At 72.5% G+C, this 86,679-nt stretch carries 81 protein-coding genes and 4 pseudogenes; 55 read left to right on the top strand and 30 right to left on the bottom strand.

Features of this window, described 5'->3' with window-relative positions:
- Positions 1-6 precede the first annotated feature (6 nt).
- Together ACERUJ_RS06270 and leuA are read left to right on the top strand one after the other, a co-directional pair.
- On the top strand, positions 7-141 hold the full coding sequence (locus ACERUJ_RS06270) for a hypothetical protein (RefSeq protein ID WP_372715303.1): 135 nt from the start codon (positions 7-9) through the stop codon (positions 139-141).
- Positions 142-444: 303 nt separating this feature from the next.
- A complete protein-coding gene (gene leuA / locus ACERUJ_RS06265; RefSeq protein ID WP_370247615.1) occupies positions 445-2,121 on the top strand; it encodes a 2-isopropylmalate synthase in 1,677 nt (558 codons plus the stop codon).
- 78 nt (positions 2,122-2,199) lie between these two features.
- On the opposite strand, the gene ACERUJ_RS06260 is transcribed toward leuA, so the two are convergent.
- On the bottom strand, positions 2,200-4,983 hold the full coding sequence (locus tag ACERUJ_RS06260) for an ATP-binding protein (RefSeq protein WP_370247610.1): 2,784 nt from the start codon (positions 4,981-4,983) through the stop codon (positions 2,200-2,202).
- Between the two features lie 55 nt (positions 4,984-5,038).
- On the opposite strand from ACERUJ_RS06260, the gene ACERUJ_RS06255 reads away from it, so the two are divergent.
- Genes ACERUJ_RS06255 through ACERUJ_RS06245 form a run of 3 tightly spaced genes read left to right on the top strand, consistent with a single transcriptional unit; the run spans position 5,039 to position 7,487 of the window.
- Positions 5,039-5,917 carry an alpha/beta fold hydrolase gene (locus ACERUJ_RS06255; RefSeq protein WP_370247609.1) on the top strand — a complete coding sequence of 293 codons (879 nt, stop codon included), beginning with the start codon at positions 5,039-5,041 and terminating at the stop codon, positions 5,915-5,917.
- A gap of 35 nt (positions 5,918-5,952) precedes the next feature.
- A complete protein-coding gene (gene recO / locus ACERUJ_RS06250) occupies positions 5,953-6,681 on the top strand; it encodes a DNA repair protein RecO (RefSeq protein WP_370247608.1) in 729 nt (242 codons plus the stop codon).
- A gap of 41 nt (positions 6,682-6,722) precedes the next feature.
- A complete protein-coding gene (locus ACERUJ_RS06245) occupies positions 6,723-7,487 on the top strand; it encodes an isoprenyl transferase (protein WP_370247607.1) in 765 nt (254 codons plus the stop codon).
- Between the two features lie 27 nt (positions 7,488-7,514).
- On the opposite strand, the gene ACERUJ_RS06240 is transcribed toward ACERUJ_RS06245, so the two are convergent.
- Genes ACERUJ_RS06240 through ACERUJ_RS06230 form a run of 3 tightly spaced genes read right to left on the bottom strand, consistent with a single transcriptional unit; the run spans position 7,515 to position 10,281 of the window.
- A complete protein-coding gene (locus ACERUJ_RS06240; RefSeq protein WP_370247606.1) occupies positions 7,515-8,525 on the bottom strand; it encodes a metal ABC transporter permease in 1,011 nt (336 codons plus the stop codon).
- On the bottom strand, positions 8,522-9,337 hold the full coding sequence (locus tag ACERUJ_RS06235) for a metal ABC transporter ATP-binding protein (protein ID WP_370247605.1): 816 nt from the start codon (positions 9,335-9,337) through the stop codon (positions 8,522-8,524). The genes ACERUJ_RS06240 and ACERUJ_RS06235 overlap by 4 nt, the downstream gene beginning before the upstream one ends.
- A complete protein-coding gene (locus ACERUJ_RS06230) occupies positions 9,325-10,281 on the bottom strand; it encodes a metal ABC transporter substrate-binding protein (protein WP_370247604.1) in 957 nt (318 codons plus the stop codon). Before ACERUJ_RS06230 ends, ACERUJ_RS06235 begins: the two co-directional genes overlap by 13 nt.
- Positions 10,282-10,352: 71 nt before the next feature.
- On the opposite strand from ACERUJ_RS06230, the gene ACERUJ_RS06225 reads away from it, so the two are divergent.
- Positions 10,353-11,207 (top strand): sulfurtransferase, encoded by an 855-nt coding sequence (locus ACERUJ_RS06225; protein WP_370247603.1) that lies wholly within the window; start codon positions 10,353-10,355, stop codon positions 11,205-11,207.
- Positions 11,208-11,493: 286 nt separating this feature from the next.
- Here ACERUJ_RS06225 and ACERUJ_RS06220 read toward each other — a convergent pair whose 3' ends face one another.
- Together ACERUJ_RS06220 and sepH are read right to left on the bottom strand one after the other, a co-directional pair.
- Positions 11,494-13,479, bottom strand: a complete 1,986-nt coding sequence (locus tag ACERUJ_RS06220) for an SDR family oxidoreductase (RefSeq protein ID WP_370247602.1) — start codon at positions 13,477-13,479, stop codon at positions 11,494-11,496.
- A 66-nt stretch (positions 13,480-13,545) separates the two neighbouring features.
- The gene (sepH, locus tag ACERUJ_RS06215) at positions 13,546-14,670 is read right to left on the bottom strand and encodes a septation protein SepH (protein ID WP_370247601.1); all 1,125 of its coding nucleotides are present in this window, start codon (positions 14,668-14,670) and stop codon (positions 13,546-13,548) included.
- A gap of 125 nt (positions 14,671-14,795) precedes the next feature.
- Here sepH and ACERUJ_RS06210 point away from each other — a divergent pair, with 125 nt between their 5' ends.
- A complete protein-coding gene (locus ACERUJ_RS06210) occupies positions 14,796-15,425 on the top strand; it encodes a trimeric intracellular cation channel family protein (RefSeq protein WP_370247600.1) in 630 nt (209 codons plus the stop codon).
- A gap of 38 nt (positions 15,426-15,463) precedes the next feature.
- Here ACERUJ_RS06210 and ACERUJ_RS06205 read toward each other — a convergent pair whose 3' ends face one another.
- A complete protein-coding gene (locus tag ACERUJ_RS06205) occupies positions 15,464-16,690 on the bottom strand; it encodes an MFS transporter (RefSeq protein ID WP_370247598.1) in 1,227 nt (408 codons plus the stop codon).
- A gap of 50 nt (positions 16,691-16,740) precedes the next feature.
- Between ACERUJ_RS06205 and ACERUJ_RS06200 the strand changes: the two genes are divergently transcribed.
- From ACERUJ_RS06200 to ACERUJ_RS06190, 3 genes are all read left to right on the top strand, one after another.
- A complete protein-coding gene (locus tag ACERUJ_RS06200) occupies positions 16,741-17,868 on the top strand; it encodes a ferrochelatase (protein WP_370247613.1) in 1,128 nt (375 codons plus the stop codon).
- A gap of 26 nt (positions 17,869-17,894) precedes the next feature.
- The gene (locus tag ACERUJ_RS06195; RefSeq protein WP_370247597.1) at positions 17,895-18,743 is read left to right on the top strand and encodes an inositol monophosphatase family protein; all 849 of its coding nucleotides are present in this window, start codon (positions 17,895-17,897) and stop codon (positions 18,741-18,743) included.
- Positions 18,744-19,046: 303 nt separating this feature from the next.
- The gene (locus ACERUJ_RS06190) at positions 19,047-19,340 is read left to right on the top strand and encodes a DUF4193 domain-containing protein (RefSeq protein ID WP_370247612.1); all 294 of its coding nucleotides are present in this window, start codon (positions 19,047-19,049) and stop codon (positions 19,338-19,340) included.
- A 150-nt stretch (positions 19,341-19,490) separates the two neighbouring features.
- Here the strand turns inward: ACERUJ_RS06190 and ACERUJ_RS06185 are convergent, their stop codons facing one another.
- Together ACERUJ_RS06185 and ACERUJ_RS06180 are read right to left on the bottom strand one after the other, a co-directional pair.
- The gene (locus ACERUJ_RS06185) at positions 19,491-19,796 is read right to left on the bottom strand and encodes a DUF4235 domain-containing protein (RefSeq protein WP_370247596.1); all 306 of its coding nucleotides are present in this window, start codon (positions 19,794-19,796) and stop codon (positions 19,491-19,493) included.
- 84 nt (positions 19,797-19,880) lie between these two features.
- Positions 19,881-20,375, bottom strand: a complete 495-nt coding sequence (locus ACERUJ_RS06180) for a DUF3093 domain-containing protein (RefSeq protein ID WP_370247595.1) — start codon at positions 20,373-20,375, stop codon at positions 19,881-19,883.
- A gap of 125 nt (positions 20,376-20,500) precedes the next feature.
- On the opposite strand from ACERUJ_RS06180, the gene dut reads away from it, so the two are divergent.
- From dut to ACERUJ_RS06160, 4 genes are read left to right on the top strand one after another with little or no spacing between them, the layout of a single operon-like run.
- Positions 20,501-20,983 (top strand): dUTP diphosphatase, encoded by a 483-nt coding sequence (dut, locus tag ACERUJ_RS06175; RefSeq protein WP_370247594.1) that lies wholly within the window; start codon positions 20,501-20,503, stop codon positions 20,981-20,983.
- Between the two features lie 22 nt (positions 20,984-21,005).
- Positions 21,006-21,668 (top strand): DUF3710 domain-containing protein, encoded by a 663-nt coding sequence (locus ACERUJ_RS06170; RefSeq protein ID WP_370247593.1) that lies wholly within the window; start codon positions 21,006-21,008, stop codon positions 21,666-21,668.
- Positions 21,669-21,681: 13 nt separating this feature from the next.
- Positions 21,682-22,110, top strand: a complete 429-nt coding sequence (locus ACERUJ_RS06165; protein WP_370247592.1) for an OB-fold nucleic acid binding domain-containing protein — start codon at positions 21,682-21,684, stop codon at positions 22,108-22,110.
- Positions 22,107-22,847: a DUF3159 domain-containing protein gene (locus ACERUJ_RS06160; protein ID WP_370247591.1), complete on the top strand. Its 741-nt coding sequence runs from the start codon at positions 22,107-22,109 to the stop codon at positions 22,845-22,847. Before ACERUJ_RS06165 ends, ACERUJ_RS06160 begins: the two co-directional genes overlap by 4 nt.
- Positions 22,848-22,937: 90 nt before the next feature.
- Here the strand turns inward: ACERUJ_RS06160 and ACERUJ_RS06155 are convergent, their stop codons facing one another.
- The gene (locus ACERUJ_RS06155; RefSeq protein ID WP_370247590.1) at positions 22,938-23,609 is read right to left on the bottom strand and encodes a TrkA family potassium uptake protein; all 672 of its coding nucleotides are present in this window, start codon (positions 23,607-23,609) and stop codon (positions 22,938-22,940) included.
- 1 nt (position 23,610) lies between these two features.
- Positions 23,611-24,258: a TrkA family potassium uptake protein gene (locus ACERUJ_RS06150; protein WP_370247611.1), complete on the bottom strand. Its 648-nt coding sequence runs from the start codon at positions 24,256-24,258 to the stop codon at positions 23,611-23,613.
- A gap of 192 nt (positions 24,259-24,450) precedes the next feature.
- Between ACERUJ_RS06150 and ACERUJ_RS06145 the strand changes: the two genes are divergently transcribed.
- The 17 genes from ACERUJ_RS06145 to ACERUJ_RS06065 all read left to right on the top strand — a co-directional run bounded on the left by ACERUJ_RS06145 (position 24,451) and on the right by ACERUJ_RS06065 (position 43,783).
- Positions 24,451-26,499, top strand: a complete 2,049-nt coding sequence (locus tag ACERUJ_RS06145) for an APC family permease (protein ID WP_370247589.1) — start codon at positions 24,451-24,453, stop codon at positions 26,497-26,499.
- A complete protein-coding gene (locus ACERUJ_RS06140) occupies positions 26,496-27,656 on the top strand; it encodes a class I SAM-dependent RNA methyltransferase (RefSeq protein WP_370247588.1) in 1,161 nt (386 codons plus the stop codon). Before ACERUJ_RS06145 ends, ACERUJ_RS06140 begins: the two co-directional genes overlap by 4 nt.
- Before the next feature lie 115 nt (positions 27,657-27,771).
- On the top strand, positions 27,772-28,557 hold the full coding sequence (locus ACERUJ_RS06135) for a VWA domain-containing protein (RefSeq protein ID WP_370247587.1): 786 nt from the start codon (positions 27,772-27,774) through the stop codon (positions 28,555-28,557).
- 243 nt (positions 28,558-28,800) lie between these two features.
- A complete protein-coding gene (acnA, locus tag ACERUJ_RS06130; RefSeq protein WP_370247586.1) occupies positions 28,801-31,473 on the top strand; it encodes an aconitate hydratase AcnA in 2,673 nt (890 codons plus the stop codon).
- Between the two features lie 115 nt (positions 31,474-31,588).
- Positions 31,589-32,986 carry a hypothetical protein gene (locus ACERUJ_RS06125; protein WP_370247585.1) on the top strand — a complete coding sequence of 466 codons (1,398 nt, stop codon included), beginning with the start codon at positions 31,589-31,591 and terminating at the stop codon, positions 32,984-32,986.
- 135 nt (positions 32,987-33,121) lie between these two features.
- Complete coding sequence (locus ACERUJ_RS06120; RefSeq protein ID WP_370247584.1) at positions 33,122-33,610, top strand: SigE family RNA polymerase sigma factor; 489 nt, start codon at positions 33,122-33,124, stop codon at positions 33,608-33,610.
- A 114-nt stretch (positions 33,611-33,724) separates the two neighbouring features.
- Positions 33,725-34,420 (top strand): hypothetical protein, encoded by a 696-nt coding sequence (locus ACERUJ_RS06115; RefSeq protein WP_370247583.1) that lies wholly within the window; start codon positions 33,725-33,727, stop codon positions 34,418-34,420.
- A gap of 76 nt (positions 34,421-34,496) precedes the next feature.
- Positions 34,497-34,871, top strand: coding sequence for a hypothetical protein (locus ACERUJ_RS06110; RefSeq protein WP_370247581.1), 375 nt, complete (start codon positions 34,497-34,499; stop codon positions 34,869-34,871).
- Positions 34,868-35,269, top strand: a complete 402-nt coding sequence (locus ACERUJ_RS06105; RefSeq protein WP_370247580.1) for a hypothetical protein — start codon at positions 34,868-34,870, stop codon at positions 35,267-35,269. The genes ACERUJ_RS06110 and ACERUJ_RS06105 overlap by 4 nt, the downstream gene beginning before the upstream one ends.
- A 45-nt stretch (positions 35,270-35,314) precedes the next feature.
- Entirely contained in the window at positions 35,315-35,623 is a 309-nt protein-coding gene (locus ACERUJ_RS06100; RefSeq protein WP_370247579.1) for an MTH1187 family thiamine-binding protein, read from the top strand.
- A gap of 188 nt (positions 35,624-35,811) precedes the next feature.
- On the top strand, positions 35,812-36,375 hold the full coding sequence (locus ACERUJ_RS06095; protein WP_370247578.1) for a DUF3105 domain-containing protein: 564 nt from the start codon (positions 35,812-35,814) through the stop codon (positions 36,373-36,375).
- A gap of 37 nt (positions 36,376-36,412) precedes the next feature.
- Positions 36,413-37,294 carry an NUDIX domain-containing protein gene (locus tag ACERUJ_RS06090; RefSeq protein ID WP_370247577.1) on the top strand — a complete coding sequence of 294 codons (882 nt, stop codon included), beginning with the start codon at positions 36,413-36,415 and terminating at the stop codon, positions 37,292-37,294.
- Positions 37,291-38,247, top strand: a complete 957-nt coding sequence (locus tag ACERUJ_RS06085) for an SMP-30/gluconolactonase/LRE family protein (protein WP_370247576.1) — start codon at positions 37,291-37,293, stop codon at positions 38,245-38,247. Before ACERUJ_RS06090 ends, ACERUJ_RS06085 begins: the two co-directional genes overlap by 4 nt.
- Positions 38,248-38,431: 184 nt before the next feature.
- Positions 38,432-40,336: a 1-deoxy-D-xylulose-5-phosphate synthase gene (gene dxs / locus ACERUJ_RS06080; protein ID WP_370247575.1), complete on the top strand. Its 1,905-nt coding sequence runs from the start codon at positions 38,432-38,434 to the stop codon at positions 40,334-40,336.
- A gap of 46 nt (positions 40,337-40,382) precedes the next feature.
- Positions 40,383-41,834, top strand: a complete 1,452-nt coding sequence (locus tag ACERUJ_RS06075; protein WP_370247574.1) for a hypothetical protein — start codon at positions 40,383-40,385, stop codon at positions 41,832-41,834.
- A gap of 75 nt (positions 41,835-41,909) precedes the next feature.
- Positions 41,910-42,926, top strand: coding sequence for a PAC2 family protein (locus tag ACERUJ_RS06070; RefSeq protein WP_370247573.1), 1,017 nt, complete (start codon positions 41,910-41,912; stop codon positions 42,924-42,926).
- Positions 42,923-43,783, top strand: a complete 861-nt coding sequence (locus ACERUJ_RS06065) for an acyl-CoA thioesterase (RefSeq protein WP_370247572.1) — start codon at positions 42,923-42,925, stop codon at positions 43,781-43,783. The genes ACERUJ_RS06070 and ACERUJ_RS06065 overlap by 4 nt, the downstream gene beginning before the upstream one ends.
- Positions 43,784-43,872: 89 nt before the next feature.
- Here the strand turns inward: ACERUJ_RS06065 and ACERUJ_RS06060 are convergent, their stop codons facing one another.
- Together ACERUJ_RS06060 and ACERUJ_RS06055 are read right to left on the bottom strand one after the other, a co-directional pair.
- Positions 43,873-44,772 carry a MaoC/PaaZ C-terminal domain-containing protein gene (locus tag ACERUJ_RS06060; protein WP_370247571.1) on the bottom strand — a complete coding sequence of 300 codons (900 nt, stop codon included), beginning with the start codon at positions 44,770-44,772 and terminating at the stop codon, positions 43,873-43,875.
- 1 nt (position 44,773) lies between these two features.
- The gene (locus tag ACERUJ_RS06055; protein WP_370247570.1) at positions 44,774-46,114 is read right to left on the bottom strand and encodes a 3-oxoacyl-ACP reductase; all 1,341 of its coding nucleotides are present in this window, start codon (positions 46,112-46,114) and stop codon (positions 44,774-44,776) included.
- Positions 46,115-46,346: 232 nt separating this feature from the next.
- Here ACERUJ_RS06055 and ACERUJ_RS06050 point away from each other — a divergent pair, with 232 nt between their 5' ends.
- Positions 46,347-47,630, top strand: a complete 1,284-nt coding sequence (locus ACERUJ_RS06050) for an acetyl-CoA C-acetyltransferase (RefSeq protein ID WP_370247569.1) — start codon at positions 46,347-46,349, stop codon at positions 47,628-47,630.
- A gap of 92 nt (positions 47,631-47,722) precedes the next feature.
- On the opposite strand, the gene ACERUJ_RS06045 is transcribed toward ACERUJ_RS06050, so the two are convergent.
- Positions 47,723-48,445, bottom strand: coding sequence for a TetR/AcrR family transcriptional regulator (locus ACERUJ_RS06045; protein ID WP_370247568.1), 723 nt, complete (start codon positions 48,443-48,445; stop codon positions 47,723-47,725).
- Between the two features lie 149 nt (positions 48,446-48,594).
- Here ACERUJ_RS06045 and ACERUJ_RS06040 point away from each other — a divergent pair, with 149 nt between their 5' ends.
- Entirely contained in the window at positions 48,595-50,049 is a 1,455-nt protein-coding gene (locus ACERUJ_RS06040) for a hypothetical protein (protein ID WP_370247567.1), read from the top strand.
- A 1,027-nt stretch (positions 50,050-51,076) separates the two neighbouring features.
- On the top strand, positions 51,077-51,439 hold the full coding sequence (locus ACERUJ_RS06035) for a hypothetical protein (protein ID WP_370247566.1): 363 nt from the start codon (positions 51,077-51,079) through the stop codon (positions 51,437-51,439).
- Positions 51,440-51,449: 10 nt separating this feature from the next.
- On the opposite strand, the gene ACERUJ_RS06030 is transcribed toward ACERUJ_RS06035, so the two are convergent.
- A complete protein-coding gene (locus ACERUJ_RS06030; RefSeq protein WP_370247565.1) occupies positions 51,450-52,451 on the bottom strand; it encodes a TIGR03619 family F420-dependent LLM class oxidoreductase in 1,002 nt (333 codons plus the stop codon).
- 159 nt (positions 52,452-52,610) lie between these two features.
- On the opposite strand from ACERUJ_RS06030, the gene ACERUJ_RS06025 reads away from it, so the two are divergent.
- Genes ACERUJ_RS06025 through ACERUJ_RS06015 form a run of 3 tightly spaced genes read left to right on the top strand, consistent with a single transcriptional unit; the run spans position 52,611 to position 58,446 of the window.
- Positions 52,611-54,146 (top strand): DUF3375 domain-containing protein, encoded by a 1,536-nt coding sequence (locus tag ACERUJ_RS06025; RefSeq protein WP_370247564.1) that lies wholly within the window; start codon positions 52,611-52,613, stop codon positions 54,144-54,146.
- A complete protein-coding gene (locus ACERUJ_RS06020) occupies positions 54,143-54,961 on the top strand; it encodes a DUF4194 domain-containing protein (RefSeq protein WP_370247562.1) in 819 nt (272 codons plus the stop codon). Before ACERUJ_RS06025 ends, ACERUJ_RS06020 begins: the two co-directional genes overlap by 4 nt.
- The gene (locus ACERUJ_RS06015) at positions 54,958-58,446 is read left to right on the top strand and encodes an ATP-binding protein (RefSeq protein WP_370247560.1); all 3,489 of its coding nucleotides are present in this window, start codon (positions 54,958-54,960) and stop codon (positions 58,444-58,446) included. The genes ACERUJ_RS06020 and ACERUJ_RS06015 overlap by 4 nt, the downstream gene beginning before the upstream one ends.
- A gap of 431 nt (positions 58,447-58,877) precedes the next feature.
- Here the strand turns inward: ACERUJ_RS06015 and ACERUJ_RS06010 are convergent, their stop codons facing one another.
- Together ACERUJ_RS06010 and ACERUJ_RS06005 are read right to left on the bottom strand one after the other, a co-directional pair.
- A complete protein-coding gene (locus ACERUJ_RS06010; protein ID WP_370247559.1) occupies positions 58,878-60,452 on the bottom strand; it encodes an FAD-dependent oxidoreductase in 1,575 nt (524 codons plus the stop codon).
- Between the two features lie 146 nt (positions 60,453-60,598).
- The gene (locus tag ACERUJ_RS06005) at positions 60,599-61,699 is read right to left on the bottom strand and encodes an isopenicillin N synthase family dioxygenase (protein ID WP_370247558.1); all 1,101 of its coding nucleotides are present in this window, start codon (positions 61,697-61,699) and stop codon (positions 60,599-60,601) included.
- 192 nt (positions 61,700-61,891) lie between these two features.
- Between ACERUJ_RS06005 and ACERUJ_RS06000 the strand changes: the two genes are divergently transcribed.
- The 3 genes and pseudogenes from ACERUJ_RS06000 to ACERUJ_RS05990 all read left to right on the top strand — a co-directional run.
- Positions 61,892-62,467, top strand: coding sequence for a helix-turn-helix domain-containing protein (locus tag ACERUJ_RS06000; RefSeq protein WP_370247557.1), 576 nt, complete (start codon positions 61,892-61,894; stop codon positions 62,465-62,467).
- A 14-nt stretch (positions 62,468-62,481) separates the two neighbouring features.
- The gene (locus ACERUJ_RS05995) at positions 62,482-62,853 is read left to right on the top strand and encodes a VOC family protein (protein WP_370247556.1); all 372 of its coding nucleotides are present in this window, start codon (positions 62,482-62,484) and stop codon (positions 62,851-62,853) included.
- Positions 62,854-63,072: 219 nt separating this feature from the next.
- Positions 63,073-63,411, top strand: a pseudogene (locus ACERUJ_RS05990) (DUF6518 family protein); the annotation flags it as partial.
- Positions 63,412-63,433: 22 nt separating this feature from the next.
- Here the strand turns inward: ACERUJ_RS05990 and ACERUJ_RS05985 are convergent.
- The 3 genes from ACERUJ_RS05985 to ACERUJ_RS05975 form a co-directional block, all read right to left on the bottom strand.
- Positions 63,434-64,438, bottom strand: a complete 1,005-nt coding sequence (locus tag ACERUJ_RS05985) for a hypothetical protein (RefSeq protein WP_370247555.1) — start codon at positions 64,436-64,438, stop codon at positions 63,434-63,436.
- Positions 64,439-64,525: 87 nt separating this feature from the next.
- Positions 64,526-65,332, bottom strand: a complete 807-nt coding sequence (locus tag ACERUJ_RS05980; protein ID WP_370247554.1) for a GNAT family N-acetyltransferase — start codon at positions 65,330-65,332, stop codon at positions 64,526-64,528.
- Positions 65,333-65,423: 91 nt separating this feature from the next.
- Positions 65,424-66,674 carry a cytochrome P450 gene (locus ACERUJ_RS05975; RefSeq protein WP_370247553.1) on the bottom strand — a complete coding sequence of 417 codons (1,251 nt, stop codon included), beginning with the start codon at positions 66,672-66,674 and terminating at the stop codon, positions 65,424-65,426.
- A gap of 279 nt (positions 66,675-66,953) precedes the next feature.
- Here ACERUJ_RS05975 and ACERUJ_RS05970 point away from each other — a divergent pair, with 279 nt between their 5' ends.
- From ACERUJ_RS05970 to ACERUJ_RS05950, 5 genes are all read left to right on the top strand, one after another.
- Positions 66,954-68,114: a hypothetical protein gene (locus ACERUJ_RS05970; protein WP_370247552.1), complete on the top strand. Its 1,161-nt coding sequence runs from the start codon at positions 66,954-66,956 to the stop codon at positions 68,112-68,114.
- Complete coding sequence (locus ACERUJ_RS05965) at positions 68,107-68,526, top strand: hypothetical protein (RefSeq protein WP_370247551.1); 420 nt, start codon at positions 68,107-68,109, stop codon at positions 68,524-68,526. Before ACERUJ_RS05970 ends, ACERUJ_RS05965 begins: the two co-directional genes overlap by 8 nt.
- A gap of 246 nt (positions 68,527-68,772) precedes the next feature.
- A complete protein-coding gene (locus ACERUJ_RS05960) occupies positions 68,773-69,111 on the top strand; it encodes a hypothetical protein (RefSeq protein ID WP_370247550.1) in 339 nt (112 codons plus the stop codon).
- Positions 69,108-69,647, top strand: coding sequence for a phage major capsid protein (locus ACERUJ_RS05955; protein ID WP_370247549.1), 540 nt, complete (start codon positions 69,108-69,110; stop codon positions 69,645-69,647). Before ACERUJ_RS05960 ends, ACERUJ_RS05955 begins: the two co-directional genes overlap by 4 nt.
- 156 nt (positions 69,648-69,803) lie before the next feature.
- The gene (locus ACERUJ_RS05950; RefSeq protein ID WP_370247548.1) at positions 69,804-69,953 is read left to right on the top strand and encodes a hypothetical protein; all 150 of its coding nucleotides are present in this window, start codon (positions 69,804-69,806) and stop codon (positions 69,951-69,953) included.
- 53 nt (positions 69,954-70,006) lie between these two features.
- Here ACERUJ_RS05950 and ACERUJ_RS05945 read toward each other — a convergent pair whose 3' ends face one another.
- Together ACERUJ_RS05945 and ACERUJ_RS05940 are read right to left on the bottom strand one after the other, a co-directional pair.
- A complete protein-coding gene (locus tag ACERUJ_RS05945; RefSeq protein ID WP_370247547.1) occupies positions 70,007-70,306 on the bottom strand; it encodes a hypothetical protein in 300 nt (99 codons plus the stop codon).
- Between the two features lie 390 nt (positions 70,307-70,696).
- Positions 70,697-71,242 carry a TetR/AcrR family transcriptional regulator gene (locus ACERUJ_RS05940; protein WP_166191367.1) on the bottom strand — a complete coding sequence of 182 codons (546 nt, stop codon included), beginning with the start codon at positions 71,240-71,242 and terminating at the stop codon, positions 70,697-70,699.
- A gap of 433 nt (positions 71,243-71,675) precedes the next feature.
- Here ACERUJ_RS05940 and ACERUJ_RS05935 point away from each other — a divergent pair, with 433 nt between their 5' ends.
- Positions 71,676-72,764, top strand: a complete 1,089-nt coding sequence (locus tag ACERUJ_RS05935) for a cytochrome P450 (RefSeq protein ID WP_370247546.1) — start codon at positions 71,676-71,678, stop codon at positions 72,762-72,764.
- Between the two features lie 69 nt (positions 72,765-72,833).
- Here ACERUJ_RS05935 and ACERUJ_RS05930 read toward each other — a convergent pair whose 3' ends face one another.
- Positions 72,834-73,886 carry an AraC family transcriptional regulator gene (locus ACERUJ_RS05930; RefSeq protein WP_166191371.1) on the bottom strand — a complete coding sequence of 351 codons (1,053 nt, stop codon included), beginning with the start codon at positions 73,884-73,886 and terminating at the stop codon, positions 72,834-72,836.
- A 104-nt stretch (positions 73,887-73,990) separates the two neighbouring features.
- Between ACERUJ_RS05930 and ACERUJ_RS05925 the strand changes: the two genes are divergently transcribed.
- From ACERUJ_RS05925 to ACERUJ_RS05910, 4 genes are all read left to right on the top strand, one after another.
- Positions 73,991-74,311 (top strand): 2Fe-2S iron-sulfur cluster-binding protein, encoded by a 321-nt coding sequence (locus tag ACERUJ_RS05925; protein ID WP_166191373.1) that lies wholly within the window; start codon positions 73,991-73,993, stop codon positions 74,309-74,311.
- A gap of 22 nt (positions 74,312-74,333) precedes the next feature.
- Entirely contained in the window at positions 74,334-75,734 is a 1,401-nt protein-coding gene (locus ACERUJ_RS05920) for a cytochrome P450 (RefSeq protein WP_166191375.1), read from the top strand.
- Positions 75,731-76,933: an FAD-dependent oxidoreductase gene (locus ACERUJ_RS05915; RefSeq protein ID WP_166191377.1), complete on the top strand. Its 1,203-nt coding sequence runs from the start codon at positions 75,731-75,733 to the stop codon at positions 76,931-76,933. The genes ACERUJ_RS05920 and ACERUJ_RS05915 overlap by 4 nt, the downstream gene beginning before the upstream one ends.
- Positions 76,934-77,159: 226 nt before the next feature.
- Positions 77,160-77,387 (top strand): 1-acyl-sn-glycerol-3-phosphate acyltransferase, encoded by a 228-nt coding sequence (locus ACERUJ_RS05910; protein ID WP_242532474.1) that lies wholly within the window; start codon positions 77,160-77,162, stop codon positions 77,385-77,387.
- A 9-nt stretch (positions 77,388-77,396) separates the two neighbouring features.
- On the opposite strand, the gene ACERUJ_RS05905 is transcribed toward ACERUJ_RS05910, so the two are convergent.
- Together ACERUJ_RS05905 and ACERUJ_RS05900 are read right to left on the bottom strand one after the other, a co-directional pair.
- Complete coding sequence (locus tag ACERUJ_RS05905) at positions 77,397-78,068, bottom strand: transglutaminase family protein (protein WP_370247545.1); 672 nt, start codon at positions 78,066-78,068, stop codon at positions 77,397-77,399.
- Entirely contained in the window at positions 78,068-79,144 is a 1,077-nt protein-coding gene (locus tag ACERUJ_RS05900) for a BtrH N-terminal domain-containing protein (protein ID WP_370247544.1), read from the bottom strand. Before ACERUJ_RS05900 ends, ACERUJ_RS05905 begins: the two co-directional genes overlap by 1 nt.
- Before the next feature lie 123 nt (positions 79,145-79,267).
- Between ACERUJ_RS05900 and ACERUJ_RS05895 the strand changes: the two genes are divergently transcribed.
- Positions 79,268-79,894, top strand: coding sequence for a TetR/AcrR family transcriptional regulator (locus ACERUJ_RS05895; RefSeq protein ID WP_370247542.1), 627 nt, complete (start codon positions 79,268-79,270; stop codon positions 79,892-79,894).
- Between the two features lie 336 nt (positions 79,895-80,230).
- Here ACERUJ_RS05895 and ACERUJ_RS05890 read toward each other — a convergent pair.
- The 4 genes and pseudogenes from ACERUJ_RS05890 to ACERUJ_RS05875 form a co-directional block, all read right to left on the bottom strand.
- Positions 80,231-80,860, bottom strand: a pseudogene (locus tag ACERUJ_RS05890) (transposase); the annotation flags it as partial.
- Positions 80,845-81,504, bottom strand: coding sequence for a hypothetical protein (locus ACERUJ_RS05885; protein WP_370247541.1), 660 nt, complete (start codon positions 81,502-81,504; stop codon positions 80,845-80,847). The pseudogene ACERUJ_RS05890 and the gene ACERUJ_RS05885, both read right to left, overlap by 16 nt.
- Before the next feature lie 102 nt (positions 81,505-81,606).
- Complete coding sequence (locus ACERUJ_RS05880; RefSeq protein WP_207082373.1) at positions 81,607-82,467, bottom strand: IS3 family transposase; 861 nt, start codon at positions 82,465-82,467, stop codon at positions 81,607-81,609.
- Entirely contained in the window at positions 82,467-82,754 is a 288-nt protein-coding gene (locus ACERUJ_RS05875) for a transposase (protein ID WP_166191394.1), read from the bottom strand. Before ACERUJ_RS05875 ends, ACERUJ_RS05880 begins: the two co-directional genes overlap by 1 nt.
- A gap of 916 nt (positions 82,755-83,670) precedes the next feature.
- Between ACERUJ_RS05875 and ACERUJ_RS05870 the strand changes: the two genes are divergently transcribed.
- The 4 genes and pseudogenes from ACERUJ_RS05870 (at position 83,671) to ACERUJ_RS05855 (ending at position 85,997) form a co-directional block, all read left to right on the top strand.
- Entirely contained in the window at positions 83,671-84,285 is a 615-nt protein-coding gene (locus tag ACERUJ_RS05870) for a TetR/AcrR family transcriptional regulator (protein WP_166191397.1), read from the top strand.
- 152 nt (positions 84,286-84,437) lie between these two features.
- Entirely contained in the window at positions 84,438-84,845 is a 408-nt protein-coding gene (locus ACERUJ_RS05865) for a PaaI family thioesterase (RefSeq protein WP_370247540.1), read from the top strand.
- Positions 84,846-84,918: 73 nt separating this feature from the next.
- Positions 84,919-85,290 (top strand): annotated as a pseudogene (locus tag ACERUJ_RS05860) (BtrH N-terminal domain-containing protein); the annotation flags it as partial.
- A gap of 68 nt (positions 85,291-85,358) precedes the next feature.
- Positions 85,359-85,997 carry a DUF4872 domain-containing protein gene (locus ACERUJ_RS05855; RefSeq protein WP_349804363.1) on the top strand — a complete coding sequence of 213 codons (639 nt, stop codon included), beginning with the start codon at positions 85,359-85,361 and terminating at the stop codon, positions 85,995-85,997.
- A 29-nt stretch (positions 85,998-86,026) separates the two neighbouring features.
- Here ACERUJ_RS05855 and ACERUJ_RS05850 read toward each other — a convergent pair.
- Positions 86,027-86,542 (bottom strand): annotated as a pseudogene (locus ACERUJ_RS05850) (transposase); the annotation flags it as partial.
- Between the last annotated feature and the right edge of the window lie 137 nt (positions 86,543-86,679).

The raw sequence follows: 86,679 nt of genomic DNA, 5'->3' as shown, positions 1-86,679 counted from the left end.
AACGAGATCGGCCGCATCCAGCTCCGCACCACCGTCCCCCTCCTCACCGACCCCTACTCCCGCAACCGCACCACCGGCTCCTTCATCCTCATCGACGAAGCCACCGGCATCACCGTCGGCGCCGGCATGATCAACGCCTGACCCGCGGTGGCCGGGGTCTCCCGTCGTCACCAGCAGAATGCACCGGAATCCGCCTCGGACCCGACCATTCCGCTGGTGACGACGGGGAACGGCGACCACCGGCTTGTGGTGGGTCGACGGGGGAGCGCTAAGGTGGGGCCATCATGATGCGCCTGCTCCTCCTTCGCTGCCGCAGCGAGGTCTGATCCGCCGACCTCCTCGCTGCGGAGTCCTCGCGTGCCGGCACCGCATCCACCAGCAGGAGAGAGTCCCGTGAGCAGCATCCGTTCCAACCCGGCCGACAACCCGCAGCAGCCCTCCGGGATGCCGTTCGGCCGCTACGAGCCGTTCATCCCCGTGGTCCTGGCCGACCGCACCTGGCCCGACCGGCAGATCACCCAGGCGCCGCGCTGGTGCGCGGTCGACCTGCGCGACGGCAACCAGGCGCTGATCGACCCGATGAGCCCCGCGCGCAAGATGAAGATGTTCAAGCTGCTCGTGCAGATGGGCTACAAGGAGATCGAGGTCGGCTTCCCGAGCGCCAGCCAGACCGACTTCGACTTCGTGCGCGAGCTGATCGAGGGCGACCACATCCCCGACGACGTCGTCATCCAGGTGCTCACCCAGGCCCGTGAGGAGCTGATCGCGCGCACCTACGAGTCGCTGCGCGGGGCGAAGCAGGCGATCGTGCACCTGTACAACTCCACCTCCACCCTGCAGCGCCGGGTGGTCTTCGGGTTGGACATGGACGGCATCTGCGACATCGCGGTGCAGGGCGCCCGGCTGTGCAAGAAGTACGAGGAGACCATCCCGGAGACCACCGTCTTCTACGAGTACAGCCCCGAGAGCTACACCGGCACCGAGCTGGAGTTCGCCGTGCGGGTCTGCAACGCCGTGATGGACGTCTTCGAGCCGACGGCGGCGAAGCCGGTGATCATCAACCTGCCCGCCACCGTCGAGATGGCCACGCCCAACGTCTACGCCGACTCCATCGAGTGGATGAACCGGAACCTGGCCTACCGCGAGCACGTCGTGCTGTCGCTGCACCCGCACAACGACCGCGGCACCGCCGTGGCCGCCGCCGAGCTGGGCTACCTCGCCGGCGCCGACCGCATCGAGGGCTGCCTGTTCGGCAACGGCGAGCGCACCGGCAACGTCTGCCTGGTCACCCTGGGGCTGAACCTGTTCACCCAGGGGGTGGACCCGCAGATCGACTTCAGCGACATCGACGAGATCCGCCGCACGGTCGAGTACTGCAACCAGCTGCCGGTCGCCGAGCGCCACCCCTACGGCGGGGACCTCGTCTACACCGCCTTCTCCGGCTCCCACCAGGACGCGATCAAGAAGGGCTTCGAGGCCCTGGAGGCCGCCGCGCAGCGCGACGGTGTGCCCGTCGCCGAGCGCACCTGGGAGGTCCCCTACCTGCCGATCGACCCCAAGGACGTCGGTCGCAGCTACGAGGCTGTGATCCGCGTCAACAGCCAGTCCGGCAAGGGCGGGGTGGCCTACGTGCTCAAGGCCGAGCACAAGCTCGACCTGCCGCGACGGGCCCAGATCGAGTTCAGCCGCGTCATCCAGCAGCACACCGACGCCGAGGGCGGCGAGGTCACCCCCGAGCAGATCTGGGAGATCTTCCGGGGCGAGTACCTCACGCGTGAGGCGCCGCTGCGACTGAACTCGGTGCACACCAGCTCGGCCGCCGGCGAGCGCGACGCCCTCGAGGTCAACGTCTACGTCGACGGCGAGGTCCGCACCCTGGCCGGCACCGGCAACGGTCCGCTCTCGGCGTTCTGCGACGCCATCAACGGCCTGCCGCAGGACTTCGACGTGCGCATCCTCGACTACGCCGAGCACGCCCTCACCTCCGGCGGCGACTCCTACGCCGCGGCCTACGTCGAGTGCGCGGTGGGCGGCGAGGTGCGCTGGGGCATCGGCATCGACCCCAACATCGTCACCGCCTCGCTCAAGGCCGTCGTCAGCGCGGTCAACCGCACCCGCTGAGCGCAAGACCCGGGTCGGGCGGCGACGCCCGGCCCGGGCCACGCCCGGGCACCGGACGTCGGGCACCGGACGGCGCGCTCAGAGGCGCGGCGCCAGCGGCAGCAGCACGCGGAAGGTCGTGCCGACGTCGGGGGCGGAGTCCACGTCGATCGTGCCGTCGTGGGCGGTCACGATCGAGGCCACGATCGAGAGTCCCAGCCCGGTGCCGGGGATGGCGCGGCGCTGGGCGGCCTCGGTGCGGAAGAACCGCGTGAAGATGGCGCGCTGGTCGGCGGCGTCGATGCCGATCCCGGTGTCGCGCACCGTGAGCACCGCCTGCTCGCCCAGCAGCTGCAGGCGCACGAGCACGCGGCCACCGTCGGGGGTGAACTTCACGGCGTTGCCCACCAGGTTGGCCACGACGCGGTCCAGCTGGCCCCGGTCGCCGAGGACGAGCACCTTCTCCGGGCCGGTCTCGACGCTGAGGGTGAGGTCGCGCCCGCGCAGCTGGGGACGGATCTGGTCCTCGGTGACGAGGAGGCACTCGCGCAGGTCGAACTCCTCGCGCGCGCCGCCGCCGGCGTCGGACTCGAAGCCGCCGAGCAGCAGCAGGTCGTTGCAGATGGCGATGAGGCGCTGGCCGTTGCGTGCGATGGTCTCCAACATCGGCAGCTGCCGGTCGTCGGCCGGCACCACGGTGCCGTCGCGCAGGATCTCGGTGTAGCCGATGATGCTCGTGATCGGGGTGCGCAGCTCGTGGGAGACCGTGGAGACGAACTCGTCCTTGGCGCGGTCCAGCGACTGCAGCCGCTCGACGGCGGTGCGCTCCTTCTCCAGCGCGTCCACCACGCGGGCCTGGGCCGCGCGCTGCTCGGTGACGTCGCGGGCGACGCACAAGAAGCCGACCTCGCCGTCGAGGGAGTCCTCGGTGACGGTGAGGGTCATCGAGACCACCACCTCGCGGTCGTCGCGGGCCCGCCAGCGCCAGTCCTGGGTATTGGTCTCGCCCTGGTGACCGATCAGGCCCACGAGGGCGGTGAACGGCGCCTGGCGGCTCGCGCCGCCGGTGCGCGCGGCCAGCTGCTGGGCGTCGAGGAGGTCGATGAACCGCTCGCCGACCAGGTCCTCGGGACGGCAGCCGAGCAGCCGGGCGGCCCCGGAGTTCGCCACCGTGATGCGGCCGTGGGTGTCCAGGGCGATGAGCGCGGTCGCGATCGCCGCGCCCAGCAGCGTCGCCACCAGCCCGCGGGTGCTGCGCTCGGCGGTGACGTCCACCCCCGTGAGCACCGCGTAGGTGGGCAGCCCGTGGTCGTCGCGCACGACGTTGTCGCTCCAGACCAACCGCAGCCAGCGGCCGTCGGCCGAGCGGCTGGCGGTCTCGCGCACGATCGGCACCCCCGACCGGTTGGGCCACAGGAACATCGCCTCCACCTCGGGGCGCGTGAGCACCTCCAGCGGGGTGTCCCAGATGCGGTGCCCCACCAGGGACCGCGCCGAGTGGCCGGTGAGCCGGGTGGTGGCGTCGTTGACCCGCACGACCGTGCCGGTGGCGTCGATCACCAGGATCACGCAGGCGGTGGTGTCCAGGGTGATGTCGGTGAGCCGCCGTGCCGCCTCCAACCGCTGCAGGGCCACGGTGGTGTCGGTCAGGTCGAGCAGCTGCAGGGAGAGCTGGCGGCGACCCTCGCGCACCCCCACGGTCGTGAGCGCGACGTCGAGCCGGCTGCCGGGCCGGGCCGTGGCGCTCGCCTCCCCGCGCCACGACACCCGCGAGGCGACCTGGCCGCGCAGCAGTGCGTCGGTGAGCCCGCGGTCGCCGGTGAGGAGCCGGGACACCTCGGTGCCGACCAGCTCCTCCGGGGCCACGCCGAGCACGGGGGCGGCGGCACGGTTGGCGTCGTCGACGACCAGACCGTGGGGACCGGCCTCCAGGAACAGCATGCCGACCGGCGACTCCCCGAAGTGGCGCTCGAACCGCTCGGCGTCGGCGGCGACCCGGGCCAGCAGCGCCCGTCGCGAGCCCACCGAGATCGCGAGGGGGAGGGTGGCCAGCGCCATGCAGAGCAGGTAGGAGTCGATGAAGGCGTGGAAGGCCTCGAGGTCGCCGTCGGCGGAGAGGCTGCGGTACAGCAGCGTCTTCTGCACGATCGGGCCGATGTTCACGACGATCGCCAGCGCCAGCAGTTCGCCCGTGAGCACCCGCAGGTCCAGGCGCAGGGCCGCCCAGATCAGCAGGGGGATCACCGCGATCACCATCGGCAGGGTCGGCTGGGGCTGGGTGACCACCACCAGCAGCGCGAGCGTGACTACCAGCAGCTGCGAGGCGGTCTCGAGCGGGTGGCCGGTCCAGCGCCGGCGCTCGGACCAGGTGAGGAGCATCGCCGCGAACAGGGTGATCGAGAGCGTGTGGTGGGCGAAGATCTCCGCCGCCAGGTCGGAGCCCGCAGGGTCGCCGACCAGGCCGGTGGCGGTGGCGACGCCGCCGCACAGCAGCACCGCGACCCCCAGCCGCACGAGGTCGTCGGCGGAGCGCAGCGAGGCCACCCGCCGCGCCCCGGCGGTGAGCACGAGCGCGCCCAGGAGCCCCTGGAGGGTGAAGGCGACGCCGTCGCGCAGCACGCCGGCTGCGGCGGGGTCCGCCCCGAACCCGACGTCGGGCACGACGTTGATCGCGACGGCGATCGGCAGCAGCACCGCCCAGCGGCGCGGCGAGGTGAGGGCCAGGAGGGCGACGACGAAGCCGGCGTGCGACCAGCCGACCCGCCCGCCCTCCGGCATGACGCCGAGGCTGATCGCCGCCTCGTGCACCAGTGCGACCAGGAGCAGGAGACCGGCACCGCGCCAGCCCAGCGGGCGCGGCGCCTCCGGCTCGATCTCGTGCATCCCACCAGTGTGGGGGATCGGACGCCGTGTCGTCGCCCGCACTACGCTCCCGGGCATGCTGGTCTCCGAGCGCATCGGTCATCTCTTCCTCGACGACCGTGCCGGCGGCGGCGGCCGCGACCGGCTCGAGTACACCGAGTACGGCGCCGGCGAGGCGTGGGTCGTGCTGCTGCACGGCCAGCTGATGCCGCGCCGGATGCAGCAGCCGCTGGCCCGTGCCCTGGCCGCCGCGGGGTTCCACGTCGTGACCCTCGACCTGCTCGGCCACGGCCGCTCCGACCGGCCGGCCGATCCGCTGGCGTACTCGATGACGCGCTTCGGCGAGCAGGTCGTGGCCCTGCTCGACCACCTCGGCGCTGAGCAGGCCGTCGTCGGGGGCACGTCGCTGGGGGCCAACGTGGCCCTGGAGGTGGCCGTGGCGGCCCCCGAGCGGGTGCGGGGACTGCTCGTGGAGATGCCGGTGCTCGACAACGCGGTCGAGGTCGGCATCCTCGCCTTCGCCCCCCTGCTCTACCTCGGGCGCCACCTCCCGGTCGCGATCACGGCGGTGCGGCGCCTCACGCGACCGGTGCCGCGCGGCCTGGTGCCGTTCTGGGTCGGCATCGTGCTCGACACCCTCGACCAGCGTCCCGCGCCGATGGCGGCGGTCGTGCACGGACTGTTCTTCGGCCGGGTCGCCCCGTCCTCGGCGCTGCGGCGCCGGATCCAGGCGCCCGCGCTCGTGGTGGGCCACCCGCGCGACCCGATCCACCCCGCCGCCGACGCCGAGATGCTCGCCCGGGAGCTGCCGCGGGCGCGGTTCGTCGCCGCCGAGGGCATCCTGGAGTGGCGCTTCCGGCCCGACCGGCTCACCGCGGAGGCCGTGGAGTTCGTCGGCCGCTGCTGGCGCCGGCCCCGGGTGGCGGATCCGGCCGCCGTGTCGCCGGCGGAGTGAGCCGCTGAGCGGGTCCGATGGGGCACCATGGTGTCGTGGTGCTCTACCGGGACGAAGCCGTGGTGCTGCGCACCCACAAGCTCGGTGAGGCCGATCGGATCATCACCCTGCTGACGCGGCAGCACGGGCGGGTGCGCGCGGTGGCCAAGGGCGTGCGGCGCACGACGTCGAAGTTCGGCTCGCGGCTCGAGCCGTTCACCCACGTCGACCTCCAGCTGGCCCAGGGCCGCACCCTCGACACCATCACCCAGGCCGAGACCCGCCACCCCTTCGCCGCCGGGATGGGGGAGGACTACGAGCGCTACACCGCCGGCACGGTGATGCTCGAGACCGCCGAACGGCTCGCCTCCGAGGAGCGGGAGCCCGCGGTGCAGCAGTTCCTGCTGCTGGTCGGTGCGCTGCGGGCGATGGCCACCGGTCAGCGCGCGCCCGGACAGGTGCTCGACTCCTACCTGCTGCGCTCCCTGGCCGTCGCCGGCTACGCCCCCTCCTTCACCGAGTGCGCCCACTGCGGACGGCCGGGCCCCCACCGCTGGTTCAACCCCGCCCAGGGCGGCATCCTGTGCAGCACCTGCCGGCTGCCCGGCTCCGCGACGCCCGCCCCGGAGACCGTGGTGCTGCTCGGCGCGCTGCTGGCCGGTGACTGGCCGGTGGTCGAGGCCGCCGAGCCGCGTCACCTGCGGGAGGGCAGCGGCCTGGTCGCGGCGTTCCTGCAGTGGCACCTCGAGCGGTCGCTGCGCTCGCTGGAGTACGTCGAGCGGTGACCCGCGCGTCGTCGCGCGCGGTGCGGGTAGGTTGACCGCTCGTGAAGCGAGCCGTGCGCGCCCCGTCCCCGCACCCCTCCGGAGCCCGGCCGCCGGCCCTGCCGCCGGCCCTGGTGCCCCGCCATGTCGCGATCATCATGGACGGCAACGGCCGGTGGGCCCAGCAGCGCGGGCTGCCGCGCACCCGCGGCCACGAGCAGGGCGAGCACGCGCTGTTCGACGTCGTCGAGGGCGCCATCGAGGTCGGGGTGAAGGCGGTCTCCGCCTACGCCTTCTCCACCGAGAACTGGAGCCGCTCGCCCGAGGAGGTGCGCTTCCTGATGGGCTTCAACCGCGACGTCATCCGTCGTCGTCGCGACCAGATGCACGAGCTCGGGGTGCGGGTGCGCTGGGCCGGACGCACGCCCCGGCTGTGGCGCTCGGTGGTGCGCGAGCTGCAGGTCGCGGAGGAGATGACCCGCCACAACGACGTGCTGACCCTCACGATGTGCGTGAACTACGGGGGGCGCGCAGAGCTGGCCGACGCGGCGCGGGGCATCGCGCGCGAGGTCGCGGCGGGACGCCTGGACCCCGAGAAGGTCACCGAGAAGACCTTCGCCCGCCACCTCTACCTGCCCGACCTGGGCGACGCCGACCTGGTGTGGCGCACCTCGGGGGAGCAGCGGCTGTCCAACTTCATGCTCTGGCAGGCGGCCTACTCCGAGATGGTCTTCACCGACGTGCTGTGGCCCGACGTCGACCGGCGCGCGCTGTGGCGCGCGCTGGAGATCTACGCCGAGCGGGACCGGCGGTACGGGTCGGCCTGAGCCTCCCGCGGTCGGTCCGACGCGCGGTCAGTGCTCGTCGTAGTGCTCCCCGTGCGGGGCGTGGCGATGCCCGTCGTGCACGTAGTCGACGTGGTCGTCGTGCGGCACCGCGAGGTGGCCGCAGTCGCGGCCGTGACGGTGGGGGTGGGACTCGATGTGCGCGTGGCCGCTCGGGGAGCCGGACGGGAAGGGCTCCGCGCGCCGCCTGCGGCGTCGTCGCCAGACCCCGATCGGCCAGGTGAGCAGGAAGCAGGCCAGCGCGAGCAGCACGATCGTGGGCCCCGGGGCCACCGTCGCCTGGCGCGACAGCACGGCCGAGAGCGCGAGGCCCCCCACCGAGGCGAGCACTCCCAGGGCCATCGCGGCGGTGAGGGTGACCCGGAACGAGCGGGTCAGCTGCTGGGCGGTGGCGACGGGCACCACCATCAGCGCCGAGACGAGCAGCAGCCCGACGGTGCGCATCGCGACGGTCACGCTCACCGCGGCGAGCACCGCGACGAGCACGTTGTAGGCCCGCAGCCGCAGCCCGGCCACCCGCGCGAAGTCGGGGTCCTGGGAGGCGGCGAAGAGCTGGGGGGAGAGCCCCACGCCCACGAGGACGACGATCGTGGCCAGGGCCATGGTCACGAGCACGTCCGAGGCCGAGGCGGTGGTGATCGACCCGAACAGGAACTGCTGCAGGCGGGTGGTGGCCTGCCCGCCCAACCCGGTGAGCAGGACGCCGCCGGCGAGGCCGCCGTAGAAGAGCAGGGCGAGCACGAGGTCGCCGTTGGTGGTGCCCCGCTCCCGGATCACCTCGATCGCGACCGCGCCGAGGATCGCGACCACGACCGCGGTCCACGTGGGGGAGAGGCCCGTGAGCAGGCCCAGGGCCACCCCGGTGACGGCGACGTGCCCGATGCCGTCGCCCATCAGCGAGAGGCGTCGCTGCACGAGGTAGGTGCCGATCGCCGGCGCGGCCAGGCCGGTGAACAGCGCAGCCAGCAGTGCGCGCTGCATGAAGGGCGAGCTGAAGAGCTCGGCGTAGCTGGCGGTCACGCGTGGCCGTCCCGGGGGTGCGGCGCGCGGTCCAGCGGCGCGGTGAGGTCGGGGAGCGGGCGGGTGCGGTGCGCCCGCGGGTCGGGGTGGTGATGATGGTCCCCGGGAGCGCCGTGGGCCCCCAGCCAGTCCGGCAGCGGGGGGCCGTCGTACTCGGCCCGGCCGTCGCGCATCACGACGGTGCGGTCGGCGAGCGGCGCGAGCGGACCGAGCTCGTGGGCCACGAGCACGATCGTGGCCCCGCGCTGCCGCAGCCGACCCAGGGTGTCGGCCAGCACCTGCTGGTGGTGCAGGTCCACCCCGGCGGTCGGTTCGTCGAGCACGAGCAGCTCCGGTTCGCCGGCCAGCGCGCGGGCGATGAGCACGCGCTGCTGCTGACCGCCGGAGAGGTGGTCGACGCCGTCGAGACGACGGTCGGCGAGGTCCACCAGCTCCAGGGCGTCCTGGATGGCGGCACGGTCGGCCCGCCCGAGCGGGCGCAGCAGCCGGCGTCGGCTGAGCCGGCCGGCGGCGACGACCTCCCACACGGTGGCGGGCACCCCCGCGGCGGCCCCGGAGCGCTGCGGCACGTAGCCGAGGCGGTGCCACTCGCGGAACCGGGTCGACGGGGTGCCGAACAGGGTCAGCGAGCCGCGGCTGAGTGGGTGCAGCCCGACCAGGGCGCGGATGAGCGTGGACTTCCCGGAGCCGTTGGGCCCCAGCACGGTCACGAACTCGCCGGTGTCGACCACGAGGTCGACGCCGCGGACGATGGGTCGCCCGCCGAGGGCGATGGCCCCGTCGGTGAGCTGGACCGGCGTTACGCCTGGCACCCGTTGGCCTCCTGCAGAGCCGTCAGGTTCGCATCCATCAGGCTCAGGTAGTCGTCGTCGGACGTCTCGTCGGTGAGTCCCTCGATCGGGTCGAGGACCGCGGTGGTGACGCCCGCGTCCGAGGCTAGCGTCTCGGTGAGCGCGGGGCTCGCCAGCCGCTCGCCGAAGACGGTCGTGATGCCGTCGGAGGCGATGAGCTTCTGCAGGTCGGCGAGGTCGGCGGGGGTGGGCTCGGCATCGGGGGAGAGGCCGGCGATGGGGGCGATCTCGAGGCCGTACTTGTCGAGGTAGCCGAAGGCGTCGTGGGAGACCACGATGGTGCGGCGTGCGCAGTCGGCCAGTCCGGTGGTGAAGCGCTGGTCGAGGTCCTCGAGCTCGGCGCGCAGGTCGGCGGCGCGTGCGGTGTAGTCGGCGGCGTGGTCGGGATCGATCTCGGCGAGGTCGGCGGCGACGGCGTCGGCAAGGGTGGCCATGCGCAGCGGGTCCAGCCAGAAGTGCGGGTCGAGGTCGCCGTGCTCGTGCTCCTCCTCGCTGTGACCCTCCTCGCTGTGACCCTCCTCGGCGTGGTCCTCGTCGCTGAACGGCACCAGGTCCACCACCTCGGCGGCGTCCAGGACGGTGCCGCCCGCGTTCTCCTCCACGGCGGCGTCGATGGCGGGCTGGAAGCCGTGCTCGTGGATCACGAGGTCGGCCGAGGCGATGGTCGCGGTCTCGGCGACGGTCGGCTCGAGGTCGTGGGGCTCCTTGCCGGGGGCGGAGAGGCCGATCACCTCGGCGTCGTCGCCGGCCACCCGCTGCGCCACGAACTGCAGCGGGTAGAACGCCGCCGCCACCTGCACGCCGTCGCTGGCCGTGGCCTGGCCGCCCTCGTCGGAGAAGGCGGAACAGCCGCTGGCGGTCAGCACGAGCGCGGCGGTGGTGGCGAGGACGGCGGTGCGCAACATGGGATTGATTCTCACTTCAAGGAAGGGGCGTGTCAAAGCGGCGGGGTGTGGGTGCGGGTCATGATGGGGCGGTGACTGCTGCGACGGACCCGCTCATCCGCACCGAGGATCTGGTGCCGCTCCTGCGGTCGGTGACCCTGCTCGACGTCCGCTACCGGCTCGGGGGACCCGGCGGACCGGCGGAGTTCGAGTCCGGTCACCTGCCCGGGGCGCGGTACGTGGACCTGGACACCGCGCTCGCCGCCGCCCCCGGTGCGGGTGGTCGCCACCCGCTGCCCGACCCCGCGGTGTTCGGTGCGGCGATGCGCGCGGCCGGCGTGCACCACGACCGGCCCGTCGTGGTCTACGACGACTGGGCGGCCCACGCCGCGGCCCGCTGCTGGTGGCTGCTGCGCCACCACGGCCACGACGACGTACGGGTCCTCGACGGCGGACTCGCGGCGTGGCGGGCCGCGGGCGGTCCGCTGGAGACCGGTCCGGCCGGCGCGGGCACCGGGGAGGAGCCGGGCGACTTCGTGCCCGGTCCCGGGCGGGCGCCCGTCGCACGCTCCGAGGACCTGCCGGCCGCGGTCGCCTCCGGTCGGGTGCTGCTGGACGCCCGCGCGCCGGAGCGCTTCCGCGGGGAGGTCGAGCCGGTGGATCCGGTGGCCGGTCACATCCCCGGGGCGGTCAACGCCCCCACCGCGGCCAACCTCGCCCCCGACGGGCGCTTCCACGAGCCCGCCGACCTCCGGGCCCGGTTCGAGGCGCTCGGCGTCGCGCCGGCGGTGCCCGGCGTCGAGGCGATCGCCTCCTGCGGCTCGGGGGTGACGGCGTGCCACGACCTGCTCGCCCTGGCCCACGCCGGTCTCGGTGACCACGCCCTGCACCCCGACAGCTGGTCGGGCTGGATCACCGATCCCGCCCGCCCGATCGCCCGGGGCTGAGGCGCCCGCGGCTCCGTCGACTCGACGTGGTGCGGGCGTCTCCGCCCGCTGGCGCTCGCTCCTCGACGACCGGTGGGGGCGCTCGTTCGTCGAGGAGGCGCCCCAGCGCCGTCACGAGACGGGGTGAGGTGGGAGTCGGCGGTGGGGCGGGTGCGGGCGTCTCGTGACGCTCGCTGGCGCTCGCTCCTCGACGACCGTGTTCCTGGCGCCGTCACGAGACGGTGAGGTGGGAGTCGGCGGTGGGGCGGCTCCGGTGCTCGTCCCGCTGCAGGGGCAGCGGGAGCCGTCACCAGTGGACGCCGCGGAACACCTTCGCCACGATCATCTGCTCGGTCTCGCGGGCGCCCTGCTCGACGGCCTGCCCCTTGGCCGCGGCGGAGTCGGGGAACACGTGGTAGGCCATGTTGAGCACGCGGAAGGCCAGCTTGGGGGCCACGGTGTGGGCCACGGCGCCGACGTTGCCGAGCATCGTGTTGATCTCGTGGGGCTTGCCCACCAGTCCGTCGATCACGACGTCGGCGGCCTGGGCGGGGGAGATGGTGGGGAACTTGTCGTAGATCTTGGTGGGCGCGATCATCGGCGTCCGCACCAGCGGCATGTGCACGTTGGTGAAGGTGATCCCGTTGCCGACCACCTCCGAGGCCACGACGTTGCTCCAGGAGTCCAGCGCGGCCTTGGAGGCGACGTAGGCGGAGAAGCGCGGCGGGTTGGTCTGCACCCCGATCGAGGAGATGTTCACGATGTGCCCGGACTTCTGGCGCTGCATGGCGGGCATCAGGCCCATGATCAGCCGGATGGCGCCGAAGTAATTCAGCTGCATCGTGCGCTCGAAGTCGTGGAACCGGTCCTGACTCAGCCGCAGCGAGCGGCGGATCGAGCGCCCGGCGTTGTTGACGACGAAGTCGACCGTGGGCAGCTCGGCCACCAGGCGCGCGCACAGGTCGTCGATGGCGTCGAGGTCGGAGAGGTCGCAGGGGTAGACCAGCGCCGTGCCGCCCCGCATCTCGATGGTCGCGCGGGTGTCCTCGAGCTTGTCGCGTCCGCGCGCGACCAGCACCGGGATGCCGCCGGCCTGGGCGACCTTGAGCGCGGTGACCTGGCCGATGCCGGAGGAGGCGCCGGTGATCACGACGTGCTTGCCCGCCAGCGCGGCGCGGGCCTTGGGGTCGCGGCCCGTGGCGTCGTCGAGGTGCTCCTCCCAGTACCCCCACAGGGTGCGGGAGTAGCTCTCGAGGTCCGGCACCGCGATCCCGGAGCCGGCCAGGGCCTGCTCGGTGCGGCGGGAGTCGAAGACGGCCGAGAAACCGGTGTGGGCCACCACCTCGGCGGGGATGCCGAGGCGACCGAGGGTCTGGTCGAGCACGATCTGGGTGGGGCGCTGGCGCACCAGCGCCGCGAGGATCCGGCCCGGGCGCAGCGCCCCCGGCACCGGCACCGGCGCCGACGGCGTGGCGAACCGCGGCGCGCCGGCGGCCCGGCAGAACAGGTTGACGACCTCGACCGTGGGCTGCGGCTCGGGGTTGAGCAGGTGGAAGGCCTCGCCGTCGCGGTCGGGGAGGTGGGCGAGGTGGTCCATCGCCTTGGCGACGTAGTCGACCGGCACGACGTTGGTGTCGCCGAGGTCGATGCCCACCAGCGGCAGCCAGGCGGGGAGGCGGTCGCGCAGCAGCTTCAGTGCGGGGAAGAAGTAGTAGGGGCCGTCGACCTTGTCCATCGCCCCGGTCTCGGAGTGGCCGACCACGATCGCGGGCCGGTACACCCGCCACGGCACGGGGCACTCCTCGCGCACGATCCGCTCCGACTCGTACTTCGTGCGGTGGTACGGCGAGGGCAGCGGCTGCCCCTCGTCGAACATCGTCTCGTCGAAGCGCCCCTCGAAGTCGCCGGCCGCGGCCACCGAGGACACCTGGTGGAACACGCCCACCCCGAGCGCGCCGGCGAGCTCGAGCGCGTGACGGGTGCCGCCGACGTTGAGCGCCTCGTTGGTGGCGTCGTCGGCGGTCATGTCGTAGATCGCGGCGAGGTGGAAGAAGTGGTCGATGGTGCCGGCGTGCTCGGCCACCCAGTCGGCCGCGACGCCCAGGCCGCTCGCGCCGAGGTCGCCGACCACCGGCACCACGCGGTCCGAGCCCCAGCGGCGCTGCAGCGGCGCCAGGCGGGGCAGGGAGGACTCGCGGCACAGCACGAAGATCGGACCCTCGCGGTGCTCGATCAGCTGCTCCACGAGGTGGCGTCCGATGAATCCGGTGGCCCCGGTCACGAAATACGACATGGCGGCACAGTACTCACCCGTGCGCGCCGCGCCAGTGCCCTCCGGGGCGTGGCGTGAGGACCGGGCTCAGGAGCGGTCGCCGCCGCCGAACATGATCTCGTCCCAGCTCGGCACGGAGGCCCGACCCTTCTTGCGCGCAGGCTTGCGCGCGGGCGGCTCCTCGGTGCTCGGCTCGTCCGCCGCGACCGTCCCGGGCGCCGGCGACGTGCTCGCGGCCGGGGCGTCGGCCGGACGGCTCGGCGCGGGCTCGTCGTCCCACGGCAGGACGTCGTCGGCGGTGGGCTGGTCGGTGCGTGCCACGGGGGCGGGGCGCGCGGCCTGCGCCGGGACGACGGGCTCCCCGGCGCGCTCGGCGGCCGGCGCGGCCTCGGGGGCCGCCACGACGTCGACAGGGGCCTGCTCGAGGGCCTGCTGAGGCGACGGCGCAGGGGCGGGGTGCTCCTGGGTGCGTCGCTCCCGCAGCGAGGCGAGGTCGTCGCGGGCGGGCTCGGCCGCGGGCTCGGGCGGCAGTTCGCCCACCAGCCAGCGGGCGTCGTCGTCGGCGAGGAGCACGTAGTTGCCCGGCGCGTCGTAGGTGAAGTGCGCCAGGCCGGTGCGCTCGCCGGAGGGACCGCCGGCGGTGTAGTCGGCGGTGTAGTCGGCCGTCAGCGTCCAGCGCCCGTCCTCGCGGCGCCAGGCGTCCCAGGTCACGCTTGCGGGGTTGATGTCGAGACCGCGCAGGTGCGCGGCGACGGCGTCGGCCAGCACGCGGGCGCCGCCGGCCGCGCCCTCGCCCGCCGGACGACGCAGGTGGGCGCGCTGGGCCCGCTCGGCGATGTGCTCGCGCTCGGCGAGGACCGGGCCCGCGAAGGGCATCACGCGCTCGATCGCCACCCCGGCGGCCGCGGCCACCGACTCGGGGGTCTCGCCCGCGCGGATGCGGGCCTGGATGTCGCGGGGGCGCAGGTCGCTCGAGGTCCTCGAGTCTCTGTCCATCGTGGTCTCCAACTGGCCGGCGCGGGCGGGGACGCCCCGCACCGCGGCCTGCAGCGGGGGCGTGAGGTCGAGGGTGTAGGGCGCGCCGTGCTCGTCCTGCAGGAGCACCCGCCGGCCGTCCTCGCTGAGCCCCACGAAGCGGAGCGGGGAGGGGGCGTGGGCCCTGGCACGCCCCACAGGCGTCACCACGGCGTCCACTTCGGCGTTCTCGGTCACGGCGTCACACCACAATTCCTCGTTCCGAGTGAGCCTACGGCACAGCACCGGCGCAGCGGGCGCGCCCGGACGGCGTGGCGCGGACCTGCCGCAGATCGGGTCGCGGGTGCGGTGGAATGGGCGCCGTGAGCGGACTCAGCACCACCCTGGTGATCCTCGACCTCCTCGGGATCTTCGTCTTCGCTCTCTCGGGTGCGCTCGTGGCGGTGCGCAAGGAGCTGGACCTGTTCGGCGTCCTCGTGCTCGCGGGCACCACCGGCCTGGGGGGCGGGTTCCTGCGCGACGTGCTCATCGGTGCCACGCCGCCGGCGTCGCTGCAGGACTGGCGCTACCTGATGGTCCCTGTGGCCGCCGGGCTGGTGACCTTCCGCTACCACCCGACCCTGGGGCGGATGGAGCGTTCGGTGGGGGTGCTCGACGCGTTCGGTCTCGCGGTGTTCTGCGTGGCGGGCGCGCTCAAGGCCAGCGAGTACGGCCTGGGGCCGCTGCCGGCCGCGCTCATGGGCATGGTCACCGCGATCGGCGGCGGCATGGTGCGCGACGTCCTGGCCGGCCGGGTGCCGGTGGTGTTCCGCGACGAGCTGTACGCCACGCCGGCCCTGGCCGGATCCTTCATCGCCGTGGTCGGTGCCCGCCAGGACCTCCCCGTCTCGGTCGTGGCGGTGGCGGGGGCGCTGGTCTGCCTGGTGTGGCGTCTGCTCGCGATGTGGCGCCACTGGAAGGCGCCGGTGCCCACCGGCGTCGCGAGCGTCTGAGCCGGTCGCAGCCCTCAGCGCAGCCCTCAGCGGAGCCCTCAGCGCGGCCCCGTCGCGGCCGGTGCGGCGACCGGCCGTCGGGCCGGATCGGGCGGGAGGGTGAGGGAGGCCAGGAGCGCCACCAGCCCGCCGAGGACGGCGACGACGAAGCCGCTGGCGCCGTCGCGGGCGTCGATGACGGCCCCCGCCAGCGCCGCGCCGGGGGCGATGCCCGCACCCAGGCCGGTCTGCAGGAACGCCATGCCCTCGGTGAGCCGCGGTGTGGGCACGCGCTGCTCCACCGCGGTGAACGCCGCGATCATGGTGGGGGCGATGGCGGAGCCGGCGATCACGAACGCCGCGCCGAGCGCGATCAGCGACCCGGTGGCGGCGGCCAGGCCGATGCCCAGGATCGCCACCAGCATCGCGGCCGACCCCCACCGCAGCCGGGTGCCCGGACCGTGTCGCCAGGCGACGGTGCCGGCCACCAGCCCGGCCACGAGGCTGCCCAGCGCCCACAGGGCGAGCAACGGGCCCGCGGCGCCGGTGCGGCCGGCATCCTCGGCCGTGGCGACCGTGCTCACCTCGGCGGCCCCGAAGAGCGTGCCGAAGGCCAGGCTCACCACGGCCAGCGGCACGACGCTGCGCCACGGCATCGCGGCCACCGGGCGATCGCCCCGGGCGCGCGGATGACGGGCGGGGGCGGTGCGGCGCTGGGCGGCGAGCGCGACCGCGCCGACACCGCCCAGGACCGCGGCGGCGACCAGCCCGGCCGCCGGGTGCACGGTCGTGGCGAGCAGCGTGATGAGCAGCGGGCCGAGGAGGTAGACGACCTCGTCGACCACCGACTCCAGGGCGAAGGCGGTCTCGCGGTCGGCGGGCTCCTCGAGCAGCGCCGACCAGCGGGCCCGGATGCATGCACCGCCGGCGGGGAACGCCGCCCCCGAGAGCGCGGCGACCGCGGCCGCCAGCCCGAGCGGGCCGTCGGCCTGCACCACCGCGACGACGCCGAGCAGGCCCAACGACCACACCACGCCGGTGCCGAGCAGCATCGGGCCCTGGCCCCACCGGTCGATCCAGCGCCCCTGCGGCACGGCGAGAGCCGCCTGGGCCAGCACGTAGACGGCGGCGACGAGCCCGGCGCGGCCGTAGGAGCCGGTGGCGCTCTCCACGAGCAGCACCAGACCCAGGCCCACCATCGAGTTCGGCAGTCGTGCGCCGAGGCCGGCGAGGCTGAAGGCGAGGGCGCCCGGACGGGACAGCACGCGGCCGTAAGGGGTGAGCATGGTCTCCCTACGATGACAGGGTGACGGACTCCGCTGCAGCCCCCACCCCCGTGCCCGCGCCCGCGCCCGCGGCCGGCCGCCCCTACGACCCCTACGACGCCGTCCTGCTGGTGTCCTTCGGCGGCCCCGAGAAGCCCGAGGACGTCGTGCCGTTCCTCGAGAACGTCACCCGCGGCCGCGGGATCCCGCGCGAGCGGCTGGAGGAGGTGGGCGAGCACGACTTCCTCTTCGGGGGCCGCTCGCCCATCAACGACCAGAACCGGGCGTTCATCGCCGCGCTGCGCGCCGACTTCGACGCCCACGACATCGATCTGCCGATCTACTGGGGCAACCGCAACTGGGACCCCTACCTGCGCGACACGATGGCGCAGCTCGCCGTCGACGGCCGGTCGCGGGTGGCGTGCTTCGTGACCAGCGCCTACTCCTCGTGGAGCTCGTGCCGGCAGTACCGCGAGAACCTCTTCGACGCCGTGCAGGGGGTCGAGGGCGCGCCGACCCTGGACAAGCTGCGCCACTACTTCAACCACCCCGGGTTCGTCGCCCCCGTCGTCGACGCCGTCGTGGCCGCGCTGGAGGACCTCCCGGCCGACGTGCGCGACGGCGCCCGCCTGGTCTTCGTCACCCACTCCATCCCCACCGCGATGAACGACTCCTCCGGTCCGCCCGAGCAGGGGGGTGCCGCCTACGTGCGCCAGCACCTCGACGTGGCGGCCGTCGTGGCCGCGCAGGTGGCCGAGCGCACCGGGGTGGAGCGCGCCCACGACCTCACCTTCTGCTCCCGCTCGGGCGCGCCGCACATCCCGTGGCTCGAGCCCGACGTCAACGACCACCTCGAGGCGATCGCCTCGGAGGTGTCGGCCGTCGTGGTGATCCCCGTGGGGTTCGTGTCCGACCACATGGAGGTGATCTACGACCTCGACACCGAGGCCAAGGCCACCGCGGAGGAGCTCGGTCTGCCGTTCCGCCGGGCCGCCACGCCGGGGGAGGACGAGCGGTTCGTCGCCGTCGTGCGGGACCTCCTGCTCGAGCGGGCCGCGGTCGAGCGCGGCGAGGACGTCGTCCGGGCGGCCCTGGGCACCACGGGCCCGATGTGGGACCGCTGCCCAGTGGGCTGTTGCGCCAACCCCCGCGCCGAGCGCCCGGCGCTGTGCGGCCTCACCGCCCCCGCCGACGCGTGAGCACCGACGCGCCCTCTGCTCCTGCGGTGTCGGACGAGGAGGTCGACGCGCTGGTCGAGCTCGCCCTCGGTGCGGCCCGTGAGGCCGCGGCGCTGGTGCGCGAGCGGGCCCGGGCCCGGGTCACGGTCGCCGACACCAAGACCAGCGAGGTCGACGTCGTCACCCAGACCGACCGCGACGCCGAGGCGCTGCTGCGCGGGCGCCTGCTGGCGGCGCGGCCCGACGACGCGGTGCTGGGGGAGGAGGGCGACGACGTCGCGGGCACCAGCGGGGTGCGCTGGATCCTCGACCCGATCGACGGCACGGTGAACTTCCTCTACGGCATCCCGCAGTACGCCGTGTGCGTGGCGGCCGAGCGTGACGGCGAGGTGGTGGTCGGGGTGGTCGTCGACGTCGCCAAGGACCGCACCTACCTCGCCCGCCCCGACGGTGCGGGTGGCTGGAGCGCCACCCGCGACGGCGTGCCGTTGCAGGTGCGTCCCCCGGCCGATCTCGGCCTGCGCCTGGTGGCGACCGGCTTCTCCTACTCGCGCGAGACGCGCGCGGTGCAGGCCCGGGCGGTGGGGGCGCTGCTGCCTCGGGTGCGCGACGTGCGCCGGCTCGGCTCCTGCGCGCTCGACCTGTGCGGGGTGGCCGAGGGCAGCCTGGACGCCTACGTCGAGGAGGGCGTGAACCTCTGGGACCACGCTGCGGCGGGCCTGATCGCGCGGGCCGCCGGGGCGCGCTTGGAGCTCGGGGTCGGTGCGGGCGGCGGCACGCTGCTGGTCGCCGCGGCGTCGTCGGGCTTCGAGGAGTTCCGTGACCTCACCCGCGCGTGCGGCTTCTGGGCCGCGACGTCGGCGGGTGGCGACGACGGCGAGGCGCCCACCGTGTGACGTGGCCGACCCGGCGTCCGGGGGGGAATAGGCCGCCGACACGCGGTGTTCCAGCGTGCGACCGGTCCCGGGTGAGCAGCGGGCGCCGACATGGTGCACAATCTGCCCCGCACTCCGGTGCCGGGTCACCGGAGCCGCGTGCGGACACGGCCGGGCATCGCAGCCCGGCCCGGGTCCGGCGGGTGTCGCAGCAGCCCACACCCGTCACCCCCGTCACACCGAGCACGATCGAGCACCACCAGCACCACCCACGGCGCGCGAGCGACGCGCGCCGCACGGACACAGCAGAGGGGAGTGAATCCGATGGCTACCGACTACGACGCACCTCGCAAGACCGAGGAGGAGCAGTCCGAGGAGAGCATCGAGGAGCTCAAGGCGCGACGCCACGACAAGAACTCGGGCAAGGTCGACGAGGACGAGACCGAGGCCGCGGAGTCCTTCGAGCTCCCCGGCGCCGACCTCTCCCACGAGGAGCTGGCGGTCGAGGTGAAGCCCAAGCAGGAGGACGAGTTCACCTGCATGAGCTGCTTCCTCGTGCACCACCGCAGCCAGCTCGCGGACCCGAAGGCCATGACCTGCCGGGACTGCGCAGCCTGAGCCCGTCACCGCGGGCGAGCGACCCTCGCCCGCCGACACGACGACGCCCCCGCGGCCGGGAGACCGGCCGACGGGGGCGTCGTCGTTGATGAGGGGGCCGCTCCGGGCCTCCCCGGGACGACCCTGACCCGGGTCAGAGCCGCGACGGCGTCACTGACCGTCCTTGCGCAGCGCCGGCGGGAGCGCCCCGGTGGACTTCACGTAGTAGCCGGCCGCCCGGCGCTGGGCGAGCATCTTGGCCAGGGCGACGAAGGTGCCGCTGGCGGCCGCCCAGGCCACGGCCTCGGCCAGCTCGACGTCGGGGTCGGCGGGGTTGGCCGGGGGCTTGCGGCCCGTGGCCGACTTCCAGAACGCGTCCAGGCCCTTCTTCGCCACGGTGCCGGCCATGAGGGCCGACCCGAAGGCCATGAGGGACCAGATCTTGGAGCTGTCCGAGGAGCCACCCTTGCTCGCCATGGGGCCGACCCTAGTCCATGGCCGCTCCATGGCTGATCCGTGGCCGGCGGGCCCTCGCGGCCGCGCATCCCCGGTGGAACAGGCTCAGTCGGCCCGGTCGGTGCGCTCCTCGCCCGTGGGGCGCCGCAGCTGCGCGCCCAGCGCCGCCGCGAACGCGTCGGGATCGCGCGTCCCGATCAGCCAGTAGGGCGTGGGGTCGGCGGGGTCGAGCACCGGCACCCGCACGGCGCGGTCGAGGTAGGGGCGCAGCAGCAGGTAGGCGCGGGCGTCGGCATCGACGCCGGCCGCGCGCCGGGCCTGGTCGGCGTCGAGCGGCTCGGGGGCACCGAGGTGGTGCAGCTCGATGCGGGCGCGGCCGGCGGTGAGCAGGCCGTCGGCCACGACCACGCGGGCCGAGCCGATCGAGCGGAACAGCGAGGTCAGCAGCGCCAGGGCGGCCGCGGTGACCGCCCAGGCGATCCACGGGGCGTCGTTGACGGCCACGATGACGGCCAGCCAGAAGGTGGCGATCAGCATCGTGCCCTGCACCCACCAGCGCAGCGGCACGTGCAGTCGCTCCTCGTAGGCGGTCCCCGTCACCCCTCCAGGATTCCATCCCGGGCCAGGGGAGCGCACCACGGGCTCGGGTGTGGGCGCTGCGGGCGTCGCCGGTGCCGGGGACGCCGGGGCGCGCGGGCCGGTGCGACCTCGGTAGGTTGCGCCACGTGACGACCCCCGACCCCGCGAGCGCGCCGCTCGCCCTGCGCGTGCAGCGCCTCGACCCGGGCCTCCCGCTGCCGTCCTACGCCCACCTCGGCGACGCCGGTGCCGACCTGTACGCCGCCGAGGAGGTGCGGATCGCCCCGGGCGCCCGGGCGATGGTGCGCACCGGCCTCGCGATCGCGCTGCCGCGGGGCTACGTCGGCCTCATCCACCCCCGGTCGGGCCTGGCGCACCGGATGGGCCTGACGGTCCTCAACGCCCCCGGCACCGTCGACGCCGACTACCGCGGGGAGATCAAGGTCGTGCTCGTCAACCACGACCTGCACGAGACCGCCGTGCTCCACCGCGGCGACCGGATCGCCCAGCTGGTGGTGCAGCGGGTCGAGCAGGTGCGGTTCGTGGAGGTCGACGCCCTCGACGCCACCGAACGGGGCTCCGGCGGCTACGGTTCTACCGGCGGTTTCGCCGCAGGCGGGACCGAGTGAGCGACGATCGAGGAGTGAGGCCGTGAGGATCCGGCGCAAGAAGGACGACGCGACGACGCCCGAGGGGGTCGACGCCGCCGGCACCGGGTCGGAGGCCGCCGAGGAGGGCGCCGGCGACGCGCAGTCCGCCGAGGTGCGGGCTGCGGGACCCCTCGACGTCGACGAGGCCGAGGACGGCGTCGAGCGCGTCGACCTCGGCTCGCTGCTGGTGGCCCCTGAGGCCGGGCGCGAGCTGCGGCTCCAGGTCGACGAGCGCACCAACACCGTGCAGGCCGTCCTGCTGGCCTCCGAGGACGGTGCGGTGGAGTTCCGTGCGTTCGCGGCGCCCCGCAACGGCGACCTCTGGACCGAGGTGCGGCCCCAGATCGCGGCCGACATGCAGGCCCGGGGCGGGCGCACCTCCGAGCGCGAGGGTCCCTTCGGCATCGAGCTCGTGTGCACCCTGCCGGTGCAGGGCGAGCAGGAGAACCTCGTGCAGCCCTCGCGGATCGTCGGCGTCAACGGGCCCCGCTGGCTGCTGCGGGCCACGTTCCTCGGCAAGCCGGCCATGGAGCCCGAGGCGGCCGCGGAGTGGGAGGACGTGCTGCGCCGCGTCGTCGTGCGTCGTGGCGGTGCCCCGATGCCCGTCGGCGAGCCGCTGCCGCTGACGCTGCCCGACTCCGCCCGGCGCGTCGGCCCGGCCTGAGGTCGCGACCGCCGTGGAGCAGCCTCTCCCCGCCGACGAGCACGCCCCCGACCCGGGCAGCGATCAGTCGTCCGGACGCGCCGCCGACTCCCGCGGCCGCCTGCGGCGCACCCTGAGCCGCTGGGCCAACACCGAGCACCAGCACGCCCGCGACCTGCGGCGCGAGTTCGAGGTCGCGGGCAGCGAGACGATCGCCACCGCCGCCGACCGGTCGATGGTCACCCTGCGCGGCACGTTGCGCGCCCTCACGGTGCGGCCCCGCGGCGGGGTGCCGGCCCTGGAGGCCGAGCTCGACGACGGCACGGGCACCATCACCATCGTGTGGCTCGGACGACGCCGCATCGCCGGGGTCGACCCGGGTCGCTCGCTGCAGGTGCGCGGCCGGATCGGCGTGCACGACGGCGTGCGCACCATCTACAACCCCCGTTACGAGCTGCTGTGAGCACCGCCGTGCCGCCCGTGGGCGGTGTCCCCGAGGGGGTCACCACGGTCGAGGCGCTCGTGCGCCGCCAGATGTCGCAGGCGCTCGGCGGGGTCCGCGGGATGCTGGAGGCCGGCATCCCCGGGATCCTGTTCACCGCCGTGTGGCTGCCCACCAAGGACCTGCGGCTCGCGCTGATCCTCAGCGGTGCCACGGCGGCGATCGCGCTGCTGGCCCGGGTGCTCCAGCGCAGCACCACCCAGTACGCGCTGAACGCGCTGTTCTCGATCGGCATCGGCTGGGTCTTCGTCCGGTTCGCCGAGAACGGCGGCGGCGACGCCTCCGACCAGGCGCTGGCCTTCTTCCTGCCCGGCATCCTCTACAGCGGCGTGTACACGATCGTGCTCGGGGTGAGCGTCGTCGCGGGCTGGCCGCTGCTCGGCTTCATGCTCGGCAGCGTCACCGGCGACCCGACCGGCTGGCACGACCAGCCCCAGGTGGTGCGGCTGTGCGCGCGGCTCACCCTGGTGCTCGGCGCCCCCGGGGCGATCGGGGTGCTGCTGCAGGGGCCGGTGTGGTTCCTCGGCTGGCGCGACGTCATCGACCCCGACACCGCCGTGGCGATCATCGCGGGCCTGCGCTACGGCCTGGGGTGGCCGCTGCGCATCGGCTCCTGGTCGGCCATGGTCTGGCTCCTGGCCCGCAACGCCACGCCCCTGGAGTTCCCCGGCCCGGCCCACCCGCCCCCCGGCGTTTGACGTCGTCCCCACCGTCTGTGCTGTTTCCGGGCCCGGAAACAGCACAGACGGTTGGGACGAGGCACCCCGACCGAGGCCGGAGGGCCCGGCTCAGCCGCCGTGGGTGGAGGGGGCGAGCAGGCGCTCGAGCTCGTCCTCGACCTCGGCCGGGACGACGAGCAGCAGCTCGTCGCCCGCCTCCACGGGCTGCTCGGGGTCGGGCACGTAGACCTGGCCGTCGCGCAGGATCGTCACCAGCGCGCAGTTGTCGGGGAAGGGGATCAGCCCGGTGGGCTTGCCGACGTAGGGGGAGTCCGCGGGCAGCGTCATCTCCACGAGGTTGGCGTTGCCCTGGCGGAAGGTGAACAGCCGCACGAGGTCGCCGACCGTGACGGCCTCCTCCACCAGCGCCGACATGATGCGCGGGGTCGACACGTGCACGTCCACGCCCCAGGCCTCGGTGAACAGCCACTCGTTGTTGGGGTGGTTCACGCGCGCGACGGTGCGGGGCACCCCGAACTCGGTCTTGGCCAGCAGCGAGGTCACGAGGTTGACCTTGTCGTCACCCGTGGCCGCGATGACGACGTCGCAGCCCTCGAGGCGGGCCTCCTCCAGGGAGGACAGCTCGCAGGAGTCGGCCAGCAGCCACTCCGCCTCGGGCACCCGCTCGGGCAGCACCGAGGCGGCGTTCTTGTCGATGAGCAGGACCTCGTGGCCGTTCTGGATCAGCTCGCGGGCGATGGATCGGCCCACGGCGCCCGCACCGGCGATGGCGACGCGCATGTCAGTGCTCCTCGGGTCCGCGCTTGATGGTCTGGAAGGCCCGTGCCGCGAGTTCCTCGCGCATCACGAGGTGGATCAGGTCGCCCTCCTGCATCACCGTGTCGCGGTCGGGCAGCATGCCCTCGCCGAGTCGGTCGATCCAGGCCACGCGCGAGGCGGTGGCGACCTGGAACTCCCCGACCCGGTGGCCCACCCACACGGTGGGCAGCGGCACCTGGTCGACGCGGATGACGCCGCTGGGGTCGCGGAAGTCGGGCTCGGCGCCGGCCGGCAGGAGGCGCCGCAGCACCTGGTCGGAGGTCCACTTGACGGTGGCGACGGTGGTGATGCCCAGGCGCTGGTAGACCTCGGCGCGGCCGGGGTCGTAGATCCGGGCCACGACCTGGCCGATCCCGAAGGTCTCCCGGGCCACGCGCGCGGCGATGATGTTGGAGTTGTCGCCGCTGGAGACCGCGGCGAAGGCGTCGGCGCGGCGGATGCCGGCCCGCTCCAGGACCTCCTGGTCGAACCCGACCCCGGTGACCTTCTCGCCGTTGAACGCCGGCCCCAGGCGCCGGAAGGCGTCGGGGTCGGAGTCGATCACCGAGACGGTGTGGTTGCGGTCCTCCAGGCTGCGGGCCAGCGTGGAACCGACGCGGCCGCAGCCCATGATCACGACGTGCACGTGGCCACGCTAGTGGGTGTGCGGCCCCCGTGGGGCCGGGGGAGACCCGCGAGTGCCCGGCGGCGGCGGTTCGGGGCCGACCGTGGCCGGTCCGTGACCCGCCCGTGGCCGGACCGTGGCGTCCCGGGATCGCGCACTTTGCCCCTGCGGGGCCCGGACGCCGTAGCCTTGCCGCCTGTGGCGGTCGGCGACGTCTTCAAACGGGTCCTGCTGGGACGCAAGCTGCGCAGTTCCCAGCTCGGGGAGACGCTGCTGCCCAAGCGCATCGCGTTCCCGGTGTTCGCCAGCGACGCCCTGTCGTCGGTGGCCTACGCCCCCGACGAGATCTTCATCATCCTGTCCCTGGCCGGGGTGAGCGCCTACGCCTGGTCGTGGTGGATCGCGATCGCGGTGGCGCTGGTGATGCTCGCGGTGGTCGGGTCGTACCGGCAGACCGTGCACGCCTACCCCAGCGGCGGCGGCGACTACGAGGTCGCCACCGTGAACCTCGGCCCTGCGGCGGGCACGACCGTCGCGGCGGCGCTGATCGTCGACTATGTGCTGGTCGTGGCGGTGTCGCTGTCCTCGGCCGCGCAGTACGCGGCGTCCGCGGCGGGGTTCCTCGCCGACCACGAGGTGCTCGTGGCGGTGAGCCTCACCGTGTTCCTCACGGTCATGAACCTGCGCGGGGTGCGCGAGTCGGGCGCCTCCTTCGCGGTGCCCACCTACATCTTCATCGTCTCGCTGCTCGCGATGTGCATCTGGGGCTTCGTGCGCCACCTCTCGGGCTCGCTGCCCGACGCCGCCAGCGCCGACTTCCGCATCATCAAGGACGAGAGCTACGACGGCGCGCTCACCGCGCTCGGCTTCGCCTTCCTCATCGCCCGGGCCTTCTCCTCCGGGTGCGCGGCCCTCACCGGCGTCGAGGCGATCTCCAACGGCGTGCCGGCCTTCCAGCGGCCCAAGAGCCGCAACGCCGCCACCACGCTGTTCCTGCTCGGCGCCACCGCGATCGTGTTCATGACCAGCGTCGTGGCGCTGGCCCGGCTCATGCACGTGCGCTACGTCGACCCGCACGAGCTGGACCGTCTCACCTACGCCGACGGCAGCCCGCTGCCGGCCGACTACGACCAGCCGACGCTGATCGCGCAGATCGCCAAGGGCGTCTTCGACCACTTCCCGCCCGGCTTCTACCTGGTCGTGATCGCCACCGGCATCATCCTGGTGCTGGCCTCCAACACCGCCTTCAACGGCTTCCCGGTGCTCGGCTCGATCCTGGCCCGCGACGGCTACGCCCCCCGCGCGCTGGGCTCGCGGGGCGACCGGCTCGCCTTCTCCAACGGCATCGTGTTCCTCGCCGGGCTCGCCATCGTGCTGATCGTGGCCTTCGACGCCCAGGTGACCCGCCTGATCCAGCTCTACATCGTCGGGGTGTTCGTCTCCTTCAACCTCAGCCAGCTGGGCATGATGCGCCACTGGAGCCGGCTGCTCGCCACCGAGAAGGACCCGGCCGCGCGTCGTCGCATGCAGCGCTCGCGGCTGATCAACGCCATCGGCCTGAGCTTCACCGCCGTCGTGCTCGTGATCGTGCTGATCACCAAGTTCCTCGCCGGCGCCTGGATCACGATCCTGGCGATGCTGGGCTTCTACCTGCTGATGCGCGGCATCAAGCGTCACTACGACAACGTCGCCACCGAGCTGGCCGCCACCGACGACGACCGCCTGATGCCCACCCGCGTCCACGCGATCGTGCTGGTGAGCAAGATGCACAAGCCGACGCTGCGGGCGCTGGCCTTCGCCAAGGCCTCGCGGCCCAACCTGCTCGAGGCGGTGTACGTCGGCAGCGACCCGGTCGAGACCAACGCGATGATCGATGCCTGGGACGCCCGCGACAACGGCATCCCGCTGCGGATCCTGCACTCGCCCTACCGCGAGCTGGTCAAGCCGATCGTCGACTACGCCACCGAGATCCGCCGCTCGAGCCCGCGCGGCGTCGTGGCGGTCTACATCCCCGAGTACGTCGTGGGCCGCTGGTGGGAGCAGCTGCTGCACAACCAGACCGCGCTGCGCCTCAAGGGCCGGCTGCTGTTCACCCCCGGCGTCATGGTCATCTCGGTGCCCTACCAGCTGCGCTCCTCCCAGATCGCGCGCGAGCGCGCCGAGGCCGAGGAGACCCGCGTGCGGGCCGGCGACCTGCGCCGTGCCGGTGCCGACGGTCCGCGGCTGTCGGATCGGCGTCGGCGGTGAGCGGCGCGCGTCGTCGTCCCGCCCCGCGCCGCGCCCGGCCCCGTGCCGAGCGCGGCGAGACCCGGGTGGGGCTCGAGGTCGAGGTGCGGGTCGGGCCGATCGCCCACGGCGGGTTCGCGGTCGCGCGCCACGAGGGCCGCGCCGTGTTCGTGCGCCACGCCCTGCCCGGCGAGCTCGTGCGGGCCCGGGTGACCGAGGGCGGCGCCGAGGACCGGTTCTGGCGCGCCGACGCCGTCGCCGTGCTCGAACCGGCGCCCGACGGCGGCGCCCACCGCGTGACGCCGCCGTGCCCGGCGGCCGGGCCCGGCGGCTGCGGCGGCTGCGACTTCCAGCACGTCACGCCGGCCCACCAGCGCGAGCTCAAGGCCGAGGTGGTGCGCGAGCAGCTGCGCCGGCTGGCCGGCCGCGAGGTCGACGTCGTGGTGGAGGCCGTGCCCGGCGACGTCGACGGGCTGGGGTGGCGCACCCGGCAGCGCTACGCCGTCCTGCCCGACGGGCGGCGGGCCATGAAGCGCCACCGCTCCTCCGACCTGGTGCCGGTCGAGCACTGCCTGCTCGAGGCGCCCCCCGAGGTGGCCCAGCAGGCCCGCGTCGTGCACGGTCGCGCGTTCGCCACCGCCCCCGACGGCTTCTGGCAGGTGCACCCCGGCGCCCCCGAGGCCCTCGTCGACGCCGTCCTCTCGGCGTTGGAGCCGCAGCCGGGGGAGTCGGTGCTCGACCTCTACGCCGGTGTCGGCCTGTTCGCCCGGTTCGTCGGCGAGCGCACCGGCGCCGCCGTCACGACCGTCGAGGGCGACGCCGCGGCCGCACCGTTCGCGCGCACCAACCTCGCCGACCTGCCCGGCCCGGTCGACGTCGTCACCGCCGATGTTCTGGCGCACCTGCGCGGCGACGCCGGGCCCGGCCCGGTCGACCTCGTCGTCCTCGACCCGCCCCGGGTCGGGGCGAAGAAGGCGGTGGTCGAGCAGATCGCCGCCCGCACCCCCCGCGCGATCGCCTACGTGGCCTGCGACCCCGCCGCGCTGGCTCGCGACGTCGCCCTGTTCGCCGAGCTCGGCTACGACCTCACCGGCCTGCGCGCCTTCGACCTGTTCCCGATGACGCACCACGTGGAGTGCGTAGCGGTTCTGACACCGACGGGCACCGGGGCCGGCTGAGCGGGGTGCCCCGCGGTGACGGGGGATTAGCGGCGCTTGGGGTGGGGGAGAGGATCGGCGGCATCGCCGATCGGCGGTGCCCTCGACGCTCGTCCTCGAACCCAGGAGGCCCCACGTGCCCATCTCCCTCGACAAGGTCCAGGCCACCGCGCCCGGCCTGGTCAACCTCGCCAAGACCGCGGCCCTGAGCCTGGAGAAGAACAACCTCGTCGGCACGCGCGCGAAGGTCGCGGTGGTCATGGACTACAGCGGCTCGATGACGCGCGAGTACCGCGAGGGTCGGGTGCAGAAGCTCACCGAGCGGATCCTGGCCCTGGCCACCCAGCTCGACGACGACGGCTCGATCGACTTCTTCGTCTTCGACACCACCGCCGCCCACCTCGGCGAGGTGCCGCTCTCGAACTACCAGGGCGCGGTCGACCGGCTCACCTCCGGACGCCGGATGGGCACCACGGACTACGCCGGCGCCTTCCGCGTGGTGCGCGACCACTTCGGCTTCGCCCACCCCGCGCCGGGGGCGAAGAAGGGCGGCCTGTTCGGGCGCCGCAAGCAGGTCGAGGGCGCGGTCGAGGTCTCGATCGCGCCGGGCCAGCAGCCCGCCAACGAGCCCGTGTTCGCCGTCTTCCTCACCGACGGCGCCCCCAACTCCAAGCCGCAGGCCGTCCAGGCCCTCATCGAGGTCTCGACCGCGCCGATCTTCTGGAAGTTCCTCTCGATCGGCGCGGAGTCCTTCGAGTTCCTGCAGAAGCTCGACGACCTCGAGACCCGCGTGATCGACAACGCCGACTACAAGCCGATCGGCTCGATCGACGCCCTCGACGACGCCGCCCTGATGGACGCGCTGCTCGACGAGTACGGCACCTACGTGACCCAGGCCCGCCAGCTCGGCCTCATCCGCTGAGTCGTCCGAGGTGAGGTCCAGGGTCGACGCCGCACCGCGGCGTCGGCCCTGGTCGTTTTCCTCGACGTCATGTATCTTGATATCAAGACAAATTGCCCCGGGTCGGGTCCCGCGGAGAGTGAGGGTCGCCTTACTTACCTTCGGCGCCGGATCAGCGGCAAGATGGGGCCGGTCTGCGCCGGCACGAGTCGGTGCGCCGCCAGCCCCAGGCATCCCTGACGCAATCCCCGAGGAGACGGCTGCATGCCCAGCAAGAACAGCTTCGGAGCCCAGAGCACGCTCGACGTCGCCGGGAACTCCTACGAGATCTTCCGGCTCGACGCCGTGACCGGGGAGGGGCTGGACGTCGCGAGCCTGCCCTTCTCCCTCAAGGTCCTGCTGGAGAACCTGCTGCGCACCGAGGACGGTGCCGACATCACGGCCGAGGACATCAAGGCCCTCGCCGGCTGGGACGAGACCGCCCAGCCCGACAAGGAGATCCAGTTCACGCCCGCCCGCGTGATCATGCAGGACTTCACCGGCGTGCCGTGCGTGGTCGACCTCGCCACGATGCGCGAGGCGATGGCCGAGCTCGGCGGCGACGCCACCAAGATCAACCCGCTCGCGCCCGCCGAGATGGTCATCGACCACTCCGTGATGGCCGACGTCTTCGGCACCCCCGAGGCGTTCCAGCGCAACGTCGAGATCGAGTACGAGCGCAACCGCGAGCGCTACCAGTTCCTGCGCTGGGGCCAGGGCGCCTTCGACGACTTCAAGGTCGTCCCGCCGGGCACCGGCATCGTGCACCAGGTCAACATCGAGCACCTGGCCCGCGTGGTCATGGTCCGCGACGGCGTGGCCTACCCCGACACCTGCGTCGGCACCGACTCCCACACCACCATGGTCAACGGCATCGGCGTCGTGGGCTGGGGCGTGGGCGGCATCGAGGCCGAGGCCGCGATGCTCGGCCAGCCGGTCTCCATGCTCATCCCGCGCGTCGTGGGCTTCAAGCTGTCCGGTGAGCTGCCCGAGGGCTCCACCGCCACCGACCTCGTGCTCACGATCACCGAGATGGTGCGCAAGCACGGCGTGGTCGGCAAGTTCGTGGAGTTCTACGGCCCCGGCGTCTCCGCGCTGCCGCTGGCCAACCGCGCCACCATCGGCAACATGAGCCCCGAGTTCGGCTCCACCATCGCCGTCTTCCCGATCGACGACGAGACCCTGAAGTACCTCAAGCTCACCGGCCGCTCCGAGGAGCAGCTCGCCCTGGTCGAGGCCTACGCCAAGACCCAGGGCCTGTGGCACGACCCCGCCGCCGAGCCGCGCTACTCCGAGAAGCTCGAGCTGGACCTCGCCACCGTGGTGCCGAGCCTCGCCGGCCCCAAGCGTCCCCAGGACCGCGTGGAGCTCTCCAACGCCGCCGCCGCGTTCGCCGGCGACCTGCCCACCTACTCCTCCAACGTCGACGCGAAAGTCCCGGTCACCCTGGCCGACGGCACCTCCTTCGAGCTGGAGAACGGCGCGGTCACGATCGCCTCGATCACCTCCTGCACCAACACCTCCAACCCGAGCGTGATGATCGGGGCGGCCCTGCTGGCCAAGAAGGCGGTGGAGAAGGGCCTGCAGCGCAAGCCGTGGGTCAAGACCACCCTCGCGCCCGGCTCGAAGGTCGTCTCGGACTACTACGAGAAGGCCGGCCTCACGCCCTACCTCGACAAGCTGGGCTTCAACCTCGTCGGCTACGGCTGCGTGACCTGCATCGGCAACTCGGGTCCGCTCATCCCCGAGGTCTCCTCGGCGATCAACGACCACGACCTCGCCGTCGTCTCGGTGCTCTCGGGCAACCGCAACTTCGAGGGCCGCATCAGCCCCGACATCAAGATGAACTACCTCGCCAGCCCGCCGCTGGTCGTGGCCTACGCCCTGGCCGGTTCGATGAAGGTCGACCTGTTCAACGACCCGATCGGCACCGACACCGACGGCAACGACGTGTTCCTCAAGGACATCTGGCCCAGCCCGGCCGAGGTGGAGGAGACCATCCGCGGCGCGGTGGACTCCGACATGTTCGCCGACTCTTACGCCGACGTCTTCGCCGGCGACGACCGCTGGCGCTCGCTGCCGACCCCCGAGGGCAACACCTTCACCTGGGACCCGGCCTCCACCTACGTGCGCAAGGCCCCCTACTTCGAGGGCATGCCCGAGAACCCCGAGCCGGTCAGTGACATCGCCGGCGCGCGGGTGCTGCTCAAGCTCGGCGACTCGGTGACCACCGACCACATCAGCCCCGCGGGTTCGATCAAGAAGGACTCCCCGGCCGGTCTGTACCTCACCGAGAACGGCGTGGAGCCGCGCGACTTCAACTCCTACGGCTCGCGCCGCGGCAACCACGAGGTCATGATCCGCGGCACCTTCGCCAACATCCGCCTGCGCAACCAGATCGCTCCCGGCACCGAGGGCGGCTTCACCCGCGACTTCACCGTGGCCGACGGGGCCGACGCGCCCGTCACCACCGTCTACGACGCCTCGGTGAACTACCAGGCCGCCGGCATCCCGCTGGTCGTCCTCGCGGGCAAGGAGTACGGCTCGGGCTCCTCGCGCGACTGGGCCGCCAAGGGCACCTCCCTGCTGGGCGTGAAGGCGGTCATCGCCGAGAGCTACGAGCGCATCCACCGCTCCAACCTCATCGGCATGGGCGTCATCCCGCTGCAGTTCCCCGCCGGCGAGAACGCCGAGTCCCTCGGTCTGACCGGTGAGGAGACCTTCTCCATCACCGGTATCGAGGCGCTCAACGACGGCACCACGCCCCGCACCGTCAAGGTCGTGGCCGGCGACGTCGAGTTCGACGCCGTCGTGCGCATCGACACCCCCGGTGAGGCGAACTACTACCGCAACGGCGGCATCATGCAGTACGTCCTGCGCAACCTGCTCAAGGGCTGATCAGCACCACAGCAGGCCTGTCATCCCGGCCCCGACCGTGCCCGTCACGGTCGGGGCCGAGGTGTTTCTCAGTGGACCGCCCAACCTCCCGCACCCCCTCGTGCGTGAGGGGGTCATGGAGCACGAGCAGGGGACCGGGACCGACCGGTCGATCGCGACGGCACTGCACCGACTCGCCGAGAGCGCCCGTCCCGCTCCGGGTCCGCCCGGTGGGGACCTGTGGCGGGCGGGGGTACGACGTGCGCGCCGCCGTCGCGCGGCCTGGGGCGCGGTGGGCGCCGCGGTGGTGCTCGGTGCGACGGCGGTGCTGGTGCCGCAGGCCGCCCCGGACGTCGATCCCGCGGGGGACGGCGCGCCACCCGCGGTGCCGCGCCTGGTGTGGCCCGGCACCACGGCGATGTCCAGCGCCGGCCCCGACGATCCGCCCGGCATCCTCGCCGTCGTCGCGGGGTACGGGTACGACCTCGACGACACGGTCATGGTGGTCTCGGCCGAGACCGGGGAGTACCGCGACCTGGAGCTCCCGGGCCGGGTCGGGCTGCCCCGGCTCGCGCCGGACGGCCGACACCTGGCCTTCTGGGTCCTGGGCAGCCCCGCCGGGACGCCCTACCCCGAGGACGGTCGGGAGCAGCCGCCGGTCGGGGTGGACGTGATGGACGCCGTCACCGGCGAGATCCAGCGCTACCGGCCCCCGACCGAGCACGGCATCACCACCGATCAGCTGCGCTGGGGCGACGACGACACGCTGCTCCTCACCTGGGGCCAGCGGCGCAGCCCGGTGCTCGCCACCGGCCTGCGCACGGTGCGCTGGGACATCGAGGGCGAGCCTGATCCGGCGCAGGACGTGCAGGCCGCCGTGTTCGTGGCGGAGCCGCGCAACCTCGACGGCACGCTGTACCTGCGGAGGTCCCCGCGGATCCTCGTGCGCAGCGACGAGGTGCCGGCCGGTGGAGGTCCCGCGCGCCTGCGACTCGACGTGCCCGCCCCCGAGGACGTCCGGACCGTGGCGGTCGCCGGTCCCCACGTGATCGGGACCGTGGCCGACGGCACGGGGGTGCTCCAGCTGATGGTGGGCCGCTGGCGCGCCGAGGCCACGACGTCGGCCGCGCCGCGTTCTGGCCAGACTGGCGAGACCGGTGGGACCGGGGTGGTGGACGGCTGGCGCCGCGTGGAGGGCGGTGAGTCGGCGACGATGCTCGGCTTCCTCGACGCCGACACCGCCTTGATGGTGCGCTCGAACCTGCGCTCGGGGGCCGCGGACCCCGAGCCGGACCTGACGGGCGTCGCGACCGAGGCGCTGGACCTCACCGACCTCACGTGGCGCACGGTCGGCGAGGTGTCGACGACCGACCTGGACCTGGCCACCGACCTGCTCACCCGGCCGCTGATGGAGGGAGTGCGTCCCCCACAGCCGGGCCGTGGTCCCCTGCCCTGGATCCTCGGTGGCGGGATCGCGGTGGCCGTGGCTCTCGGGTGGCGCTCGGCGCGACGGCGCGGACGGGGTCTGCCGTGACGCGCGCGGCCCTGCGGCCGCGGTGCCGCCGGGAGCCCCGCGCGGGCTCGCCGATGTCCTACGGTCGGCGCATGTCCGCGCTCCCGTCGTCCCCGGCGTGCCCGTGCTGCGGCGCCGGCCGGGAGGCGGAGCGCGATGGCTGAGGACCTCGAGGCGTCCTTCGTGGCCTACGTCGCCGCGCGGCGGCCGGCGCTGATCCGGCTCGCGACCCTGCTGTGCGGCGACCCGCACCAGGCCGAGGACCTCGTACAGGGCGCACTGCTGAAGGCCGTGCCCCGCTGGCGGCGCCTGCGCGAGGACCCCGAGCCGTGGCTGCGGCGGGTGATGGTCAACGACCACATCTCCGCCTGGCGGCGCCACCGCGGACGCGAGCAGCTGGTGGACGCCGTGCCCGAGCGCGCCGCCACCGCGGCCCGGGAGCCGGACGCCGACCTGCGGGACGCGTTGGCACGGCTCGCCCCGAAGCAGCGGGCCGTCGTGGTGATGCGCTACTACTGCGACCTCACCGAGGTCGAGACCGCCCGGGTGCTCGGGGTGTCGGTGGGCACCGTGAAGTCGCAGCACAGCGACGCCCTCGCCCGGTTGCGCGGCGTGCTGCCGGGCGCGGTCGAGTCCTCGCGCTGAGCCGGCCATGAGCCGGCCATGAGTTCGGCCGGGAGTCCGGCCGGGAGTCCGGTCGGGGCGGTGGCGAGCGGGTCGCTGCCGGTCGTGGGTACCCCCGGGGTGTTGGATGGGAGCATGACGCTCCCTCGTCGTGCGCTCCGCGCGGTCCCCGCCGCCCTGCTCCTGCTCGCCCTCGCCGCCGGATGCGGTCAGGAGGAGCCGCTGCCCGACGTCGGTCCGGCCCGCCCCGTGCCCACCACGGGCGCCGCGGACCCCGAGACGATGCCGACGACGCCGGCCGCTCCGACGACGACACCCTCGGTGGACCCCACCACCACGCCGACGGACCCCGGCGACCCGACGGAGTCGACCGACCCCACCGACCAGCCGACCGAGGACCCCGGTGGCGTCGGACCCACGACCTACGACGAGGCGCTCGCCCGCTTCGACGGCCTCGCCCAGGAGCCCACCCGGCCGGTGCGCTTCACCACGCGCGACACCGACATCTACTGCGTGCTGGCTCCCGACTACGGCCTGCCGGTCTCGTGCGAGCTGGGCGACGGGTTCGTGCCGGCGTCCGCCGGGGTGTGCGACGACGCCCCCACGCAGTTCGTCGGTCGCATCGAGCAGGCGCCCGACGGCAGCTTCGTGCCCGTGTGCAACTCCGACACCTTCCGGGAGCCCGGCGGGCCCCGCGTCGCGCTCGGTGCGGCCGCGGTGAACGCCGACTCCGGGGTCGGCTGTCTGAGCGAGTCGATCGGGATCACCTGCGTGGTGCCCGAGACCCAGCGGGGCTTCTTCCTCGGATCGGGGGAGTACCACGTCTTCTGAGTCGCCCGATCCGGCGGCGGGGGTCCCAGCGGTCCGGCCGCCGGTCGATCGCGACCGGATCCTGCGAGGTGGTGCCGTGGGCGCCCTCATCGGGCTCGGGTGCGTCGCGCTGGCCCTGTTCTTCCTGATGGACGGCTTCTCGACCCCGGAGGAGGTGATCGGGGTCTTCGTCCCGACGGCGGTGGGCATGCTCGCCCTGGGCGTCGCGGTCCTGGCGCTGGCGCCGCTGCGGTGGGGCGACTCGTTCGAGCGGACACCGCAGATGATCGTGCGGCTGCTCCTCGGCGTCGCGCTGCTCGGGGCCGGCGTCACCGCCGCCGCTGTCGTGCGGGGCGACTGGCCCTACGTCCTGGTGGCCGCGCTCCCGCTCGCCGCTGTGGGCGCGGTGCTCCGGGATGCCCGCCGGTTCCGGCGGCTCGCCCGCACCTCGGGTGCTCCGGAGGCCGCATGAGGCCGCCGGCAGGCTACGTGCGCTTCCAGGCGACCTGGCCCGACCGCTGCGGCTCCCACATCGGCGTGTTCGGCCTGACCAACATGTTGGGGCGCAGCGGTCGGCTCACCCCCGAGCAGGAGCGGTTCCGCGTGGAGCACAACGCCTGGTACGACGCCGCCTACCCCGACCCCAGCACCGTGGACCCCACGGTCTACGACCACACCGTGAACCCCGGCGCCGTCGCCTGGTTCCGCTCCACCGCGACCCACCTCATCGCCCGGGTGGACGGCTACCTGGAGATCCTCGCCTCCCACGGCGTCGCGTGCGTGCGGGTCGAGTCCGACGATCCCGGGCGGATCGTCTACGCCGACGACGTGCAGGCCGTCGTCGTGCCGCACCACCCGTCCCGTCCCTGATCCCGCCCCTGCTCAGGTCGAGGAGGCGCGGGCTAGCGTGGGGACATGATCGTCGCCTTCTCCGTCGCGCCCAGCGGCACCGGCCGTGCCGACGGCTCGGTCTCCGACGCCGTCGCCGCCGCCGTGCGGGTGGTCCGGGAGTCCGGCCTGCCGCACCGCACCTCCTCGATGTTCACCGAGGTCGAGGGGGAGTGGGACGAGGTGATGGACGTCGTCAAGCGCGCGACCGAGGCGGTCCTGCCGTTCGGGTCGCGGGTGAGCCTGGTGCTCAAGGTCGACATCCGCCCGGGCTTCACCGGCGAGCTCGACGCCAAGCTCGCGCGGCTCGAGGCCGAGCTGGAGCGTGACGCGTGAGCGACGACGTTCCGGCACCGGATCCCGCCGCTCCGCTCCCGCCGCCTCCGCCTCCACCGTCGGGACCGCCGCCGGCCGCTCCACCCGCCGGGTGGGGCCCGCCGCCTGGCTGGACCGCGCCCGCACCTCCCGGGCCGCTACCCGCCCGCCGTCGGCGCGGGCCGGTCGTCGCCGTCGTCGGTGCCCTGGTGATCGCCGCCCTGGCCCTGGTCGGTGCCACGGCACTTCCGCGCGTGCTCGGAGACGACGTGCTGGCGGCCGACCTCATCTCCTCCGACGGTGAGGTGGTGGGGGTCGAGCGTTTCGATCGGATCATCGCCAAGCACACCGAGGACGACGTCACCTATCCCGCGGTGCCCACCTCGGGGGGCCCGCACTATCCGCGCTGGCTGGCCTGCGGGGAATGGACCGAGCCGGTGCCGGAGGAGGTGGTGGCCCACGATCTCGAACACGGCACGTTCTGGTTCACCTACGACCCTGAGCGCGTGGACGCCGACGACGTCGCCCGACTGCGCGATGTCCTGCCGGCGGACGGCATCCTGAGTCCCTTCCCGGGTCTGCGGGCGCCGATCGTGCTCACCGTGTGGGCCCGGCAACTCGAGCTCGACGACGTCGACGACGCCGGCCTGGAGGCCTTCCTCATCGCCTACGGCGACGAGCACACCGCGCCGGAGCCGCTGGCCTCCTGCAAGGGCGGACTGCGCCCCGAGGACCTCGACGACCTCGGTCTGGGCGGCGGGGTCGCGGCGTGATCGCCGGACCTCGCGATCCGGCCGCGGGGCAGCGCCGGTGACCACCGCGTTCGGGTGCGTGCTGCTGGTGGATCCCGCGGGCCGGATCCTGCTGCAGGAGCGCGACGAGCACGCCCCGATCGACCCCGAGCGCTGGGGCATGTGCGGCGGCCACCTCGAGCCGGGGGAGGACCCGGCCGCGGGCGCGCTGCGCGAGCTGCAGGAGGAGACCGGGATCGTGCTCCCCCCGGGTGTGCTGCGGCCCTGGCGCACCCTGATGGTCCACCACAAGGTCTACGGCACCACTGATCCGGTGCACGTGTTCGTGGCCGGAGTCGCGCTCACCGACGACGACGTGACCTGCCACGAGGGCCGTCAGATCCGGTTCGTCGACGCCGAGGCCGCGCTCCACCTGCCGCTCACGCACTCCGCGGCGCGCGCCGTGCCGGGACTGGTGGCGGGCGCCGCCTACCGCGCGGCGGTGCACGAGGCCCGTGCCCTGTCCGAGGGGCCGGTGCGGGTGGCGCTGGGCGCCGTCGTCGACGCGGCGGGGCGGATCCTGCTGCAGGAGCGCGACGAGCACGCACCCGTCGACCCCGACCGGTGGACCTTCCCCGGGGGCAGGGTCGAGCCGGGGGAGGACTACGTCACCGCGGTGGCCCGTGAGCTCCGCGAGGAGACCGACCTCGACATCGCCCCCGCCCGCTGGGAGCGCGTGGCCGCCTACCGGTGGGACGACGACGCCGCCCACCTCGCGGTGGAGGCCGAGCTGTGGGCGGTGCGCCTCGACGACGCGGACCCCGCCGTGGCCTGCCACGAGGGCCGGCGGATGGTGTTCCGCAGCGTCGACGACGCGCGCGGGCTGCCCCTGACCCGCCTCATGGCCGAGGCACTGCCAGACTTCCTGGCGTCCGACTGCTACCGGAGGTCCATCGCATGAGCGCCACCCAGCCCGCCCGCAGCTACACCGTCGTCCCGGTGCCGTCCTTCGGGGCCGAGGACGTCGTCGTCGGCACGCACGGCCGCGACGAGGGTGCGGTGTTCACCGGCACCGAGGACGGCGCGATCTACCGGATCAGCCACGACGGCAGCGAGATCCGCGAGGTCGCCCGCACCCAGGGCCGGCCGCTGGGCCTGGAGATCGACGGCGAGGGTCGGCTGCTGGTGTGCGACGCCCACCGCGGGCTGCTGCGCGTCGACACCGTTTCGGGCGGGGTCGAGGTCGTGACCGGTGAGATCGGCGGCACGCCCATGAAGTTCTGCAACAACGCCGCCATCGCCTCCGACGGCGTCGTGTACTTCTCCGACTCCTCCACCCGGTACGGCATCGAGCAGTGGAAGGACGACTTCGTGCAGAACACCCGCACCGGTCGCCTGCTGCGGCTGGGCACCGACGGCGAGGTCACGACCCTGCTCGACGGCCTGGCGTTCGCCAACGGCGTCGCACTCTCGGCCGCCGAGGACTACGTGTGCGTGGCCGAGACCGCCGCCCGCACCGTGGTGCGGCGCTGGCTCACCGGCAACCGCGCCGGCATGCGCGACCTGCTCTGCAGCGGCCTGCCCGGCTACCCCGACAACATCGCCCGCGGCTCCGACGGCCTGATCTGGATCACCCTCGCCAGCCCGGTGGACCCCGTCGTCGAGCGGCTCCACCGCGCCCCGCTGCGCCTGCGCGCGCTGGTGACCAAGATCCCCGAGAAGCTGCAGCCCGCGCCGAAGCAGACCGTGCGCGTGCAGGCCTACGACGACGAGGGTCGGCTCGTGCACGACCTCGACATCGACCCCCGCTCCCAGACCGTCCCGTTCCACATGGTCACCGGCGTGCGCGAGCACGAGGGCCGGGTCTGGCTCGGCAGCCTCCACGAGGCCGCCGTCGCCGTCGTCGACCTCTGACCGGCCCGCCTCCTCGCTGCGGGCGGCCTGCGGCGCGCGGGTCGGGAACGACGTCAGGGACCTGACGAGTTGTCACCGCGCCGCGACAGCCGGATCGGTGGTGATCGACCGGTGCGGGACGGCGGGTGGTGACCGGCCGGTGCTGATTCATCCGGGCGGGTGGGCGGCCCCGTAGACTCGGGACATGGCCGTGCTGGAGAAGATCACCGCCCCGCGGGACCTGCGGGGGCTCTCGGGTGAGCAGCTGGATCTGCTCGCCGAGGAGATCCGGGACCTGTTGATCCGCACGGTCGCCACGAACTCCGGCCACCTGGGCCCCAACCTCGGCGTCGTCGAGCTGACGATGGCGATCCACCGGGTCTTCGACTCCCCGCGCGACAAGGTCGTCTTCGACACCGGCCACCAGTCCTACGTCCACAAGCTGCTCACCGGCCGCGTCGCCGAGTTCGGCACGCTGCGCCGCGAGGGCGGGGTGAGCGGCTACCCGAGCCGGGCGGAGTCCGAGCACGACCTGGTCGAGAACTCCCACGCCTCCACCGCGCTGTCCTACGCCGACGGGCTGGCCAAGGCCTTCCGCATCCGGCGCGAGGACCGCCACGTCGTCGCGGTCATCGGCGACGGCGCGCTCACCGGCGGCATGGCCTGGGAGGCGCTGAACAACATCGCGATCGCCCACGACAGCCGGCTCGTGATCGTGGTCAACGACAACGGCCGCTCCTACACCCCGACCATCGGCGGTCTCGCGACGGCGCTCACCTCGCTGCGCACCAACCCCCGCTACGAGCAGGTGCTGGACCAGGTCAAGCGGCGCCTGCAGGCCGTGCCCGGCGTCGGACCGGCGGCCTACGACGCCCTGCACGCGGTGAAGAAGGGCATGAAGGACGCCCTGGCGCCCCAGGGTCTGTTCGAGGACCTGGGCCTGAAGTACGTCGGCCCGGTCGACGGCCACGACCGCGCCGCCATGGAGCAGGCGCTCACCCAGGCCAAGCGCTTCGGCGGCCCGGTGATCGTGCACGCCCTCACCCAGAAGGGCCACGGCTACAGCCCGGCGGAGCGCCACGAGGCCGACCAGTTCCACGCCCCCGGCCCCTTCGACGTCCAGACCGGTGCGGAGAAGCCCAAGGGCAAGATCTGGACCGACCACTTCTCCGAGGCGATGCTCGCGCTCGGCGAGCGCCGCCCCGACGTCGTCGGCATCACCGCCGCGATGATGCACCCCGTCGGCCTCGACGCCTTCGCCGCCCGCTGGCCCGAGCGCACCTTCGACGTCGGCATCGCCGAGCAGCACGCCGCCACCTCCGCCGCCGGTCTGGCGATGGGCGGGCTGCACCCCGTCTTCGCCGTCTACGCCACCTTCCTCAACCGCGCCTTCGACCAGGTGCTGATGGACGTCGCGCTGCACCGCTGCGGCGTCACGTTCGTGCTCGACCGCTCCGGCGTCACCGGCGACGACGGCGCCAGCCACAACGGCATGTGGGACATGTCGATGCTCCAGCTCGTGCCCGGCCTGCGGCTGGCGGCCCCGCGTGACGTCGCCCGGCTGCACGAGCTGCTCGACGAGGCCGTGGCGATCGACGACGCCCCCACCGTGGTGCGCTTCCCCAAGGGCCCGCCGCCGGCGGACGTGCCGGCGATCGAGCGGCTCGGCGGTGTCGACGTGCTCGTGCGCGAGGGCGAGCAGGACGTCCTGCTCGTCGGCGTGGGGTCGATGGCCACGACCTGTGTCGAGGTCGCCGAGCGGCTGCGTGCCGAGGGCATCGGCGTCACCGTCGTGGACCCGCGCTGGGTCAAGCCGGTCGATCCTGCGCTGCTCGACCTCGCCCGCAGCCACCGCCTCGTGGTGAGCGTCGAGGACAACGGTCGCGTCGGCGGCTGCGGCGCGGTGCTGCTGCAGACCCTCAACGACGCCGGCATCACCACCCCGTTCCGGCTGCACGGCATCCCGCAGGAGTTCCTCGACCACGCCAAGCGCGATGCCATCCTGGCCCGGATCGGGCTCACCCCGCAGGCGCTGGCCCGCAGCGTCCTGGAGGACGTCACCGCCCTGTCCGACGGCGGTGTCCTGCTCGACGCCGACCCGCGCGCCTGAGTCGGCCCGCTCCCCGCGACCGCCCGTCCCCAGGTCGAGCTCCCCGATGCGCTCCGGACGCCCGCACCGCGTCGTGCTGCGCGGCGCGACCCTGACGGTCCTCGTGCTCCTCGCCGGGGTGCCGACCGGGTGCGGCAGCGACGCCCCGCTCGACGCCGGTGCACCTGCCCCGGGCTCCGGCGCGGCGTCCGCGGCGCCGACGCAGGGCGCCACGAGCAGTCCCGCCCTGCCCGTCCCGGCTGAGATCGTGCCGGCGCTCCAGGGCCTGCTGGACCGCCGGGCGGCGGCCCTGCTCGCCCGCGACGCCCCCGCCTTCGCGCGGACGGTGGCCGAGGACCCCGCGCTCTCGGTCGTGCAGGGCGGCTACTTCGACAACCTCGTGCAGCTGCCGATCGCCGACCTCGCGTTCCGGCTCGTGCCCGAGACCCTGCTGCGCGACGACGGCACCGGCGTGCCGGGGTACTGGGCCAGCGTCGAGGTGCGGCTCACGCTCGACGGTGTGGATGCGATCCCGACGATGTCGGCCACCCGGATGCGCTTCGTGCGCGAGCGCGGCCGCTGGGTGGTGCTGCGCTTCCGCGACCCGTCCTGGGACGCCCGCACCGGCGTGCGGCCCGAGCCGTGGGAGATCGAACCGATCCGGGTCCGCGAGGCCCCGGGCGTCCTGCTCGTCACCGACGCCGCCACCCCGGACGTCGAGTCGCTGCTGCGGGGGGTCACCGAGGGCCTGGCCGACATCGGCGCCCGGGTGCCGGCCGCACTGGCGTCGGTGCCGGATCGCGTCGTCGTCTACGCGCTCACCGACCCGCGCTTCCTGGCCGGCTTCGAGGGCATCGCCGGGGTCCCGGGCGGCGAGACCACCGTGATCGACGCCCTCGCCTACGGTGCGCGCGGCGACGGCGCCGCCCTCGCCAGCACCCGCATCGTCCTGGCCCCCACCGCGCTGCAGCAGCCGGCGTTCGTGCGTGACCGGCTCGTGCGCCACGAGTTGACCCACGTCGTGCTGGCCCGGGTCGCCGAGCAGGCCGCGCAGGCCGGGGCCCCGGTGCCGCTGTGGCTCAACGAGGGCCTCGCCGAGTGGCTCTCGGTGCAGGCGCTCCCCCCGGCCCGTCGCCTGGTCGACCCCACGGCGCTCGCGGCCGTGCAGGACGCCCGCGCCGCCGGCACCCTCACGATGCCGCCCGGGCGCAGCTTCAACGACGACGCCGCGGCCGAGCACTACCTGCTCTCGTGGTGGGTGTGCGAGTGGCTGGCCGCCACCTACGGCGACAGCGCGCCCTGGTCGGTGCTGTCCTCGGTGCTCGACGCCACGACCACCGACCCCGAGGCGACCGACCGGCAGGTGGTGCGCGACCTGCTCGACCTCGACCTGGACCGGGTGGCGCGCAGCGGCGCGGACCTGCTCGCCGCCACCTACGCCCCCACGACCGACCCGGGGACCGACCCCACCACCGACCCGGACACCGACCCGGGGGCCGGGACGACGTCCGACGGGTGATCCGGACCACCTCCCGGCCCGATCCGACGCCACCTCCACCGGCGGCGGGCGGTCGGCGCCACTACGCTGACCGGCGTGGTAGCTGAGCGACTGGTGCACATCGTCGACGACGTGCCGGCCCTGGCACAGCGTCGACCCGGGGATCACCTGACGATGCTGGTCGTGCTCGAGGGGTTCCTCGACGCCGGCAACGCCGCCGGACTCGCCGCCGCCCACCTGCTCGGCCAGCAGCACCCCGACCGCGGCGGCGCCGTGGTGGCGACCTTCGAGGTCGACGAGTTCCACGACTACCGCGCGCGGCGGCCCCCGGTGACCTTCGCCCGCGACCACTACGAGTCGTGGGAGGCGCCCCGGCTGGTGGTGCGGCTGCTGCGCGACGCCGGCGGCGACCCCTACCTGCTGCTGCACGGCCCCGAGCCCGACAACCGCTGGGAGGCCTTCGCCCGGGCGGTGCGGGAGGTCGTGGAGCGCTTCGGCGTCACCCGGACCGTGAGCCTGGGCTCGGTGCCGATGGCGGTGCCGCACACCCGCCCCATCGCGGTGACCCACCACGCCAACAACCCCGACCTCATCACCGAGGAGAGCCTGTGGAGCAGTGAGCTGCGGGTCCCGGGCAGCGCCCAGGCGTTGCTCGAGGTGCGGCTGGGGGAGTGGGGCCACGACGCGCTGGGCTACGTCGCCCACATCCCCCACTACCTGGCCCAGCTCGACTTCCCGCGCGCCAGCGCGGTGCTGCTCGAGCGGGTCGAGAGGGGCGGTCGACTCACCCTGGACCTGGAGGAGCTGCGGACCGCCGCCGGCGCCCGCGAGCTGGAGATCACCACCTACCTCGCCAACACCCCCGACGTGGAGGAGGTCGTGGCGTCCCTGGAGCGTCAGTACGACACCTTCGCCCGCGCCGAGAGCAGCGGGGCCAACCTCCTGGCCGAGGACCAGCCGCTGCCCACGGGCGAGGAGATCGGTCAGCAGTTCGAGCAGTTCCTCGCCGGGCTGGCCGACGAGCCCGGGCCCCCGGAGCCTCCCGGCACCACCGATCCCACTGGGCCCACCGATCCGACTGGCCGCACCGATCCCGAGGAGGACACCCCGTGAGCGCGACCCCGCCGGTGCACGACCTGCTGCAGCTGCTGGACCTGGAGAACCTCGACGTCGACCTCTTCCGCGGCGGCCAGCCCGACTCCGTGCGCGAGCGGGTGTACGGCGGTCAGGTGGCGGCGCAGGCGCTCATCGCGGGTGCCCGCACGGTGGAGGCCGACTTCCACGTGCACTCGCTGCACTCCTACTTCCTGCTGCCCGGCGACTACAAGGTGCCGATCATCTACGACGTCGAGCGCATCCGCGACGGCCGCTCCTTCGCGACCCGCCGGGTGATGGCGCGCCAGCACGGCCGGCCGATCTACTACCAGACCCTGAACTTCCAGAAGGCCGAGGAGGGCTGGGAGCACCAGGACGCGATGCCCGAGGTGCCCGGCCCCGAGGAGGGCATCGACCTGGTCGAGGTCATGACCGCGCGGGGCAACACCGACGCCGAGGCACTGGGCAAGGAGTGGTCCGCGCTCGACGTGCGCTGGCTCGGGAACTCCCGACGCGGGCTGCCCGAGGACCCGGTGCACCCCGCGCGGGCCCGGATGTGGATCCGGGTCAAGGGCGAGGTCGGTGACGACCCGCTGAGCCACCTCGCGCTGTTCACCTACGCCAGCGACGTCTCGCTGCTGGGTGCCTCACTGGCCGCGCACCCCGCGACGCCGATGGACACCCAGATGGCCTCCCTCGACCACGCGCTGTGGTTCCACCGCCCCTTCCGCGCCGACGAGTGGTGGCTCTACGACCAGTGGTCGCCCTCGGCCTCCGGCGCGCGCGGCCTGTCCTTCGGGCACATCTTCACCGCCGACGGCACCCTCGCCGCCACCGCGGCCCAGGAGGGGCTCATCCGACCCGTGCGCCGCTGAGACCGACCTGCACGCACGACGGCCCGGCACCCCCGGAAAGGGGTGCCGGGCCGTCGTCGTCGGGTGGTGCGGGGTGCGCCGGAGCCGACTCAGAGGTCGGTGGTGCGACCCGCGAGGTGCGGAGCGCCGCTGCGCGGGTTCGACAGCGAGAACGCGAACCCCTGGTCCACCGGGGTGGAACCGAAGGCCACCGCGCCCGGCAGCAGCACCGGCTTCTTGAACGCGACGTCGACGCGCACGGCGTCGGCGAGCCGGTTCTCCAGCGCCGCCACGCACCGCGCCATCGTCCACATGCCGTGGGCGATCTGGCGGGGGAAGCCCAGCGCCTTGGCGGTGAGGGGGTAGAGGTGGATCGGGTTGTGGTCGCCCGACACCCCGGCGTAGGTCCGGCCCAGGTCGGCCGGCAGCTTCCACACCGTGCCCGAAGCGGGCGCGTCGGGGAAGACCATGCCGTAGGAGGAGCCCTCCTCGCCGCGACCGCGACGCAGGTACGCCGAGGTCTCCTCCCAGATCACCGCGCCGTCGGCGTCGTTCTCGCGCACGGTCGTGACGAACTCGAACACCGTGCCTTTGGGGTGCGCCACGGGCGCGCCGACGTGGGCGGAGACCGCGACGGTCTCACCGACGCCGATCGGGCGGTGCTGGGTGATGGAGTTCTCCAGGTGCACGGTGCCGATGGCGGGCGCCGGGAAGGCGGGGTCGCTCATCAGCGCCATGTGCAGCCCGAAGGCCAGCATGTGGGGATAGGGCAGCGGCACGGTGTCCTTGGTGGGGAACCCGCACACCGCCGCGTAGGCCTCCACGTGCGCGCGCTCGATGGTGACCGGCCGCCGATCGAAGCCCAGGCCGCCGAAGCCGCTCAGCGGGGCCTTCCGGACCCCCGGGAGACCGCCGACCACGGGGATCGAGGGCAGGGCCGCCTTGAGCAGGACCGACAGGCCCGAGCCGGGCTCGATCGTGGTGGTCGCCCCCGTCATCTCAGGCGCCATCTCAGGCGCCCAGCATCATCTGGCCGCACACGCGCACGACGTTGCCGTTGACCAGGCTCGAGGCCGGGTCGGCGTACCAGGCCACCGTCTCGGCGACGTCGACGGGCAGGCCGCCCTGCGACATCGCGTTGAGGCGCTGGCCGACCTCGCGGGTGGCGAAGGGGACCGCGGCGGTCATCGCGGTGACGATGAAGCCGGGGGCGACGGCGTTGATGGTGATGCCGTCCTTGAGGTCGTCGGCGAAGGCGTCGACGAAGCCGATGACGCCGGCCTTGGAGGCGGCGTAGTTGGTCTGGCCGACGTTGCCGGCGATGCCCGCGATGGAGGCCACCCCGATGATGGAGCCGAACTCGTTGACGACGCCCTGGTCGAGCAGCTCGCGGGTGATCGCCTCGGGGGCGGTGAGGTTGACCGCGATCACCGAGTCCCAGCGGCCCTCGTCCATGTTGGCGAGCTTCTTGTCGCGGGTGATGCCGGCGTTGTGCACGACGACGTCGACCCCGCCGTGCTTCTCCTTGAGGTGGTGGGCGATGCGCTGCGGGGCGTCCTTGGCGGTGATGTCGAGGGTGAGCCAGTCGCCGTCCAGCTCCTTCATCAGCGACTGCAGGTCGCTGGCGAGCTGGGGCACGTCGACGCCGACGACGGTGGCGCCGTCGCGGTGCAGCACACGGGCGATCTGCTCGCCGATGCCGCGGGAGGCGCCGGTGACCAGCGCGACCTTGCCGGCCAGGGGCCGGGTGAGGTCGGCGACGGCACCGACCTTCTTGCTGCGACCGGTGTGGCAGCCGATGCGCACGACCTGGCCGGAGACGTAGGCGGACTTGGGGGAGAGCAGGAAGCCCAGGGTGCTGGCCAGGCCGCCCTCGGCGCCGTCGGCGACGTAGACCAGCTGCACGGTGGAGCCCTTGCCGATCTCCTTGCCGAGGCTGCGGGTGAAGCCCTCCAGGGCGCGCTGGGCGATGCGCTCGCTGCCCTTGGTCTTCTCCGGCGGGGTGCCGATGACCACGACGCGGGCGCAGCCCTCGAGACGGCGCAGCACGGGGGTGAAGAAGTCGCGCAGGGCGTTGAGCTCGGCCGGCGTGGACAGCCCGGTGGCGTCGAAGACCAGGCCCTTGGCCTTGGCGCCGTCCTCGAGCTGCACCGTGGAGGCCACGCCGAGGGTGTCGAGCAGACCCGGGAGGGACTCGGCGAGCCGGCCGCGGCCGCCCACCAGCACGGTGCCGGTCACCAGCGGGTCGCCCGCGGTGTAGCGCTCCAGGCGGGTCGGGCTCGGCAGGCCGAGGTTCTTGACCAGCACCTTGCCGATCGGGCTGGCGGTGAACTCCTGGTAGCGGTCGCTCATGGCGGGCTGCTCCTGTGTGATGACGACGGGGTGCGACGCGAGGACGTCACGCGGGATGGCGCCCGGCGGGGCCGGGCGGACGGTCCCGCCCGCACCGCCCTGACGCGTGGGGCCGCCAGGGTGGGCGGGCGGGGCCGAGAATATGTAACAACGGGTGTAACTCAGTGTCCACATTTCGTGACCTGCCCCTCATCGGGTGGCCCCGGGGCGTGTTACCGGTCAGTATGTTCTCATGATCGAACGTACCCGCCGCGTCGCCATCATCGGCGGCAACCGCATCCCCTTCGCGCGCTCGAACGGGGCCTACGCCACCGCGTCCAACCAGGACATGCTCACCGCGGCCATCGACGGCCTCGTGGTCCGCTTCGGCCTCGAGGGCGAGCGGGTCGGCGAGGTCGTCGCCGGTGCGGTGCTCAAGCACTCCCGCGACTTCAACCTCGCCCGCGAGTCGGTCCTCGGGTCCAAGCTCTCGCCCGAGACCCCCGCCACCGACCTCCAGCAGGCCTGCGGCACCGGTCTGCAGGCGATCATCCAGGTCGCGAACAAGATCGCCCTGGGCCAGATCGAGTCCGGCATCGCCGGTGGCACCGACACCACCTCCGACGCCCCGGTCGCGATCAGCGAGAAGCTGCGCAAGAAGCTGCTCAAGGTCAACTCCGCCCGCGACACCAAGGCCCGCCTGCAGGCGCTGGCCAAGATCCGTCCCGGCGACATCGGGCTGGCCATCCCGCAGAACGGCGAGCCCCGCACCGGCCTGTCGATGGGTGACCACCAGGCGCTCACCGCCCTGGAGTGGCAGATCACCCGCGAGGCCCAGGACGAGCTGGCCGCGCTGTCGCACCAGAACCTCGCCGCTTCCTACGAGGCCGGCTGGCAGGACGACCTCGTGACGCCGTTCCGCGGCACCGAGCGCGACACCAACATGCGCGGCGACTCCACCGCGGAGAAGCTCGCCAAGCTCAAGCCGGTCTTCGGCAAGGGCGAGGCCGCCACCATGACCGCCGGCAACTCCACCCCCCTCACCGACGGCGCCTCGGTCGTGCTGCTCGCCTCCGAGGAGTGGGCCAAGGAGAAGGGCCTGCCCGTGCTGGCCTACCTCACCGCCTACGAGACCGCCGCGGTCGACTACGTGCACGGCAACGAGGGCCTGCTGATGGCCCCGGCCTACGCCATGCCGCGGATGCTCGAGCGCGAGGGCCTCTCGCTGCAGGACTTCGACTTCTACGAGATCCACGAGGCCTTCGCCTCGCAGGTGCTCTCCACCCTCAAGGCGTGGGAGGACCCGGTGTTCTGCAAGGAGCGCCTGGGCCTGGACGCCCCGCTGGGCTCGATCGACCGCAGCAAGCTCAACGTCAAGGGCTCCAGCCTCGGCGCCGGTCACCCCTTCGCCGCCACCGGCGGTCGGATCGTGGCCAACGCCGCCAAGCTGCTGGCCGAGAAGGGCTCCGGCAAGGCCGTGATCTCGCTGTGCGCCGCCGGCGGCCAGGGCGTCGTCGCGATCCTCGAGCGCCCCTGATCCACCGCTGGTCCCGGTGCCCCGGCCCCCCTCGTGGGGGCCGGGGCACCGGCGTCTCCCGGGGTTGCCCCGGGGGGTGGTACGACGGCGCCTCAGCGGTAGCCGGCGAGGGCGAGGGCGCTGGCCACGAGGTTGGCGCGCACCTGGTCGGCCGAGATGGTGCCGATGGTCGGGATGCCCGGGGCGGCCTCGCGCACGAGGATGCCGATCCGGGCCAGCTGCAGCGCGCCCAGGCCCGAGGCGTAGAGGGTGTTGGCGAGCAGGTCGGGGTCGTCGGAGGTCGCGAACACGCCGGCCGTGACGCCGGCCTCCAGGGTCGCGCTCAGCAGCGCGAGACAGGCCGAGATGGCCCGGCCGAGGCGGAACAGGGCGCCCTCGGAGACCTCGGCGAGCAGCTCGTCGCCGCGACGTCGCATGAGCGCCTGGGCGCAGTCGACGAAGGCGGGGTAACGCACGCCGTAGTCGACGAAGGCGGCCACGATCGCGGCCAGCCGGTCCGCGGGCCGGTCGGTGAGCGCGGCGGCGGCGTCCATCTCGGTGCGCAGCTCGTCGAGGTAGCTCACCAGCGTGAGCGCGAAGAGCTCCTCCTTGCCGGTGAAGTGGCGGTAGACGATCGCGCGGTTGATGCCCACGGCCGAGGCGATGTCCTCGATCTGCGCGTCGCCGGTGCCCTTGGCGTCGAACAGGGTGCGGGTGGCGGCGATGATCTCCGCCTCCCGGGCGCGTCGGCGAGCGGCCGCCGCGCGACGGCGACCGTCCGTGGCCGGCGCGGCGGGCGCGGCGGGCGCGGCGGGGGAGGCCGGGGTGCTGCTCATGGGCCGATGGTACGGCGTGTGCAACTCCGAGTTGCACGAGTGTGACGAGATCGCCGCGGCGGCGGCGCCGGCCCGTGGGCGCGCCCGTCGACCGGTGTCGACCTCGGCGCCGATCTGGGGCTGTCGGCGTCGCGGGTTAGCGTGGCGGGATGCGGAACTCGGACCGTCTCCTCGCCCCTTCCCCGACCCCGGCCCCACGCCGGATCCCGTCAGGTCGCGCGCTGGCCGCCGCGACGGTGCTCGCCGTCACGACGGCGGTGCTGGCGCCACCGGCCTCGGCCGCGCCGGAGCCCGACCCGACCTACGGCGACGCCGGATCGGTCGTCGTCACCGGTCGGAGCGGGCAGGTGCTGCGGCCGGTGCTCGATCCGGCGGGCGGGGTGCTCGTGCAGCAGCCGGGCCCGCGCGGGGCCGACACCCTGCAGCGCGTCACGCCGACGGGGCAGGTGGTCGCCGCGTACGGCGACGCCGGCGCGCTGCGCCTCCCGTCCCTGCCCGACGGTCTGCGCGGAGCCCGCGACCTCGTGCCCACCGCCGACGGCGGCTTCTGGCGCGTGTCGGCCGGCCCGCGGGGCCGTGGCGGACAGCGCACCACGCTGCGCCTGGAGCGCATCACCGACGCCGGGCGCGCGGACCCCCGGGTGGGTCCGGGTGGTCGGGCGGTCTACGTCCTCGACCTCCCGATCCTCCCCGGGGAGGCGATCGACGCCGTGGCCGACGCGCTCGGGCGGGTGGTCGTGGCCGTTCCCGTCGCCGGGCGCGTCGGAGGGCGGTTCCGGCCGCAGGTGCTGCTCCGGATCGGTGGCGACGGCGCCCTCGACGAGGGCTTCGGTGCCCGCGGGATCTCGATCGTGCCCGCGCGGCGCGGACCGGGCCTCGAGCAGCGACTCGTGCTCCGCCCCGGCGGCGGGATCCTCGCGCTCGAGCAGGACCTGCGCGAGCGCCGGCTCGTCGTGCGGGCCCTGCGCGCCGACGGCCGGGTCGATCGCACCTACGGCGGCGACGGGCGCCGGGTCACCTCGGGCCAGGGCCGGTTGCAGCTGGCCGGAGCCATGGTCGACGACACCGACCGGCTGCTCCTGCCCAGCGCCCGCGGGGCCGGTCCCTGCGGACCCGGCCGGATCGGGATCGTGCGGTGGCGCTCCGACGGCGCCCGCGACGTCGCCTTCACCGAGGAGGCGGCACCGGTGACGTGCGACGACGGCCTCGCCACCGGTACCGATCCCGGCGCCGACCCCGGCGCCGGGCCGGGAGACGGCTCCCGGACCGTGGTCGTGCCCCGCCTCGCAGCCGCCGGCCCCTACGTCACCCTCACCCTCGACGCCACGCGCCGCAGCGCCGACGGCACCGCCGTGGGCCCGGCCGCGGACCGCCTCGTCGGACTGCTCGACACCGGCGCCCGGTGGGAGGGCCTGGGCCCGCACGGCATCGCGGTGCTGCCCGCGACCCGGACCGTGGTGGGCGCGCTGTTCCGGGCCGACGGCACCTCCGACCTCGCGGTCATCACCGCGGAGTACCCCGCAGGCGTCTTCACCGCCCCCACCCTCACGCTGCGTCGCGACGTCGCGTCGTCGCTGCCAGTACCCCCCGCGCCTGCGGCGTAGCCTGAGCCGATGAGCCGCCGTCGATCCCTCCGGTGCCCCGCAGGACGACGCCGGTCCGGCCCGCCGGCGGCGGTCTGCCTGGCGGTGCTGGCGTCGGTGCTCGCGGCCACCGCGGTAACGGCGTCCGCCGATCCCGGCTCGCGGCCCGCTCCGGATCCGGGGTACGGCGACGCGGGTCGCCTCGTGATCCCTGCGCCGGAGCGGGCGCCGGCCCCCGAGTTCCTGCCCGACGGGCGCGGTGGGCTGGTGGTGGTCTCGCGTCGCGGCGGCGAGCGCGACCGCGTGCAGCGGATCAGCTCCGAGGGCCGGCTCGATCGCCGTTTCGCCGGTGGGGTCCTGCGCCCGCGCGAGCGTGGGGAGCGGTCGGCGGCCACCTACCAGCCGGCCTCCGACGGCGGGCTGTGGCGGGTCGCGACCCTCGCCGATCGGCCCCGGGTGGTGCTGTCCGTCGCACGGTTCGACGCCCGCGGCCGTGCGGTGATCGGCGGTGGCAGCGGTCGCGTCCGGGTCGTCCTGCCGATGCGGCCCGACGTGTTCGGCGACGTCGACCTCGGACTCGACGCGCGCGGTCGTCTGCTCGTGGTGGCCGATGCCGCCGACGCCGACGGTGCGTTGATCGGCCAGCGGGCGATGCGGGTGCGCCGCGACGGAACGCTCGACCCGGCGTTCGGCGACCGGGGCGTGGCCGTCCTGCCGCCGGCGCTGGCCGACACCGTGCCCGCACCACGGCGGGTGCTGCCGCGTCCCGGCGGCGGACTCCTCGTGGTGCAGGCCCGGTTCCGGTTGATGCGGGTCTGGGCGCTGGGGCCGGACGGTCGTCCGGACCCCGCCTACGGTCGGGAGGGCCGGCTCGGCATCCCCGACCGGGGCGAGTTCGAGGTCGGCTCGGCGCTGATCGACCCCGCGGGCCGGCTCCTGGTGCCGACCCTGCCCGACGGCGGCCGGTGCACCGACACCTTCGTCGACGTCGTCCGGGTCACCTCCGAGGGGGCGGGTCGACCGCGGGTTCGCCCGCACCACCCGCCCGGTGCGGTGCTCCGACCTCGGCACCGACCGCGACGCCGGCCTGGACCGCACCGAGCTCCCCGAGGTGCTGGTGCGCACCCGCCTCGACCTCGTGGGTCGCCACGTCGTGCTGACCGTCGACCGGTCCCGCGCGAACCTCGACCTGTTCCCCCGGGTGGCGGCCACCGACCTCGTCGTCGGGCTACGTCCCTCGGGTGCGCGGTGGCCTGCCCTCGGGCCGCAGGGCCTGGTCCGGGTGGCCCCGCCCCGCACGGTGCTGGTCGTCGGGGCCTCCCGCGCGGGTACCGCGCTGAGTCTGGTCACCGCACGCCGCGTCCCCGGCAGCGCCCGGCTGGTCCTGGAGCGTCTGCTGCTCAGGCGCTGACCCCGCGCGATCACCCGGCCGCAGGAGCGAGGGCGGCGAGCACCTCCTCGGCGTAGGACGTCGCCGCGGTGGCCGGGACGTCGGGTGAGCCGACCCGGGGGTGGAAGTTCAGGTCGACGAACACCTCGGTGGCGCCCCGCTCGTACAGACGGGCGAGGTCGCCGCGCACCTGTGCGGCGTCGCCGTGGAGGAAGGGGCGCGAGGCGGGGAGGGAGCGGGCGGTGAGGTCGACGATCGCGCGGACCAGGACCGTCACGGCGTCAGGATCGCGACCGGCGTCGCGGGCGGCGGCACGCACCAGTCGTGCGCCGTCGGCGATGTCGTCGGGGCGGTGGCGACTGTGGGCGATCCAGCCGTCGGCCAGGCGGCCGGCGCGGCGCAGCGCGGCGGGCGCCGTTCCTCCGACCAGCACCGGGGGGTGGGGGCGCTGCACCGGCGCCAGGCCCGGCGAGGACGGCGGGACCCGGTAGAAGCGGCCCTCGAACCCGGCCGGATGGTCGGCGTCCGCGGCCCACAGGGCGTGCAGGGTCTGCAGATACTCCTCCATCCGGGCGCCGCGCTCGGTCTCCGGGACCCCGGTGGCGACGTACTCGTGGGGCATCCACCCGATCCCCACGCCGAGGGTGAACCGGCCCTGGCTGAGCCGGTCGAGGGTGAGCGCCGCCTTGGCGAGCACGGGCGGGGCGAGGAACGGCGCGCACACGGTGGCGGTGCCGAGCCGGATCCGGGTCGTGTGACCGGCCACGAGGGCCAGGGGCAGCAGGGGGTCGTGGACGGCCCGGTAGGCGGCGTCGTCGGCGGGGCGGGCCCCCGGGTTGCTGGCGGCCACGCCGTCGCTCCTCGCCGGCGGCGCGTCGTCGGGGGCCGGGTGGAGGAGCCGCTGGAAGGTCCACAGGGAGCGGTAGCCGAGGTCCTCGGCGCGTCGGGCGAGGGCGAGCATCGTCCCGGGCTCCGCCCACGACCCGGAGACCGGGAGTCCGAAGCCGAGGGCTGGTGCGTCGCCGGAGGTCACCCACCCAGCCTGTGCGCGCCGGGGCGTCGTCCACCACATCCCGGGGTCCACATCCCGGGGGCCGCGGCCCGGGACCGTCGGCGGGCTCTGGAACACTGGCGCGCTGGACCGCCGGGCGCCCGGCACGCACGGTCCCCCGTCGAGCCTGGGAGGAGGGTGATGAGCGACGTCGTCGGCGAGTACGCGCGGGTGCGCGGTGCCTTCGCCCAACCCACCCTCACCCTGCTGCACCAGCGGCAGGCGCCGGTGGTCATCACGATCTTCCGCGCGGCGTTCGGGCGCCAGAACAAGCCGATCCCCACGGCCCGCCTGCACACCCAGGTCGAGGAGCACCTCGCCGAGATCCGGCTCGCCGGTGACGTCGACCCCGGTGAGATCCCGGCGGGCAGCGGCCGCGACCTGTGTCAGCGCTGGATGCGCGGCCAGTGGCTGGTGCGCGCCCTCGACGAGACCGGCCACGAGGTGTACACCCTCACCTCCCACGCCCAGCACGCACTCGAGCTGGTCAAGACCCTGGCCCGCGACCGCGCCACCCTGAGCGAGCACCGCATCGCCACGATCCTCGGCACGGTGCGGCGCTTCAACGCCGAGGCCAACCCCGACCGCGGCGCCCGGGTCACGCTGCTCAACGCCGAGATCGCCCGACTGCAGGCTGAACGCGACCGGCTCGTGGAGGGCGCGGCCCTGGTGAGCGCCACCGAGGACTACATGCTCGAGGGCTTCACCGAGCTGCTCTCCCTCATCTCCGCCCTCCCCAGCGACTTCGCCCGGGTGGAGGAGCGGTTCGCGAGCATCCGCGGCACCGTGCTCGCGGCGTTCCGGGCCGAGGACCGGCCGGCCGGTGAGGTCATCGACGACTACCTGGCCCGCGCCGACGCCCTGATGACCGCCACCCACGAGGGCCGGGCCTTCGAGGGCGCGTTCGCCCTGCTGCGCGACGACGCGCTGGTCACCCAGCTGCGGGAGGACCTCACCGCCCTGCTCGAGCACCCACTCTCCGACGGGCTGCTCAGCGACGCCGACCGGGCCGAGCTGCGGGGCACCGTGCGGCTGGTGCGCGAGGGCCTGGACCGGGTCCTCACCCAGCGCTCGCGCGTCACCGCGACGCTCAAGGAGTACATCGTCTCCCACGACGGTGCCCGCGACCGCGAGCTGGAGCAGACGCTGCGGGCGGTGGAGTCGGAGCTGATGACCTGGATGGCCACCACCGGACCGCGCGCCACCCACGACGTCGCCCTGCTGCCGGCCCGCGCCGGCGTCGAGCACCTGCGCGAGCGCTTCTACGACCCTGCCGACGACGTGCTCCCCGAGCGGATCTGCGCGGCTGACCCCGACGACGCCCCGGCGGTGTCGCTGGCCGAGCTGATGGCCCAGGGCGGGCCGCAGCTGGCCCCGCTGCGGCGTCGCCTCGAGGACGCCCTCACCTCCCTCACCCCGGCCGCGAGCCTGGGCGAGCTGTTCGCCTCGCTGGAGCCCTCGCTGCGGCGTCCGGTGGAGATCTACGGCCTGCTCCACCTCGCCGCCGACCGCGGCTTCGCCACCGAGGACGTCCTCGAGGCGTTCGCCGCGGTGCGCCCCGACGGCACCCGTCGCACCTTCACCGTGCCGCGGACCCGCCTGCCCGACCCCGATCTGCCCGACCCCGATCCGTCCGACCCCGATCGACCCACGCCGCGAAGCGAGCCCCCCGCATGAGCCTGGATCAGCACCCCGCCCCCACCGACGCGACCGACGTGATCGACGTCCCCGACGACGCCGCGGACTCAGCGGACGCCGTCGACCGTCCGGAGCAGGGGAACGAGGAGATCGAGGAGCAGGACCTGGAGTTCGCCACGTCGGTGTCGCTGTTCGAGGGCGACGAGGGCGGCCTGGAGTTCCGGCAGCGGCTGGCGCTGGTCACGCTGCTCAAGCAGCGCTTCATCAGCGCCCGCACCCACCCCCGCGACTGGCGGGTCCTGGTCGAGCACGAGCGGGTGCTGCGCTCCCGCCTCAACGACCTGTTCCTCGATCTGCAGATCGACCGGGAGCGCGAGGTGGCCTGGAAGCGGCAGGCCAGCGGCGAGGCCGGGGCACGGTTCCCCACGCTGCTCCACGACACCGCCTGGTCCCGGGAGGAGACGCTGGTGCTGGTGCACCTGCGCGACCGGCTGCGCGCCGGTCTGGCGACGGGCGACACCCGGGTCTTCGTCGACCGCGACGACATCCTCGACCACGTCGCGAGTTTCCGCCCCTCGCACGCCACCGACGAGGCGGGTGATGAGAAGCGGGCGCGCAACGCCGTGGTGAGCCTGGTCAAGGCCGGGCTGCTCATCGGCGCGGCCACCGACGACCGGTTCGAGATCAGCGAGGCCGTCGAGCCGCTGCTGCCCCTGGAGCTGCTCACCGAGCTGCTCGAGGCGCTGCGGCGCGCCAACGGCAGCCCCGGGCAGGCCGACGAGGGGGTCGCTCCGGACCTGTTCGACGACGGTGCCGACGCGGTCGAGCCCGAGGACCGGGAGGGTGCGTCGTGAGCATCGAGGAGATCGCCGCGGAGTCCACCGGGGGGCTCTTCGACCGCAGCGTGGTCGCGGCCCCCGCCGACGACACGGTCCAGTGGCGCGCCGCGCTGCTGCAGCTGGTCAACTGGGGCGGCTTCAGCGGCCTCACCACCGTGCCGCTGCGCGGGGACGCCACGATGATCAGCGGCGCCTCCGGGGTCGGCAAGAGCACGATCCTCGACGCCTACACGGCGCTGATGATGCCCTCGGACACCAAGTTCAACGGCGCCTCCAACGACGCCGTGGCCGGCCGTGCGCGCAGCGCGGGCCAGCGCAACCTGCTGTCCTACCTGCGCGGCGCGGTCGACGTCGTGGACGACCCGCGCACCGGTCGGCCGGTCGAGCAGCTGCTGCGCGGGCGGGGCAGCGACACCTGGGGCGCGGTGGCGATGACCTTCGTCAACGACGAGGGCGGCCGGTTCACGGCGTTGCGCACCTACTACGTGCCGCGGCGCGCGACCCGCTCGGGCGACGTCCAGATGCAGCTGGTCACCCACGAGGCCGCACTGCCCCTGGACCTGCTCGAGGTCGCGGTGCCCGACCGGTTCCACGCCAACGTGCTCAAGAAGCTGTTCCCCGGGGTGCGGGTGCACCGCACCTACGCCGAGTTCGCGGCCGTGCTCCATGCCCGTCTCGGCATCGGCGCCCACAGCGACGGCGCCAAGGCCCTGCGGCTGCTCGCCCGCATCCAGGCGGGCAACCAGGTGCGCAGCGTCGATGAGCTGTACAAGGAGATGGTGCTCGAGCGGCCCGGCACCTACGCCGCCGCCGACCGCGCGATCGAGCACTTCGACGACCTCGACACCGCCTACGCCGCGATGCGTACCGAGGAGCAGAAGCTCGAGCTGCTCGGCCCGATCACCGAGCTCCACGAGCGCAAGGTGGTGGCGCGACGTCGTCTCACCGAGCTGGACTCCTTCGGGGTCACCCGCGGTGGGGACACCCCGCTGCGGCTCTGGCTGCTGCGCACCCGCCAGCGGCTGGTGCAGGTGGCGGTGGCCGCCAACCGCGACGAGCGACGCGCCAGCGCCGAGGCGGTGGCGGCCGCGGCTGCCACCGAGTCGGCCCTCCACGCCGACCTCGAGGCGGCCAAGGAGGCGCACCGGGCCGCCGGTGGCGCCACCCTGCAGTCGCTGGCGCTCAGCATCGAGCAGGAGGCCGTGGTGCGCGAGGACCGCCTCGGTCGCCGGGCGGTCCTGCAGGAGCGGCTGCTGCCGCTGCTGGACGCCGCCGACCCTGACGGTTCCGCCGGTTCCGCCGATCCGGAGGGTCCCGACCTCCACGCGGCGCTGGGTGAGGCCGCTGCGTTCAGCGCGCTGCAGGAGCGGGCGCGCGACTGGCTCGCCGGTGCCCCGCGCTCGTTGGAGCAGCTGCGGGCCGAGCGCGACGCCGTCCGCCAACGGGGCTTCCCGCTGCAGCAGCGCCAGGCCGAGCTGCGCGCCGAGCGCGCCTCGCTGGCGGGTCGCACCAGCCGCATCCCGGCGCGGTTGCACGAGCTGCGGGCCGAGGTGGCCGAGGCCAGTGGGCTCGCCGTGGAGGAGCTGCCCTTCGTGGCCGAGCTGCTCGACCTCGCGCCCGGCGAGGCCCCGTGGCGCACGGCCATCGAGACCGTGCTGGGGGCCTCGGCGCGGGTCCTCCTCGTGCCGCTGGACCGGCTGGAGCACTTCTCCGCCGCGATCGACGGCCTGCAGCTGCGGGGCCGGCTCACCTTCGAGGGCGTCGAGCTCGACCTCCCCGACGCCGGGGCGCAGGACCCGGCACGGGTGGCGGGCAAGCTGCTCCACCAGGACTCTCCTTTCCGGGGCTGGGTGCAGGCCCACGTGGCCGATCCGGCTCGCAACGCGCTCTGCGTCGACGACGCGGCGGGGCTCGCCGGCCCGGGGCTGCGGGTCACGCGGGCGGGGCAGACCCGCCACGGTCGCCGTGGCACCCACGGGCGCGCCGATACCCGCGCCATCATCGGGTTCTCCAACGCCGACACGCTCGCCGAGATCGACGTCGAGCTCGCCGCGCTCGACACCGCCCTGAGCGGTCTCGACGCCGAGGTCGCCGAGCTCGACCGGCGGCTGCGGGTCCTCGACCTGGTGCGCAGCGCCTACGACGCCGTCGCCGCGGCCCGCTTCGACGACCTCGACGTGGCTGGCTCCCAGCGCCGCATCGACGACCTCGAGCAGCGCCGGGCCGACCTGCTGGCCGCCGACGACCAGCTGCAGGTGCTGCAGACCCAGATCGACGAGCTGGGTCGGGCCCTGGAGGAGGCGCGGCGCACCCGGTTCGGGCACGAGGGCCGTCAGCGCGAGCTCGGGGTGGTGCACGCCGAGCTGGTCGAGGTCGAGGACGAGGTGAGCGACCTGCTCGCCGCGCTCGAGGACGCCGGCACCGTCGTCCTCACCCCGGCGCAGGAGGCCGCGCTGGCGGCCGACTTCGCCGCGGCTGCCGCCCCCGCCGACCCCGAGGACCCCGCCCGGTTCGAGGAGAACGCCGACCGCCTCCACCTGCGGCTGCGCGCGGCCGTGGCCGACGCGGAGGCCGAGATCAGGCGGATGGACGACGACCTCGTCGCGGTGTTCCGGGCCTACAAGTTCCACTGGGACTCCCCGAACCTGGGCTCGACGGCCGACTCCTATCCCGACTACGCCCGGATCCTGGAGGACATCCGCGGGACCGGCCTGGCGCAGCGGCGGGCGGAGTGGCGGCGCCGGCTCACCGAGTGGAGCGGGCAGGACCTCGTGCCGTTGCTCGGGGCGATGCACGCCTCGGTGGAGGAGATCGAGGACCGGCTCGAGCCGATCAACGCGATCCTGCGCCGTCTGGAGTTCGGCGCCACCGGCGAGCGGCTCCGCATCCGCCTGCGCCGACTCGCCCCCGCCCACGTGCAGGTCTTCCTGCGCGACCTGCGCACCCTGGCGGCGGAGTCCGCCACCGGGCTGGGGGAGGCCGCGTTGGAGAAGCGGTTCAGCGACCTGAGTCGCTTCATGCAGCAGCTGCGGCGTCCGGCACCGGGGGCGGACGCGACCCTCAGCGAGCGCGACCGGTTGCTCGACGTGCGTCGCCACGTCGAGATCAGCGCCGAGCGCTACTCCCACCTCACCGGCGAGCTGCGGGCCACCTACCGCACGCTGGGGGAGAAGAGCGGCGGGGAGAGCCAGGAGCTCGTGGCGTTCATCGTCGGTGCGGCCCTGCGGTTCCGGCTCGGCGACGAGCTGCGCTCCCGGCCCCGGTTCGCCCCGGTCTTCCTCGACGAGGGGTTCGTCAAGGCCGACTCCGAGTTCGCCGGCCGCGCGGTGCAGGCCTGGAAGGGCCTGGGGTTCCAGCTGATCATCGGCGTCCCGCTGGACAAGGTCACCGGCCTCGAACCCCACATGGACGAGCTCCTGGCGATCACCAAGGACCCGGCCACCCACCGCTCCTGGATCACCCCCATCACCGACGCCGGCCGTTCCAGCACGGCGACCTAGCCGGGCGCCTCCTCGACGGCCGTGGGGGAGTGCGCTGCGTCCCTCCGGCCCTCCTCCACCTCGCCGCGTCTCGTGACGGCGCTGGGGCGCCTCCTCGACGAACGTGGGGTGGCACGGGCAGGGAGCGGGCCGCGCGCACCCGAACGACGGCGTCCTCTGTGGACGTGGGGTGGCACGGTCGTCGAGGAGCGAGCGCCAGCGAGTGTCACGAGACGCGCGCACCCGAACGACGGCGTCCTCTGTGGACGTGGGGTGGCACGGTCGTCGAGGAACGAGCGCCAGCGAGTGTCACGAGACGCGCGCACCCGAACGACCGCGTCCTCTGTGGACGTGGGGTGGCACGGTCGTCGAGGAACGTGCGCCAGCGAGTGTCACGAGACGCGCGCACCCGAGCGACCGCGTCGAGCGGCTTCCGGGGCCGGCCGCACCGCTCAGGTGAGCCGGACCGCGCGCAGCACGACGTCGTCGACGTGGTGGCTGCTGGCGGCGCCGGGCGGGCGGGGGCGGGTGCCGTGGACGTCGATGCGCCAGGCGGGGTCGTCGGCCAGGGCCGCGGCGAACTCCGCGACGCCGACGAAGGCCTCGGGGTCCCACATCCGGGTCTGGGTGTCCACGTCGATCGGCTCCCGCATCGGCGCCAGGTCGTGGGCGACCACGAGCAGGGTGCCCCCGGGGGCGACGGCGGCCAGCACGTGCCGCAGACCGCGGTCGTCCGGCGTCCGGGGGAAGGAGCCGTACTGCAGCGACACGAGGTCGTAGGCGCCCTCGGGATAGGGCACGGGGTCGTTGGCGTCGGCGCGCAGCAGCTCCACGCTCACCCCGCGCTGGGCGGCGCCCGCACCCACCCGGGCCAGGGCGTGCTCGCTGATGTCGGTGGCGGTCACCTGCCAGCCCCGCTCGGCCAGCCAGATGGCGTCCCCGCCCTCGCCCGCGCCGACGTCGAGCGCACGTCCGGGCGGCAGGTCGGCGACCTCGGCGACCAGCGTGCCGTTGGGGTTGCCGCTCCACATCGGTTCCTCGCCCGCGTAGCGCTCCTCCCAGTCCTGGCGGGCGCCGCCGCCCCGGGTGCCGGCGGCGAGGTCCTCCCCGGCGAGGTCGAAGGCGATCATCGCCGCCACCCGGCTGCCGTGGGCGGCCGCGGGCATGACCTGCAGGCTCGGGTCGGTCACGTTGCCGGCGGCGTAGAGGCCGCGCACGGCGGTCTCACCGCGCTCGTCGACCTCGACGAGGTCGCCGGCCCCGCTCACGTGGGCCACCGGGGTCAGCCCCAGGCCCGCCGCGACCTCGGCGCGCATCGCGAACCGCGGACCCACCATCACCGCGTCGGCCGGGACGACGGTCCCGTCGGCTAGCTCGACCCCCTCGACGTCGGCGGGCCCGGAGTCGGCGGGGCGGGTGAGCACCCGGCGGACGTCGGCGCGCAGCACCGGCACCCCGGCCGACTCGTAGGGCGCCAGCGCGGCGGCGTCGATCTCGACCCCGCCGTGCAGCACGACGGTGAGGTCGGTGGTCAGGTGGCGCAGCAGCGCGGTGGGGTGAAGGCCGAAGGAGTGGGTGACGATCTGGACCAGCCGGGTGTCGCGCACCTCGAAGCCGTGGCAGAAGGGGCAGTGCAGCACCCCGCCGCCCCAGGCCGCGGCCACGCCCTCGATGTCGGGCAGCTCGTCGCGCAGGCCGGTGGCCAGGAGCACCCGCCGGGCGCGAAGGGTGTGCCCGCCGGTGAGGCTCAGGGCGATCCGACCGGCGTCGTCGCGCGTCGCGCCTGTGACACGGCCGCTCAGCACCTCCCCGCCGTAGGAACGCACTTCCACCCGCCCCCGGGCGCGCAGCTCCTGCGGCGAGGCGCTCTCGTGGCCGAGGTAGCCGTGCATGTGCGCGGCCGGGGCGTTGCGCGGGGTGTCGTCGTCGATCACGATCACGCTGCGCCGCTGGCGGGCCAGCTGCAGTGTCGCGGCCAGCCCGGCGGGACCGCCACCGACGACGGCGACGTCGCAGCTGCGGTTCATCGTCCGCGGGTGCCCGTGCCCATGCCCGTGCCCATGCCCATGCCCATGCCCGGAACCGGTCTCGTGGTCGTGGTCGTGCTCGCTCATGGTCCCGACGATAGGGGTCTCTGGCGATCTGCCCAAGGAGGCTTGCAGGATCCGCAAACCTAGGGAAGGTCGGCCGCGAGCACCCGCTCGGCCTCCCGGGCCGCGTCGCGGTTCACCACGCCGGCCCGGGAGCCGGCCAGCTTCGCGCTGATGTGCTCGGCCACCGTCACGGGCGTGTAGAGCGCGGGGCGGTCGGCGTCGACGAAGCCGGGCAGGGGTCCGACCACCGCGTCGGCGTCGCCGTCGAAGAAGTAGGCCGCGGAGCGGCGGCGCTGGATCGTGCCGTCCACCACCGGCGGCTTCACGCGGTGCAGCGTCGAGAGCCACTGCTCGTTGGTGAGCCGGGTGGTGAGGTCGCCGAGGTTGATCAGCAGGGCGCCCTCCTCCGGGCTGACGTCGTGCCAGGCGCCGTCGTGCAGCACCTGCAGGCCGCGGATCCGGTCGGCCAGCAGGATCGTGACGAACCCGAAGTCGGTGTGCTCGCCCATGCCCATCAGGTCCTCGTCGATCTCCACGCGGGTGCCGTCGGGCAGGGCGTAGTTGTTCATCCGCAGCACCTCGATGGGGTGGCGGGCGAGGTCGCCGAGGGTGCCGGGGGCGAGGTCGAGGGCGTCCTCGAAGATCGTCATCATCGTGCGGGCCACCCGACCGGCCTCGCGGCGCCAGGCCTGCACGGCGTCACGGAAGCCGGGCACGTCGGGCCAGGTGTTCTCGGCGTGGTGCCCGGCCAGGGTCTCGGCCAGGGTCTCGGAGGGGATCCCGTCGGGGTGCAGCTCGGAGGCGGCTGAGCCGACGTTGAAGGCCTCGAAGAAGTCCTTCATCCGGGTCTCGGACTGCACCCCGGCGCTCAGGGCGAGGGTCTCAGACTTGGGCGGGGTGTAGCCGCGGTTCTCGGCCGTGGGGCGCTGCCAGGCCCGCTTCTGCGCCAAGGCAAGGCCGAAGAAGGCGTCCATCGCGTCCAGCAGCGCCTCGACCGCCTGCGGTGCGATGCCGTGGCCGCGGATCTGGATGAACCCGATGTCGCGGCAGGCGGCGTCGATCGCGGTGGCGACGGCGGCGCGCTCGTCGGGGGTGGCGTCGGGGCGCACGTAGGGGGCGATGTCGACGACCGGCACGCGGAACGGGCGGGCGGCACGGGGGGAGAGGGGCTGGGAGGTCACGGGATGCTCCTGACGGGTGGGCGTGCGGGGACGGCGCTCGGAGGTGTCCGCTTTCCCGGCCGCAGGGCCTTGCTGTCCTGTTGAACTCGAGCGGGACAAGCCTAGGGGCCGTCGATGTCGGCGATGTTGCCGGCTCACCCGTTTCCCGCCAGGCGTCTTGCGCTCCCCGCAAGGAGGGGCGAGGATCGCCAGGTGAGCGGAGCAACGGATGTCGAGACGCTGGCCCGTTCCCGGCTGCGCAGCCTGCGGCTCACCCTCGGCTACAGCCTCGACGACCTCGCGGCCCGCTCCCACCTCAGCGCCTCCACCATCAGTCGCATCGAGACCGGCAAGCGCACCCTGAGCCTCGACGTGCTGGTGCCGCTGGCCCAGGCGCTGCAGGTGAGCCTCGACGTGCTCTTCGAGGCCCCCGGCGACGACGACGTCGTCATCCGGCCGGTGGCCCACCAGCAGGGTGCCCGCACCACCTGGCTGCTGAGCCGGCCCGACGGTCGCACCCTGGCGATGAAGATGCGGCTGCTGCCGAGCGAGACCCGCCCCACCCAGCGGGTGCACCCGGGCCACGACTGGTTCTGCGTGCTCGAGGGCCGGGTGCGGTTGTGGCTGGGCGAGCGGGAGATCGACGTCGCGACCGGCGAGGCCGCCGAGTTCAGCACCATGACCCCACACGCCTTCGGCGCGCTCGACGGACCGGCCGAGGTCATCATGATCTTCGATCGCGAGGGCCAGCGGGCCCACGTGCACCTGGACGAGGGGGACTCGATGTGATGCGGCTGCAGACGATGAGCATCTTCGTGGACGACCAGCAGCACGCGCTGGAGTTCTACCGCGACGTGCTCGGCTTCGACGTCGTCGCCGACGTGCCGCTGGGGGAGTACCGGTGGCTCACCGTGCGCCCCGCGGGGCAGGACGGCCCCGACGTGCTGCTGGAGCCGAAGGGCCACCCGGCGGTCGCCCCGTTCACCTCGGCGCTGCGCGCCGACGGCATCCCGTTCTGCCAGCTCGGGGTCGACGACCTCGACGCCGAGCACGCCCGACTCGTCGGCCGGGGTGTGGTCTTCACCGTGGCGCCGACCGATGCCGGGCCGGTGCGGATCGCCGTGTTCGACGACACCTGCGGCAACCTGCTCCAGCTCGTCCAGCAGGTGGCGTGAGACCGACAGGGTCCGATGCCCCGAGGACCGGCGACGTCCCTCAGGCCCGCTCGCGCAGGTAGGCCACGACGGTCGGCCAGTCCTCGAACCCGGCGTGGCCGAACGGCACGACCTCGCCCTCGAACCGGTCGGCACCGTTCTTCGTGGGCCGGTCGTCGACGAGGAAGTCTCCGCGGTTGAGGTGCTTGTGGTGGCTGAGGATGAGCCGCCGAGGCCCGGGGCCTCGCCGACGACCCCGGCTTCTGGCTGGTCGTCGGCGTCCTGACCGGTCCGGTGATCGGGCTCTGCGCGGCCGCCCTGCGGCAGGAGCCCCCGCGCCCGCGGGCGGTCGCCGCCGGCGTGCTCGGTGGGGTGCTGGTGGGGGACGGCGTCTACGGCCTCACCGTGGTGGCGTCGTCGACGAGCCCGGTGGCGTGGAGCCTCGTACTGGCCTGTGGTGTCGTCGGCGCCGTGCTCGTGGCTCGCCGACTCCCGACCTGGGGTGACCGCGTGCTCGTCGCGGCGGTCCTGGCGGTGGTGGCGGTGGCCTTCAGGGTCGGCTACGCCGTCGTGGGCTGAGAGACGAGTGACGGATGCCGGGTCAGCGCACCCGAGCGGCGAACACCGTCCGCGTCACAGGCCGTGTGTCGGGTTTGCTGACCGTCACGAGCGCGGAGAGCGTGTGGCCGCGCCACCGGGGGCGCAGCGCGAGTGAGCGGCCCGTCCCCACCGTGGCCCCGTCCAGCTGCCAGCGGTAGGAGACGCTCGCGCCGCCCTCTGCCTCCGTGGGGGAGAGCCGCACGGTGCGACCCGCCCGCGCGGCATCGAGCAGGCGACTCCACGAGAACACCACGACGGCACGCAGTCCCACGCGGGGGAAGACGACGTCGCGGCTGCGGGAGAGCCGGCCGGACTGCGAGACCGTCACGCGCGCGATCGGGACCTGGCCACGGAATGCGCTCGTGAGGTCCAGGACCGGGCCGTCGGTGAGTTTGTAGTTCCCGAAGTACCACTCGTACGCGACGGCCGCGCCTGGCTCGGTCGACGGTGCGGTGACGCTGATGCGGTCGCCGACCTCCGAGCGCCCGTGCGGTCGGCTCCAGTCGCTCACGGACACGTACTCCGGTGGCTCGGCATAGGTGAGGGTGACCGAGCCGACGTGAGGGGTGGCGCACGTGAACGCCGTGCGGTCGTCGGTGCGGGGGATCTCGGTTCCCCATCCCTCATAGCCGCCGTGGACCACGGCGATGCCGATCCTCCAGTCGGGGCCGAGGTCCGAAGCAGGGGCCTCCACCGTGATGAGGTAGGTGCCCGAGCGGATCTCCTCGGCGAGTCCGACGGTGTTCGCGACGCCGTCGCCCTCGAAGTCGCAGCCGGAGATGTTGACGACCACGTCGTTCTGCGATCCGAACCGGGACGGCTCCGCACCGATGTCCCTCGCGAGGAACTGGAACTGGACGGTGTCGTCCCTCACCGCGATCTGAGTCAGCTCGACCCGGCCCACCGTCTGGGTCTCGCGCTCGGCCGCGGTGGCCGGGACCGGCGCCGACGCGACCACGAGGGCGAGCACGGCGAGGGCCGAGCGGAGCGGGTGTCGCGACGTCATGGGGACCTCCTGGATGGCGCGCCCACCGTAGCCGCCGCCGGGCCGCCCCCCGATCCGCGCGGGGGCATCGCGCGGTGTCCGTCCGGGTCAGCGCGGGCGCTGCTCGAGCTGGATCTGGGTCTCGGTGACGGCTAAGCCGACGGACTCGTAGATCCGCAGGGCGTGGTAGTCGGGGTCGGCGACGATCACGAGGGTGTGGGCGCCGAGCCCGTCGGTGGCATCCAGCCCGTAGGTCGCCACGCGGTGCAGCAGCGTCCCGGCGAGCCCCCGACCTCGGTGGTCGGGGTGGGTCTCGACCGTCTGGAACCGGGCCAGCCCGCCGCCGGCGTCCAGCAGCCCCATCGAGGCCACCAGTCGGTCGCCCTCGAAGGCGCCCCACCACGCGCCGTGCCCGGCCTCGCACACGGCGCGGTCCGCCTCCGCCCGGGCCTCGGCGAAGGCGCGATAGCCGGGGTCCCCGCCCGCCTCCGCGGCATCCACCGCCACCGACATCTCCACGCGCTGCGCCCAGTCGTCGTCGGTGGCGAGGGTCCGGTACTGCGCGGTGATGTTCGGCCGCGCCGGCAGGCGCACCGAGGTCGCCGTCATCACCGCCGAGCTCTCCACGCGCGGGCCGGCGGCGACCAAGGGTGCGAGTGCGTCGACGTCGAGCGCTCGACCGTCGATGCCGAAGGTGCGGAAGTCAGCGTCGGGCAGGTCAGCGTCGTAGCGAGCCAGCACTGCTGCGACGTCGTCGGGGCCCGGCGGCGCGGCCAGCAGGTCGAAGTTGCCCCACCGGTAGGTCGGGTTCGCCGGTGTGCGGACGGCGACGTGGTCGCCGCGGTCCTCCAAGAGCGAGCCGCCGAGACGCAGCAGCGCGAGGTCGGTGCGGAACCCGAGTGAGGTGATCTCCACGCCGCCGAGCCTAGACCGGGACCGACCGCAGCCGAGTCCGATCGGTCGCGGGTGGCGATGCGCCGACGCGCAGGCGCTCATGGTGTCTGGTTCACGGCGAGCCGACGGTCACCTCGAGGAAGTCGAAACCGCGCATCGAGAGGCTGTCGCGGCGCCGGGGCGTCCCGACGAGGGCGAGGTCGGGGTAGCGCCGCACCAGCGCGGGGAGCGCGATGCTGGTCTCCAGGCGGGTGAGCGGGGCGCCGAGGCAGAAGTGGATGCCGCCACCGAAGGAGACGTGCGGGCCCTGGTCGCGCCGCAGGTCGAGGCGGTGCGGGTCCGGGAACTGCTGCGGGTCGCGGTTGGCGGCGCCGACGTAGATCTTCACGCGGTCGCCCGGACCGACCCGCAGTCCGCCCGGCCCGCCCAGCTCGGTCTCGGTCAGCACCTCGCGTCCAGAGACCTGGACGGGGCTGTCGAAGCGCAACAGCTCCTCTACCGCCGTGCGCTCGAGATCCGGCTCCGAGCGCAGGGCGGCGAGCTGGTCGGGATGCTCGAGCAGGGCCACCAGGCTGTTGCCGAGCAGGTGCATCGTGGTCTCGAAACCGCCCGAGAACAGCAGCGCCGCCATGGCGACCGCTTCCTCGGTGTCCAGGGTGTCCGGGCTGTCGGTGCCGTCGCCGTGGGAGGCCGGTGACACCAGCCGGCTCATCAGGTCCTCGCCGGGAGCGGCGCGCAGGTCGGCGACGAAGGCGGTGAAGTACTCCTCGATGCTCGCGGCCGCGGCGTTGCTGCGGGTGAAGGACTCCTCGGAGAACTCGTCGAGGATCAACATCCAGTCGCCCATCAGCGACTTGAACCGCGCCCGGTCCGCCGCGGGGATCCCGAGCAGCTCACCCATCACCGACGCCGAGAGCGGGAACGCGACGCGCTCGATGACGTCCCCGCCGTCGGCCAGGTCGTCCAGGAGGTCCGGCACGAGCCGCTCGATGCCGAGTCGGAGCTCCTCCACGCGGCGTGCGGTGAAGTGCGAGCTCACGATGCGGCGCAGCCGGGTGTGCACGGGAGGGTTCGCCGTCGCCATACTCGTGTTCAGCAGCTTGAGCGCCGGGAAGTCGCGCCAGTTCGGGAGTGCGAGGTCGGCGAAGAACCGGTCGGGGTCGGAGCGCCCGAAGTTGCGTGAGTCGCGCCCGACCTGGTCGCACGCGGCGTACCGGGTCGGCACGATGCTCCCGTCGGGGTGCTCCAGGAACGGCGCGATCCGTTGGAGCTCCCCATAGATCGGGTACGGGTCGCGCCGACCCTCCGGCCCGTTGAGTCGGGCGAACAGCTCGTCGCTCTCGGCGGTGCGGACGGCGCGCATGGGGCTCCTTGCGGGGAGGGGGAGAGGTACGCGGGGGGAGTGCTGGCCCCGCCGTGGCGGCAATCTAGCGCCCGGCGACGAACAGGGGGAACGGCCCGGAGCACCCGCGTCGCCTCGGTGCCGACGGGCGCTCCAGCGGATCCGCGGTCGCTCTGCGGTCGGAGTGCGATGCGCTGCTGAACCAGAGCCAGCGCGGTTCAGTCGAACGGTGTTGAGGGTGCGTGATCGGCCAGGCGCCAGTTTCTGCAGTTCGAGGCCGATGTCGCCCGACTCGACGCAATGGCCGACGACGCCGAGGAACTCGAAGCCGCCGAGGTACAGCGCCTGCTCGACGAGGCCGAGCGCGAGCGAGACGAGCAGCGGCGCGCCCTCGACGAGGTGATCGCCGACGCATGCCGCGCCGAGCAGATCGCGCAGGTCGAGTATGCAGGTCGCGACGCTGCGCTCAACGCCGAAGCAGCCCGACATGAGGCCGAGGCCATAGCCGTCGAACGCCGCCGCGATGCCGCGGTCCGGGCCAACGCTGACCGAGCCGAAGCCGAGGCGGACGCCGCCGACCGCGAGGAGCAGCGAGCCCTAGACGCCGCGTTCTACGCCGAGCGCCGAGCCGCTCGCGAGCAGCCCCGCGTCGAGGCCGACCGAGCACGCCACGAAGCGCGCAGGGAGCGCCGGGCCGCACAACGTCGCGCCGCCGAGGCGCTGGCCCGCACCGAGGCGGCGGAGGCAGCCGCCAGCGCGCTCGCCGAGGCAGCACAGGCCCTCGCCCACGCCTCCGAGGTCGTCGGGTGGGTCCGCATCCTCGACGCCGACCCGTGCGCTCGCTGGGTCGCGTGGTGGAACAGCGGGGGTGTGCCCCGCGGTCCCGCGCCCGTCCGTCCATACACCGTGCGCATGAAGCGGCACCGCGGGTGCCAGTGCGTGCAACAACCCGTCACACGAGTGGAAGCCGATGTCCGAGGCACCCAGTCCCGACCCGAGCGCGCCCCCGAGGCACGCCCCACGCCGCCACCGAGCGCCCCGCCAGCCGATCCGACCCAGCCGCCGACGACGGACCCGGCGACGCCGCCTGACCCCGCCGCGGAGGTCATGCCCGACGCGACCCCCGACGCTCTGCGCGCCGAGGTCCACAGGCTGCGCGACGAGGCCGCTGCCGGACGCGCGGCCACCCGACGGACCGACACCCTCGCGCAGCGGCTCGTCGAGGCGTACGCCGCTGCTATGGGCCTGCTCTCCGACCCGACCGACCTGCGCGCCGACCTCGCCACCGTCCTCGACGACGACGGCCTCGTCGACCGCACCAAGGTCGAGCAGGCCGTCGTGATGCTGCTCGACGCGAAGCCGCACCTTGCCTCGCGCACACCCCGCGGCAGCATCGACCAGGGATCCCGCGACGACGCGCCGGGGGTCGACCTGGCCGGACTCCTCAGAAGCGGTGCGTGAGCCCCGCGCCTTCGTGAATCCGACCGCCCGCGTCATGCTGGTCGGCATGACCGAGGTGACGCTGACCGATGCTCAGGCGGAGCGGGCGCTGTCAGTCTGCGCGGGGATTCGCCAATACCCCGGCATGTGGATTGCACAGTTCGACTGGTTCACGCTCGACGCCTACTGGTCGGGCTACCTGAACGCACTCAGCGACCACGCGGTGAGCGACTTCCGAACTTGGGGCCTCGCGCAACTCGGCGCGCCCGAGTCGAACACTGACCCGATCTTTCAACTTCGCCGCCAGCACGGCCTTCCCACGGACAGCGGTGGCGAGGCGTCCTTTGGTCGGGAGCGAGCGACCGAGATAGCAGTGCTCGTCTGCGACCTCGTCGAGGCCTACATCCACGCTCGTCGCGAGCCCCGTTCGTAGCGGATCGACACCACTTGTTCCCGCAACACGTCGCCGACGCGACTCAGGCCGGGTCAAGCGCCTAGCGGTGAGCCGTGACAGAGCGCCCGCGCGCTAGCGCCCGTTGCAGGGCTTCCCGGTCCCGGTTGTGACCGGGTCGGGGAGCCCGGCGACAGGAGGCCGCTGACGAGGCCAGGAGCCTCGCAGCGGTAGCACGGTCGGCCAGGTGCCGTCCGTTGAGATTCCCGCTCAATGGAAGGCCCTTCCATGCCCACGACCACCGCCAACGCGCCCGAACTGACCGCCGATCAAGTACAGCGCATCCTCGTCCAGCCACTCGAACAGCAGTCGCTGCTCCTCGCGGCTGGCCCCCGCATCTTCGACACCAACGGCAGCCCGGTCCGCGTCCCCAAGATGGGCGGACCGATCGACGTCGACTGGATCGGTGAGAGCGAGGAGATTCCCGCCGACGAGGAAGTCGAAGTCGACGAGGTCGTGCTCATGCCCTCGACGATGAAGTCGGTCAAGGTGATCACCCGCTACAGCAACGAACTGGCCGGCAGTCCGTCGTCGCTCTCGACTCCGCGATCCGCGGTCGCCTCGTGACCGACGTCGCCGCCAAGATCGACAGCCAGTTCTTCGGCGCGGGTGGCGACGGGGTCACGACCCCGCAGGGCCTGTTCGCGTGGACCGGCGTGCAGACGCTGCCGATCGGTGGCGCGCTCACCCTCGACCACCTACTCGACGCCTGGGGCCTCGCCCTCGCCGCCGACGTCAACATGTCGGCGCTGCGCTGGGTGTTCACCCCGCGCGAGTTCGTCGAACTCCGCAAGATCAAGGACGGGCAGGACCGCTACCAGTTGCAGCCCGACCCGACACAGGACGGCGTGTTCCGCCTGCTCGGTGCACCCGGCACGGTGACCAAGCGGGTGCCCGACGCAACGGGAGGCACCCCGACCGGCAGGGCCGCGCTGCTCGACTTCTCCCAAGTCGCCGTCGCACGGGACCTCGCGCCATCGGTGACCGTGCTTCGCGAGCGATACGCCGACTTTGACGAGCAGGCCCTGCGCGTCGTCGCCCGCTACGACACCAAGCCGCTCAACCCGCTGGCCGTCGTCCGGCTGACCGGCATCGCGATCTGAGCATGGCGCTCGTCGAGGCCGAGGCGCTGCGCGAGGTGCTCACCCGCCAGCGCCCTCGACGCAGCCGAGGACGCCGCCGAGACGGCCTCGACGTTCATCGCCGCCTACTGCACCCGCCTGCGCATCGGCGACGCTGTGCCGCCCGTCGTGGCTCGCGTGGCCCTGGCCTTCGCCGTCCGCGCTGCGCGAAACCCCGAGGAAATCCGCAGCGTGTCCTCCGAAGGCCCGTCGGTCAGCCTTGCACCCGTCGAACTGACCTACCTCGAGTCCACCGTGCTCAACCCCTATCGGACGCGCTCGGCATGAGGGTGCGCTCTCAACGCGGAACGACCGGGCAGGCGCGTACGTCCGTGATTTGCCTAGTGGATCGAGGCGATGAGGGCGCGGACGCTTGGGGCTACGGGCGTCAGTCTCGACTCAGCGTGATCCCAATACCCGACGGCCCCGCTGCTCTGACGAAGAAGGAAGTTGCCGGAGATGTCAGCGCCGATGATGGAGGCCTCCTCGCCGGACCACCAGCCTGCTGTCATCGGTCGCACACCATCCGGGTGCACCAGAAGCACGATCTCGATAGTGCGGTCCCCGACGACCACATGGCGCTTGAAGTGGAGGCTGTTGATCGCACGGATCACCGCGTCATCTCCTGGCATCTTGGTCACGTGCTCAGTGTCCCAGGCAGCCCCGCCAACCTCGGCATGTTCGGCGCTGAACGATCGTGACCGTTGCGTGACCGGTGAAGCCGGGATCGCATCCAGCCAGGGCAACCCGTCTGAATTGGAGGCTAAGCGTGTACACGCGCAGGTCAGCGCACCAGAACGCCCCCGCTCCGCCGCAGGTGAGCGGTGGTGCGGGGGCGTTCCCGGTGGTGGATCAGATGTCGTAGTAGTGACTGACTGACCCATGCTGACCTGCGCAAACTCTAGGAGATCTTGGTTACTTGTACCACGCTTGTAACGGAGGGCGGTTCCTTCTCGGGCGGCGCCGGGTTGGCGTCGTCATCGATGGTTGCACCCCGAGGCGCGAATCTAGTTCGAACAGGGTGTCCGCCATCAGAAGGCGGCACCTACGTAGCGTTCGATCAGTTCTCGCTCGGTGGTGGGGTCGTCCACGGGCCAAGTGATCATGCTGAGTACGACTCGAATGAGCCATTCGGCGCCGAGATCGTGTTCTTCGCCGAGGTCCATCAGAGACGCAGCGAGACGGTTCAGCATTTCGGAGTGGGTGAAGTAGGTGTCGTCGAAAGCCGGGGGTGACTTGACGAACTCAGCCAGGGTGCGGTCGCTGCGAATCGCTTGGACTCCGGCAAGGATCGACTCGATGACCAGTTGTTTGCCCTGCATCCCGCGAGTCTGCGTTCGCACCTGTTCGACCACGGTAGTCGCGGCTAGGCCTACCAGTGTGTCCACAAGGCTGCGCTTGTTGCCCACGAACCGGTAGACGGTCGCGCGTGAGCACCCTGCTCTGCGGGCGACCTCTTCCAAGCTGAACGTCTTGGGACCGCGCTCGCGCAGGACGTCGCTGCCGGCTGCGTAGATGCGTTCCAGGGCGGCTTCCCTTCGACTGCCAGGAATGAGCCATGCGTCGGAATCTGGCATTTTGTACCCTGACGTTACTGAGCGATTTAGTCTCACGGTGAGACGATTGTAAGGCTAGCGAAGACCCCGGTCCCGGGCGGCCTGGTGGCCTCCAAGAGGCGGCGCGCTTGGTCTGAGACGGCCTCCCGATGACTCGTCCCCGCCAGGCGTCTCAGTCATTCAAGAGGCCTTGTGGGTGCACGTCTCCGCGGTTGAGGATTGCTCCTGAGACGGAGGATCGTGATGACAACCCGCACACGCACAGACGGTGCCCCTGACCTGTTCAAGGTGGTCGGGACTGCAGCATGGCTGAACTTCGAGGGTGCCGCGCGCACCGTGATCCGCGGCCGTCGCGGCTGGGTGGGGGGCGGTCAATACCGACTACGATCCCTTGGATCCACGGACGGCGGCCCAGCCGCATGCGGCGTATCGACGCCTTCATGAGACGGGGCGGGTGCACTACAACCCGCGTCGGGCCATGTGGGTCCTCTCGCGCCTCGACGACGTCCGCGCCACACTGAGAGCCACCGACAAGGTGACCAGCAGTCAGGGGGTCACCCGGTTACGGATCCAGGCGCCGCTCGTCGTCCTCACTGACGGCGAGGAGCACGCCCGGCTACGCAAGCAGATACAGCCCATGTTCACCACAGGTGCGATGGCCTCCTGGCGCGCGATGGCGGAGAAGCTGGCCTCCGAGATGGTCGACGAACTCGTGCGTGCTCCCGGCTCGGACGTGATGACGACACTGGCCACTCCGCTACCGATGAGCCTGATCGCTCACATCATGGGTGTCTCCGATGGCGACTTCGACGACTTCCGCCGATGGTCGGAGACGACGGTGCGCATCATGGACGCGAATGCGACGCCGCTGGGCATCCGGCACGCACGAGATGCCGCGACAGGCCTGGCGTCCCTGCGGCGGTACTTCACCGAGCAGTTCGACGCTGGGAGGATTCGGGAGTCTGACTCGGCTCTCGGTCGACTCATGAACCACAGTGAGAACGGTGCTCTCACCGGCAACGACCGGTTCATGATCGCGATGCTGCTCCTCGTGGCTGGTAACGAGACCACGACGAACTTGCTGGGCGGGATGTTCGAGACGTTTGCTCGCAATCCGGAGGAGTACGACCGCGTTCGACAGGATCCTGGTCTGGTCCCGATGGCGATCGAGGAACACCTGCGGTTCTCCAGCCCCATCCAGAATCTGTACCGCTACACGCGCGCTGACTACGACATCGCCGGTGTCACCATCCCGCGAGGGTCCAGGGTGTTGCTGTCCTTCGGTGCTGCGAATCGGGACCCCGAGGCGTTCGAGGAGCCCGACACCTATCGGGCTGACCGCAACCCCAGGATGCACGTCGGGTTCGGGCACGGCGCACACCTGTGCGTCGGAGCACCGCTCGCTCGGATGGAGGCCCATGTCGTGCTCACCGAGCTCCTCGGTCGCGTCTCGAGGATCGAGCTGTCCGGTGACCCGACATGGTCGACCAACAGCTCGTTGCGCGGGCCCACCAGACTCCCCGTTCGACTGGTCACCACGTGATGCGCCTCGCCTGTCGCCGCTTCGCGGATAGCCCGCTCCGGTCGTAGACGTGGCGCCGAGTGCGCCGAGCTAAGGGCGGCCGCTCCCGCTCAGGACGGCCGACCCCCCTGGTCCGAGGCGCCCCACGTTGCGGAACTCGCTCGGCGACTGCCCGGTCCAGCGCTTGAAGGCGTGGGAGAAGTTCCCAGGATCGCCATAGCCGAGATCGACCGCGATCTGACTGATCGTCAGGGAGTGGTCGAGAAGCAGCACGATGGCTCTCTCGCGCAGCAGGGACTGTCGGACCTGACGGAATGTCGTGCCCTCGTCCTCGAGCCGTCTCTTCATGGTGCTGGTGGAGACGTCGAGGAGTGCGGCGATGTCCCGGCTGCTCGACCGTCCTGGGTCCTGCTCGAGCAGTCGTCGCACCCGCTCCGTCACGCTGGTGGCACTGGTACTGCGGTCGAGCATGCGGCGCAGCTCGGCGATGGCCAAGCCGTAGGCGACCGGGTCCGGGAACCGGCAGCGGACACGAAGGGCCTCGGCCGGCACGTCGATGAAGGACGTGTGCGCGTCGAAGTCCAACCGTTCGCTCATCAGGTCGGTGCGAGTCTCCACAACTCCGGGGGCAGGCCATGCCAGCTGCAACGTCACCCCTGGTAGCGGGCCGGCCAGCAGGTCGAGTAGTCGAAGCAGCGCCGCACCACCGTAGGTGATGACCAGGCAGTCGAGATCGGGATCGCCGGTCTGACCGCTCAGCCCCACTGTCAAGCCGTGCTCGCCCGGGTGGAAGTGAGGGCGAAGAGCGCCGGAGATCACGGGCAGATACCCCAGCAACTGGAAGATCTCGTCCACCGAGCCAGCGCTGACCAAGGGCAGGCTCAGCGGGCCGAACGAGGTCAGCTGGGCCTTCTCGGCGAAAGCGAGCCCGAGGTAGGTAGCACCGTCGGGGTCGAGGTCCGGGTAGACCTCGCGGAACCATCGGATGGGCACTTGCCGGTCGCGCTGTACCAGCTCGACCTCCGAAGTGCCCTGGAGTTCGATGATCCGACGGAAGTGCGCGACGGCGCTGGGCTCAAGCGCGTCGCTGTTGAGGAGCTGGACGAACGCCAGCGGAGGCACGCCGGGTTCGGGAACTCTCACTGCACCTCCTGAGCCGAAATCACAATATGTTGACGTAGGTGACCATAGCCACAGCCTGACGGGGAGACACAGGATTGAGGGCCGGTCTACCAAGGAGTTTCTTCATGTCCGTTGTCACCTTCATCTCCCACGACGGGGAGAAGCACGAGACACCACTGGAAGAGGGTGTCTCGCTGATGCAGGTCGCCGTCGACAACATGGTTCCTGGAATCGACGGGGACTGCGGCGGCGAAGCCGCCTGCGGTACGTGCCACGTGGTCGTCGAGGACGGATGGATCGACCAGGTCGGCCGTTCGGGTCCCGTGGAGGAAGAGATGCTCGCCATGAACCCCGAGCGCGAGGCGAATTCCCGGCTGTCGTGCCAGATGCGGTTGAGCGACAGCCTGGACGGCCTCGTCGTCCGGCTCCCCGAGTTCCAGCTGTGACTGTCGAGAGGAACACCGCACCATGACGACCCTGACCACCGTGACCGACGCCATGACCGAGCGAGCTCAGTCCATCGTCCCCATGAGCATGCAGATCCGCGGGGCGCACCTGTACGACCGGGCGCGTCGCTTCGTGACCCGGACCAACGGGCAGAAGATCTTCGTCGAGAAGCCGATCCCCCCCGTGGAGCAGGTTGCCCTGGTCGACATCGACCTGAGCAACCCGTTCCTCTACCGGCAGGGCAAGTGGCAGTCGTACTTCGAGCGGGTGCGCAACGAGGCTCCCGTCCACTTCCAGGCCAACAGCCCGTTCGGTCCCTTCTGGTCGGTCACCCGCCACGCTGACATCATCGCGGTCGACAAGGACCATGAGACGTTCTCGGCTGAGCCGTTCATCATCATCGGCGAGCCGCCGCGGTTCATGGATGTCGCCATGTTCATCGCCATGGACCCGCCCAAGCACGACCGGCAGCGCGCCGCCGTCCAGGGCGTCGTGGCTCCGAAGAACCTGCGCGAGATGGAGAGCCTGATCCGCTCGCGGGTCCAAGAGGTGCTGGACGACCTCCCGATCGGTGAGCCCTTCAACTGGGTCGACCGCGTCTCCATCGAGCTGACTGCGCGGATGTTGGCGACACTGCTGGACTTCCCCTACGAGCAGCGCCGCAAGCTCGTCGAGTGGTCGGACCTGGCCAGCTCCATGGAGCAGGCCAACGGCGGCCCCTCGGACAACGACGAGGTGTTCCGCGGATTCGTCGACGCAGCGCAGGGGCTGAGTGCTCTGTGGCGCGACAAGGAGGCGCGGCTGGCGGGGGGAGAAGAGCCTGGCTTCGACCTGATCACGATGCTGCAGCGCAACGAGGACACCAAGGACCTCATCGATCGTCCCATGGAGTTCCTGGGCAACCTCGTCCTGCTCATCGTGGGTGGCAACGACACGACGCGGAACTCCATGAGCGGTGGGATCCTCGCCATGAACCGGTTCCCGGACCAGTTCGAGAAGCTCAAGGCCAACCCGGACCTCATCCCCAATGCGGTCTCGGAGATCATCCGGTGGCAGACACCTCTGGCCTACATGCGGCGGGTCGCCAAGAAGGACACGGTGCTCAACGGACAGTTCATCCGCAAGGGCGACAAGGTGGTCATGTGGTACGCCTCGGGCAACCGTGACGAGCGAGTCTTCGACCGGCCCGACGACCTGATCATCGACCGCAGCAACGCACGCAACCACATCTCCTTCGGCTTCGGAGTCCACCGCTGCATGGGCAACCGGCTGGCGGAGATGCAGCTCAAGATCCTCTGGGAGGAGCTGCTGCCGCGCTTCGAGAAGATCGAGGTCGTCGAAGAGCCTGAGTACGTCCAGTCCAACTTCGTGCGCGGCATCAGCAGGCTGATGGTCACCCTGACGCCGAAGACCCAGGCGTGACCGAGGGGAGGGCGCTGGTCGTCGGCGCCAGCCACGCCGGTGTCCAGGTGGCGGCCGGCCTGCGGCAGCAGGGCTGGTCAGGAGAGGTCGTCGTGGTCGGCGACGAGCCAGCGCTGCCCTATCACCGTCCTCCCCTCTCCAAGGCCTACCTCGCCGGCACGAGCAGCCTGCAAGACCTCGCTCTGCGCAAGGCGGAGTTCTACGCCAAGCACGACATCCGCCTGGTGCAGTCGACGGTCACGCAGGTCGATCGTGCCGCGCAGGAGGTGGGGCTGAACGACGGCACCACGATGGGCTACACCCATCTCGCCCTGTGCACGGGTGGCCGGGTGCGCACCCTGGACGTGTCCGGTATCGACATGCCCGGGGTGTTCTACCTTCGGACCTTCGCAGACGTCGAGTCGATCCGGGCCTCGGCGGCTTCCGGCAGCCACGCCGTCATCGTGGGCGGCGGGTACGTCGGCTTGGAGACAGCCGCGTCCCTGCGCGCTCTCGGCCTGGACGTGACAGTCCTGGAGGCCGCCGAGCGCGTGCTGGAGCGGGTCACAGCACCCGAGGTCTCGGCGTTCTACGAGCGGGTCCACCGCGACGCCGGCGTCGTGATCCGGACGGGCGCCCAGGTCAGCGCCATGGCCGGCGACGAACGCGTGCGTGAGGTGGTCCTGCGGGGTGGTGAGCGGATCCCGGCCGATCTCGTCGTCGTCGGAGTGGGCTTGGTTCCCAACACCGAGCTGGCAGCCGAGGCTGGCCTGCACGTCGAGAACGGGATCGTGATCGACGACCTGGCTCGCACCAGCGACCCCCGCATCGTCGCAGCCGGCGACTGTGCCAGCCACCGGATGGCTCGCTACGACCGCCTCGTGAGGTTGGAGTCCGTGCCCAGCGCCGGGGAGCAGGCGAAGACGGCCGCCGCGACACTGTGCGGCAAGGAGAGGCCGATCGCAGCGCTGCCTTGGTTCTGGTCCGACCAGTACGACCTCAAGCTGCAGATCGCGGGGTTGAATGTCGGCTACGACGAGCTCGTGGTGAGGGGCGACCCCTCTCGAGATCGCGACTTCACCTGCTACTACCTCCAGCAGGGACGGCTGCTGGCCGCGGACTGCGTGAACCGACCGCGGGACTTCCTGAAGGCCAAGCTGCTGATCAGTCAGGGCGAGAGAGTCGATCGAGCAGAGCTCGAGGCCGCCGTCGCTTCCTGAGGGCCGGCATCGTCGTGGGCCCTGCCCGTCCCGCTGGCTTGCCGCCGCGTCCCGGCCTCTGGTGTCTACGATCACCGAGGTGCGGCCGACCTTGACTCTGCGGCGTGGATCGACGCACCAGGACCGACGTGGACTGGCTGGCAGTGGCGGTCTGCAAAGCGGCCCTGGTGGTGCTGCGACGCCTGACTGGCGCGGGTCATAGGGCATTCCCGGGGTCGGTGGCGTCGTGCTGGCTGCCAACCACGTCTCGCACCTTGACCCGTTGCTGGTCGCGGAGATGGTGCTGGCCGAGGTGGCGGGTGCCACGGTTTCGGCCAAGGACAGCCTCTTCAACAAGCCGGTCGTGGGCAGGTGGTTCCGTGCCGCGGGGCACGTCGAGGTCGACCGCGCCGCCGGCCGCGCCGGGTGCGGCGAGGCGGTGAGCGCGGCGCGCAACGGGAGACTCCTCCAGTGAGATGGGCGTTCACGACCGGAAGCGGGGATCCTGGGGGCGCGGGGTGTCGGAGCCGCGCACCATGGCGGAACCGTAGGTCTCCAGCAGCGTTGCCATGAGGCCGTCGAACGGCAGGTCCACGAACATGCCCCGTTCGCGGACGTACTCCATGTGACGTCGGCCGGCGCCGTCGGCTGCATGGAGCAACGCGTCCTGCGACCCGTCGAACTCCAACGGGGGTACTCCGAAGCGACGGCACAGCTCGGAGTTGAAGGCCGGCGACCCCTTGCGCCACTGGCCGTCGACGTACACCGCGCTCCACCCGTGGAACACGAACAGATCCGTGCCCATCAGCTCCAGCAGCGCGGCGCTGTTGAGGTGGTTGCGCACGTCGGAGAATCCGAGCACTGCCGGGATCCCCGCAGCGCGCAGACTCGCGGTGAGCAGTACCGCCTTGGGCACGCACCACGTGGGGCCACCGTCGAGGATCGCGCTGGCCTGGTAGTCAGGGGGTTCGGTGGTGACGCTGTAGGGGTCGTAGCGGAGCCGGTCCCGGACCGCGGTGAACAGCAGTCCCGTCCGTTCTCGAGGATCCCGGATGCCACCCACGACGGACTCGGTGAAGTCCCGGACGTCAGGGTGGTCGCTGTCGACGAACCGGCTCGGGTCGAGGGCCTCCCGTGGGTCGAGCTCGCCCCTCATCAGGCGCCGGTCCGGAGGTCCTGGCGCGCCCCCGCGATCTCGAGGGCGGTGACGAGGTCCCGCTCGAGCGAGGGGAGTACGGCGGCCGAGCGAGCTGCCTGCTCGACCCGTCCTCGTGCTGGGCCGTCCTGACGGGCCAGCGACGCGACCAGGGACCATGTCTCCGCGCACAGGTGCGCGGCGGCGGCAACCTCGCTCGCCCGCGCGTCCCCGGTCAGGCGCGCGATGTCGGCGGCGCCGCTGGACAGCAGTCGGCGGAACAGCCCGCCGCCGGTGCCGGCCTTCTCGACGAAGGCGCTGAGTCCTTGGAGGACCAGGTCCAGGACATCGTCCGGGAAGACTTCCGGCCAGTCAGCGAGGTCCTCGGCGAAGAGGTCGACCGCAGCCAGCCCGGAGGCCCCGACCGCCGAATCCCTCCCGGTGACGATAGAGCTGCCGGTGGAGGTGGTCATCGCAGCCGCCGCCTGGGCGAACGCCGCCTGCGCGATCTCGGACAGGTCGGGCAGCCGGTCGGGCCAGGCGATGTCGAAGTAGGTGTGACGCGTCGGGACCGGGAACCCCTGGGAGGACCGGGCTCGGGCCAGTGCCGGGTAGGGCACGAGCTGCACCTCGTCCCGGTCGTTGTCGACGACGTGCGCGACCTGCTGCTCATCGTCGTAACCGATGACGACGATGTCGTGGCGACTCATCTGCAGGCGTACGCGGAGGTAGGGAAGCTCCGCGATGTCGGCCCACACCAAGGCGGGACGGCCGTCTCGTACGGCGTCGCGCACCCACGCCCAGCCCTCCTGCGGGTCATCCGTCGCATGCACGGAGACCTCGGCGCCCAGCCGCGTCGGGAGGTCCGTCTCCAGGTCGCCTCCCCGCCCCACGAGGTATACCGGTGGCATGAGTGCCGCGTCCCTGACGTAGGAGAGATCCAAGGCGCCGCTCAGGGCAAAGACGAGGCCCTCGTCAGGGGGGCCCTCCCAACCGAGTCCGGCCCACTCCAGGAGGTCCCGCATGGCCCCGGAGCCGCAGTGCCCGCCGCGTCGGTGCGGGTACTTGACCACTTCAGTGTCGCTCGAGTTGACCATGAGGCTTCTTCCTGAAGACAACTAGTGATTTTTGTTCAAACCTAAGGCACCGCGCTAAGAATGTCATGACGCGGCCCATCTGACGCGTGTCCGCAGTCGGACATTGTCGATACTCTGTCCACCGTGTCGTCCCCCTCCATGCGAGAGCGCTACCGCGAGCACGTTCGTGCAGCGGTGCTCGAGACTGCCCACGACCTGATCGCTGAGCGGGGCTGGGAGCGGGTGCGCATGGGCGAGATCGCCGAGGCGGTCGGCGTCTCGCGCGCACTGCTGTACAAGGAGTTCGGCGACAAGCCCGGTTTGGGGGAAGCCGTCGTCCTGAGGGAGGCGGCGCGCTTCATCGAGGGCATCGAGAACGTGCTCGCGCATCACGGCTCCGACGCTTCAAGCGGCCTCGCGGCGTCGGTGGGCTTCGTGCTGGAGGAAGCCGAGAACAGTCCCCTGCTCAGAGCGGTCCTGATCTCCAACCGCGATTCCCCACCACCCGCGACGGGCATCCTCCCCCTCCTCACCACGTCTGCGCAGCTGTTGGAGCTCGCCTCCGGCTCCCTGGCCCGGTGGCTCACCTCCCACGTGGCCGGTTTGCGGGCGGATGAGGTGTCAGACGCCGCCGAAGCCCTGGTGCGGCTCACCGTGAGCCACCTCGCCCTACCGACCAGGTCCCGGGCGGACACCGCCCGGAAGATCACTGAGGTGGGACTCAGGTGCCTCGGGCTCTCCGGCACGCCGGAGCAGGGAATCGCGACGTGACGGTTGCTCAGGTGGCGGGATCGCCGGCGACCCCGAGGACCAGTAGCTGGTGAATGGCACGGTCGCGTCCAGGGTGGCCCGGGGACTCGCTGCTGCCGCGGTTTCGCCGAGTGCGCGGCTGAGGCTGTTCTCCGGTGGTGCGGTGGCCCGCCAGCAGTCCCTCGGGGATCACCTTTGCAAGTGAATCGCCTGGGTCTGGTAGAGGTTCTGGGGTGCCCCTCGGATCTGTCGTGATTGAGAGCCATGGCAGCGCCCAGGCGCACCACGACAAGCCTCGGGAAGCGCGCTACCGGGATGGCGGTCGATGCGCGGATGAGCCCGGTTATCAGGCTCTTATTACCTGAGGTGGGGGCTGGCGAGTCCGCCCCCGATCAGCAGCATCCGAAGGCGGTAGCTCTCGCGGTTGCGGAACCCGCGGGCGACGCGGTGGAGCTCGATGAGGCCGTTCATGGCTTCGGTGCCGCCGTTGTTCGAGCGGGCGGTGTCGAAGTAGGCCAGGAACGCCTGCCGCCAGCGCTTCAACGTGCGGCCCAGGCGGGCGATCTCGGGGATCGGGCAGGACGCGAACGTGGCGAGGACCTTCTCGGCGATCTTGCGGCCCTCGGCGGTGTTGGGGTGGCGGTAGGCCGAGCGGAGCTGCTGGGCGCACGACGCAACGTAGACGACCAGGTGCTCCTCGAGGCGGGCGGCGATCGCGTTCTCGAACCTGGTCCATTGCTTGTCGGTGAGCTTCTCCGCACCGGCGCGTAGGAGCTTCTGGATGCCGTAGAGCGGGTCGCCCTTGCGGCCACGGTGGCCGAGGGTCTCCTGCTGGATCCGGCGGCGGCACTCATCGACCGCGGCGGTGCCGAGCTTGACGACATGGAAGGCGTCGAGGACTGCGACGGCGTCCTCGAGCTGGTCATCGATCGCGCTCTTGTAGCCCTGGAACGGGTCCAGGGCCGCGATCTTCACACCGGCGCGGAACCCCTGACCGCGCTCAGCGAGCCAGTCGGCGTAAGCCTTCCCGGATCGTCCCGGGACGAGGCGAGGAGCCGGGCGCGGACGCGTCCGTGCTGGTCACGGCTCAGGTCGACCATCCCGGTCAGCTCCTTCGGCCCACGTCCACCCTGGTCGACGGGCTTGGTCGAGACGTGGTGCCAGATGTGCCCATCGACGCCCAAGACCTCGACGTTGTCGAACCTGGTCGGGTCGGCGGCCATCTGTTCGAGCAGGGGCTTGATCGAGCGCCACACCGTGCGCCACGAGGTGCCCAACTGGCGGGCGAGAACAGCCACCGAGGCGTGCTCGCGACGGATCTGAGCGATCGGCCACCAGCACGCCCGCACCGTGAGCAGCGCCCGCGGCCGGGCCAACCCGTCGTGCTGCTCGCTCCACCCGCCGGCCCTGCACTTCGGCTCAACGCAGCGCCAGGTCCGCTTGCGCCACACAAGTCGCACCGGGCGGCCGAAGGAGGGCACGTCGACCAGGCGGACCTCGCGCCGGCCATGGCTCGCGGCGATCACACCGCACGCGTGGCAGCCCGCCGGTGCGGGGTCGGACTCGACCACCACGCGTAGATGACGCAGCTGCTCGGTGACCTCGATGACGTGGAACCCCTCCAGGCCCACGAGGAGATCGCAGCGCTGTTAAGTGCCCCCGGTTCCCCGGACTACTGGGGTTGGGTGGATCTGATCATGCAGCGGTCTCGCTTGGGGGTCCAGCAGGCGTCCTCAATGCGTGCTGGGTCTCGTAGTCGGCGGGGCTGAGGTAGCCGAGCGTCGAGTGACGCCGGCGCGGGTTGTAGAAGCCGTGACGAAGCTGAAGATCGCGTTCGCCAGGACTTCACGGGTCGGCCAGGTCGAGCGGTCGAGCAGCTCGGTCTGCAGGGTCGCGAAGAAGCTCTCGGCCACGGAGTTGTCGAAACAGTCGCCGATCGTGCCCATCGATCCGAGCAACCCTGCTTCGCGCAGCCGGTGACCGAAGGCCCAGCTGGTGTAGGTCGACCCGTGGTCGCTGTGATGGACCGCCCCGGCCGGTGGGCGACGGTTCCAGATCGCCATCTGCAACGCATCGACCACCAGCTCGGAGCGGATGTGGTCCGCGATCGACCAGCCCACGACGCGGCGGCTGAAGCAGTCGATGACGACCGCGAAGTACAACCACCCCTCACCTGTGCGGTGCTGGGTCACGTCGGCGACGTAGAGCCTGTCTGGGGCATCGGGGCGGAAGTTCCGCTCGACCAGGTCCTCCGATGGTGTCGCGGCCTGATCGCGGCGGGTGCAGCCCCGCAGCCTGCGTCGGTGCACGCCCTGCAGGCCGGTGGAGCGCATCAGTCGCTCGACACGGCCGTGGCTGACCTCCAGACGCCGGCCCATGGTCAGCTCGGCATGGACCCGGCGGTGGCCGTAGGTGCCGTAGGAGGCGGCGTGCACGTCGTGGATCGCGGCCATCAGGTAGGCCTGCTCGAGGTCACGACGGCTCGCTCGGCGCCGCGCCCATTCGTAGTAGCCCGAGGTCGAGACGTTCAGCACCCGGCAGGTCACCGCGACCGGAACACCGTCCGCGGCAAGCTCCTGGACTACCGGGAACACTATTTTGGGAGCACGTTCTCCCGAGCGAAGTAGGCACTGGCCCGCTTCAAGATCTCGATCTCCATCTCGAGCACCCGCTTGTCACGGCGCAGCTGGACCAGCTCGGCCCGCTCATCAGAGGTCAGGCCGTCTTGGACGCCGTCGTCGATGTCGGCCTGCTTCATCCAGCGACGCAGACCGGACTCGGCAATGCCGAGATCCTTCGCGATCTGAGCGATCGGCTTCTCACGCAGCCGCGCCAGCTCGACTGCTCGACGACGGAACTCAGGACTCTTCGGTGCAGGCACAGGGACTCCTCTCGGGCGACCATCGTCGCCTCACTCAAGGTGTCCGGGCTAGCGGGGGCACTTCACTGGCAGTAGGACGGATCTGGACACGAACGCGCGCGATCGCACGCCGTAGGCTGCGACATCGTCGAGGCCTTCCGGTTCGGTTGCTTGGTCGCACCAAACTTTGGAAGGTCTCGACCCATCTCCGGGTCAGCTCAGTGGCGCGTGTCGCCTACCCCCACCGCAAGTACCAAGGGCCCCATTTCCTACACGACCACAGCGACTTCCGAGGGCTAGTCTCCAACACACGCCGAGCAGCTAGGCCTTGCGTCCCTACGTCGTCCCTACGTGCGTCACCATCGATCGGAGGACACTCGGCATGACTTGCAACGGTGCCACGGACTCTGGTCACGACAAGTCGGGGCGTGCTCTCCGGGACCACGGCCACGAACTCGGGCGCGGTCGAGGGCATGGCGCCGGCGCCCCGCTCCTTCGTGATCCGCTTGGCGGAGGTCAGCAGCAGTAGATCGGTGCGCCGCGCCGTTCTCAGGTGAACTGCTGCTCGGCGCCGCCGGGAGTGCAGTGCATCGCGTCTCCGCACGGGCCAAAGGGGAAGGCGGGCGCGAAGGAGACGGCGAGGTCGTCGGCCAAGTGACGGGCCGTTGGCTGGCCCGAGAAAGACGGGGTCCCGTCGGGGCCGAACGTGGCCGGGACAAGTAGGCCACCGGGGGAGAGGGCGCGGGTGGCGAGATCGACACATATGCCGCCTGGTTGGCCGGGAGAGCCTGCTGCCAGCGCGCCAGCAGATGGCATTGTCCGCGGTCCGTTACCTAGCAACGGCTTTCGGCACGGTGTCTGGCGCGCTAGGAGTGCGAAGGCGAGCACTGCTCCACCTAGAGCGCATACATGCATGTATGTATGTACACTGTTCAACATGACCGCTGGCGTGCAGGATCGACAGGTTCGGGCGGTCGCAACCCGCCGGCTGCTGCTGGACACCACGGTGGCTTGCTTGGCGGAGCTGGGGTACGCGGGGACCACTGGCCCTGCCGTGGCCGAGCGAGCTGGCTTGTCGCGAGGCGCTCAGCTCCACCACTTCGGCACGCGAGACCAGATGGTCGTGGCGGCGGTCGAGCATTTGGCTCAGCAACGTCTCACGCATGTTCAAGACAGTCTCGCGATACGGATCGGAGACAGTCTGGACCCCTCGGCTCAACCGACCAGAGCGGCAGCACTGGCGGCCCTGGAGCTCCTCGCTGAGGCGTTGTCCGGGCCGCTGTACGGAGCCACGTTGGAGTTATGGGCCGCGGCACGCACCGACGAGGACCTTCGACGCCAGCTGGTTCCGGCGGAGGAGCGGGTGCACGCCGAGCTTCGGGAGGTATGTCGCGTCTGGATCACCACGGATCCGGTTCTGATCCAGTTGACGCTGGATCTCCTGTTAGGTCGAGGAGTGAGCGGGATGCTCGTCCCGCATCCTTCTAAGTGGCAGCGTGATGTCCTCGAACGCTGGATCGACACTGTCATGGCAGGCGGGGTAGCGGGATGAGTCGATTTGATGACCTGATCGCGACGTTTGCAGAGAAGTTCCGTCCTCCTGACGACGGGGCTCGCCTTGCCTCACACCACGCCAACTGTCTGGGCTGCGGCGAGGACAATTCGCATGGTCACCATCTCGAGGTGCGACGTGCGGGGGACGGCGTGGTCGCTGCGCACGCCTTCGACCGCCGGCACGAGGGCGCGCCGGGGATCGCTCATGGTGGGGCGTTGGCGACGGTCATCGACGACCTCTATGGATTCCTCCAGTACTTAGTTGGCGGCCCGGCGGTGACTCGACGCCTCGAGATCGAGTACCTGCAGCCTGTCCTCTTGGACGTCACCTATCGGTTGGAAGCCCACCTCACCGGTCGCGATGGGCGTCGACTTCAGGTTGAAGCCACCATCACCGACCCGGAGGGGCAGAGGGTGCTCACCTCGACCGCCATGTTCGTGCTCGTTGACGTCGCCCACTTCGCTGCTGCGTACGCACGGAGCCTGGAGAGCGCCATCACCAAGACCGCCGAGGAGACCGGCGGTCCGAGAGGCGTTGAGAGAGAGCCGAGGCCGTGATCGTTCAGCGAGCAGAGGTTGACTGCTACCGATCACCGTCCGACACGCAGGCTCGGATGCGAAAGACGGCTTCATGACTACTAGTCATGCCGCCGCACAGGTGTCGCCCTACCCGCATCGGATCGGTGGGCACTGTGGGTCCGGCGCTCTGCGAGACCTGCTGGAGTGGGCCGGACTCGGATGGGACGGCCCTCCCAGCGAAGGTCTGGTGTTCGCTCTCGGCGGCGCGCTCGGTCTCTCCTATGTGCGCTCGGTAGGCCTTTTCCCACCCCTGTACCTGGTTGGCCGTGGCGGAGAGCTCGAGCTGGATCTGCCTCGTCGGCTTGGCGCAGCGGCCGAGCAGCGGGTTACTGATGATCCCGCCGAGGGGTGGAGCTGGGTACGCGCCGAGATCGAGGGCGGTCGTCCAGTCATGCTCTGGGCTGACATTGCCGAGCTGCCATATCTGCGCGTCAAACTTTCGATGAGCCGCCACGACATCGTGGTCATCGGGTTCGATGACCATGCGCTCTGGTGGTCGACAACGATCGCGAAGACGTCCAGGAGGTCCCCTACGAGGCCCTTGCGCGGGCCCGCAGTTCCACGTCGTTCCCGCAACCGACGCGACACACGCTGTATGACATCAGGTGGCCCGCCGAGCTGCCGGATCTGGCGTCCGCGGCGGCTGAGGCATTCGCCCAGTCAGCCCAAGCGGTGAGCAATCCCACCAGCGCCACCAGAGTCTTCGACGAGCTACCCTCAGAACCGGGTGACGCCGCCGGTCTGATGGTCCGCAGCGCAGGAGTCGCCGCAGCGCATGCCTTTGCCACGGACATTGCGGGCTGGGAGCGCCACGACGACGAGGAACTCGAAATCATGTTGTTCAGCCTCGGCGCGTTCATCGAGAAGGCAGGCACAGGCGGCGGCCTCTTCCGCCGGCTGCTGGCCCAGGGGGCTTTCGAGATCGCCCAGATGACCGGGGATGAAGCAACCACCTCATCGGCGCGGTCAGCCAGCCGAGCCGCAGAGGCCTGGACGACGGTGGCCCGTTCGGCCACCGCCCGGGATAAGCCGGCACGCAGTCGAGTTCGCGACGCCGCGCAGTCGGCCTTGGCCCTTCCGGAGCTCGAGGCCATGCTGACCCAAGACCTCCACGGGTCAAGTCCCAGGTAGTGGTGTAGCGCTGCGTTCCTCCTGTTTGGTCATGCGGTGAGGGAGGGCAGCTGATCAGCTCCGATCTCGGTTTCGGTGTTGGGGACGACGGTGACGCGGCAGCGGGCGAGGACCTCGAGGCCGAGGTAGCGGCGGCCTTCGGCCCATTCGTCGGTCTGCTCGGCCAGGACCGCGCCGACGAGTCGCACGATGGCCTCGCGGGTGGGGAAGATGCCGACGGCGTCGGTGCGTCGGCGGATCTCGCGATTGAGGCGTTCGGCGGGGTTGTTGGACCAGATCTGGGTCCAGACGTCTTTGGGGAACTCGGTGAAGGCCAGGATGTCGGCGCGGGCGGTGTCGAGGTGGGTGTGGACCTCGGGGAGCTTGCCGTCGACGTAGTCGAGAAGCCGGTCGAACTGGGCGTGCACCGAGGGTCGGTCGGGCTGGTCGTAGACGCTGTGCAGCATCGCCTTGACCGCTGGCCACATGCTCTTGGGTGTCACGCTCATGAGGTTCGCTGAGTAGTGCGTCCGGCATCGTTGCCAGGCGGCGCCGGGCAAGTTTGAACCGTCACGGGTTTGATGCCGCTTCCTTGTGAGTCAAGGAGGATGAGCACATGCCCAAGAAGGTGGACCCGGCCCTGAAGGATCGGGCGCTTCGGATGGTCGCTGAGCACCGAGCCGACTACGGCTCGACCACGGCG

The sequence above is a fragment of the Nocardioides sp. genome, from assembly GCF_964228225.1.
Taxonomy (GTDB): domain Bacteria; phylum Actinomycetota; class Actinomycetes; order Propionibacteriales; family Nocardioidaceae; genus Nocardioides.
Note: the sequence above shows the minus strand (reverse complement) of the source record. Positions and strands in the feature narration are given on the sequence as shown.

Bases quoted from the DNA above. Each gene is read 5' to 3' on its own strand.
- leuA (WP_370247615.1), top strand. From the start codon at position 445: ATGCCGTTCGGCCGCTACGAGCCGTTCATCCCCGTGGTCCTGGCCGAC.
- ACERUJ_RS06260 (WP_370247610.1), bottom strand. From the start codon at position 4,983: ATGCACGAGATCGAGCCGGAGGCGCCGCGCCCGCTGGGCTGGCGCGGT.
- ACERUJ_RS06255 (WP_370247609.1), top strand. From the start codon at position 5,039: ATGCTGGTCTCCGAGCGCATCGGTCATCTCTTCCTCGACGACCGTGCC.
- ACERUJ_RS06230 (WP_370247604.1), bottom strand. From the start codon at position 10,281: ATGTTGCGCACCGCCGTCCTCGCCACCACCGCCGCGCTCGTGCTGACC.
- ACERUJ_RS06220 (WP_370247602.1), bottom strand. From the start codon at position 13,479: ATGTCGTATTTCGTGACCGGGGCCACCGGATTCATCGGACGCCACCTC.
- ACERUJ_RS06205 (WP_370247598.1), bottom strand. From the start codon at position 16,690: ATGCTCACCCCTTACGGCCGCGTGCTGTCCCGTCCGGGCGCCCTCGCC.
- ACERUJ_RS06190 (WP_370247612.1), top strand. From the start codon at position 19,047: ATGGCTACCGACTACGACGCACCTCGCAAGACCGAGGAGGAGCAGTCC.
- ACERUJ_RS06185 (WP_370247596.1), bottom strand. From the start codon at position 19,796: ATGGCGAGCAAGGGTGGCTCCTCGGACAGCTCCAAGATCTGGTCCCTC.
- ACERUJ_RS06155 (WP_370247590.1), bottom strand. From the start codon at position 23,609: ATGCGCGTCGCCATCGCCGGTGCGGGCGCCGTGGGCCGATCCATCGCC.
- ACERUJ_RS06150 (WP_370247611.1), bottom strand. From the start codon at position 24,258: ATGGGCTGCGGCCGCGTCGGTTCCACGCTGGCCCGCAGCCTGGAGGAC.
- acnA (WP_370247586.1), top strand. From the start codon at position 28,801: ATGCCCAGCAAGAACAGCTTCGGAGCCCAGAGCACGCTCGACGTCGCC.
- ACERUJ_RS06125 (WP_370247585.1), top strand. From the start codon at position 31,589: ATGGAGCACGAGCAGGGGACCGGGACCGACCGGTCGATCGCGACGGCA.
- ACERUJ_RS06120 (WP_370247584.1), top strand. From the start codon at position 33,122: ATGGCTGAGGACCTCGAGGCGTCCTTCGTGGCCTACGTCGCCGCGCGG.
- ACERUJ_RS06115 (WP_370247583.1), top strand. From the start codon at position 33,725: ATGACGCTCCCTCGTCGTGCGCTCCGCGCGGTCCCCGCCGCCCTGCTC.
- ACERUJ_RS06105 (WP_370247580.1), top strand. From the start codon at position 34,868: ATGAGGCCGCCGGCAGGCTACGTGCGCTTCCAGGCGACCTGGCCCGAC.
- ACERUJ_RS06100 (WP_370247579.1), top strand. From the start codon at position 35,315: ATGATCGTCGCCTTCTCCGTCGCGCCCAGCGGCACCGGCCGTGCCGAC.
- ACERUJ_RS06085 (WP_370247576.1), top strand. From the start codon at position 37,291: ATGAGCGCCACCCAGCCCGCCCGCAGCTACACCGTCGTCCCGGTGCCG.
- dxs (WP_370247575.1), top strand. From the start codon at position 38,432: ATGGCCGTGCTGGAGAAGATCACCGCCCCGCGGGACCTGCGGGGGCTC.
- ACERUJ_RS06075 (WP_370247574.1), top strand. From the start codon at position 40,383: ATGCGCTCCGGACGCCCGCACCGCGTCGTGCTGCGCGGCGCGACCCTG.
- ACERUJ_RS06060 (WP_370247571.1), bottom strand. From the start codon at position 44,772: ATGGCGCCTGAGATGACGGGGGCGACCACCACGATCGAGCCCGGCTCG.
- ACERUJ_RS06055 (WP_370247570.1), bottom strand. From the start codon at position 46,114: ATGAGCGACCGCTACCAGGAGTTCACCGCCAGCCCGATCGGCAAGGTG.
- ACERUJ_RS06050 (WP_370247569.1), top strand. From the start codon at position 46,347: ATGATCGAACGTACCCGCCGCGTCGCCATCATCGGCGGCAACCGCATC.
- ACERUJ_RS06045 (WP_370247568.1), bottom strand. From the start codon at position 48,445: ATGAGCAGCACCCCGGCCTCCCCCGCCGCGCCCGCCGCGCCCGCCGCG.
- ACERUJ_RS06040 (WP_370247567.1), top strand. From the start codon at position 48,595: ATGCGGAACTCGGACCGTCTCCTCGCCCCTTCCCCGACCCCGGCCCCA.
- ACERUJ_RS06025 (WP_370247564.1), top strand. From the start codon at position 52,611: ATGAGCGACGTCGTCGGCGAGTACGCGCGGGTGCGCGGTGCCTTCGCC.
- ACERUJ_RS06020 (WP_370247562.1), top strand. From the start codon at position 54,143: ATGAGCCTGGATCAGCACCCCGCCCCCACCGACGCGACCGACGTGATC.
- ACERUJ_RS06010 (WP_370247559.1), bottom strand. From the start codon at position 60,452: ATGAACCGCAGCTGCGACGTCGCCGTCGTCGGTGGCGGTCCCGCCGGG.
- ACERUJ_RS05995 (WP_370247556.1), top strand. From the start codon at position 62,482: ATGAGCATCTTCGTGGACGACCAGCAGCACGCGCTGGAGTTCTACCGC.
- ACERUJ_RS05985 (WP_370247555.1), bottom strand. From the start codon at position 64,438: ATGACGTCGCGACACCCGCTCCGCTCGGCCCTCGCCGTGCTCGCCCTC.
- ACERUJ_RS05975 (WP_370247553.1), bottom strand. From the start codon at position 66,674: ATGCGCGCCGTCCGCACCGCCGAGAGCGACGAGCTGTTCGCCCGACTC.
- ACERUJ_RS05970 (WP_370247552.1), top strand. From the start codon at position 66,954: ATGGCCGACGACGCCGAGGAACTCGAAGCCGCCGAGGTACAGCGCCTG.
- ACERUJ_RS05960 (WP_370247550.1), top strand. From the start codon at position 68,773: ATGCCCACGACCACCGCCAACGCGCCCGAACTGACCGCCGATCAAGTA.
- ACERUJ_RS05940 (WP_166191367.1), bottom strand. From the start codon at position 71,242: ATGCCAGATTCCGACGCATGGCTCATTCCTGGCAGTCGAAGGGAAGCC.
- ACERUJ_RS05925 (WP_166191373.1), top strand. From the start codon at position 73,991: ATGTCCGTTGTCACCTTCATCTCCCACGACGGGGAGAAGCACGAGACA.
- ACERUJ_RS05920 (WP_166191375.1), top strand. From the start codon at position 74,334: ATGACGACCCTGACCACCGTGACCGACGCCATGACCGAGCGAGCTCAG.
- ACERUJ_RS05905 (WP_370247545.1), bottom strand. From the start codon at position 78,068: ATGAGGGGCGAGCTCGACCCACGGGAGGCCCTCGACCCGAGCCGGTTC.
- ACERUJ_RS05900 (WP_370247544.1), bottom strand. From the start codon at position 79,144: ATGGTCAACTCGAGCGACACTGAAGTGGTCAAGTACCCGCACCGACGC.
- ACERUJ_RS05870 (WP_166191397.1), top strand. From the start codon at position 83,671: ATGACCGCTGGCGTGCAGGATCGACAGGTTCGGGCGGTCGCAACCCGC.